This is a genomic window from Pseudomonas sp. VE 267-6A (assembly GCF_024126555.1).
Lineage (GTDB): Bacteria > Pseudomonadota > Gammaproteobacteria > Pseudomonadales > Pseudomonadaceae > Aquipseudomonas > Aquipseudomonas palmensis.
In genome coordinates this window covers 1-115,343 of record NZ_JAMYBY010000003.1, presented here as the reverse complement: position 1 = coordinate 115,343, position 115,343 = coordinate 1, and the positions used below count along the sequence as shown (strand labels likewise).

Here is a 115,343-nt window from a genome sequence, read left to right as displayed (position 1 = left end):
AGCCTCGACCATGCGCTGTGGTTTCACGGCAACCTGCGCGCCGATGACTGGCTGCTGTACGCCATGGACAGCCCGTGGGCGGGCAATGCGCGCGGCTTTGCCCGTGGCAGCATCTTCAATCGCGCCGGGCAACTGGTGGCCTCGTCGTGCCAGGAAGGCCTGATTCGCCATCGCAAGGACTGGGCATGAGCCTGCGCTCGATTCGCCACTGGGTGTTCGACATGGACGGCACCCTGACCGTTGCCGTACATGACTTTGCGGCCATTCGCGTGGCGCTGGACATCCCGGCGCAGGACGACATTCTTACCCATCTGGCGGCCCTGCCTGCGGCAGAGGCGGCGGCCAAGCATGCCTGGCTGCTGGAGCACGAGCGCGAACTGGCAGTGGCCTCGCAGGCGGCGCCGGGGGCGGTGGCGCTGGTGCGCGAGCTGGCGGCGCGGGGCTGCCGGCTGGGGATCCTGACGCGTAATGCGCGCGAGCTGGCGCATGTGACGCTGGAGGCGATCGGCCTGGCCGACTGCTTCCCGGTGCAGGACATCATCGGCCGCGACGAGGCTCCGCCCAAGCCGCACCCGGGCGGGCTGCTGCAACTGGCCCAGGCGTGGGACGTGGCACCGGCGCAGATGGTGATGGTCGGTGACTATCGCTTCGATCTGGACTGCGGGCGTGCGGCGGGTGCGCGCACGGTGCTGGTGAACGTGCCGCAGAACCCGTGGCCGCAGCTGGTGGATTGGCATGCGGCTGATTGTGGGGTGTTGCACGGGATGCTGCAGTAGGTCCGTGCTGGCCTCTTCGCCGGCCTTGCCGGCGAAGAAGCCCGGATCATCAACCCAGGCCCTCGATCAGAACGCCCAGCGCGTAGTCAGCATCAGGTTGCGCGCTTCGCCATAGTAGGTGGTGTCGAAGTTGCCCAGCCCGGCCAGGTAGCGTTTGTCGAACACGTTGTTGGCGTTGAGCGTGAAGCTCAGGTGGTCGTTGTACTGGTAGCGGCCCATCAGGTCGACCAGGGTGTAGCCACCCTGCTTGATGAAGGTGTAATCCTTCACCGTAGGGCTGTAGATCTGGCCGTAGAACGCGCTCTGCCAGTTCACCCCGCCACCCACCGTGACCTTGTCCAGCGCCCCCGGCAGGCGGTAGGTGGTGAACAGCCGCAGCAGTTGCTCAGGCTTGGTGGTGCTCATCGGCGAGCCGAAGATGCGCTGGTGGTCCTTGTCGCGAGAACGCGCATAGGTATAGCCGGCCGACAGGTTCCAGCCCTCCTGCAGTTCGCCGGCAATCTCCAGCTCCACGCCCTCGGTGGTTGCGCCGCGGGTAGCCTTGTAGATCCCCTCGTTGGTGTTGGTGGTGCCGGTCTTCACCGCCACGTTGTCCTGCTCGATACGGAACAGCGCCAGGCTGGCATTGAGCCGCCCCTCGAAGTAGGCCGCCTTCAGCCCTGTCTCGTAGCTGTCGCCCTCCACCGGATCCAGCGGGGTGCGGTTTGCGTCCTTGTAGGTCTGTGGCTGGTAGATCGAGGTGTAGCTGGCATACACCGAGTAGGTGTCGTTGAGGTCATACACCACGCCGGCATACGGGGTCACCACGCCATGCTGCTTGTAGCCGGCCTGGTTGTCGCTGAAGTACACCGGGTTGAGGCCGTCGTAATCGTAGTTGTCGTTGTACTTGAAGGTGCTGACGCGGGTGCCGAGGATCAGCGACAGGTCGTCGGTGGGGCGCAGGCGGGTGGCGATGTACGCGCCGTTCTGGCGCTTGGTCTGCTCGTACTTGCCGTTTTTCGGGAAGTCCGGCACGCCGATCTTGCCGTTCCATTCGTAGATGTTGCCCGGTGTGCCGCCCAGGCTGGTGTCCCAGGTGGCGCCGGTCTGGCGCGAGTTGGCCGCGTTGAAACCCATCACCAGGTCGTGCTGGCGGCCTAGCAGGGTGAAGGGGCCGGACAGGTTGATGTCGGCGGTGTTCTGCACCCGGTGACCTTCCCAGCGGCCCCAGAACATGAACATGCCTTCGCCCGTGGCACGGTCGGGATTGCCGCCGCTGGCGGAGGCAAGGCGCGTGTCGTGGTCGCTCTGCAGCTGGTTGACGCTGAGCTTCAGGCTCCAGTCGTTGGCCAGCGCCTGCTCCAGCGAGGCGAAGTAGGTGCGGTTCTGGAAGTCGCGACGGCTCCAGTCGGCCCCCGGGTTGAACCGGCGCGAAAAGTCGGTGCGTCCGCCATCGGCGAAGTACACCGGGTTGCCGGTCCAGGAGGTGCCGCGCGGGGTGGTGGTCTGCTGGTCGATACCCACGCTCAGCAGGGTGTCGGGGGTGACGTCGACTTCGAGGATGCCGTAGTACACCTCTTTCTTCTGCTGGTAGTGGTCCTGGTAGCCCTTCCTGTCCTGCTGCGCGCCGACGAAGCGCCCGCGCACGCTGCCGCTGTCGTTCAACGGGCCGGAAACATCGCCTTCGCCACGGTAGTCGTCCCAGCTGCCGGCGCTACCCGACAGCGAGGCCTGGAACTGCGCGGTGGGTTTCTTGCGGATCAGGTTGACGGTGGCCGAAGGGTCGCCGGAACCGGTCATCAGGCCGGTGGCCCCCTTGAGCACTTCGACGTGATCGTAGATCGCCATGTCGACATGCGCGGTGCCTTCATCGTATACGCCGTCGTAGATGGTGTTGACGCCGTCGTACTGGAAGTTGGTGATGGCCAGGCCACGGCTGGAGAATTCGGTACGGTCGCTGTCGTAGGCCTGGGCGGAGACGCCGGGGGTGTTGCGCAGCACGTCGGTGATGCTCTGCGCGCCCTGGTCATCCATCTGCTGGCGGGTGACCACGGTGACCGATTGCGGGGTTTCGCGGATCGACAGCGGCAGCTTGGTGGCGGTGCGGGTAGCGGCGGTGGTGTAGGCGCCGGTGTTTTCGGTGGTCTCGCCAAGGGTATTGCTTTCGATGCTGGTGGCCCCCAGCTCGACGGCGCCGCCGTTGCCGGCTGGCACCAGCACGTAGCCGCCATTGGACTGGCGCTGGGCCTGCAGGCCGCTGCCCGCCAGCAGTCGCGCCAGGCCTTCATCGATGCTGTAGCTGCCCTGCAGGCCCGCCGATTGCAGGCCCTGGGTTTGCCGCGCATCGAACGACAGGGTGATGCTGGCGCGGGTGGCGAACAGGCTCAGCGCGGTGCCCAGCGGGCCTGCGGCGATCTGGAAGTGGGTGCTTGCGCTTTGTGCCAGGGCGTTTGACGGCAGCACCGCCAGCAACGGCAACGATGCCAGCGGCAGGCTGAGCAGGGCCAGGTGGACGGCGCGTAGCAGAGGGCGAGGCGCTCGCGGGCAAGGGGCGGACATGCAGGTTTTCCTTCGATTGGCTGGGCAGGGTCGCGGCTTTTTTTCCGCTTTAACTGCGTAGCCGAATGAGAATGAAAATCGGCAACCCGTTTTTCGATGTTTTTTCAGACCGGCTCGACGCTCACCCAGTACCGCGTGAGGTAGCGTACCTTGACCGGCAGCGAGGTGCCCAGGTTCTGCAGGACGGTGTCGGTATCGTCGATGCGAAAGGCGCCGGACAGGCGCAGGTCGGCAATACGCTCATCGCAGCGCAGCAGGCCGGGACGGTAGCGGCGCAACTCGCTGATGAAGTCGGCCAGGCGCCACTCGATCACGGTCAGCATGCCGTCGGTCCAGGCACCTGTGCCGGGGACCGCGCTACCGACCGCTCCGAGCTGATGCGCGTCGAAGCTCACGCTTTGCCCGCTGTCCAGGCGCAGCACTTGCCCGGGCTGATCGGCGGGGCGGACCTCCACGGCGTGCTCCAGTACGCTGACCCGGCTCAGGCCGCCCTCGCTGTGCACGCTGAATCGGGTGCCCAGGGCGCGGATGCGGCCTTCCGGGGTTTGCACCAGGAAGGGCCGGCCTGCGGCGTCGGCGGCGGTTTGCACCATGATTTCGCCGCTGTACAGGCGCAGCAGGCGCTGCTGGCCGTCGAATTCGATATCCAGCGCGGTGTCGGTGTTGAGTTCCAGTTGACTGCCATCGGCCAGTGTCACGTGGCGGCGCTGGCCCTTGCCGGTACGCAGCCCGGCCATCAGCTCGCGGCCCGTGTCGCTTTCGCGCACGGCCCAGCCGGTGATGCCCACGCCCATCAGCAGGGCCAGGGTCTTGAGCACGGCGCGGCGTCGCGCGCGTACGCCGGCCAGGGTCGGCAGGGCCACGTCGGCGGGCAGGCGGCCAAGCTGGCGCTGCAGTTTTTCCACCCGCGCCCAGGCCTGGGCATGGGCCTGGCTCTTGCCCAGCCAGTCCCGCCAGGCCTGCACCTGGGCCTCGCTGGGCGGAGCGGCGTTGAGCTTGACGTACCAGCTGGCCGCCGCCTCCAGGGTTGAGTAGTCCAGGGGCTGGGCCATGTCAGTCGTCCGTCAGCAGCAGGCAGTGGGTCATGGCGCGAATCATGTGTTTTTTCACCGTGGTCACCGACACGCCCATGCGCTCGGCGGTGGCCACGTAGCTCAGGCCCTCGAGCTGCACCGCCAGGAATATCTGCCGGGTGCGTTCGCCCATGCCGTCGAGCAGGGTATCGACGGCCACCAGGGTTTCGAGAATCAGCAGGCGCGTCTCTGGCGACTCGACGACGCGCTCCGGGCGGGTGGCCAGCTCGGCGAGGTAGGCCTGTTCCAGGGCCTTGCGGCGAAACTTGTCGACCATCAGCGCATGGGCGATGGCGCCCAGGTAGCTGCGCGGTTCACGAATGGTCTGGGCATTGCGTGCGGTCAGCACCCGGATGAAGGTGTCCTGGGCAAGGTCTGCGGCATCGCTGGCGTTGCCCAGGCGCGCGCGCAGCCAGCTTTTCAACCAACCGTTGTGTTCGCTGTAGAGCGCGTGCAGGGCAGCGTGATCGGGTGCGGGCATGGCGCGGAGGATACTGAGTAATTGATAATTAGTCGCATTATTGTGGTTTGCCGGCGGATTGTGCAAGTGCTGGTGCTTGACCTGCGTCAGGCACGGGCGAAGACTGGTTGACCCTTTACAGACACGAGCGAGGCGCTTCCCATGAGCCACAAGGCCATTTACGTTCAACCCGGCGGCGGATATGACAAGGTGCAGGTGGGCACGTGCGAAGCGCCGGCGCCGCAGGCGGGCGAGATCACCGTGCGCCTGCGTGCCAACTCGCTCAACTACCACGACTTTGCCGTGGTCAGCGGCATGTGGGGGCCTGCCGAGCCGCGCATTCCGATGGCCGATGGTGCCGGTGAAGTGGTGGCCGTGGGCGCCGGGGTCAGCGAGTTCGCTGTCGGTGATGCGGTGGTCAGCACCTTCTTCCCCGACTGGCTGGATGGCGCGCCGCTGATCGAAGGCTTTGCCACGGTGCCGGGCGATGGCATCGACGGCTATGCCCGCGAGCAGGTGACGGGCCGTGCCACTTCGTTTACCCATGCGCCCAAAGGTTGGAGCCACGCCGAAGCGGCCACGCTGACCACTGCGGGCTTGACCGCCTGGCGTGCACTGATGGCCGACGACGCACTCAAGCCAGGCGACACGGTGCTGGTGCAGGGCACCGGTGGGGTATCGATCTTCGCCTTGCAGTTCGCCAAGCTGGCGGGTGCCACGGTGATCGCCACCTCCTCCAGCGACGCCAAGCTCGAACGCCTCAAGGCCCTGGGCGCCGACCACCTGATCAACTACCGCACCACCCCGGCCTGGGGCGAGCAGGTGCGCAGCCTGACCCACAATCGTGGTGTGGACCATGTGATCGAAGTGGGCGGCCCGGCCACGCTGGAGCAATCGATGATTGCCGCGCGCATTGGCGGGCACATCTCGTTGATCGGTATCCTCACCGGCGTGGCGGGGCAGTTGCCGCTGGTGCAGGCGCTGGTGCGCCAGTTGCGCCTGCAGGGGGTACTGGTAGGTAGCCGTGCCCAGCAGCAGGCCATGGTGCGCGCCATCGACGCCAACGGCCTTCGCCCGGTGATCGACAAGCACTTTGGCCTGGAGCAGATCGCCGATGCGTTCCGCTATCAGGAAACCAACCAGCATTTCGGCAAGATTGTGCTGGATATCTGAGGCACGCCCCGACACGACAAAGCCCGCTTCTGGCGGGCTTTGTCGTGTCTGATACGAGGAAATCAGGTAAGGCGGGTAGGCAGTTTCCTCAATTGGGATGAGAGGTGTCTTGACCACTGTGGGGCTGCTGTTCACAGCGGTTCATCTGGGGTTTCCTGGCGCGCCTGAGTCTGCAGGTGAACGAAAAGGCATGAATTGTCTTGGCGGAATCTTGCGACTAAAATCAGTCGCAGTCGGAGGTTCAATGTCCCGCCACGAAAAGCTTCTGGCCAAATTGAGCAACAAGCATTCCGTATTCACCTGGGGTGAGCTGACCGCGCTTTTGAGCGGCTTTGGATATCGACAGATCAACGGTAACGGAAGCCGAGTGAAGTTCGATAACGGGAATCCGCTGGCGATGATCAACTTGCATAAGCCACATCCCGGCAACGAGCTGAAGGCTTACATCAGATGCCAGGTTATTGAACACTTGAAAGCCGGAGGGTTGATTTGATGGGCACACTGTTGCATTACAGGGGGTATCACGGCTCCATTGAAGCCAGCCCAGAAGACAACTGTCTATACGGCAAGGTGCAGTTCATCCGGGCTCTGGTGAGCTATGAAGGAGAGACTGTGGCACAGTTGGACGCGGCATTTCGCGAGGCCGTGGATGACTATCTACACACATGTGCAACCTTGCATCAGGCTCCCGAAACCCCATGTAAAGGCTCATTCAATGTGAGGGTTGGCCATGACCTGCATTTGGCCGCCAGCGTGGTTGCCAACCGGCAGAGTATTTCGCTCAACGACCTGACGCGCCGGGCATTGACCGCCTACCTGAGTCACCATGAGTAGTACGATACGCTTGCAGCGCGCCTGAATACGCGCCACGACAAAGCCCGCTTCTGGCGGGCTTTGTCGTGTCTGGCGGTTGAGGTCAGAAGTCGTAGCGCACGTTGGCGGTGAAGGTGTCGGCATCGAAGCCGCTGCTGGTCAGGTAGTTGTACGACCCCCCCACGCTCCAGGCACCGACGCGGTAGGTTGCGCCCAGGCCCAGCTCGTAGCTGTCGCGGGCCGGGGTGGCGCCGCGGGTGGTGAATGGCGTGCCACCCAGCACGAAGGTGGAGGTGGTGCCGGCCTTGTCGCCGATGAAGTCATGCCAGGCCATCAGCTTGGCTTCGGGCTCCAGGCTGCCCACGCCCAGGTCGAAGGCGGCTGCCAGGCGTGCGCCCAGGCCCATCTCGCCGATTTCGTAACGCTGGCTGCCGACGTGGAGCGCCGCCGAGCTGCCTTTTTCACGGTACGAGTCGATCGAGACATTGGCGTAGCGCGCGCCGATCTGCGGCTCGAGCACTACCTGGCGGTCGAGCTGGAAGGTGTAGCCGGCCAGCGCGTTGACGCCGAAGATCTCGCTGTCGTAGTCGGCCTTGGCGCGGCTGCCGGCGATGTAGCGTTTGGACTCGTTGTCGTTCCAGCCGTACATCACCGAAGCGTCGACGAAGTAGTTGTCGTGGGTCCAGTTGCCGTACAGGGTCAGGGCATGGCCGCTGACATCGGTCTTGTTGCCCCGGTCGGATTTGACGTCGCTGGTCAGGTAGCTGTACGCCAGGCCCACGGTGGTATCGGGGTCGAGCTTGCCGTCGGCGCCCACGGCGATGCCGTTGGTGTTGGCATCGTAACCGTCGATACCGTGGCGACGATCCTGATCGGCATCGCTGGACAGTGCCTGTACCCATACGCCAGTGCCCGACAGGCCTTCACCGGACGACAGGCCGTTGCGGGCATTGCTGGAGCGGCGGGTGACGGCGTTGCCCACCAGGGTCTGACTGCTGGTGGCGGCATTGATCACGCCGCGGCTGACATCCGGGGTCAGGGTTTCGGCGAGACTGGCCAGTTGCGCATCGCTGCTGGCGTTGGCGAAGGCCTGGAATACCGGATCGCTTTCGCTGAGCCGGCCCATCACGGTGTTCTTGAACGGTTGTATGGCATTGACCGCATTGCGCGAAGCACGGGCGCCGAGCAGGTTCTGCTCGATCGCTTCATCGCTGCGGGTTGCGACCAGCGCCTTCACGTCCTGGCCCTCGATGCCGAAGTTTTTCACTTCGAGCAGCGCCGAGGACGAGACCACCGACAGGTTCTGCGCTTCTTCCCAGGTGCCGGAGTTCAGCAGGGTGTAGCGGGTGCCCTGGGCCGGGGTGCGGAAGTCGTCGGAGCGGGCTTGCAGCTCGATCTGGCTACCTGCGGAGAAGTAGGTGTTGCCGGTCACCTTGAGGATCGGTGAATCGGGCAGCGTCGTGTTATCCAGCAGCAGACGCAGGCGGGCGGTGTCGCTGTCGAGGTCGAGATCGCCGTCCAGCGTGGTGTGCGGCGCCAGCAGGGTCAGGGTGCCACCGTCGATGTCCACGTAGCCGGCACGGATGGTCGAACCGCCGAAAGCCACGTCGCCTTTGACCAGCACGCCACTCAGCCCCAGCAGATCGCCTTTTACCTGGCCGCCGGACCAGTAGAAGTACGACTGCGCGTTGCTGTCTTCGGCCAGAATCGCCGCAGTGCCGCCTTCGAGCAGGCCGGCGGTCTGGGTGATCGAAAACAGGTTGCTGCCGCTCAGGTTGACCAGATGGATGCCGATGCCATCTGCCGAAATGGTGCCGCTGTTGTTGATGTTGCTTTTGTAGGGCGGGGTGATGGACCCGCTGAAGACGGCATTCTCGACTTCGATACCGGCCGAGTCGGCGCCACGCGCGGTGATGGTGCCGCTGTTGATGATGCTCGACTGGGTGGAGGTGATCATCATGCCGTTGGCGTTCTGGCCCGTCACGGCAATGCTGCCGCTGTTGATCACATCACCGGCAATATTGGCCAGGTACAGGTCCAGGCCCATGGCGCCTTCGCCGGTCACGTTGATGCTGCCCTGGTTGACCAGGTTGCCGCCGATGCTAGAGTCGAGGGTGAGGGAAATGGCCGAGGGAATATCGGTGGCACTCGCCGCGCTGAGGTTGATCGCGCCGCTGTTGGTCAGGTTGCCCAGCACAGTGACATCGATCAGCTCGACGCCGGCGTTCTGCGATTTGCCGCTGAAGGTGGCGCTGCTGAAGGTATCGCCGGTATTGCTGTAGGCACCGGAGCTGAGGTCGTGATTCAAGTCGATAGCGGGAGAGGCATTGGCCGTGGCTGTAGCAGCGGCAATGGAAAGCGCCAGCAGTGAGCGGCGCAGCGATGCAGTATTCAAGAGGGTGTCCCTTCCAGGGTCGGAAACCGACGCGGGACAACCAGCGCATGCTGCGTCTGTTTCGGCCATCCCTGCCGGCTTGTCAGTGAGTGCTGAATCAAGCGCTGGGTACTGTACAGGATGGTTGTAGGACAATTCAGCAGCAAAAGCCGGGTAGGCTGCTTTTCACGGAAAAAATGTGAATCAGCCTGCATCTGTAGGGAAAACAGGCAGATTGGCGGGAATTTAATGGGTCGTGTGGGGTCGACCGGTGTCGTCCTGGCGAAGGCCAGGACGTCTTGCAACCGCAATCAGGCGAAGCTGATGTTGATGCGCTGCTGGCCGTAAACGACTTTGGCGGCAGAGATCAGCTGGTGCGGGATCTCCACGAACGGAATGTCGGAGTTGGTCAGGGCGATGTCCACCAGTTGCACCATGATCGAGTTCTTGCGCACCAGGATCACGTCCGACCAGTCGGTGTTGGTCATGGCCAGCGGGATGAAGTCGGAGCGCTTCATGAAGCTGCTCAAGGCTTCCAGCACGCCCAGGTTCTGCTTGGTGCCGTTGGGGCTGTGGCAGCAGTCGTTGAGCAGGATGAAGCCATCCGGGCCGACCAGTTCCTGGTAGTACATCAGGTCGCGCAGGATGAATTCGTACTGGTGGCTGGCATCGATGTACACCACGTCGAAGGTCTCGATGCCGGTACGCGGCTGGATCGCGTCGATGGCGCTGATGGTGTCGGCGCGGATGACGGTGACGTTGTCCTTGTCGGCGAAGCGGTCCAGGCATTGCTGGTAGAGGTTGTCGAAGGTGGCCTGCTCATGCATCGGGCCGCCGTAGTAGTAGGCGTATTTCTCTGGTGGCTCGACCCATGGCGGCAACTGGTCGAATGGGCTGTAGTCGTCATTGGAGGCAGGGCTCCAGCTGTCGATCAGCACCATCTTTTCCGGGGTCAGGGCCTGGTAGAGCTTCATCGCGTTTTCGCCGCGCAGCACTCCCAGTTCCGCTACCACCGGCTGCTTGCCATAGGCGGTAAACACCGCGTTGAGTACGTGATAGAAGGTTTCACGGTAGGTTGTGCAGACTTTCATCGGTGACCTGCTCTGCTGCTAGTTCGGTTGCCAAGCATATCGGCCTGGCAATCGATTTCGAGAGGGCCGGTTCGATGCAATTTGTGACGCGCCCGATCAGCGCGTCACTGTGCATTGCTCAAGCCTGGGCCAGGCGGCCGACGCGTAGCCAGCCAAGCACGACCGCGCCAATCAGCAGGAAGCCGAGGTAGCCGAACAGCGGGTAGACCTGACCCACCAGGCTGACGAACCCGACCAGGCTGCCAACGAACGCCAGGGCGCCGGCGGCCGCCGAGCCGATGCGGAACGTGCGGGTGCCCGCTGGCAGCAATCGCGCCGAAAAGGAGTACAGGGTGCCGACGGCGGTGTTGAGGATCATCAGGAAAATGACCACGGCCATCACCAGGCCAAGCACCGGTGAAATCTCGGTGGCGATGGACAACATGGGCATGGGCAGGTCGGCCACGCTGTCCAGGCGCGACAACAGCCCCAGGCTCATCACCAGCATCAGCACCCCCAGCAACGCGCCGCCGAAGATGCCACCCCAGATGGCGTGCTTCTCGGTCTTTGCGGTGCCGCCCATGATCGACAGAAAGGGCACCCCGGCCACGATGTTGTAGGACACGTACAACAGTGCCCCCAGCAGCCAATGGCTGGCGCCGGCGTCCTGCTGGCTGGCCAGTTGATCGAGCTCGCCGAAACTCAGGCCTCGGGTGGCCACACCATACAGGGCCACCGCTACTGCCGTGAGAATCAACAGCGGGGTGGCGGCGCCGATCATGCCAATCACCTTCTGCACATCCAGGCACACGATGGCGACCACGATCACGGTTACCGCCAGGCTGCCGAACAGGGCCGGGATGCCGAACTGCTGCTCCAGCAGGGCACCGCCACCGGCCAGCATGACCACGGTCACCGCAAACATGAAAAAGGTGATCATCAGGTCGACGAAGGCGCCCAGGTAGCGTCCGCACAGGGCGTTCACCACGTCTTTATGGGAGCTGGCCCGCAGGCGGCTGCCCATGCCTGCCAATGCCATGCCGAGAAAGATGAACAGTGAGGCGCTGACCACTGCCCCGAGCAATCCCCATACGCCGAAATCGACGAACATCAGCAGCAGTTCCCGACCGGAAGCGAACCCGGCGCCAACAATCACACCGACGAACGCGCCGGCTATTTTCAGGCTCTCTTTCATGACGATTTCCCTCGAATTATTGTTGTTAGGGCTTATGGGGCGGGCCACTTTCCGTGGCCATGCCGGGGCATCGCAGTGGCAGGCGGCAAGGGTGTGCTAGCGGGCGCCGACCCAGGCCTGGACTTCGATCTCTACGTCGACCCCCAGTGCCAGCTGGCTGCCGCCGACCGTGGAGCGCACCGGAAAGCCATTGTCGAAGTAGCGCTTGTACACCTCGTTGAAACCGGCGAAATGTTGCATGTCGGTCAGCCAGACCGTGGCCTTGACCACCTGATCGAACCCCACACCGCACTCGGTCAGGGTTTCGCCGATACGGCTCATGACCGCCTCGGTTTGCTCGCGGATATCCCCGAGCACCACGTTGCCCTGTGGGTCCATTGGTACCTGCCCCGAGAGAAACAGGAAATCGCCGACACGGATGGCCTTGGAGAACGGGTAGGGCAGATGGCTGGGGTAACGCTGCAGTTGTTCGGACATGGCATTGAACCTCGTGGGTGATGAATGATTAACGCAAGCGGGCAGGTGCCAGGCGCTGTGGCTCGACACCTTGATGAAGCAGTGCTTGGGGCAGCGGCTGATCGAGCAACTGGGCGCAGGCCAGTTGCGACACGCCGGCCGCAGACTGGATGCCATAGCCGCCCTGTGCCGCGAGCCAGAAGAAGCCTTCGCGGTGATTGTCCCAGCCGACCACCAGGTCGCCATCGGCGACGAACGAGCGCAGGCCGGCCCAACTGTGACGCGGGCGGCGGATGGTCAGGGAGGTGGCGGCCTCGATGTGGTAGATGCCGGTGGCGATGTCCAGCTCTTCAGGCATCACGTCATGAGGCGGCACGGGGTCGGCGTTGGCCGGGGAGCCCAGCAACTGGCCGGCATCGGGCTTGAAGTAGAAGCTTTCGTCGATGCCGATCACCGTGGGCCAGCGCGAGAAATCCATGCCCTGGGGGCCGTCGAAGGTAAAGGCTGTGCGTCGGCAGGGCTGCAAGCCGATGGGCTTCACGCCGCACTGCTGCGCAACCTCATCAGCCCAGGCGCCTGCGGCATTCACCAGCGTGCGCGCGCGCAACTGGCGACCGTCGGCCAGGGTCAGGTGCCAGTGACCGCCTTCGCGCGTGGCGACGCTCAGTTGCGCATCGCATTGCAGCACACCACCGGCACGGCGCGCGGCGCGCAAGAAGCCCTGGTGCAGCGCATGCACGTCCAGATCGCGGGCGTCGGTTTCGAGCATCGCGCCAACCATTGCTTCCGGGTTCAGGCACGGCACCAACGCGAGCGCATGCTCGGTACCGATCAACGACACATTGCCAGCCTGTGCTGCACCGGCAGCGAAGGTCTGTTCCAGCAAAGCCTGTTGCCCTTGGCCTGCGACATACAGGCAACCGCGAGGCTCCAGCAGCGCATGCTCGGTGAAATCAGCGGGCGGTTGCTCATAGAAAGTGCGGCTGGCGCGGGTCAAGGCCTGGATCTGCGGTGTGCCGTAACTTTCCATGAACATGGCTGCGGAACGGCCGGTGGCGTGATAGCCCGGCTGGCTCTCGCGCTCGAGCACCACGACCCTGGCTTGCCCAGCCAGGCGATAGGCCAGGGAGGCCCCCGCTATACCGCCGCCAATGATGGCGAAATCGAAACATTCGCTGTCGTGCATACCGAGGTGCCTCCTGTTCCGAGTGGGAGAAGCAATGTCTTCGCCGCTGTTCTTGTAATTCTCAGATACGAGAAATGTAAGATATGAGAATTTTCCAGTCAACCTATTACCTTGAGGTATTATTTTTGGCCCTTGCCCGGCTTGGCCCAAGGCATCGTTTCCGTATGGCAGAGAAGTTTGCATGAGCTCCGATCCAGTCTCGCGTTCCCCGGCCCACCCCTTGATAGATCGCGCCCAGGTGGGTGCCCGTCTTCGTGTCATACGCAAGAACCAGAAGCTCACGCTCAAGCAATTGTCCGAGCGTTCAGGCGTGGCGCTGTCGACCCTGTCGAAGATGGAGCTGGCGCAGGTATCGGTGAGTTACGAGAAGCTGGCGGCGGCAGCGCGGGCATTGGGTGTGGACATCGCCCAGCTGTTCAGCCCGGCCAAGGTGAGCGTGGGGGCGGTACAGCCCACGGTGGTGAGCACGGCCATCGATACGGCGGCGGGTTACAGCACGGGCAACTACGAGTACCACCCGATGGCGGGGGATTTTCCCGGGCGCAACATGACGCCGATGTATGCCCGCATCTGCGCGCGTGAGATGAGCCAGTTCGAAGACTACATTCGCCACCCCGGGCAGGAGTTTGCCGTGGTGCTTTCGGGCCGTGTGCGCATTCAGTTCGAAACGGGTGAATCCGTCAGCGTTGGTTGCCGGGAGACGGTGTATTTCAACAGCGCGATCGGGCACATCTACCTGGCTGAGGGCGAGGCGGGGAGTGACGCCGAGGTGATGGTGGTAATGACGGAGGTCTGACCTTGTGCTCGGCAGATTCCGAAAGCCATGGGGTGAGTGCCCCATGGCTGGCCGTTCAGGGGGTCAGCGCGACGCCCAGGCGTTGAAGCGTTGCTCCAGTTGTTCGCCATGGTCGGCCCAGAACAGGGGGTCTACCGGCACCTGCTGGGAAAGGTTGGCTGGCGCGGTGGGCAGTTCGGCGATGCGGTCCTTGTCGAGCAGTTGCATGGCCTGCAGGTTGGCGGCGCCGTAGTCGATATGTTCGGCGAAGCTTTTCTGTTGCGCGGGGTCGAGCGTGAAGGCAATGAACTCGCGGGTTTTCTCCTGGCGCGAAGCGCCCCGCGGGATAGCCCAGGAATCGAACTCGTAGAGGCCGCCGGACCAGACGATGTCCAGGTCATACTTTTTCTTCTGCTTGGCCGAGAGGCGGCCGTTGTACACCGAGCTCATCACCACATCCCCCGCGGCGAGATACTGAGGTGGCTGGGCGCCGGCTTCCCACCACTGGATATGCGGCTTGATCTCATCCAGCTTGGCGAAGGCGCGGTCCTGGCCTGCCTTGGTGGCCAGCAGCGTGTAGACGTCAGCGTGCGCTACCCCGTCGGCGATCAGGGCGAACTCCAGAGTCGACTTGGCCAGCTTGCGCAGGCCGCGCTTGCCCGGGAATTTCTCCACATCCCAGAAATCCTTCCAGCCGGTGGGGGCTTGCTTCAGCTTGCTGGTGTTGTAGGCCAGCACCGTCGAGTACACCAGAAACCCTATGCCGCAGGGCTGGATGGCGCCGGGAACGAAATGCTTGGTATCGAGGCCGATCTGAGCTGGGTCCAGCGTCTCGAACATGCCCTCTTCACAGCCCCGGGCGAGCTCGGCGGACTCCACCTCCACGGCATCCCAGGACACGCTGCGGGTATCGACCATGGCCTTGACCTTGGCCATTTCGCCGTTGTACTCGCCGGAAATGATCTTGCTGCCCCGGGCTTGTTGCCAGGGCTTGTAGAAGGCCTTTACCTGAGCCTCCTTGTTGGCGCCACCGAAGGAGACGATGGTGAGGTCGGCCGCGAGGCCGTGACTGGCAGTGACTATCCCCGTTGCGAGTGCTGCGAATTTCAGAGCTTTGATCATTATTGTTATCTCCTACTGTTCAAGGGTGATTGCACATCACTCGAGACACCGGGATCAATCGGTCCTCCCAGACGAGAGACATCCGGTTCTCGTTCCATGCGCTGCAGGGCAAACCGCACAGCTAACAGCAAGGCTCGCCACGCAGCGCAGTGTTCTCCTAAGGTGGTTTTGTGGTGCCCTAAGGTTTCATGGGGGTAAGGAGGGTAAAAGCTGACTTTTTCGATTCTTGGATTGGGGTTTACTAAACTATGAATGGATGAGGGGGTTCAATTGTCACTCCCGGATGTGCTGACGATTTTTGCCATGCGATGTCATACAGGCATGAAAAAGCCCGCGCTTGGCGGGCTTTCTGGGATCGTGTCAGAGGCTGTGTGCGTACTTCTCATCAACCTTGCGTCTTTCAAGCGTGTACTGCTTCAGGTCGATTTCATCCGTGGCCAACCTTGAGTCGAGATTGTCCATCTCGCTTCTTTTCAAGTTGGACACGTGCGCTTTAGTGGCTTGATAGTTGATCGACTCTGCAGCTTCATACCCGCTGACAGGGTCCCATAAGATCGAGATAGGCCAGAGCAAAAGGTTGACCACGCCAAACCCGTAGGAGCGTCCATAAAAGGAACCCCCGCCAGGCAGGAGGCCAAGTGCGGCTCCCATGCCAGGGCTCTTCTCCTGAACCGCGAGGTTACTTGCCTTGTAACTTGCGAGTTCCGATTGTTGGACCGAATTGAGGCCGGTTGCGCAGCCTGTGCTCAATACTATGAGCATGGCTGCCGTCAAATTGCGAAGAGCGAACATCCTGGATTCCTTTGGTACCAATCGCGCTCGGCCCCCTCCGGACCGAGCCGTGGCGGATTCTACAGGGGGTGTGATGTTTTTGTGCCATCATTGGCGGATTTGACACAGTTCCATCAGAGTGGGTGGTGCGGATTGACTTTGGTCTTCCCATCTTCCCAGCCTGCGTGGGAGCTCAAAACTCAGAAAGCCCCAGCGGCCCTGAGGTTCCGTATTGCGGAATTTCAGGCAAAAAAAAAGACGTCCGAGGACGTCTTTTCTTTGTTTGGTGGGCCGGGGTAATTTGAATTCGTTCGGTAAGTTATTGATTTATAGCATTAATAACTATTTTAATTTTTAGTTGGAATACCAATTGGAATACTGCACTCCGCTTGACCACCCGTTTGCATTCGATCTGACCAGCACGTCTCGTAACCATGATTGGCAGTGAACGACCCAGGCTGTGTGAAAACCTAACCAGAAATTGAAGTGCGCGCACCTACGCGCAATCTGAAATTGATCAGCTGATTAGCAGAGCTGGATTTGACGTAGGGACTCGGTTTTCAGTCCTGTTTTATCCGAGCAAGCTCACAAACGTTTTCACACAGCCTGGACTCAAAGCAGCCCTCGAATGTCTACGACATCAGAGGCAATATATACGGGAGTTCGCGCTGCCAAGGTTGTTCGTTAAAGAGCACTGCACACCGGGCCCACAGAGCCAGGTGACTCGCTAGGAGCATGCAGCAGTGCTCGATGCATGCAGAGCCGCCTAGGCTCCAGCGCCCAAAGAGGGAGTTTTACACACCATAGCGAACAACGCTGACGAGTTGGGGAGCGTAGAGAACTAGCCACCCCTTCATACCTAGGCAAGGTGTATAGCTGCCTGTCTGAGATGCAAGATTTTATGCCGCCCACTTCCTGCCTTGACTCGCATAATCGAGTATCAGCTCGAATACGTTATTGCACTTTTCCTTGAAGATCGCCCGGTTATAGCTGTCTGGCAGGTTGTTATCGAGTACTTGCTCAACGACTGTGCGGACGATGCGCTGGGTCTGGCCATCCTTGAACCAATCTTGCACCAAGACCTTGGGCTGGCCGTCCAGCAAGCGTTGCAGGAGCGACTTGGCAGCCAGCTTAACCTTTTGGGTTTCATCTTGGGTCATGCTGTCCTTCTTCAATAGGTCGAACAGTTCCAGTTCATCCTCACTCAGCCCTTCTCGAATATGTCGGTCGTCTTCGGCGCTCAGAGCTTCCATATAACGCAGCAGCTCTTCGTGGTAATCCTCGGTGGCCGAACCGCCAGCGTTGTAGCGATCGATGATTTCCTGCAGGCGCTGAGCGAAGTCGCTGCGAGTTTTATTCACAGCCAGCATCTGCGCGATCTTCTGCTCCAGAAAGCCACGCAGATCGGCGATCTCGATGTTCTTGTAGACAGTCTGTTTGAACTCTTCCCGCAGCTTGTCGAAGTCGATCTTGCTTAGGTCCCAGGTGCGGCCCTTGCGCACGATCTGGTAAGCGCCCTGTGGTTCTTGTTGATGAAAGGCTTCGGCATTATCCACCACCACGCTTTCATCCAGCAGTTCGTCGATGCGCCGTGTTACTTGGTCGATATCTACCTGTTCGACCAGGCTGTCGATCACTCCGCGCAGGTAATCGAAAGCCGCCACCACCCGCACTAATTGGTTACCGAGGATTTCCGGTTTGCACGCCTCGTACAGGGCGACGATGGTGTTCTGGTAGACGTTGAAGGTCTTCCGCCACTCCTCGTTGCCTAGCAGGATGTCGGCGAACTCGTTGAAACGACCGAGGTTCTTGAAGATCTCCTCACGACCCAACACTTCTTCCAAGGTGATCCCACGCTCGCGGCAATAACCTAGGCCTTCGGCAATAGCTTCGTCCAGCAGACCACGCAATACACTTTTATCTTGTACAGGCGGTTCGTTGGTACCTTCTTCGCCCTGAGCATAGTCCTTTAACGCCTGCTTCATATTGCGGAAGACGTTGTAATAATCAACGATTTCACCGTTGCTCTTGGGGATGCCATTGATCTGGTGCGAGGTCACCCGATTGGCTCGGGCGATGGTCTGCATCAGGGTGTGCCCCTTCATCGGCTTGTCGAGGTACAGGGTCGAAACGGTCGGCGCATCGAAGCCGGTCAGCCACATGGCACAGACGAATACTAGCTGCAGCGGATGCTCGGGGTCTTTGAAGTTGTGCTCGATATCATGGCCGTGCTCGTCCAGCGCATTGATGCGCTGGCGATGGCGGACGACTTCCAGGCCCTGCAGCTTGAACTTCTCCTCCTCGCCTGCTTCCTCGCTGATTATCACCGCCATCTGCACGGCATGCATATAGGTGACGACTTTTTTCAGCCGAGCCTTTTCCACCTCGTTGGGCGTTTCCTTGATCCTCTTGCGCAGGGCTTTCAGTTCTTCCTTCCACAGCCGCTGCACCTTGTCGTACAGCTTTACCGCCGTGAACTTGTCCACTGCGATGACGATGCCCTTGCCCAAGTAACCCCGGCGGGGGAAGTGGTAGACGATGTCGCGGGCGATTGTCTCCATGCGGTCGTCACGCTTGATCACCTGTACTTCCTGGGCGAACTGGCGTTCGAGCTTTTCCTGCTGCGCCTCGTCGAGGTTTTCCTCTTCGAGAATCTGATAGAACTCTTCGCTGAGGTCGTCGTTCTGGATCAACACCTCGGGCACGCGCTTCTGGTAGAAAAGCGGCACGGTGGCGCCGTCGTCCATTGACTGCTGGAAGTTGTATTCGGATACGTAATCGCCGAACCACTGGTTGGTCTTTCGCTCGCGGCCCAGCAGTGGCGTACCAGTAAAGGCGACGAAGTTTGCTCGGGGCAGACCGGCGCGCATGTTTTCCCCCAGACTCTTGTACTGGGTGCGGTGCGCCTCGTCGACTATCACCACGATATCGTCGCGATTCGACAACAGCGGGTAGGCCTTGCCTTTGTCGTAGCGGAACTTCTGGATCAGGGTGAACACCAGGCGCTTGCTCTGGCCGAGGAAGGCACGCAGTTCTTCGCTGTTTTTTGGCCGGACGGCCTCGTGGTTCTGCACCGTGCCAGTATTGAGGAAGTTGCGGAAGATCTGCCCGTCGAGATCGTCACGGTCAGTGACCACCAGAAAGGTGAAGTGCCCCGGCAGTTTGCGCAGGATCTTGCGTGCATAAAAGATCATCGAAAAGCTTTTGCCCGAGCCCTGGGTGTGCCAGAACACGCCGAGCTTGCCGCGCAGCGCCTTGCGTTGCTGGAAGCGCGCGAAGGCGCGGTTGACGCCGATAAACTGGTGGTTCTGGGCGATGATCTTCTGCGTCTGCTTGTGGAACAATACGTAGCTCTCCACATAGTCCAACAGCCGCTCGGGGGCGAACAGGCCATCGATCACCCGCTCTATACTGGTGCCCTGCTCCTTGATCTGTGCACGGTCGAGCTTTTCCTTCTCATCTTCTACCCGCAGCCAGCTGAAGAAATGCTCCCACTCGGCGGTCAGACTGCCGACTCGGGTTTCCAGGGCATTGCTGAGCACGCAAACGGCGTTTGTGAGGAAGACTTGCGGGATAGTCTGGCGGTAACGCACCAGGTTGTCGTCGTAAGCATTGCGCAGAGGAACCTTGGCGTTTTTCAGCTCGATAAATACCAGGGGGATGCCGTTCACGTACAGCAGCATATCCGGTCGCAGGTATTTGTCGTTGATGCCCTTGATCCAGAGCTGGGTTACAGCGAGAAAATCGTTATTGCTCGCCTCAGAGAAGTCGATCAGCCGTAGCTGCTCCTGCTCCCATTGGCCGTTCTGCTGGTATCGCACCGCGATACCGTCGCGTATTAAGCCATCCAGTTCAAGGTTGGCGGCCACTAGGGTCATGGCCTGTCGGCGCTCGGCGAACTGCGTCAAGGCCTGCTCCAGCGCCCCATCGGGTATCTGAGGATTAAGCCGCCGGGCGGCGGCCTGCAATCTGTCGCCGAGGATCACGTCGCGCTTGTCGCGACGGCCGGAGCCGTCCTGTAAATCGCTGGGCTGCGCGGTCATGCAATTTAGCAACTGATAGCCGTACAGCTCATGCAGCCGACCCAACAGGGTGCGTTCGATATCGTCCTCGGAAAACAGATTATGCATGGGCTACTTCCTGCAGGGCCTCGTCAGCCTCACGCATGCTAGGGGTAAGCTGAATATCGAGTTGGTCGACTGGCAGTTTGCCGGAGATTAGGCGTGCCAAAAGGGCATCTCGCGTAGCTGCCAAGGAACGCTCTTTTTGCGAAAGCAGATGAAGCTCGTTGAAGTGAGGAGCAACAATCTCAGAGAATTTTTTCATGATTGAAGCCGGAGGCTCAGGGACTAAGAAGAAGTCCAGGCAACTCTCCTGGACTCTTTGGCGTCCAGAAGCACCTGTCATACTGAGTTCAGCGTGTTCTCGCAAAATTTTTGATATTGTTAGGAAGTATATGTACTCGGCAGTTAGTGCTTGCTCTCTAAGGACAATGAACTCTGTGGAGCCAATACCTACTTGATCTTCATCAAGCACCATGACGAACCCGCGTTTACCATTCTCTAGCGATGGAGTTATTCGCGGTAGCAGAACGTCTCTGTTACGAAATTTTGAGCCTGCGCTGCCAGTTCGCATTTCCTTGAAAGAGAAGAGCATAGAGTCTGTTGATAGATCATCCATCGCAACGAATGGCTTAGTTTCAGATTTATCAACCTTTTCTGGCGGATTGACCCTAACTAGTTCTGACAACTTTCCTATTTTCCAGTCGACAGGTATCCCTTTATTAAAGGCTGCCTGTTGATGCCCAGGAAAGCGGAAGCGCACAAACCATTCGCGGTAAAGTTCTTCGGCCATTTTTTCCAGCAGTTCAATACGACGTCGATTGCTCGCGATAAGATCGTCGTAGGCGGAAAGTGTGGCAGAAATTTTTCTTTGCGTGGGTTCGTCCGGGATATTCAATACCGTCTTTTTCTTGAAAGATGTATATTGAAACCTGGCAACACCTGTGTGCTGAAGATTATAAACAGCCATGTAGCCAGCAGAGTACAGGGCCTGTAAAAGATAATAGACAAAGCCAGGGTCAAATTTTCTTATATCTAAACGAAGATGGCGGCTAAAGCTTGCGCACAGCACCGGAAATTCGTTGTGTTTTTCAAAGAAATTTTTTGTTAATAATGCACTTCTGCCAGTGGATTGTTTTGCAGTACCACCTGCTGTTTCTAGAATAATATCGCCAGCCTGTAATTTTTTTCGGTCGACTATATGATCAGGAATCCAGCGTTTGGGAAGTTCAATTCCTGCTGAATGCAAGCCAGCGAAATCAGTACCTCGAATGACCTCGCACAGCTGATGACCAACTGTTGGTTCGCCGAGGCCCCACTCACCGTCTCGGCTTTCAATCAAAAGCTCTTCAAACGGTACATCATTCCAGGCAATCACTCCAAAGTCTCGTGGGACACGCTCAGTCTTAATCATGTTTCGACTCATCCTCCATCCGCTCCACTGTCTTTGGCAGCTTCTTCGTTTCAGCTGTGCGCCGGCGCTCGATTTTTTTCAGGCCTTCGGCGGGCGGTAGTTGTTCAGGCATTTTGCCGCGATCACTCAGCAGCGCGTGGACATTGGCGTTGTTTTTGACATGTTCATCGGTAACGCTCCTTGTGGCTACGACCCAAGACTGGCAGCTGCACTCAGGCCTCGCCAGTCAGTTGGCGGATATTGTGGGCTATCACAGCTTCCAGCTCACGGGCTTCGCCATTGAGGCGGGTCAGCTCGTCGTTCATGGCCAGCAGACCTTCGATAAATTCCTCTTCGGTCTTTCCGTCTTCCTCGATGACCACGCCGACATAGCGGCCGGGGTTGAGCGAGTAGTCCTGCTCTTTCACATCTTCCGGAGTGGCCAGTTTGCACAGGCCGGTGACGTCTTCGTACTGGGCGGCGGGAAAACGCTCTTGCAGCCAGTGGATATGCTGGAAGTAGTTTTCCGCACCTTTTACTTCTCCATGCAGTTTTTCCAGAGCAGTTTTTAGCGCTTTTGTTTCGCGGTCGGTGCTGCCGCGCTTTCCTTCGGCCTTGGCGGCTTCGGCCAGGCGCTTTTCGTGCTGGCGCACGGCCTTGTCCAGACGTTTCAGGTTGGCATGCAGGCCGGCGAAGAAGGGATCGAAGGTTTCGCGCAGGGCATGCTGGGCCTGGTTCTTAGCATCCACGTCGGCATCGTCCAGGTGCATGGCCTGGTAAGCGGTATAGGCATCCTGCAGCGGTTTCAGCTCGACCCACTGTTCGCGTAGGTCTTGCACCGCTGCCCGGCCTTCGGCTTCTTGCAGCATATCCAGCAATTGCTCGGACAATGGCTGGATATGCGGCTGGTTTTCCACCAGGCGCGCCACACCAGCGGCAAAGTAACTGTCGACCAAGCGCACGAACTCATTACGCTGGCCGCGATGCAACTTGCTGATGATAGCGATGTTCTGCAATTGCTCGTCGTTGAGTTCGCGCAGGGAGCGGGTGAGCTGGGTGAATATGTTGCGTGCGTCGATAAACAGAATGCGCTTGTCCTGTTTGGCCTTGTCGAAGAACCACAGAGTGGCCGGCAGGGTGACGGTGTAGAAAAGGTTCGACGGCAAGCTGAGCATGGCGTAGATCAGGTTATTTTCGATTAGCGTCTTGCGAATCTCAGCTTCAGAATGGCGGGCGTCGGAGGCCGAATTTGCCATCACCAGCGCGGCGCGGCCCTTGGGTGTGAGTGATGTGGCGAACAGGTTGATCCACAGGTAGTTGCCATTGGGGACGGTCTCTTTACCTTCTTCGCCCTTCTTGGCTTTGGATTTATTGCGCGGGATGCCGTAGGTGTTGAAGCGGCGGTCGTTTTCCACCGTGGCCAGGGATACGTCGTCGACGTTGAACGGCGGATTGGCCATTACGTAGTCGAACTGGCCGAAGCTGTTGTGCGGATCTTCGTAGTAACTGTTGGCCTGCTTGATGGTGCCGCGCAGGCCGTTGACCGCCAGATTCATCTTGGCCAGCTTGACGGTTTCCAGGGTCTTTTCCTGGCCGTAGACGTAGATATCGCCGTCGTTACCGTGATGGGCATCGGCACGGTGCTGCTCGATAAACTGCGCGGACTGCACAAACATACCCGCCGAACCGCAGGCCGGGTCATAAACCTTGCCGCCGTGGGGCTCGATGATTTCCACCATCAGCTTGACCACCGAGCGCGGGGTGAAGAACTCACCGCCGCCCTGGCCTTCGGAGAGGGCGAACTCGGCGAGAAAGTATTCGTAGATCTGGCCGAAGATGTCGCCAGTAGCATTCTGTGGAATGTCGTTGAAGGTACGTAGCAGTTCCTTGGGGATGCCCTTGTTCTGCGCCGAGCGGGTGAGGCGGAAGTATTCATCCTGGGGCAGCACGCCCTGTAGCTCGGGCTTGTACTCCTCGATGGCCTTCATCGCCTCATTGATGGCCTTGGCGATGTCCTTGCTGTCTTCTAGGTTGAGCAGGTAGTCGTAACGGGCGTGGTCGGGCAGGTAGAAGCCGCACTTCTCGATGGCGATATCGGCCAGGGATTTCTCCAGGCGGGTGTCCTTGTAGGCGAGGAAGTCGCGGTGAATGGCCTTCTCGTGCTGCTTGAACTTGTTGTCGGCGAACTTTAGGAAGATCAGTCCCAGTACCGGGGTGGAGTATTCGCTGGCCTTGAGGTCGGAATTGGCGCGCAGGTTATCAGCGGCGCGCCAGAGGTCGGCTTCGAGTTTCTGTAACTGCTCTTTGGTCATGGGTTCTGCTTAAGGGATTCAAAGTGGGCTATGCGCTATGAACAGGAGTATTCCAAGTTCCGCGAGCGTGTGCCAGCCAAAACGCACTATTGCAATATTCAATGGTGAGCTAAGGCATGAAAGGGGGGCGAAGTATTCGGGCGCGCATCGCTTCTGGTTTTGTGGTCATCTCCTGGCGTCCGCTTGTGGCCGTTTTTTGCCGTTGCCGCGTGTGCTTCGAGCAGGTTCGTCAGCAAGAGGTTGTCCGCGCTGAGATATCTGAGATAGATGAAGGCGGGCAAGTGAGCCTGGAAGGCTGCCTACTCACGATTCGAGCTATCCATCAGCAATTGCCGGTCACTCCCTAATCGCTTCCAAACCAATAGAGCAGTGAGCCGATAGTAATACCGGCTGGCGTCGGAATGTTCTTTCAGGTGCTGAGTGAGAAACCAGCGCACATGCTTGAGCTGCCAGGTCCAGGGATTATCGCGTTGCCATCGTTGTTGAATGGCCGCTTGCATGGCTCGGGCTTGCCGTAGGTGGCGTTGCTGCGTGACCTTCGATCCGGTCAGTACGCCGCTCAGGAACAGCGTCATATCGAAGGGCTTGGTCACGCTCGACCACCAATGTAGGCCGAAACCACATCAATCCGGTTATGGCCGAGCTCAAGGCTGATTTGTTGCCGCGCCTGTTGATCCAGGTCGCGGTCAATGCGATAGCAGTGACCCCCATTGACCGGGTCGGCATGGCCCGTGAGCTGCTCGTAACGTTCGCAGGCGTAGGCCGCTCGCAGTTCATGGAAACCCTTCAGCCCGTGTTCATGCAGCGTTTCACGGGCGGGGAGTACAGCCCGATGCAGAAACGCGGCGTAGGTTTCGTCTCGGGCCAGCAAGTTGCGGCTGCGGGGCGGCGACGCATGACGAGCGAGCTGCAGCGCCGCCTTCACCGCTTCATTGGCCTCAACCCATCGCGGCGATGATGCCCCTGAGCGGCCGCCTTTGGTGCCGTCCTGAATGTTGATGCGGCCTAAGTGTTCGGCTTCTCGGTGCAATCGTGGCAGGTCCGCCAGGATTGCTTCGCGAAGGCGCATACCGGTTGTTCGGGCTAACAGGACAATCGCGGCCACCCGCTCGTGTTGCTGTTCGCCCAGCGCCTCTAGTACTCGCCGCACCTGTTGGTGGTCTTGGCCATCCGGCGCGCGGGTGCGTACGGTCGAGCGCTTCTGTCCCAACGCCTGACTCGGGCTGGCGATCCTCACGTCCTGATCACCGCGCAGCGCGGCGAGGGTGCGGTTGACGCTGCTTAGGCGGTTCTGCGCGGTAGCGATGCAGAGTTCACCTTGCTGGATCTGCTGGCGCAGGTACGCGGCGTAGTCGTGCAGCGTCTGTCGATCGATCTGGCGCGCATCGTTGTAACCGGGGCCGTCCTCTGATCGACACCAACGCGCGAACGCCTGCCAGCGATCGCTATGCGCTTTGACCGTGGCGAAGTGGCCGTCGGCAAACAAATCCTTGAGCGCTTGTCGGCCGGCATAGCTCAGCTGGCGGCCATAGCCAAAGTTGCGACCCTCACGCCGACTAATCAAGGTCATCGTCATCACCGTTTTCGTTGGTTTGCAGACAAAGCAGCAAGGCTTTCCAGTGAGGGCTGAGCCTGTCCACCTGCCGCCAGTGGGTCGGGCGGATCAGGAGGGTGTTCTCGTGGTGTTGCAGCACTGCCCCTTCCTCACGCAGTTGCTCGATCAGCAGGGCGAGGTGGGTAGGCTCCAGAGGTGGTGTGGCGACAGCGGCGACAGTGGCGACAACCCGCGTCGTTTCTGGCCTGGCGCGTGGCGACAGGGTGGCGACAGCAGCGGCGACACGTCGCGATTCTGGCGGCGATTGATGTTGCGCCTGGTAGTGGCGCACGGCGTCATTGAGGCGAAACATGGCGCACCTCGAAAGTTTTTCCGTCGCGGCTAGTCAGCCAGCGATGAGTGATCAGCACGACCAATAAAGAGGCAGTATGGTCAGCGCTCTTGCGGGCAAAACGAGGGCCGTTGCGATTGACGTCGCGGACGGTGAAGTGGGTCCAGCCTTTCTGCACCAGCCAGCGCAGCAGCCGATCCGCCTCTTCGCATCGGCTATTGATCGGCTCCAGTTCAGTCAGGCGCTGAATCTCGGCCAGGTAGTAATCCATCAGCGTGGAGGCGCGCTGGATGTGTGCTTCGTCCAACGCACTGGCCTCTTCAACCATGGCCAGCACGCCCGCGATACGCAGTACATTCGCCGCCGCCTTGCTCGCGACAGGCTGGACGCCGGCCAGCTCGCCGAACTCGCCGGACTGGCATTCGATGGTGTCGTGAATATCGATCCAGGCCCGACGGGCGCGGGGAGTCAGCTCCAGTGTGGCGGGATTGAGTGAGCCATCCTGGTGAAGCGACCAGGGCTGTTGCAGCAGGGCGGTGATCCGCTGTTGGTAGTGTTGGACTTTGGCATCTCGGGTCAGGTCGATCGCATTGTAGAGTCGCTGGCCGGCCAGGCGCTCAGGCCAACTGATCAGGCAACGGCCGAGGATGCCTTGGCCATTGATCACCGGGTCTTTGAAAATCTGGTTGGCCAGGTAGGGCTGCAGCATCAGATGCAGGCTGAGGCGGCGGTCATAGGCGCGCAGGCTTTCTCCGGCCATGGAGCGGGCCCGGTCGATCGGGCTGCCATCCCACAGCATCGACAAGGTGGTGATTGCCTTGAGCAGATTCTCTTTGCTCATGGTGCTGCTGCCCAAGAACTGGCCACCTTCATCATTGAACAAGCCCATGCTGGGCAAGCCATGGCACAGGCTTTTGACCAGAGCCTCAATGGTGGGCTCGGCAATGATCAGTCTCGGTGCTACCGGCTCGGACAGCTCGTCGCCTTCCGCCCCGGAGGTTGTCTTTGAGGTTTTGGGTTTGGCCATGATGCTGGTAGCGGCGCGATAGGCTTTGAGCTTTTCCGCATACAGGGTCCACTGCTGTCGTTCCCACTCGCGCGCCGCCTTCAGTGCTAGGTGATCCACCGCGCTTTTGCGATCACCCGAAGACGCCACCGTCAGTAGGTAGAGGGACAGCGGATAGGTTCGACCGTCGAGTTGGGCATTGGCATGGCCCTGGCTCACTAGGGCAGCGCTGGCCAGCACCGATTGAGCGGCCATGGCGCAGGGCACGCCGATCACCTCGGCCAGTCGTTCGACCGCAGGGCCCAACAGTTCCCCGAGTGCTTCGACCGGGTAGGGCAGTGGCGTCTGCTGGTATTCCAGCAAGGGTTGTGGGGGCTCAAACGCTTCGCACAGTTGCATCGCACTTCTCCTGAGGTTATCGACTTCCTCCTCACTCATCCCGCCACGGTTGTTGAGTGTTATCAGGGATCAAGGCCCCTGCGACCTGTGAGGTTTGTCCACTGACGCGGGACTGACGGCTCCTTACGGCCGGGAGCTTGGGCATTTCATGATCTGGCCTCCTGAACACTTCCGCAGAAGTGGGCGGGTGGAGGCTGCACTGGATGACGAGACCGGTGCCGCGAGATCCTGAGTCGGGTGAAGGCAGCGAGACGGTCACTGGGGCATGCCTGACTGTCAGTCAGGGGCAGTCCATTTTTTGGGCTGCGGCACCATGATCGGCATCGCTGTTGCTGGTGAGCATTCGGTGTTTGTCACGCCGATTGTCACTAGGGGGAAAGCGGCAAAGCCCCATGCGAGCAGGACTGCAGCAGTGTGAGATGCGCCCGTCTCTTTCGATGGAAAGAGACGGGCAAAAGGTTGGCGCAAGAACTGGCCAAGCGGAAAGTTGCTGCAGAGCAGAAAGGAAGGGGTATGAGTTGCCGCAGAGGGCGCTCTGAAAGAATAGGCATCCATCACATATCGCTGTGACCGTGCGAGCCGCCGGACGCTAATCGCACTTGGGGTGAACCACCACGATGTGGCGTAGCCTCAAAGGTTCTGGCTACCTGGGTGCTGCCAATGGCAGCGCTTTGAGGCTTCTTTTTATCGTCCGCGTATGGCTGGGTCAACCGAGTTGTGCGCAGTCCATTGCGCCAATCAGCGGTGCTGGAAGGCATTGGTCGTTAGTGATGCTGGTTGGACACTTAGCCGTTTGTCGTCTTTCTAAATGTGAACCCCTGAGCGTGGGAACTTGAAGTCTTCCCATGCTCAGGGGGGGCGGAAACCTAAAGCGAGGCTGATAATGGTCCGAAGACGCGTGAGTGTCATGCAACAATGCGGGGGACCAGGTATGTCGAGACAAGGGGGAGAGGGTTATCAATAGCTGTTCCACGTGGGCACGCCGCGGGCAAAGCTGCCGAGATGACTCCACTTATTGCCGCGGTCTTCGACGTAGTGGTTCATGACTTGGTCCTTTACGTACTTGGTAACCACCGGATACAGACCCAGATATTCTTGTCCCTGGAAACTCTGGTTTTCAGAGTCCAACAGCGGAAGGATGGCTACCCGGCCAGGCTTGTGGCCGTCGAAGAACCCTAGCTCCCAGGGCATCCATTTCGAATTGGAAGAGTTGTCAGTGGCGATATACATCATGGATCTTGAGTGCTTCATGCGCTCTCGGAGGATGGCAGCTGTCTCCTTGTCCACCGAGCTGCGGTCCAGTTGCCGGTCGACAACCCAGTCCACATAGACGCGCATTCCCTGCTTTTGCAGCAGGACCATCACCCCCAGAACAAGGTCTGAATCGTCGGTGGAGTGTGACAGGAAGATGTCGAACTCCTCGTACGATTTGTAGTTCTCCATTGTCGCAGTCAGAACAGCTTTTGCAGTGCGATATCCACGAGCGCCTGCCGCAGCGGCACGCGCCTCGCTTTTGGTAAAAAAAGCCATATTAAGTACTTCTGGTTTGGGTTACTGATTAATGGCGTTTTCGATCCAGGTCGCCAAGTTGTCCCTGATATCGCCATAGGCGTCGCTATAGTTGGGCTCATACACAAGGGGCTTAACAATCTGGCCGCTTTTGTTCTTGAAGCTGAACTGATTGAAAGGGTTGGTCCCCATTGTCCCGAAGCCATTGCGGGGGCAATTCAGGCGGTGGATATGGACGCCCACCACTGCCTTGCCCAGCTCCCAGGCTCGCTTGATTTCGTACTGGACCCATGGACGGTAGGCGGTCTGGCTGCCGATTAGCACCACTAAGCAAGATTTGCCGTTCAGGTTTTGGTCGATCCAGTTTTTCACGCCTTGCTCAGTGCGTTTGATCTGTTCCCACGTGTTAGGGCTGACGGGCTCATCGCCTTCCAGCGCACCCATTCGGCGGATCTGCTGCACTCGCATCACATCGTTGTCGAAGTGAAAGCTATAGAAAACCTTGCGTTTCATCCCTAACCCCCAAGTTTCTTAATGATGGACAGAACATGCCGTTCGATTTTGGCCCGATTAGCTGCAGGGTCCGCAAGTTGCGCTACCTCCGCTTCAAGCCAGGGATAATCGGCGAAGTGGTTAGCTGGATCCGCAAGCATCTCGTCTGCCAGAGCCTTCGCCATGTAACCGGTAGTTCCAATGGGCACTGCTACGACGCCTTTCTCCTGAGCAATTTTGAACTCCTTATATACGCCGTCGGCGTTAACGACGCTGCCGTCCTTAACCTTGTTGCCGAAAATGAAGAGGGCTATGCCGGAAAGCCCAATCATGCGGTGCCTGTATTCATGCCACAGATCGGGCAGGTCTTTGCCATTTGAGGCCACCTGCGGGAACGGCCGCATGATGAGTTGATCCTCTGAGTACTTTTCCGGTTTGGAATAAATGGCATCGAGAGCACCGTTGATGACTGCGCTCCCGATTCCCCAGCCAAATCCATTGACGACTCTGTAACCCCCTTTCACCAAGGATGCAGAAAGCGAGTGCACGAAATTCAGGGCATCCTGCTTGTCCCAGGCACCATACTCTTCGGCGCTACCGGAAATGAAGATGGTCTTCTTGAGGAAGCGGCTCTCGATCTCCTTCAAAATCACCGGGATCTCATTGTAATCGTCGATCAGGAGTGCCTGAATGCCAAACCGCAGCAGGTCGCGAACATGGTGCTCTTGTCGGCGTCGCCGATACTTCGCGGACTCTTCGTCTTCCTTCCCTTGCAGCTCAGCAGGCTCCTTGCGAAGGAAGCAGTAGTGGGTTCGCCGATAATCGTCCGGCACGTGCAGTCTACTGAGCACGTAATCCAGGTTGGGGTCCGTGAAACTGAAGCCTATGAACAGGAATGTCTTAGAAATCAGATCCCCACTCAGGGTTGTTACAAAGGCTTCGTGGCTCTTGTGGTATTTCTCGTATTGAGACTTATAGAGAATGGCAGCACCTGGCGACGACACGTCACCGTGCATTTTGTAAACGACGGCGTCACGCTTGGGGCGAGTGGTAACTAGGTCGTCTGTCTTGCGTTTGATATCCGCGACGCGGTAGTTCTGCTTGAGGCTATCTTCTATCAGAGTGTCGTAGTTGGTTGTCCAATACGTTCTGATCGGAAGTCGCGAGATGATGTCGTGAGCTTCGGAGGGTTCTGCCTGCTCCGAAAATTCTTCAAGGATTTTTCGGGCCAGGCCATTCGAGCTGTTTTTCTGGTTAACATGGTATTGCGCAACCGAAATCAGGTCGTGCTCCAGCTCAACCTTAAGACCCAGTTCTTCGGCGATCTCACTGAGCAGCTCACTCCAGTTGACGAAACCGCAGCTTTTGGAGAGGCCTGCGCCGGCAAATACAGCGGCCCCCCCATTCTCAATGTCCTTCACATACGTTCTGATGAACGCTTCAATTTCGGCTGAAAACTTACCGGTCATACCCGGATACTTCCCTGTAATTGGCCAGTGGCCATCATACGAGGAGAGGGGGAGTTGTCAATGCAGCCAGCGGGTTACTAAGTGTCCACCAATCTGGCGAGTAACTATGCGAGCTGCCGGGCGCGAATCGCACTTGGGGTGAACCCCCACGGTGTGGCGTAGCCTCAAAGGATCTGGCTACCTGGAGGCTGTCGAGGACAGCGCTTGTAAGGTTCTGGTGTAATGCTCGCTCTGCTCGCAGTCAACCGTATTTTGGGGACCACTGTTGAGCCAAACGGTAGCGCTGGATGTCCTTGGAAGTCGATGGCATCACCTGGCTAGGTGGTCGTTTGTCCGTTTTTAATGTGAGCCCACGAGGACGGGAATGCGGAGCCTTCCCGCCCGCGTGGGCTTGGCCGAAAAAGACCCAGGAGCGAGACCTGCAGCATGGCGACAGTTGCCACTTCTGTCGCCATGCTGCAGGCCAGGTATTACGCGGGTTGTCGCCGGTGTCGCCGCTGTCGCCAAATCAACCATCACTCCATCTGGGTAGTCATTCTCGATTACCGGCGGCGTCCGGTGAGCGCTCACCGTATAGGCACGACGTTGTGGTCCCTGGTTTGATTGATCGCCGATGCCGACAGGTTCCCAGTGGCCGCTTTCTGGATGTGCTCACTCCACCAAGCCATCATCGGACGCCGGCGTTCGATGTAGTCCGCTCGGTTGTAGGCACTTCGGACTTCGTCCTTGTCGACATGCGCCAGCGCGACTTCGATCAGCTCCGGATCCCACCCATGCTCGTTCAGGATGGTGCTGGCCATGGAGCGCATGCCGTGGCTGACCAAGCGGTCCTGGAAGCCCATGCGTTTCAACGCCATGTTGGCGGTCTGGCTATTGGCGTGGGTGCGTGGATCTCTGTCTGCCGGAAACACGTATTCCCGATGGCCGCTGTGGGACTTGAGCGTCTCCAGTAGTGCGAGTGCTTGGTCGGTCAACGGGATGCTGTGCGGGCGGCGCTTCTTCATCCGCTCCGGCGGGATGGTCCAGATGCGTTTTTCGAAGTTGATGTCTGCCCATCGGGTGGTCGCCGCCTCGGCAGGACGAGTCATGGTGTGCAACTGCCATTCGATTAGGCAGCGAGTCGTGCGCTTGATGCTGGCGTTCGCGATTTCGATCATCAGTTCGGAAAGCTCATCGGGTCGTAGCGCGGCCATGTTCTCTTTCTTGGGCTTCTTGAATACCGCTCGAATACCACTGAGGGGGTTAGAGAAAATCAGCCCGGAGTTTACCCCGTAGGTCATGATCTCGTTGAGCCGTTGGCTCAGTCGCTTCACTGTCTCGAGACTGCCTTTGGCCTCGATTGGGCGAAGCAGTTCGATGACCATCGGTGCGGTAATTTTCGAGAGCGGCGTTGATTTTAGGTCTGGAAATACATGCAGCGTGAGCGATCGCCAAATGTCTTCGGCGTACGCCGGCGTGACGGAGTCCTTCTTCAGCTCGAACCAGGCGGTGGCCACGTTCTCGAACGTATGTTCCGTCTCCGCTCGTTTGGCTTCGTCCTGTGCATTGCGTTGCACCTTGGGATCAATGCCTTGTGCAAGCAGCTCGCGCGCTTCCGCCACTTTTTTCCTGGCGTTCGCTAGTGAGAGCTCTGGGTACGTGCCGAGCCCCATATTGATACGGTTCTTGGTTACCGGCTCGCGGTAGTTGAAGTTCCACAGCATCGAGCCGTTGCTCCTGACTCGGAGCTGGAGGCCGTCACCATCGCTGAGGACGTAATCCTTGTCTTTTGCCTTGACTGCCTTGAGCTGGCGGTCGGAGAGGCGAAGGGCTAGAGCAGGCATGAGAGCTACCTCTGACACCGTTTTGGTATTCCAAAAAATAGCACCGGATGGCTTGGAATACCATTTGGAATACCCAAATGGCTGGAACTCAGAAAACCTCTACGGAGCCCAATAGCGCTTAAACTCTTGATTTTTCTGAATTTCAGGCACAAAAAAAGACGTCCGTGGACGTCTTTAGATGATTAAGTGGTGGAGCCGGGGGGATTTGAACCCCCGTCCGCCAGTACTCCGCTGTCGGTACTACATGCTTAGCCGTGTCTATTGAGTTAATCCGCAGCCGCCCGACGGGCAGGGTGCTTTGGACGAGTTGGGTAAGTTTTAGTCGCTTTGCCCCCAACGTGCTACACGACGATCCTGTTCTGTATGACAATCACTTCGGGTTTACAGGCATCCCCTAGTGATTGCTGGAGCCGAAGCTACCAGGAGAGCGGGCTCGGCTGCTTACGCAGCGAGAGCGTAACCCTCGTAGTTTTCGTCATTGGCAACTATAGAAAGTTGCAACAGTGGATTTACGAGTTCTGTTACCAACTCGGCATGCACCTAGAGTTTCATCACCGGCGTCGAATCCTAATCGGCCCCATTTTTTACTGCTCTAGCGCTAGCACCGTTTCGGGTGCATGTGACGGAGTATACGCCATCGGTCGGGCGACGTCGACTACCGGTCCGGTCGCCCACCGAGGTTACTGACCGTTGCCGCCCTTGTCGGTCTTCTCGAGGCGCGACAGCACCTTGGCGCTGATGGTGATGCAATCCTTGTCGTTGCCCGCCGCCTGCGCGGCCTTGGCGTCAGCCACGTGCTGCTTCAGCGCATCGTCCAGCCCTTCGGATGTCGCGCCCATGGTTGCCATCTGGTCGTCGATCTTCTGCAGGTTGCTGGTACACAGGTCTTTATCCGCCGCGAACACAGGCGAGGCTAGCAGTGCGGCGCTGAGGAACAGTCCGGTAATCGCAGTACGCTTCATGTGAATCTCCTTGGCTGGGAAGGCCTCAGGATAAGGGGCCTATTTGCATGGACTGCGGCCGATGCCAGGGGTTCAGACGGATGTTGTGGCAGATGGCCTGTTCGCCGGCAAGGCCAGCTCCTGCCGGTGTGCAGGAGCCGCCTTGGCTCACAGCGCCCTGGCTCTGGTCACCCGGTCCACCAGGTACACCAGGCCGTGATAGTCGATGCCGCCATGCTCGCTCAAGCCGATTTCACAGGTGCGGCTGGTGGAGATGCCTTCGCTGCAGTACTGCACGGCGTCCTTTAGGCTGCGCAGTGAATGTGCGTTCAGTTCGGGGGTGGTGAAGCCCTTGTCGCCGGCGAACCCGCAGCAGTGGATGCCCTCGGGTATCACCACCTCTTTGCTGCAACGCCGTGCCAGGTCGATCAGCGCCTGGCTCTCGCCCAGGTGCTGGGTGCTGCAGGTCACGTGCACGGCAATGGGTGCGTCCTGCGGGGTGAACTCCAGCTTGTCCACCAGGTGGGTGCGGATGAAGCGCACCGGGTCATACAGGTCCAGGCGCGAGTCCTTGAGGTCCTGCACCAGGCGCAAGGTGCACGGGCTGGTGTCGCAGTAGATCGGGTCGAGCCCGCCGCGGCTGGCATGCAGCAGCGCGCCGATCAGTTCCTGGCGCTTGTGTTCGGCCTGTTCGGCATAGCCCTTGGAGGCGAACGGCTGACCGCAGCACAGGCTGTCCTGGTTCTCGGGGAACACCACCTGGTAGCCGGCCTTTTCCAGCAGGCCGCGGGTCTTGTCCAGCAGCGAGGTCTGTTCGCGATCGCCAGCGGCCGGGCCCATGACGCGCGATACGCAGGCCGCCAGGTACACCACGCGGGGCCGCGCATCGTTGCTCGCCGGGCTGAACTGGATGGGCTGCAGGGGCTGCGGCATGGCCGGCGTCCAGAGCGGCAGGCGGCCGTTGCTGGCTTTGCTCAACGACTGGCTGATGCGGGCCAGCCGTGGCGCGCCCAACAGGCGGCTGGCACCGTTGGCTGCGCGCAGGGTGAGGCGGGCGCCGCTTAGCGCGGTGTGGAAATGCTCCGCCAGCCAGTCGGCTGTCTTCACGTGGCTGGCAGCCTGGGCGCGCAGTTTCTTCACCAGTTCGCCGGTGTTGATGCCTACCGGGCAGCGCTGGGCGCACAAGCCGGTGGCGGCGCAGGTGTCGATGCCCTGGTACTGGTAGTCGCGTTCAAGCGCGGTGGTATCGACCCCGGCGTGCTTCTTGGCCTGGATGTCGCGCCACATCACGATGCGCTGGCGCGGGCTCAGGGTCAGCCCCTTGGACGGGCATACCGGTTCGCAGAAGCCGCACTCGATGCACTTGTCGACGATCTCGTCGGCGGCGGGCAACGGCTTGAGGTTTTTAAGGTGGATCTGCGGGTCGTCGCTGAGCACCACATCCGGGTTGAGGATACCGTTGGGGTCGAGCAGGCGCTTGAGCGTCCACATCAGCTGGTAGGCATCGTGGCCCCATTCCAGTTCGACGAACGGCGCCATGTTGCGCCCGGTGCCATGCTCGGCCTTGAGTGAACCGCCGAATTCGACCGCCACCAGGTGCGCCACGTCGTCCATGAACGCCTGGTAGCGGGCGACCTCTTCGGTACTGTTGAAACCCTGGGTGAACACGAAGTGCAGGTTGCCCTCCAGCGCATGGCCGAACAGGATGGCTTCGTCATAGTGGTGCCGCTCGAACAGCTCGATCAGGCGGTTGACGCCGATGGCCAGTTGCTCGACCGGGAAGGTCACGTCTTCGATGATGACCGTGGTGCCGGTCTTGCGCACGGCGCCGACGGCCGGGAAGGTGTCCTTGCGGATGGCCCAGAGCTTGGCGTTTTCCTTGGCGTCTTCGGTGAAGTCGACCTGTTTCTCTACCGGAAATTGCGCCAGCGAGGCCATGATCAGGCCCAGCTGCTCGTGCAGCAGTGTCTGGGTGGCAGCGCGGGACTCGATCAGCAGGGCGCACGCACCCTCGGACAGCTGCTGCACGAAGGCCGGCATGCCGGGCTTGTCCTGCACCGAGCGCAGGCTGCGCCGGTCGAGCAGTTCCACGGCCGATACCGGCTGGCTTTTCAGCACGGTGACGGCGGTGCAACAGGTTTCCACGTCCGGGAACACGATCAGCGCCGACGCCTTGTGCGGGTGATCGATCACGGTGTCGTAGGTAACCGCGCTGATGAAGCCCAGGGTGCCCTCGGAGCCCACCAGCAGGTGGTTGAGGATGTCCAGTGGCTGGTCGTAGTCGACCAGCGCGTTGAGCGACAGGCCGGTGGTGTTCTTGAGCCGGTACTTGTGGCGGATTTTCGCGGCCAGTTCGGTGTTGGCGCGGGTCTCGCGGCCCAGGCGCGCGAGCGATTCGAGCAGGTCGGCATGGCTGCTCTGGAAGGCCGCGACGCTGGCCGGGTCTTCGCTGTCCAGGCGGGAACCGTCGGCCAGCACCAGGCGCAGGCCGGCCAGGGTGTGGTAGGTGTTCTGGGCGGTGCCGCAGCACATGCCACTGGCGTTGTTGGCAACGATGCCGCCGATCTTGCAGGCGTTGATGGACGCCGGGTCGGGGCCGATCTTGCGTCCGAACGGCGCCAGCCAGGCGTTGGCCTGGGCGCCGATCACGCCAGGTTGCAGGCGGATCTGCCGGCCTTGCTCGCGAATCTCGCGACCGTTCCAGTTGTCGCCCAGCACGATCAGCACCGAGTCGCTGATGGCCTGGCCCGACAGGCTGGTGCCGGCGGCGCGGAAGGTCACCGGCACGCGGTCGCGCTGGGCCAGCTGGAGCAGGCCCACCACTTCGTCTTCGCTTTCCACGCGCACCACCAGCTTGGGGATCAGCCGGTAGAAGCTGGCGTCGGTACCGAAGGCCAGGGTAGACGTGGGGTCGTCGAAGCGGCGCTCACGGGGGATCAGGCGTTCAACCGAGTCGAGAAACGCGGTGGGCAGGCTCATGCAAACTCCTCGCGGGGCCACGGCGTCTATCGCGCCGCGTGCCCCGGACAATCAGGCGGTGATGGGGCAGGCGGTCAGGCGCCGAATTCGCGTACCAGCGAATCGCGAGTGATCTCGCTGATGGACTTGGCGCCGGTCAGCACCATGGCCACGCGCATTTCCTTTTCGAACAGGTCGAGCAGGTTCTTCACGCCGGCTTCGCCTGCGGTGGCGAGGGCATAGAGGAAGGCACGGCCGATCAGTACGGTGTCTGCGCCCAGGGCGATCATGCGCACCACGTCCAGGCCGCTGCGGATACCGGAATCGGCGAGGATCTTCAGGTCGCCCTTGACCGCATCGGCGATGGCCGGCAGGGCGCGGGCGCTGGACAGCACGCCGTCGAGCTGGCGACCGCCGTGGTTGGACACCACGATGCCGTCGGCACCGAATTTCACGGCGTCGCGCGCGTCGTCCGGGTCGAGAATACCCTTGATCACCATCGGGCCATCCCAGAACTCGCGGATCCATTCCAGGTCCTTCCAGGAAATCGACGGGTCGAAGTTGGCGCCCAGCCAGCCGATGTAGTCGGCCAGGCCGGTGGGGCTGCCGCGGTATTTGGAGATGTTGCCAAGGTCGTGGGGCTTGCCCAGCAGGCCTACATCCAGCGCCCACTGGGGGTGGGTCATGGCCTGCCACATGCGCCGCAGAGGTGCGTTCGGGCCGCTCATGCCGGAGTGGGCGTCACGGTAGCGTGCGCCGGGTACGGGCATGTCCACGGTGAACACCAGGGTGGTCACGCCGGCGGCCTTGGCACGCTCCAGGGCATTGCGCATGAAGCCGCGGTCCTTGAGCACATAGAGCTGGAACCACATGGGCCGGTCGATGGCCGGGGCCACTTCCTCGATCGGGCACACGGATACGGTCGACAGGGTGAAGGGGATGCCCTTGGCCGCCGCGGCACGTGCCGCCTGCACCTCGCCGCGCCGGGCGTACATGCCGGTCAGGCCGACCGGTGCCAGGGCCACGGGCATGCTCAGGGTTTCATCGAACAGGCGGGTCTCGAGGCTGAGCTCGGACATGTTCTTCAGAACGCGCTGGCGCAGGGCAATGCTGGCCAGGTCTTCGACGTTGTGGCGCAGGGTGTACTCGGCGTAGGCGCCGCCGTCGGCGTAGTGGAACAGGAAGGGCGGCAGCTTGCGTTGGGCTGCGGCGCGGTAGTCGGTAGAGGCTGAAATGATCATGGTGTCTCGCAGCGTCGGTTGAAAGGGGCAGCTGCCGGGCGCCCTTGGGGCGCCCGGCCTCTTTCACTTTAGTGAACCAGCATGCCGGTCAGCCAGTACGCCTGGATCAAGGTGATCAGGCCGACGATGGTGGCGAAGAACAAGCTGTGCTTGAGGGTGAAGCGGAACAGGTCCGACTCCTTGCCGACCAGTCCGGTGGCCGCGCATGCCACGGCGATGGACTGTGGCGAGATCATCTTGCCGGTAACGCCGCCGCTGGTGTTGGCGGCCACCAGCAGGGTGTCGTTGACCCCGATCTGGTGCGCGGTGGTGGCCTGCAGCGAGCTGAACAGCGCGTTGGACGAAGTGTCCGAACCGGTCAGGAACACGCCCAGCCAGCCAAGGAACGGCGAGAAGAACGGGAACGCTGCGCCGGTGCCGGCCAGTACCAGGGCCATGGTCGACGACATGCCCGAGTAGTTGGTGACGAAGGCAAAGGCCAGCACCATGCCGATCGACAGGATCGGCCAGCGCAGTTCGAAGAAGGTTTCCTTCAGCGTGGTCAGGCCGGTCTTGAAGTTGATCTTCAGCACCAGCATCGACAGCAGCGCGGAGAAGAAGATCGCGGTACCGGTGGCCGAGATCGGGTCGAGCTTGAACACCGCCGGCATGGCGGTCGGGGCGGCGACGATCGGCGCGGTCTTGATCACCAGCTGGTCAAGGTGCGGGATGGCGAAGTTGAACACCCAGCTGTACATCGAACCACCGGCGGCAAAGGCCGCTTTGAATGGCTTGAGGGTCCAGATGGTGACCAGCACGGTGAGGATCAGGAACGGCGACCAGGCCTTGAAGATCTCGCCGAAGCTGTATGGCGAAGGCTGGCTGCCGCCACCGTTGACCACGGCTGCACCGACGCTGCCGGTGGCGGTGGTCATCGAGCGCTTGGGCTGCCAGACCTTGAGGAACAGGGTCAGGGAGATCAGGCTGGCCAGTGCCGAGGTGATGTCCGGCAGTTCCGGACCGATGAAGTTGGAGGTGAAGTACTGGGTGACGGCGAAGCTCAGGCCGGCCACCAGGGCTGCAGGCCAGGTCTCCTTGACGCCGCGCAGGCCGTCCATCATGAACACCAGCCAGAACGGCACGAACAGCGACAGCAACGGCAATTGACGACCGGTCATGGCGCCGATCTTGAAGGCGTCGATACCGGTGACCTGGCCGGCCACGATGATCGGGATTCCCAGGGCGCCGAAGGCCACCGGGGCGGTGTTGGCGATCAGGCACAGGCCGGCGGCGTACAGCGGGTTGAAACCCAGGCCCACCAGCAGTGCAGCGGTAATGGCCACGGGTGCGCCGAAGCCTGCCGCGCCTTCCAGGAAGGCGCCGAAGCAGAAGCCGATCAGCAGAACCTGCAGACGCTGGTCGTCGGTGATCGACAGCACCGAGCTGCGGATCACTTCGAACTGGCCGCTCTTGACCGTCAGTTTGTACAGGAACACCGCCGCGACGATGATCCAGGCGATGGGCCACAGGCCATAGGCAAAACCGTACCCGGCAGCAGCCAGGGCCATGTCGGCGGGCATCTGGAAGGCGAAGATGGCGACCAGGATCGACAGCGCCAGCGTGATGCTGCCTGCCACATGACCCTTGAGGCGGAACACGGCCAGCGCCAGGAAGAAGAACACGATAGGGATGACTGCCGCCAGGGCGGACAGGCCGAGACTACCAAGCGGACTATAGAGTTGTTGCCAGGTTTGCATATGGGGTGGCCCCTAATTGTTGTTGGTCATGCAGTGGCATTGGCTAATTGGTCATACCAATTTACAATGTCGAGCCGCTAGGTTAAGAGCCCTGTGGTGGGTGTGTCAATTTGCCCCGCTAAAACTTTCGTCGGACGGTTGAAAAAAGGTCTGCTGAGCGGCTTCGAAATTCGCCAACTGGTGGGTGTGGCGTGGGCACCGATAGGCCAAAATAGGCGGCCCCGAACGAACTCGGGATTGTGGAGAGCATGTGATGGTTTTCAACCAGGTCCGCCAACGCCGTTTGTCCGACGATATCGTCGAGCGGCTTGAGGGGATGATTCTTGAAGGCACCTTGACCGCCGGTGAGCGGTTGCCGGCCGAGCGGCAACTGGCCGAGCAGTTCGGGGTGTCACGCCCGTCGTTGCGCGAGGCGATCCAGAAGCTGGTAGCCAAGGGCATGCTGGTGAGCCGACAGGGTGGCGGCAATTATGTTGCCCAGTCGATGGGTTCGACGTTCAGCGACCCCTTGTTGCAATTGCTGGAGAACAATCCGGAGGTCGAACGCGACCTGCTGGAGTTTCGTCATACGCTGGAGGCGTCGTGTGCCTATTACGCCGCATTGCGTGCCACCGCGGTGGATCGCGAGCGGTTGAAGGTGGCGTTCGATGCGCTGCAGGACTGTTATGCGCGGGCCGATGAGGTGAGCCGCGCCGAGGAAGGGGCGGCGGATGCGTCGTTCCACCTGGCGATTGCCGAGGCCAGCCATAACGCGGTGCTGCTGCATACCATTCGCGGGTTGTTCGACCTGCTCAAGCGCAACGTGGTGACCAACATCGGCGGTATGTACAAGCAGCGCAGCGAGACCCGCGACATGCTGATTGCTCAGCACCGGGACCTGTACCTGGCGATTGTCGAAGGGCGTGCGCAGGATGCACGGGAGGTGTCGAGCCAGCACATTCTGTATGTGCAGGAGGTGCTCGAAGAGGTGCGTCAGGAAGTGCAGCGGGTCGCGCGGGCAGAGCGGCGCAACGGGCGCTAGACAAGCGTTGCGGCTTTCGCCGGCAAGGCCGGCTCCTACAGGGTTTCGCTTGGCCTGTAGGAGCCGGCCTTGCTGGCAAAGTGGCTAGAGCAGGCGTGCCTACTCGTCGCGGCCCTTGCTGCGCACGGCGCGCTGCAACTCGCGATCGGAATCACGCTCGCGCTGGGTATCGCGCTTGTCGTATTCCTTCTTGCCCTTGCCCAGGGCAATCTCGCACTTGATCAAGTGCTTGCTCCAGTACATCGACAAGGCCACGCAGGTATAGCCCTTCTGCTGTACGCCCACGAACAGGCGCTCCAGCTCGCGGCGATTGAGCAGCAGTTTACGGGTACGGGTCGGGTCGGCGATCACGTGGGTGCTGGCCGCGGTCAGGGGGGTGATATGGCAACCCATCAGCCATGCTTCACCGTCCTTGAGCAGCACGTAGCTGTCCACAAGATGCGCCTTGCCGGCACGCAGACTTTTTACTTCCCAACCGGACAGGACCAATCCGGCCTCGAACTTGTGCTCGATGAAGTAATCGTGACGCGCCTTTTTATTCTGCGCGATGGTCCCTGTCGGATGCTTCTTTTGTTTAGCCATAGGGGCGGCATTATAGGCAGTCGTCGCGCTGTCGGCTACGGGGTAGCGGTACGCTTGAGCCGTTGGAGTGAATCCCGGACAATACGCGCTGTTTTTCCTCTTGATGCGCTATGTGGCGCCCCTCGGCATTCGCATCGTGTTTACCGCTCAGCTTTGGAAGTGACGCCTGGATGACTACCCATATTCAACGTTCGGCACTGTTGCCGTACCCCGCTCAGGCGCTGTATGACCTGGTGAATGACGTCGCCCGCTATTCGGAATTTCTGCCGTGGTGCTCCTCCAGCACGGTGCTGGAGCAGAGCGAGACCCTGATGCGAGCGCGAGTCGAGGCGGCCAAGGGCGGCATGAGTCAGAGTTTTGTAACGCGAAATGAGTTGGTGCCAGGGCAGTCCATCGAGATGAACCTTGAGGAGGGGCCGTTCAATCAGCTGCACGGGCTGTGGACGTTCAAGGCACTCGGCGACAAGGCCTGCAAGATCAGCCTGGACCTGTCGTTCGATTACGCCGGGCCGCTGGTGCGCGCCACCCTGGGGCCGATCTTCAACCAGGCGGCCAACACCCTGGTGGATGCGTTCTGCCAGCGGGCCAAGCAACTCAATGGCTGAGCCGATGCTGCCCATCGAAGTGGTCTACGCCACCGCCGAGCAGCAGCTGTTGCTGGCGCTGGAGGTGCCAGCGGGTACGTCGGTGAGCGAGGCGGTTCGCTTGTCGGGCATCGCCGGGCAGTTGCCGGGCGTGTCGATCGGGGATTGCCCGATGGGCATCTTTGGCAAGGTGGTTGCGTCGCAGCATCCGGTCGAGGCGGGTGATCGGATCGAGCTCTATCGGCCGCTGCTGATCGACCCCAAGGAGGTGCGCAAACAGCGTGCGGCCAAGGTAGCCAGGGTGTTCAAGAAGGCCAAGCGGTGAAACGCCGCGCATGAAAAAGCCCGGAATGATCCGGGCTTTTTATTGCCTGCGCCTTGCTTACTGCGGCGAGGTGTCCAGCGGTTCCGGCACTGGAACCGGGATGACTTCGATGGTATCAACGTCGCGCTGGATCGTGTCTTCCAGCGAGCCAGGCTTGGCGGGGGCTTCCTGCTTGGCAGGTGTCTCGCCTTCGGCAGGGCTGACAGTGGTGCCCGCTGCGCCGCCAAGGATTTCCTGATCGCGGCTCACACCCGGCATGAAGTCACCCGACAGGCTGGCGAGCTGGTCGTTCTCATTGAAGAACACGCTCATCCGTTCCTGCTGGCGCTCGCCCCCACCTGGTTGCAGACTGTACAGGTAGTCCCAACGGTTGGTGTGGAAGGTGTCCTGGATCAGAGGGTTGCCCATGATAAACCGTACTTGCCGGCGGGTCATTCCCGGCCGCAATTGGTCTATCATGTCCTGCGTGACGACATTGCCCTGCTGGATGTCGATTTTGTAAACCCCGGGGAACGAGCAACCGGCGAGTGCGAGCAGTCCCACAAAGGTGAGGCTGGTTAGCAAGAGCTTGGTGTTTTGCATCGGTGGGCGACTTCCACTATCTTGGCTGGACAACGTAAACCCCGATCATACCCGTATTCAGAGAAGCTGCGAAGCAGCATCGGCGAGAAAGCTGACCATGGTTGAAAATAGCGAATTACGCAAAGCCGGTCTCAAGGTGACCCTGCCTCGAGTCAAGATTCTACAGATGCTCGACTCCACCGAGCAGCGCCACATGAGTGCTGAAGACGTCTACAAGGCGTTGATGGAGGCAGGCGAGGACGTCGGTCTGGCCACGGTTTACCGTGTTCTGACCCAGTTCGAGGCGGCAGGTCTTGTCGTTCGTCACAACTTCGACGGCGGTCATGCAGTGTTTGAACTGGCCGACGGCGGCCACCACGACCATATGGTCAACGTGGAGTCTGGCGAAGTCATCGAGTTCTTCGATGCTGAAATTGAAAAGCGTCAGAAGGAAATCGTGCTGGAGCACGGCTACGAGTTGGTAGATCACAATCTCGTGCTGTACGTGCGCAAGAAAAAGTAAGCACTTTGCTTTGAATTGCACGGCATTGAAGGCGACCCTGGGGTCGCCTTCGTGCTTTGTGGGGGCTGTAATGTTGTACGCCGGCAAGGCCGGCTCCTGCGGGGGGCACTCAGGCTTTGCTGGTGACGACCATCTTTCTGGCATGCGCCAGCGATTCCTTGGTCAGGTCGATGCCGCCCAGCATGCGCGCCACCTCTTCGACCCGCTCGCGTTTGCCCAGGCTCGCCACCGCCGTATGGGTCGCATCGCTGTTGCGCACCTTGTGCACGAACAGGTGATGGTGGCCCTGCGCGGCAACCTGCGGCAGGTGGGTGACCGTCAATACCTGCCCACGCTCGCCCAGGCGACGCAACAGCTGCCCCACGATTTCCGCAGTCGGGCCGCCGATACCCACGTCGACTTCGTCGAACACCAGGGTCGGAATGCGCGAGGTCTGAGCGGTAATGACCTGGATCGCCAGGCTGATCCGTGACAATTCACCCCCGGAAGCCACCTTGGCCAGTGCCTTGAGCGGCTGGCCGGGGTTGGCGCTGACCAGCAGTTCGACCTGCTCCAGGCCCTGGGGCAACAAGTCTTCGCCACTGTTGGGGCGAAGTTCGATGCTGAAGCGTCCGCCAGGCATGCCCAGGCGCTGAATCTCAAGCTCCACCGCGCCAGCCAGCTGGGTCGCGGCCTGCTGGCGCAGGCGGCTCAGCTCCGAGGCCTTTTCCTGGTAATGGCGGGCAAAGGCGGCAAGTTCGTCACCCAGTCGGGCAATGGACTCGTCGTTGGCGTTGAGGCCTTCGAGCTCCTCCATTAGGCGTTGCTGCAGGTCGGCCAGCTCGCTGGGGTGCACGCGGTGTTTGCGCGCCAGGGTGTACAGGGCGTCGAGACGTTCTTCCAGCTGCTGCAGCCGCGCGGGGTCGGCGTCGAAATGGTCGAGAAAGCGGTTGAGCTCGCCCACTGCCTCTTCTACCTGAATCTGCGCACTGGCGATCATGTTGGCCGCCTCGGCCAGCGCCTTGGGGGCATTCTGTACGGCGGTCAGGCGATTGAGGCTGACGGTCAGCGCACTGAGCACATTGCCCGAGTCGCTCTCGCTGCAATGGTCGATGACCTGGCGGCAGATACCGAACAGGGCCTCTGCATTGGTCAGGTTCTTGTGTTCCTGTTCCAGCAGCTCAAGTTCGTTTTCGCCCAGGTTGAGGTTTTCCAGCTCTTCGAGCTGATAGCTGAGCAACTGGTGCTGCGCGCGCTGTTCGTCCCCGGAGTTGCTCAGCCGCTCGAGCTCCTGGCGGGTCTGCCGCCAGCGCTGCGCCGCCAGCTGCACCTGGCGTGCAAGGTCGGTGGCGCCGGCGTATTCGTCGAGCAGGCGGCGATGGGTGTCGGTCTTCAGCAGCGACTGGTGTTCGTGCTGGCTGTGGATGTCGATCAGCAGCTCGCCCAGGGCCTTGAGGTCGCCCAGCGGGCAAGGCGTGCCGTTTATATAGCCGCGGCTGCGGCCTTCGGCGGTGATCACCCGGCGCAGTATGCACGGGCCGTCGGTGTCCAGGTCGCGCTCGGCCAGCCAGGTACGGGCCTCGGGAATGTCGCCCAGGTCGAAGGTGGCCAGGATATCGGCCTTGTCTGCCCCGGGGCGCACCACGCCGCTGTCGGCGCGATCACCCAGGGTGAGGCCGAGGGCATCGAGCATGATCGATTTGCCGGCCCCGGTTTCACCGGTGATGACGCTCATCCCGCGGGCGAGTTCGAGGTCCAGGTGTTCGACGATGGCGTAGTTGTGTACGGAAAGATGCACCAGCATTGGGGCGGCTCCCAGGCGTAAGGTCTGGTTATTTATACAGTGTTTTGAAATCGCCTGACAATGCTTGTGCTTAGTTTGATTCGGTTGCTCGGTGAGGGTTTTGATCGCAAGGGGTTATGAGGGTAATGCTGCTGACTGTTCATCAGCCCTTGAAGCTGCATTTTCAGACCCCATATAGCCGGCAGACGTGCGAGTAAGTTCGCTGACGAAATTGCAAAGGAGAGATTTTATGGCTGACGAACAGACGCTGGATGAACAGAATCTGAACGCCGAGGCGGCCGGCGATGAGCTGAGCACGCGCGTGCAGGTGCTCGAAGAGCAACTGGCGGCGGCCCAGGATCAATCCCTGCGCACCGCCGCAGACCTTCAGAACGTGCGCCGTCGCGCCGAGCAGGATGTCGAGAAGGCGCACAAGTTCGCCCTTGAGAAATTCGCTGGTGACCTGTTGCCGGTGATCGACAGCCTTGAGCGCGGCCTGGAGCTGTCCAGCGCCGAAGACGAGAGCATCCGCCCGATGCGTGAAGGCATCGAGCTGACCCTGAAGATGTTCCACGACACCCTCAAGCGCTACAACCTCGAGGCGATCGACCCGCACGGCGAACCGTTCAACGCCGAACTGCACCAGGCCATGGCCATGCAGGAGAGTGCGGACGTCGAGCCCAACAGCGTGCTCAAGGTGTTCCAGAAGGGCTACCAGCTCAATGGGCGTCTGCTGCGCCCGGCCATGGTCGTGGTCAGCAAGGCTCCGGCTCCGGTTTCGCCCTCGATTGACGAGAAGGCTTGAAATTAGCCTGGCGGCCCCCATTTAAGTGTCAAGCGTTTAAGTGCTACCGCAGTTGGCAACCACCGCTGCGGCAACCAAATCCAAAGTTTCGGGAGAGTTAACATGGGCAAAATTATCGGTATCGACCTGGGGACCACCAACTCCTGTGTCTCCATTCTGGAAAACGGCAACGTCAAGGTCATCGAGAACGCCGAAGGCGCTCGTACCACCCCTTCGATCATTGCCTACGCCAATGACGGCGAGATCCTGGTCGGCCAGTCGGCCAAGCGTCAGGCGGTGACCAACCCGCACAACACCCTGTACGCGGTAAAGCGTCTGATCGGCCGTCGTTTTGACGAAGAAGTCGTTCAGAAAGACATTCAGATGGTCCCTTACAAGATCGTCAAGGCTGACAACAACGACGCCTGGGTGGAAGTGAACGGCCAGAAGATGGCTCCGCCTCAGATCTCGGCTGAAATTCTGAAAAAGATGAAGAAAACCGCCGAAGACTATCTCGGCGAGGCAGTGACCGAAGCGGTCATCACCGTACCTGCTTACTTCAACGACAGCCAGCGTCAGGCTACCAAGGACGCCGGTCGCATTGCCGGTCTGGACGTCAAGCGCATCATCAACGAACCGACCGCAGCCGCACTGGCCTACGGTATGGACAAGGCCAAGGGTGATCACACCGTGATCGTCTACGACCTGGGTGGCGGTACCTTCGACGTGTCGGTGATCGAGATCGCTGAAGTCGACGGCGAGCACCAGTTCGAAGTACTGGCTACCAACGGCGACACCTTCCTGGGTGGTGAAGACTTCGACATTCGTCTGATCGACTACCTCGTCGACGAATTCAAGAAAGAAAGCGGCATGAACCTCAAGGGTGACCCGCTGGCCATGCAGCGCCTGAAAGAAGCTGCCGAAAAAGCCAAGATCGAGCTGTCCTCGAGCCAGCAGACCGACGTGAACCTGCCGTACATCACTGCAGACGCCACCGGTCCTAAGCACCTGAACGTGAAGATTTCCCGCGCCAAGCTGGAATCGCTGGTCGAAGACCTGGTTCAGCGCACCATCGAGCCATGCCGCATCGCGCTGAAAGACGCCGGTATCGACGTGAGCAAGATCAACGACGTGATCCTGGTCGGCGGTCAGACCCGCATGCCACTGGTGCAGAAGCTGGTGACCGACTTCTTCGGCAAGGAAGCACGTAAGGACGTGAACCCTGACGAAGCTGTCGCCATGGGTGCTGCCATTCAGGGCGCCGTACTGGCTGGTGACGTGAAAGACGTGCTGCTGCTGGACGTCAGCCCGCTGACCCTGGGTATCGAAACCATGGGTGGCGTGATGACTGCGCTGATCGAGAAGAACACCACCATCCCGACCAAGAAGTCGCAGGTGTTCTCGACGGCCGACGACAACCAGGGCGCCGTGACCATTCACGTGCTGCAGGGCGAGCGCAAGCAAGCTGCGCAGAACAAGTCGCTGGGTAAGTTCGACCTGGCCGAGATTCCGCCAGCGCCTCGTGGCGTACCGCAAATCGAAGTGACCTTCGATATCGACGCCAACGGCATCCTGCACGTAGGTGCCAAGGACAAGGCGACCGGCAAGCAGCAGTCGATCGTGATCAAGGCCAACTCGGGTCTGTCCGAGGAAGAAATTCAGCAGATGGTGCGTGACGCTGAAGTCAACGCCGAGGAAGACCGCAAGTTCGAAGAGCTGGCCGCTGCCCGCAACCAGGGTGACGCGCTGGTTCACTCGACCCGCAAGATGGTCGCCGACGCTGGTGACAAGGTAACCGCGGACGAGAAGGCTGCTATCGAAGCTGCCGTTGTCGCCCTGGAAGCCGCTGTAAAAGGCGACGACAAGGCTGCCATCGAAGCCAAGGTCGAAGAGCTGTCGAAGGTCTCCGCGCCAGTGGCTCAGAAGATGTACGCCGAGCAGGCCGAACAGCCTCAGGGCGGTGCTCAGCCAGAAGCTGAAGAGCCCAAGCACGACGACGTGGTCGACGCTGAGTTCGAAGAAGTAAAAGACAACAAGTAATAGCTACAGGTTGTCGCCCGGTTGACTGCTGTTCGGCAGTGACTGGTAGGATGTCGCCGCGCGGGGGCTTGCTCCCGCGTTGGCGTGTCTGGAATACCCGAATTTTTACAGCATTCGAGCGCGCTTGAATGCTGGCGGCACAGCGCGGTATGCGCCGAGGTATGCCGAACGTCCTCAAGAGTGCAAAGAATTATGGCAAAGCGTGACTATTACGAGGTTCTGGGAGTCGAGCGCGGCTCGAGCGAGGCCGACCTGAAGAAGGCCTATCGTCGCCTGGCGATGAAGCACCACCCGGACCGTAATCCTGATGACAAGGCCTCGGAAGAGCTGTTCAAGGAAGCCAACGAGGCTTACGAAGTGCTCTCCGATGCCAGCAAGCGTGCTGCGTATGATCAGTATGGCCATGCCGGTGTAGACCCGAGCATGGGTGGCGGCGGTGCCGGTTTCGGTGGCGCCAACTTCTCCGACATCTTCGGTGATGTGTTCAGCGACTTCTTCGGCGGTGGCCGGGGCGGTGGTCGCGGTGGCGCTCAGCGTGGCAGCGACCTGCGCTACACCCTCGAGCTGAACCTGGAAGAGGCCGTGCGCGGCACCACGGTCAACATCCGTGTGCCGACGCTGGTCAACTGTGCGCCGTGCGATGGCTCGGGTGCCAAGAAGGGCTCGTCGCCTTCGACCTGCCCGACCTGCGGCGGTATTGGCCAGGTGCGCATGCAGCAGGGCTTCTTCTCGGTGCAGCAGACCTGCCCGCGCTGTCACGGCCAGGGCAAGATCATCACCGACCCGTGCGATTCGTGCCATGGCGAAGGCCGTGTCGAAGAGTACAAGACCCTCTCGGTCAAGGTGCCGGCCGGCGTCGATACCGGTGACCGCATTCGCCTGTCGGGCGAAGGCGAGGCAGGTTCTCAGGGTGGCCCGACCGGCGACCTGTACGTGGTGATCAATGTGCGCGAGCACCCGATCTTCCAGCGCGACGGCAAGCACCTGTACTGCGAAGTGCCGATCAGCTACACCGATGCGGCGCTGGGTGGCGAGCTGGAAGTGCCGACCCTCGATGGCCGGGTCAAGCTGAAGATCCCCGAGGGGACCCAGACCGGCAAGCAGTTCCGTCTGCGCGGCAAGGGCGTTGCGCCGGTGCGTGGCGGTGGCGCGGGCGACCTGATGTGCCGGGTGGCGGTAGAAACGCCGGTCAACCTGAGTCGTCGTCAGCGTGAGTTGCTCGAAGAGTTGCGTGTTTCGCTGGATGGCGACAGCTGCCATTCTCCCAAGGCCAATGGCTGGTTCGAAGGCGTGAAGCGCTTCTTCGGCGATCTGTAAGAAGGAACAGGGCATGCGACGTATAGCGGTAATGGGCGCGGCAGGGCGGATGGGCAAGACCCTGATCGAGGCAGTGCAGCAGACGCCGGGGGCGGGCCTGACCGCCGCTGTGGATCGTCCGGACAGTACGCTGGTCGGGGCCGACGCCGGTGAGCTGGCGGCGCTGGGGCGTATTGGTGTGCCGCTGTCGGGTGATCTGGATCGGGTGGTCGACGAGTTCGATGTGCTGATCGACTTCACCCATCCTTCGGTGACTTTGAAGAACCTGGCGTTCTGCCGCAAGGCGGGCAAGGCGATGGTCATCGGCACCACCGGTTTCAGTGTTGAAGAGAAGCAACTGCTGGCCGAGGCGGGCAAGGACATCCCTATCGTGTTTGCCGCCAACTTCAGCGTTGGCGTCAACCTCAGCCTGAAGCTGCTGGACATGGCGGCGCGTGTGCTGGGCGACGATGTGGACATCGAGATCATCGAGGCCCATCACCGTCACAAGGTGGATGCGCCGTCGGGTACCGCGCTGCGCATGGGCGAGGTGGTGGCCAATGCACTTGGCCGTGACCTGCAGGAAGTGGCCGTGTATGGCCGGGAAGGCCAGACCGGTGCGCGGGACCGCAAGACCATCGGCTTTGCCACCGTGCGTGCCGGTGACGTGGTGGGTGACCACACCGTGCTGTTCGCCGCTGACGGCGAGCGCCTGGAGATCACCCACAAGGCCTCCAGCCGCATGACCTTCGCCAAGGGTGCGGTACGTGCCGCGCTGTGGCTGGATGGGCGTGCGCCGGGCCTGTACGACATGCAGGACGTGCTCGACCTGCGTTGATCGCTGCATCAGGGGCTGCCATGCGGCCCCTTCGCCGGCCTCCCTGGCCGAGCGTTTGAAACAAGCGACTTTCTGTCGCATTCCCATGCCTTTCAGGCACATCAGTGGTAGACCGAAAAAGCCTTTTTCTGTAAGCTACAGCTTTAGTGTGTCCACTAAAAGCGCGCAGATAATTCGACGAAGAAAGCGGGGTGACGTGTCTATACGTCATTCCGCTTTTTTGCAACCTGCGATCGCCCCTTCAGGCTTTATTTTTGGGAGGTCTTCTTGACTAAGCCAGCCATACTCGCCCTTGCCGATGGCAGCATTTTTCGCGGTGAGGCCATTGGAGCCGACGGTCAGACCGTTGGTGAGGTGGTGTTCAACACCGCAATGACCGGCTATCAGGAAATCCTGACTGACCCTTCTTACTCGCAGCAGATCGTTACCCTGACCTACCCGCACATCGGCAACACCGGCACCACGCCGGAAGACGCCGAGTCCGATCGGGTCTGGTCGGCCGGCCTGGTCATCCGTGACCTGCCGCTGATCGCCAGCAACTGGCGCAACACGATGTCGCTGTCCGATTACCTCAAGGCCAACAATGTGGTGGCCATTGCCGGTATCGACACCCGTCGCCTGACCCGCATCCTGCGTGAGAAGGGCGCGCAGAACGGCTGCATCCTGGCTGGCGACAACATTTCTGAAGAGGCGGCCATCGCAGCCGCGCGCGGCTTCCCAGGCCTGAAGGGCATGGACCTGGCCAAGGTCGTCAGCACCAAGAGCCGCTACGAGTGGCGCTCCAGCGTGTGGAACCTGAAGACCGACAGCCACCCGACCATCGACGCCGCCGAGCTGCCGTACCACGTCGTGGCCTACGACTATGGCGTCAAGCTGAACATCCTGCGCATGCTGGTAGAGCGCGGCTGCCGCGTCACCGTGGTGCCGGCGCAAACCCCGGCCAGCGAAGTGCTCGCGCTCAACCCCGATGGCGTGTTCCTGTCCAACGGCCCGGGCGACCCCGAGCCTTGCGACTACGCGATCCAGGCGATCCGCGAAATCCTCGAAACCGAAGTGCCGGTGTTCGGTATCTGCCTGGGCCACCAGCTGCTGGCCCTGGCCTCCGGTGCCAAGACCGTCAAGATGGGTCATGGTCACCACGGTGCCAACCACCCGGTCCAGGACCTGGACACCGGCGTGGTGATGATCACCAGCCAGAACCACGGTTTCGCGGTAGATGAAGCGACCCTGCCAGGCAACGTGCGCGCCATCCACAAGTCGCTGTTCGACGGTACCCTGCAGGGCATCGAGCGCACCGACAAGAGCGCCTTCAGCTTCCAGGGTCACCCTGAGGCGAGCCCGGGCCCGACCGACGTCGCGCCACTGTTTGATCGTTTCATCGATGCCATGGCCAAGCGCCGCTGAGCACCCCCCGGAGGCAGCCCTGAACCGGCACAGGCCGCGTTCAGGCGCTCCTCGAGTGGATTGTTCGACACAGCTTGCCCACTGACCCGCGGATTTGAGTGACAACCCATGCCAAAACGTACAGACATCAAAAGCATCCTGATTCTCGGCGCCGGCCCGATCGTGATCGGCCAGGCCTGCGAATTCGACTACTCCGGCGCCCAGGCCTGCAAGGCCCTGCGCGAGGAGGGTTTTCGCGTCATCCTGGTGAACTCCAACCCGGCCACCATCATGACCGACCCGGCCATGGCCGACGCCACCTACATCGAGCCGATCAAGTGGCAGTCGGTGGCCAAGATCATCGAGAAGGAGCGCCCTGACGCGCTGCTGCCGACCATGGGCGGCCAGACCGCGCTGAACTGCGCACTGGACCTGGAGCGCGAAGGCGTCCTGGAAAAATTCGGCGTGGAAATGATCGGTGCCAACGCCGACACCATCGACAAGGCCGAAGACCGCTCGCGTTTCGACAAGGCCATGAAGGCCATCGGCCTGGAATGCCCGCGCTCGGGTATCGCCCACAGCATGGAAGAGGCCAATGCGGTGCTCGAGAAGCTGGGCTTCCCGTGCATTATCCGCCCGTCCTTCACCATGGGCGGCACTGGTGGCGGCATCGCCTACAACCGTGAAGAATTCGAAGAAATCTGCGCCCGTGGTCTGGACCTGTCGCCAACCAAGGAACTGCTGATCGACGAATCGCTGATCGGCTGGAAAGAGTACGAGATGGAAGTGGTCCGCGACAAAAAGGACAACTGCATCATTGTCTGCTCCATCGAGAACTTCGACCCGATGGGCGTGCACACCGGTGACTCGATCACCGTCGCACCGGCACAGACCCTGACCGACAAGGAATACCAGATCATGCGCAACGCCTCGCTGGCGGTGCTGCGTGAAATCGGTGTCGAAACCGGCGGCTCCAACGTGCAGTTCGGTATCTGCCCGGACACTGGCCGCATGGTCGTGATCGAGATGAACCCGCGGGTTTCGCGTTCCTCGGCCCTGGCCTCGAAAGCCACCGGCTTCCCGATCGCCAAGATCGCCGCCAAGCTGGCTGTTGGCTACACCCTCGACGAACTGCAGAACGACATCACCGGTGGTCGCACGCCGGCCTCGTTCGAGCCGTCGATCGACTACGTCGTCACCAAGCTGCCACGCTTTGCCTTCGAAAAATTCCCGAAAGCCGATGCCCGCCTGACCACCCAGATGAAATCCGTGGGTGAAGTCATGGCTATCGGCCGCACCTTCCAGGAGTCGCTGCAGAAAGCCCTGCGCGGCCTGGAAGTCGGTGTATGCGGGCTGGACCCGAAAGTCGACCTGGCCAGCCCGGAAGCTGCCAGCATCCTCAAGCGCGAGCTGACCGTGCCGGGCGCCGAGCGTATCTGGTATGTGGCAGACGCCATGCGTTCGGGCATGAGCGTGGATGAAATCTTCGCCCTGACCATGATCGACCGCTGGTTCCTGGTGCAGATGGAAGACCTGATCAAGGAAGAAGAGAAGGTCAAGACCCTGGGCCTGGCCGATATCGACAAGGCCCTGATGCTGCGCCTCAAGCGCAAGGGCTTCTCTGACCAGCGCCTGGCCAAGCTGCTGGGCATCACCGACAAGAACCTGCGTCGTCACCGCCACAAGCTCGAGATCTTCCCGGTCTACAAGCGCGTCGATACCTGCGCTGCCGAGTTCGCCACCGACACCGCCTATCTGTACTCCACCTACGAGGAAGAGTGCGAGGCCAACCCGTCGACCCGCGACAAGATCATGATCCTGGGTGGCGGCCCCAACCGTATCGGCCAGGGCATCGAGTTCGACTACTGCTGCGTCCATGCGGCACTGGCACTGCGTGAAGACGGCTACGAGACCATCATGGTCAACTGCAACCCGGAGACCGTCTCCACCGATTACGATACCTCCGACCGCCTGTACTTCGAGCCGCTGACCCTGGAAGACGTGCTGGAAGTGGTGCGTGTCGAGAAGCCGAAAGGCGTCATCGTGCACTACGGCGGCCAGACTCCGCTGAAACTGGCCCGTGCCCTGGAAGAAGCCGGCGTACCGATCATCGGTACCAGCCCGGACTCCATCGACCGTGCCGAAGACCGTGAGCGCTTCCAGCAGATGGTTCAGCGCCTGAACCTGCTGCAGCCGCCAAACGCCACCGTGCGCAGCGAAGACGAAGCGATTCGTGCTGCCGGCGTCATCGGTTACCCGCTGGTGGTGCGCCCGTCCTACGTACTGGGCGGCCGTGCGATGGAGATTGTCTACGAACTGGACGAACTCAAGCGCTACCTGCGTGAAGCGGTGCAGGTGTCCAACGACAGCCCTGTGCTGCTGGACCACTTCCTCAACTGCGCCATCGAGATGGACGTGGATGCGGTCTGCGACGGCACCGACGTGGTGATCGGCGCGATCATGCAGCACATCGAGCAGGCCGGTGTTCACTCCGGTGACTCGGCATGCTCGCTGCCGCCGTACTCGCTGCCTGCCCACGTGCAGGACGAAGTGCGCGACCAGGTCAAGAAGATGGCACTGGAGCTGGGCGTTGTCGGCCTGATGAACGTGCAGCTGGCGCTGCAGGGCGACAAGATCTACGTGATCGAGGTCAACCCGCGTGCTTCGCGTACCGTACCGTTCGTGTCCAAGTGCATCGGCACCTCGCTGGCGATGATTGCGGCTCGCGTCATGGCCGGCAAGACCCTGAAAGAGATCGGTTTCACCCAGGAAATCATTCCGAACTTCTACAGCGTGAAGGAAGCGGTGTTCCCGTTCGCGAAGTTCCCGGGCGTCGATCCGATCCTCGGCCCTGAAATGAAGTCCACCGGTGAAGTCATGGGTGTCGGCGACACCTTCGGCGAAGCCTTCGCCAAGGCCCAGATGGGCGCCAGCGAAGTGCTGCCGACCGGCGGCACCGCGTTCATCAGCGTGCGTGACGACGACAAGCCGCAGGTGGCTGGCGTTGCCCGCGACCTGATCAACCTGGGCTTCGAAGTGGTTGCCACGGCCGGTACCGCCAAGATCATCGAGGCGGCAGGCCTGAAAGTGCGTCGCGTGAACAAGGTGACCGAAGGTCGTCCGCACGTGGTCGACATGATCAAGAACGACGAAGTGTCGCTGATCATCAACACCACCGAAGGTCGCCAGTCGATTGCCGACTCCTACTCGATTCGTCGCAATGCGTTGCAGCACAAGATCTACTGCACCACGACCATTGCGGCCGGTGAAGCCATCTGCGAAGCGCTGAAGTTCGGTCCGGAAAAAACCGTACGTCGCTTGCAGGATCTGCATGCAGGACTCAAAGCATGAGTATTACCAAATACCCGATGACCGTTCAGGGCGCTCGCGCCCTGGAGGAAGAGCATCTCTTCCTGAGCAAGACCGAGCGCCCGCGCCTGAGCCAGGCGATTGGCGAAGCCCGTGAGCTGGGCGATCTCAAGGAAAACGCCGAGTACCACGCTGCCCGTGAAGAACAGGGCATGGTCGAGGCGCGTATCCGCGATATCGAAGGCCGCCTGCAGAACGCGGTAGTGATTGACGTTACCACCATTGCCCACACGGGCAAGGTGATCTTCGGCACCACCGTGGACCTTGAAAACACCGAAACCGGCGATCAGGTGACCTACCAGATCGTTGGTGAGGACGAGGCGGACGTCAAGAACGGCAAGCTCTCGGTCGGTGCTCCGATCGCCCGCGCCATCATCGGCAAGGAAGAGGGTGACACTGTGGTGATCAAGACGCCGAGCGGCACAGTCGAGTACGAGATTGTCGAAGTCCGTCACATTTGATCGCCCGCGCGGCTTTGCCGCGTCGGCAGTGATCTGGCAGCTGGCCCAGGTGCTCTGGGTCGGCGGCGTGTGGATGCTGCATTTTGCGGTACTGCCGGTGCTGGGCCAGATTGGCCTGGCGCCGCTGTTGATCGAGGATTTTGGCGTGCTGGCCGCGTCGCTGCTGGTCGTCTTTGCGGCGGTGGGCTGCGGCGTGCAGGTGCTGGTGCTGATTCAGGCCGAAGGGATGGCCAGCCTGTGGCGAGACATGCGTGGGCAACTGCTGCTGATGGCAGTGGCGGCGTGCGTGATGTATTTCGTCTTGCGGGTTGGCGGGGCGGGGCAGTTGCGTTGGCAGCTGTTCTGCTACCTGGTGCTGGGCCTCAGCGGTTTGCTGCTGGTGCTGCAGCCGCCGCCGGGCAGGGCGCGCGAGGCGCGCCACTGAACGGCGCGAACATCACTTGTAGCGGTGGATGTTCGACAGTTGCTTGTTGGGCTGCGGGTTGCGGCGATAGATCAGTGCCTTCTTGCCGATGGTCTGCACCAGTTCGGCGCGGCCGGCCTTGCACAGTGCGGCAATGGCGGCGGCACGTTCTTCGCGGTCTTCCGAGCGGATCTCTACCTTGATCAGTTCGTGATCGGCCAGGGCGCGCTCGAGTTCGGCGATAACCCCTTCAGTCAGGCCGTTGCCTGCCACAATCAGAACTGGTTTCAGATCGTGGCCAATGGATTTGTACTGTTTCTTCTGCTCGTTATTGAGCGGCATAATCTGACCCTTTGTCTAGATTCTGTAAAAATGGCGGCCATTTTACCCGAGGGCCCGTGGATCCGCCCAGTTAATCACGACCCTTATCATCGAGGTGCCCAGTGGCGCGTTCCAAGACAAGCCTTGGCTGGCTGAAAGAACACTTTAACGATCCTTACGTCAAAAAGGCGCAAAAGGACGGATATCGCTCGCGCGCGAGCTACAAATTGCTCGAAATCCAGGAAAAGTACCGTTTGATCCGCCCGGGCATGAGCGTGATCGATCTGGGCGCGGCGCCCGGTGGCTGGTCGCAGGTGACCAGTCGTCTGATTGGCGGTCAGGGGCGTCTGATTGCCTCGGACATCCTCGAAATGGACAGTATTCCCGACGTTACCTTCATCCAGGGCGACTTTACCCAGGATGAAGTGCTGGCGCAGATTCTCGAGGCGGTCGGTAATTCGCACGTAGACCTTGTGATTTCCGATATGGCCCCCAATATGAGTGGTACGCCCGCTGTGGATATGCCCAAGGCCATGTTCCTGTGCGAGCTGGCCCTTGATCTGGCGACCCGGGTACTCAAGCCGGGTGGCGATTTTCTGATCAAGATCTTTCAGGGCGAGGGGTTTGACGTCTACCTCAAGGACGCCCGCAAGAAATTCGACAAGGTGCAGATGCTCAAGCCCGATTCTTCACGCGATCGCTCCCGCGAGCAGTACATGCTGGGGCGTGGCTACAAGGGCGAGTAGGGCTTCAGGCCGGCAGCTTCCAGGGTATCCGATAGCTATTTCCAATCGGATGTCCTGCCTGACCTGGATGAACATCGTGTAGTCTAGGTTTCACAAAGGGTTACAGACGGCGCCTGCAGACATGTAGGTAATGTAGTAAGTTAAGCCGGTGATTATCATGCGAGGCACGGCTGCGCCTAAGGCCTGCCTCAGAGGGTAGCTAATTGAACGACATGGCAAAGAATCTGATCCTGTGGTTGATCATCGCCGCGGTCCTGGTGACCGTGATGAACAACTTCTCCAGCCCGAACGAGCCGCAGACCCTCAACTATTCCGACTTCATTCAGCAGGTCAAGGATGGCAAGGTCGAGCGTGTGACGGTCGACGGTGCAGTCATCATTGGTAAGCGTACCGACGGCGACAGCTTCAAGACCGTGCGTCCCGCGATCGCCGACAACGGCCTGATCGGCGACCTGGTCGACAACCACGTCGTGGTCGAAGGCAAGCAGCCTGAACAACAAAGCATCTGGACCCAGTTGCTGGTCGCCAGCTTCCCGATCCTGGTCATCATCGCCGTGTTCATGTTCTTCATGCGCCAGATGCAGGGCGGTGCCGGTGGCAAGGGTGGGCCGATGAGTTTCGGCAAGAGCAAGGCGCGCCTGCTCTCCGAAGACCAGGTCAAGACCACCCTGGCCGACGTCGCAGGTTGCGACGAAGCCAAGGAAGAGGTTGGCGAGCTGGTCGAGTTCCTGCGTGATCCAGGCAAGTTCCAGCGCCTCGGCGGTCGTATTCCGCGCGGCGTGCTGATGGTCGGCCCGCCCGGTACCGGTAAGACCCTGCTGGCCAAGGCCATCGCGGGTGAGGCCAAGGTGCCGTTCTTCACCATTTCCGGTTCCGACTTCGTTGAAATGTTCGTGGGTGTCGGTGCCAGCCGTGTACGTGACATGTTCGAGCAGGCCAAGAAGCACGCACCGTGCATCATCTTCATCGACGAAATCGACGCCGTCGGTCGCCACCGTGGCGCCGGCATGGGCGGTGGTCATGACGAGCGCGAGCAGACCCTCAACCAGTTGCTGGTGGAGATGGACGGCTTCGAAATGAACGACGGCATCATCGTGATCGCCGCTACCAACCGTCCGGACGTTCTTGACCCTGCGTTGCTGCGTCCAGGCCGTTTTGACCGCCAAGTGGTCGTGGGCCTGCCCGACATCCGTGGTCGCGAGCAGATTCTCAAGGTGCACATGCGCAAGACGCCGATCGGCGACAACGTGAACCCTGCCGTGATCGCCCGTGGTACGCCCGGCTTCTCCGGTGCCGACCTGGCCAACCTGGTCAACGAGGCGTCGCTGTTCGCTGCGCGCGGCGGCAAGCGTGTGGTCGAGATGAAGGAGTTCGAGCTGGCCAAGGACAAGATCATGATGGGCGCCGAGCGCAAGTCGATGGTCATGTCCGAGAAAGAGAAGCAGAACACCGCTTACCACGAGGCGGGTCACGCCATCGTCGGTCGCGTGGTGCCCGAGCACGACCCTGTGTACAAGGTCTCGATCATTCCGCGCGGTCGCGCCCTGGGCGTCACCATGTTCTTGCCGGAAGAGGACCGCTACAGCCTGTCCAAGCGTGCGCTGATCAGTCAGATCTGCTCGTTGTACGGTGGTCGTATCGCCGAGGAAATGACCCTTGGCTTCGATGGCGTTACCACGGGTGCCTCCAACGACATCATGCGAGCCAGCCAGATCGCTCGCAACATGGTCACCAAGTGGGGCTTGTCGGAAAAACTCGGCCCGCTGATGTACGCCGAAGAAGAAGGCGAAGTGTTCTTGGGCCGCAGTGCCGGTTCCCAGCACGCCAGCGTTTCGGGCGAGACGGCCAAGTTGATCGACTCCGAGGTGCGCAGCATCATCGACCAGTGCTATGCCACTGCCAAGCAGATCCTCACCGAAAACCGTGACAAGCTCGATGCCATGGCCGATGCGCTGATGAAGTACGAGACCATCGATGCCGACCAGATCGACGACATCATGGCCGGTCGCGAGCCGCGTGAGCCACGTGACTGGGAAGGTGGTTCGGGCACTTCGGGCACCTCTGCCACGCAAGGTGATCGCCCCGAGTCCCCGATCGGTGGTCCGGCGGCGCAGCTCTAAGGGTTGACATGACTTCACAGCAGTACCCAACCCGGTTGCCTTGCGGCAACCGGGTTCTCGACCTTTCCCGTACCCATGTGATGGGTATCCTCAACATAACCCCTGATTCCTTCTCGGACGGCGGTCGCTTCACCCAGCGTGATGCGGCCTTGCGCCATGCCGAAGCGATGGTGGCGGCCGGTGCTACGCTTGTCGATGTCGGTGGGGAGTCCACCCGGCCAGGTGCACGCGTGGTCACTGCTCTCGAAGAGCTCGAGCGGGTTGCACCCATTGTCGAAGCGATCAGTCGCGAGCTGGATGTCATCATCTCGGTAGATACCTCGACGCCGGCTGTGATCCGCGAGACTGCCCGCCTGGGCGCGGGGCTGATCAACGATGTGCGCTCGCTTACCCGCGATGGCGCCCTGGATGCCGCTGCAGCCACCGGTTTGCCGGTCTGCCTTATGCACATGCGCGGCGAGCCCGGCGACATGCAGAACAACCCGCACTACGACGATGTGACCGTCGAGGTGGCGATGTTTCTCGAGCAGCGCATGGCAGCCTGTGCTTCGGTGGGTATCGGCGCCGAAAAGATTGTGCTCGATCCGGGCTTTGGTTTTGCCAAGACGCTTGCGCACAACCTCAGCCTGTTCAAGCATATGCAGGACCTTTATCGCCTGGGCCGCCCCCTCCTGGTGGGCGTTTCGCGCAAGAGCATGATCGGCCTGGCGCTGGAGCGTCCGGTCGGTGAGCGGCTTTATGGCAGCCTGGCGCTTGCTGCGCTGGCGATGACCCGGGGTGCGAGCATCCTGCGGGTTCACGATGTTGCCGAGACCGTCGACGTGGTACGGATGATTGCAGCGGTTGAAGCCGCCGAATAAGAGTGACGGAGCATTTCACTATGAGCAGAAAATATTTTGGTACCGACGGCATTCGTGGCCGTGTCGGCGAATACCCGATCACGCCGGATTTCATGCTCAAGCTCGGTTGGGCCGCAGGCATGGCCTTTCGCAAGCTCGGCGCCTGCCGGGTGCTCGTAGGCAAGGACACGCGTATCTCCGGCTACATGTTCGAGTCGGCCCTTGAGGCCGGTCTGTCGGCGGCGGGCGCAGATGTGCTGCTGCTCGGCCCGATGCCGACGCCGGCCATCGCCTACCTGACCCGCACCTTCCATGCCGAAGCCGGGATCGTCATCAGTGCGTCGCACAATCCGCATGACGACAACGGCATCAAGTTCTTCTCCGGTCAGGGCACCAAGCTGCCCGACGATGTGGAGCAGATGATCGAGGAGTTGCTCGACAAACCCATGACCGTGGTCGAGTCGAGCAAGCTGGGCAAGGTGTCGCGCATCAACGACGCGGCCGGCCGCTACATCGAGTTCTGCAAGAGCAGCGTGCCGACCAGTACCGATTTCGCCGGCCTCAAGCTGGTGGTCGACTGCGCCCACGGCGCCACGTACAAGGTGGCCCCCAGCGTGTTTCGCGAGCTCGGCGCCGATGTCACGGTGCTGGCCGCGCAGCCGGATGGCCTCAACATCAACGAGAACTGCGGTTCGACCCATATCGAGTCGCTTCAGGCGGCGGTGCTGGTAGGGCATGCCGACCTGGGGATCGCGTTCGACGGTGACGGTGACCGGGTGCTGATGGTCGACCATACCGGCGCGATCGTCGATGGTGACGAATTGCTGTTCATCATTGCCCGTGACCTCCAGGAGCGTGGCAAGCTCAATGGTGGCGTTGTGGGTACGCTGATGAGCAACCTGGGCCTCGAACTGGCCTTGCAGGAGCTCTCGATACCGTTTGTGCGTGCCAAGGTGGGTGACCGCTATGTGATGGCCGAACTGCTGGAGCGCGACTGGAACATCGGCGGCGAGAACTCCGGGCACGTGGTGTGCTTCAGTCATACCACCACAGGAGATGCGATCATCGCTGCCCTGCAGGTGCTGATGGCGCTCAAGCGTCGCGGTGAAACCCTGGCTCAGGCCCGTCAGGCGCTGCGCAAATGCCCGCAGGTGCTGATCAATGTTCGCTTTGGCGAGAGCAAGGTAGACCCTGTCGAGCACCCGGCGGTCAAACAGGCCTGCGAGCGGGTCACCGAGGCCATGGCGGGTCGTGGTCGCGTGCTGCTGCGCAAGTCCGGCACAGAGCCACTGGTGCGTGTGATGGTCGAAGGTGATGACGAAAGTCAGGTGCGCGGCTACGCCGAGGAACTGGCAAAGCTGGTAACTGAAGTTTGCGCCTGATTAGCGCTTGCCAGTGGTGATCGGGTTGGGTAACATCTGCGCCCACTTTGACCGACGAGGTACAGCATGCGTCGCCCTATGGTAGCTGGTAACTGGAAGATGCACGGTACCCGCGCCAGCGTCGCTGAGCTGATCAAGGGCTTGAGCAATCTAGCCCTGCCGAGCGGTGTTGAAGTCGCGGTGTTCCCGCCCTGCCTGTACATCAATCAAGCGATTGAAGGGTTGCAGGGCAAGTCGATAGCCGTGGGTGCTCAGGATTCTGCGGTAGAGCCCCAGCAAGGCGCGCTGACCGGTGAGGTTGCTCCGAGTCAGCTGGTCGATGCGGGATGTGAGCTGGTGCTGATCGGGCACTCGGAGCGTCGCCAGATACTGGGCGAAAGCGACGAAGTGCTGAATCGCAAGTTCGCTGCGGCTCAGGCTTGCGGGTTGAAGCCTGTGCTCTGTGTAGGGGAAACCCTGGAGGAGCGCGAAGCTGGCAAGACGCTTGAGGTTGTAGGGCGTCAGTTGAGCAGCATCATCGACGCATTCGGTGTTGAGGCCTTCGCCAGTGCAATCATTGCCTATGAGCCTGTATGGGCCATCGGCACCGGCCTCACGGCCAGCCCGCAACAGGCTCAGGATGTGCACAAGGCCATTCGCGAGCAACTGGCGGCAAAGAATTCAGAGGTCGCGATGAATGTGCGGCTTCTATACGGCGGCAGCGTGAAGGCGGCCAATGCGGCTGAGCTGTTCGGCATGCCGGATATCGATGGGGGGCTCATTGGTGGAGCTTCCCTGAACGCAGACGAATTCGGTGCAATTTGTCGCGCCGCAGGAAACTGAAAAATGCTGGAAACAGTCGTAGTAGTTTTTCATCTGTTGGGCGCACTGGGTTTGGTAGTGCTGGTGTTGCTGCAACAGGGTAAAGGTGCGGAAGCAGGTGCATCTTTCGGCGCAGGGGCTTCAAATACTGTGTTCGGAAGCCAAGGTTCTGCTACCTTTCTTAGTAAGTTTACTGCTATACTTGCCGCCAGTTTCTTCATAACCGCCCTAGGGTTAGGTTACTTTGCTAAAGAGAAAGCTCATCAGCTGACTCAGGTAGGGCTTCCAGATCCAGCGGTACTTGAAGTGAAGCAGCAAAAACCGGCAACAGATGATGTACCGGTGCTCCAGGAGCAACAGGCACCCGCCAGCAACACCGGCGATGTACCTCCAGCTCAAGAGCAGAAGTAACGGGTTTCAAAGTAGTATTGCCGAGGTGGTGGAATTGGTAGACACGCAACCTTGAGGTGGTTGTGCCCATAGGGTGTAGGGGTTCGAGTCCCCTTCTCGGTACCAATTGAAACAAGACAGCCCGCTACAGCGGGCTTTCTTGTAGGTGGAGGTTAGATTGACCCCTCGCGGGGTTCGGTCGTATACTTTCGCCCCAGCTTTGACGCGGGGTGGAGCAGTCTGGTAGCTCGTCGGGCTCATAACCCGAAGGTCGTTGGTTCAAATCCAGCCCCCGCAACCAGTTTCAGCAGAGCCCCTTTTCAGGGGCTTTTTGTTAGCTGATCAGTTCTCAGCGCCGGTATTCACCCGGCGTATCAGGGATGGGCGCTTCGCCCATTTTTTATTTGCATAGCATGCACAAGGGGGTTCAGGTGTCGAGCAAGCTAGAAGAGTTGCAGGCCTTGTTGGCCCCGGTGGTCGTGGCCCTAGGCTATGAATGCTGGGGTATCGAGTTTTCGGCTCAAGGCCGCCACTCAATGTTGCGCGTTTATATCGACAAAGAAGGCGGTGTGCTGGTGGATGACTGCGCCATCGTCAGCCGTCAGATCAGCGGCATTCTGGATGTCGAAGATCCCATTTCCGTTGAATACACCCTTGAAGTTTCCTCTCCTGGCATGGAACGCCCGCTGTTCACACTTGAACAGTTTGCAAAGTATGTCGGTGAGCAGGTGAAGATTAAACTGCGCTCGCCTTTCGAAGGTCGACGTAATTTTCAGGGCCTTCTGCGCGGTGTGGAAGAGCAGGATGTCGTGGTGCAGGTAGATGACCACGAATTCCTTCTGCCGATCGACATGATCGACAAGGCCAACATTATTCCCAGTTTTGACTGAGACATGCCGGGTCCGATAGTTCGTGCGGACCCAATGGCTTGCGAAAGGCGAGGCGTACGATGAGCAAAGAAGTACTGCTGGTTGTTGAGTCGGTATCCAATGAAAAGGGTGTACCGGCAGACGTGATTTTCGAAGCATTGGAAGTGGCCCTGGCCACTGCTACCAAGAAGCGTTTCGAAGATGAAGTCGACCTGCGTGTGGAGATCAACCGCCACACCGGTAACTACGAGACTTTCCGTCGCTGGACGGTGGTCGAGGAAGAGGATCTTGACGATCCTGCGATCGAAACCTGGCCAAGCAAGATTCAGGAAACCCATCCTGAAGCCAAGGTTGGCGATGTCATCGAAGAGAAGATCGAGTCCATCGAGTTCGGCCGCATCGCTGCACAGACCGCCAAGCAGGTCATCGTGCAGAAGGTCCGCGAAGCCGAGCGCGCACAGGTGGTCGATGCTTATCGCGAGCGTCTGGGCGAAATCATCTCGGGTACTGTCAAGAAGGTTACCCGTGACAACGTGATCGTCGACCTGGGCAACAACGCCGAAGCGCTGCTGGCCCGTGAAGACATCATCTCCCGCGAGACTTTCCGTGTCGGTGTTCGTGTACGTGCACTGCTCAAGGAAATCCGCACCGAAAACCGCGGCCCGCAGCTGATCCTGTCGCGTACCGCGCCCCAGATGCTGATCGAACTGTTCCGCATCGAAGTGCCGGAAATCGCCGAGGGCCTTATCGAGGTCATGGCGGCTTCCCGTGACCCGGGTTCTCGCGCCAAGATCGCTGTCCGCTCCAAGGACAAGCGCATCGACCCGCAAGGCGCCTGCATCGGTATGCGCGGTTCGCGCGTACAGGCAGTGTCTGGCGAGTTGGGCGGCGAGCGAGTGGATATCGTCCTGTGGGACGACAACCCGGCCCAGTTTGTCATCAACGCCATGTCGCCGGCAGAAGTCGCGGCGATCATCGTTGATGAAGATGCCCACGCGATGGACATCGCTGTAGCCGCGGACAACCTGGCGCAAGCCATTGGCCGTGGTGGTCAGAACGTACGTCTGGCCAGCCAGTTGACCGGCTGGACCCTGAACGTGATGACCGAGTCGGACATCCAGGCCAAGCAACAAGCTGAAACCGGCGACATTCTGCGTAACTTCATCGAAGAGCTGGAAGTCGACGAAGAGCTGGCGCAGGTTCTCGTTGACGAAGGTTTCACCAGCCTGGAAGAAATTGCCTACGTACCGCTGGAAGAAATGCTCAACATCGATGGCTTCGACGAGGAGATCGTCAACGAACTCCGCGCGCGTGCCAAGGACCGCCTGTTGACCAAAGCCATCGCTACTGAGGAAAAACTGGCAGACGCCCATCCGGCCGAAGACCTGCTCTCGCTTGAGGGTATGGACAAGGATCTGGCGGCGGAACTGGCGGTGCGCGGCGTGGTTACCCGCGAAGACCTGGCCGAGCAGTCGATTGATGACCTGCTCGACATCGACGGCATCGACGAAGAACGTGCCGGCAAGTTGATCATGGCCGCCCGAGCCCACTGGTTCGAGTAAGTAGGCTGGCCTGAGGAGAGAAGTGCATGACGCAAGTCACGGTGAAAGAATTGGCCCAAGAGGTCGCTGCACCGGTAGAGCGCCTGCTGCAGCAGATGCGTGAGGCAGGTCTGCCGCACACCGACGCCGGTCAGGTAGTGACCGACAGTGAGAAGCAGGCTCTGCTGACCCACTTGAAAAGCAGCCACAAGGCGAAGGTGGAAGAGCCGCGCAAGATTACCTTGCAGCGCAAGACCACCAGCACCCTGCGTGTTGCTGGTAGCAAGAGCATCAGCGTAGAAGTACGCAAGAAGAAAGTTTTCGTACAGCGCAGCCCCGAAGAAATCCAGGCTGAGCAGAATCGCGAGCTGGAAGAACGTCGTGCCGCTGAAAACGCAGCACGCGACAAGTCTGAAGCTGAAGCGCGTAAACGTGCCGAAGAATCCGCCAGCCGTCAGCCGGCCAGCGCACCTGCGCCAGCCGCTGCAGCACCAGCCGTGACGGCTGCGCCTGCAGCTGCCGAGCCGGTTGCAGCTCCGGCCCCGGGTGTCGAGCGCAAGAAAGCCGAAGATGCCCGTCGCAACGACAAGTCGCGTGACGACGACCGCCGTGGTGGCGAGCGCCGCAACGAGGCCCCGCGCGTATCGGTCAAGGTCAAGGAAAAGGAAAAGGCGCCAGCTCCACGTGCCGCCCCACGCACCACCGAAGAGGAAAGCGACAGCTTCCGCCGTGGTGGCCGTGGCAAGGGCAAGATGAAGAAGCGCAATGCCCACGGCTTCCAGAGCCCGACCGGTCCGGTTATCCGCGACGTGGCCATTGGCGAGACCATCACTGTTTCCGAGCTGGCACAGCAGATGTCGGTCAAGGCCGCTGAAGTCGTCAAGTTCATGTTCAAGATGGGTACTCCGGTCACCATCAACCAGGTGCTCGATCAGGAAACTGCTCAGCTGATCGCCGAAGAGCTGGGCCACAAGGTCACGCTGGTCAGCGACAACGCGCTGGAAGATTCCCTGGCCGAGTCCCTGAAGTTCGAAGGCGAGTCGTTCTCCCGTGCGCCGGTCGTGACCGTAATGGGCCACGTTGACCACGGTAAGACTTCCCTGCTCGACTACATCCGTCGTGCCAAGGTAGCTGCCGGCGAAGCCGGTGGTATCACCCAGCACATCGGTGCGTACCACGTGGAAACCGACCGTGGCATGGTCACCTTCCTCGACACCCCGGGTCACGCCGCGTTTACCGCAATGCGTGCCCGTGGTGCCAAGGCGACCGACATCGTGATCCTGGTGGTCGCGGCGGACGACGGCGTGATGCCGCAAACCCGTGAAGCGGTACAGCACGCCAAGGCGGCAGGTGTTCCACTGGTCGTTGCAGTGAACAAGATCGACAAGCCAGGTGCAGACCTGGACCGCATCCGCAACGAACTGGCCGTCGAAGGCGTGACCTCCGAGGACTGGGGTGGCGACACGCCATTCGTCAAGGTTTCGGCCAAGATGGGTACCGGCGTCGACGAACTGCTCGAAGCCGTTCTGCTGCAAGCCGAGATCCTCGAGCTCAAGGCCACCCCATCGGCCCCTGGCCGTGGTGTCGTGGTCGAGTCGCGCCTGGACAAGGGCCGTGGCCCGGTGGCTACCGTGCTGGTTCAGGACGGTACCCTGCGTCAGGGCGACATGGTGCTGTGCGGTTCGAACTACGGCCGTGTACGGGCCATGCTCGACGAGAACGGCAAGCCTGTTAAGGAAGCCGGCCCGTCGATCCCGGTCGAGATTCTCGGCCTGGATGGCACCCCGGATGCCGGTGACGAACTGAGCGTGGTTGCCGACGAGAAGAAAGCCCGTGAAGTGGCTCTGTTCCGTCAAGGCAAGTTCCGCGAAGTCAAACTGGCACGTGCCCACGCTGGCAAGCTCGAGAACATCTTCGAGAACATGGGCCAGGAAGAGAAGAAGACCCTCAACATCGTACTCAAGTCCGATGTGCGTGGTTCTCTGGAGGCCCTGCAGGGCTCCCTCAGCGGTCTTGGCAACGACGAAGTACAGGTTCGCGTGATCGGCGGCGGTGTCGGTGGTATCACCGAGAGCGACGCCAACCTGGCCCTGGCTTCCAATGCAGTACTGTTCGGCTTCAACGTGCGTGCCGATGCCGGCGCGCGCAAGATCGTCGAGCAGGAAGGTCTGGATATGCGTTACTACAACGTGATCTACGACATCATTGAAGACGTCAAGAAAGCCCTGACCGGCATGCTCGGCAGCGATGTTCGCGAGAACATCCTGGGTATCGCCGAAGTGCGTGACGTGTTCCGTTCGCCGAAGTTCGGCGCCATCGCCGGCTGCATGGTCACCGAGGGTGTGGTTTACCGCAACCGTCCGATTCGCGTACTGCGCGACGACGTGGTGATCTTCGAAGGCGAACTGGAGTCGCTGCGTCGCTTCAAGGACGATGCGTCCGAAGTACGTGCCGGCATGGAGTGCGGTATTGGCGTCAAGAGCTACAACGACGTCAAGGTCGGCGACAAGATCGAAGTCTTCGAGAAAGTCCAAGTGGCTCGCACGCTCTAAGCCGCGAGCTTGGGAGCCGCAGACCGCCCGCCGCAAGGCGCAGGTCGGCGGCTCTGAACGCAACGCCCGGTCAGGCCCAAGCCTGGCCGGGCGTTTGCCGCTTTAGTTACAGGTAGCAAAACATGGCAAAAGAATACAGCCGTACCCAACGTATCGGCGATCAGATGCAGCGCGAACTGGCGCAACTGATCCGTCGCGAAGTCAAAGATCCGCGCGTCGGCCTGGTGACCATCACCGCCGTCGACGTCAGCCGCGATGTCGGCCACGCCAAGGTGTTCATCACCGTGATGGGCGAGGACAGCGCAGAAGACATCAAGCAAAGCCTCAAGGTGCTCAACAGCGCCGCCGGTTTCCTGCGCATGCAACTGGGCAAGGAAATGAAGCTGCGCAGCGTGCCGCAACTGCACTTCCACTACGACGAGAGCGTGACCCGCGGTGCCCATCTGTCGGCACTGATCGAGCGCGCGGTCGCCGAGGACAGCCAGCACAAGTCCGACGATACCCCCCTGGACACCAAGGAGTAAGCGGTGGCTCAGGTCAAGCGTATCCGTCGTAACGTCAGCGGCATCATCCTGCTCGACAAGCCGTTGGGGTTCACCTCCAATGCTGCCCTGCAGAAGGTGCGCTGGCTGCTCAACGCCGAGAAGGCCGGACATACCGGCAGCCTCGACCCGCTGGCCAGTGGCGTGCTGCCGCTGTGCTTCGGCGAGGCGACCAAGTTCTCGCAATACCTGCTCGAGTCCGACAAGGGCTACGAGACGGTGATGCAACTGGGGCAGACCACCAACACGGGCGACGCCGAAGGCGAAATTCTGCAAACCCGCGAAGTGACCGTTGGTCGCAGCGACGTTGAAGCCGTACTGCCACAGTTTCGTGGTCCAATCAGCCAGATACCGCCGATGTACTCGGCGCTCAAGCGCGATGGCCAGCCGCTGTACAAGCTGGCACGTGCAGGCGAAGTAGTGGAGCGTGAAGCGCGTTCTGTTACTATTAACCGCTTGGAGCTGCTCGAGTGCGAAGGCACCCGGGTACGCCTCTCGGTAGGCTGCAGCAAGGGCACCTACATCCGTACGCTGGTAGAGGACATCGGTGAGCAGCTGGGCTGCGGCGCCTATGTTGCAGAACTGCGCCGTACGCATGCAGGCCCCTTCGAACTGGCCCAGACCGTCACCCTCGAAGAGCTCGAGCAGGTGCACGCCGAAGGTGGCAACGAAGCGGTCGACCGCTTCCTGATGCCATCGGACAGCGGGTTGCAGGACTGGCCGTTGCTGCACTTCTCCGAGCACAGCGCGTTCTACTGGCTGCATGGTCAGCCGGTACGTGCACCGGATGCGCCGAAGTTCGGCATGGTCCGCGTGCAGGATCACAACGGTCGTTTCATCGGTATCGGTGAAGTGAGCGAAGACGGGCGCATTGCGCCACGTCGACTGATTCGGTCGGAATGATCGAAACCTTCAGTGTCGGGTTCAGGCCCGGCACTGGCGGGCAAGAGGATGGCTGTCAATAGGCACGGTCACGCCTCACTTTTAAATACAGGGATCTGTCCCTGGCCTATTGGAAACCGTGTGTACGGTTTCCCTTGATATTGGAGAAGCCAGATGGCACTCAGCGTTGAAGAAAAAGCAAAGATCGTTGGCGAATACCAGCAAGCAGCCGGTGACACCGGTAGCCCGGAAGTGCAGGTTGCCCTGCTGACCGCCAACATCAACAAGCTGCAAGGCCACTTCAAGGCCAACGGTAAAGACCACCACTCCCGTCGTGGTCTGATCCGCATGGTAAACCAGCGTCGCAAGCTGCTGGACTACCTGAAAGGTAAAGACACCACTCGTTACAGCGCCCTGATCGGTCGTCTGGGCCTGCGTCGCTAATAGCGGCCTGGTCAGTGGTGTGCACGGCGTGCTGCTGTCATCCGCCGAGGGCTTCGGCCCCCGCGCGGGTGAGCACGTCGCGCGTATCTATGAGGTTGGCTGTCTGCCTCGCCCGCGCGGTTTACCGCAAGGGCAGGGCAGGCTCCCAACCTCTAGTTTTATCTGGACTGCCAACAGGGCCGATTCCCTGTGCTGCCCAAGAATTCGCAAGAACCAGTTCCCCCAGAGCCACTGAAGAAGGTAGGAAACCGTGAACCCGGTAATCAAGAAATTCCAGTTCGGTCAATCGACCGTTACCCTCGAGACGGGCCGTATTGCTCGTCAAGCGTCCGGCGCCGTATTGGTCACCGTCGACAACGATGTCACCGTGCTGGTGACCGTGGTCGGTGCCAAACAGGCCGATCCAGGCAAAGGCTTCTTCCCCCTGTCCGTTCACTATCAGGAAAAGACCTACGCCGCCGGCAAGATCCCTGGTGGTTTCTTCAAGCGTGAAGGTCGTCCTTCCGAGAAAGAGACCCTGACCTCGCGTCTGATCGACCGTCCGATCCGTCCGCTGTTCCCTGAAGGCTTCATGAACGAAGTGCAGGTTGTCTGCACCGTCGTTTCCACCAGCAAGAAAACCGATCCGGACATCGCTGCCATGATCGGTACCTCGGCTGCGCTGGCCATCTCCGGCATTCCGTTCGAAGGCCCTATCGGCGCCGCCCGTGTCGCTTTCCACGAAAGCACCGGCTACCTGCTGAACCCGACCTACGAGCAACTGGCTGCCTCGAGCCTGGACATGGTCGTTGCCGGTACCTCCGACGCCGTGCTGATGGTCGAATCGGAAGCCAAGGAGCTGACCGAAGACCAGATGCTGGGCGCCGTGCTGTTCGCCCACGATGAATTCCAGGCCGTGATCCAGGCCGTCAAGGAGCTGGCTGCCGAAGCCGCCAAGCCTACCTGGGACTGGACTGCCAAGGCCGAGAACACCCCGCTGCTGAGCGCCATTCGTGGCGAATTCGGTGCCGCGGTGTCCGATGCCTACACCATCACCGTCAAGGCCGACCGTTACGCTCGCCTGGGCGAGCTGCGCGAGCAGGTCATCGCCAAGTTCTCCGGCGAAGAAGGCCAGCCGACTGCCGCTGAAGTCAAAGAGATCTTCGGTGAAATCGAATACCGCACCGTTCGCGAAAACATCGTCAACGGCAAGCCACGTATCGATGGTCGCGACACCAAGACCGTGCGCCCGCTGAACATCGAAGTCGGCGTGCTGCCGAAAACCCACGGTTCGGCCCTGTTCACCCGTGGCGAAACCCAGGCCCTGGTCGTTGCGACCCTGGGTACTGCACGTGACGCACAGCTGCTGGACACCCTGGAAGGCGAGCGCAAAGACCCCTTCATGCTGCACTACAACTTCCCGCCGTTCTCGGTGGGCGAGTGTGGCCGCATGGGCGGTGCTGGTCGTCGCGAAATCGGTCACGGCCGTCTGGCCCGTCGTTCGGTCCAGGCCATGCTGCCGGCCGCCGACGTGTTCCCGTACACCATCCGCGTGGTGTCGGAGATCACCGAATCCAACGGTTCGAGCTCGATGGCTTCGGTCTGTGGCGCTTCCCTGGCCCTGATGGACGCTGGTGTACCGATGAAGGCGCCGGTAGCCGGTATCGCCATGGGTCTGGTCAAAGAGGGCGAGAAGTTCGCCATCCTGACCGACATCCTGGGTGATGAAGACCACCTGGGCGACATGGACTTCAAGGTAGCCGGTACCGCCAAGGGTGTGACCGCGCTGCAGATGGACATCAAGATCAACGGCATCACCGAAGAGATCATGGAAATCGCCCTGGGCCAGGCCCTGGAAGCGCGCCTGAACATCCTCGGCCAGATGAACCAGATCATTGGCCAGTCGCGTACCGAGCTGTCGGAAAACGCACCGACCATGATCGCGATGAAGATCGACACCGACAAGATTCGCGACGTCATCGGCAAGGGCGGCGCAACCATCCGTGCCATCTGCGAAGAAACCAAGGCGTCGATCGATATCGAAGACGACGGTTCGATCAAGATCTTCGGCGAAACCAAGGATGCTGCAGAAGCTGCGCGCCAGCGCGTTCTGAGCATCACTGCCGAAGCCGAGATCGGCAAGATCTACGTCGGCAAGGTCGAGCGCATCGTCGACTTCGGTGCATTCGTCAACATCCTGCCGGGCAAGGACGGTCTGGTTCACATCTCCATGCTGAGCGATGCTCGCGTCGAGAAAGTGACCGACATCCTGAAAGAAGGCCAGGAAGTCGAAGTACTGGTACTGGACGTGGACAACCGCGGCCGTATCAAGCTGTCGATCAAGGACGTTGCCGCCGCCAAGGCGTCGGGCGTCTGATGATGCAGCAGGGCAGGTAACTGCCCGGTAGTGCCAATGCCCCGTATCGCAGGATACGGGGCATTTTTTTTGCTTTCAGCCGGCAGCGCCGGCAAAGCGCCTGCGCCCCAGGTTGGTGATGATCAGGCTCAGCGAGTCGGCGTTGGCCAGGATCAGGTCGGTGCGTACCTGCGGATCGCTGTAGAACGCAGTGCGTGCAGCTGCCAGGGTGTTTGTCTTGCTTAGCCGAAAGATCGCGGGCAGGGCTCGTCCATCCTTTTTCCTGATATCTCTCCAGGTCTGGCTCGAGGTGTCGAAGGTTCTGAACAGCGCCTGGGCGGGGGTGTTGATCGAGAGCCCGTTCTGTTTGTAGCCAAGGATCGTCTGATAGGCGATACGCCCGCCCCGCGTGTGCTGGCTGATCTGGTCCGGGAAGGGGGCCGCGGCTTCCACGTAGGCGATATCCACGGTTCGAAGTACCTGGTGTGACAGCTCGTGTATCAGCGTCGTTGCTTGCTGGTGGGCGAGCAGCTCGATGGCCGGTGGCGTTGCGTAAATCGAAACGTCCCATGGCAGGGTGAACACGCGCTCGGTGAGAAAGATCCGCTTGCCGGGGTCGTTGTGGTAGGTGAAACCGTAGGTATCGCGCTGATCGGGCATGTTCATGCCCACTACGAGGCGTTTGGAGGTGACCGTGTCCATCGAGGCCGACAACAGCTCGTCCAGTATCCGCTGGGTATAGTCACGCAGCAGGCGTACTGTCTGGTCTGAGGGAGGGTGGTCGAACACGTTTTGCAAGATGCTCAGTGTCTCGGGCGGCAGGGGCGCCTGGGGCGAAGACAGGTTGAGGTTCTTCAGGCAGGTGTCCAGATAGTGGCGGCTCAAGGCATGGGCACGCAGTAGCATCTGGTACTTGGTCGGCTGGAGCGCGGCAATGTTCTTCATTCCCGAAGCCAGCGTGGTGTAGCGCAGGGATATGTCTTCGTTGGCCAGGGCCGTTTCGAAACTGCTGTAGGCCGCGCCGCCGCCACGCAAGCCTTCCTGCAGATCAACCTGCCACTGATTTCCCGTTCTTTGCAGCGTGGGCCCGAGTCGGCCCTGCTTGATGATCTGCCACTGCTGTGCTGGCTTGGCCACTTCATAGACGTGGCCCGCGATCACGCAATAGAAACGCTCGGTACCCGGGGCGAAATAAAGCCCCAGGGTGGTGTTGCGGACCATGTCCTTGAGTTGCACGTTCTGCGCCTGCAGGTCACTCAGCCGGTTGGGTACCAGGGGGTTGAGCAGTACCTCGTTCCAGGCAGGGTCCAGTTCCAGTGCAGGCGTGAGGGGTGAAGGCTCGTCAGGGGTCTTCCTGCTCACGCTCGAGCCACCTGGGCGCATCATGACCAGGCCACTCAGGGCGGTGACGAACTCCGCAAGCGATTCGCCCCAGTTGTGCTGCAAAGCGGCGTTACCGGATGCCTGCAACCACTGGACACTCTGTAGCGAGCTGAGCATGGCTGCCAGCTTTCCAGGCAGGAAAAACGAACTCTGCTCGATGGCAAGGCCCATTACATAGCGCAGTACATTCCAGTATTCCTCGGCGGTAGTTACCGTGCGTGCCTTGGTCAGGGCCCGCAGGAATGCCACGTTCTCGGTGAACAGGTAGTCAAGGGCATTGCCTTCGATCTCGCTGCGCACCAGTTGAACCGCACCGGGGGTGGGCGAGAAATCGAACAGGTCCGATGAGGACCAGAACAGATGGGGGTGAAGAAAGCCGTTGTGGTCGTATCGCGACTGCACCGTGTCGGGAAGCCGGTTCAGAATATCTCGTTGCAGCTCTGGGTCCGAGAGGATGGCACTGCGCAGTGCGCCCTGGTCCTTGAACTCGAGCAACATCTTGTGTGGCCGGTAGGCGCAGTACAACACCAGGGGCCCGTCCTGTTCGCCCTGCGGGCCGATCACATACATGCCCCTCACGGTATCGGGGGCGAACCCTTGCTCGGCCCGTAGCTGCAATTGGCACAGGGTGATCTTCCTGCCCTCGACCAGGTCGCGGGCGAGGGCATCCGGCTTGGCCAGCACATGGGAAAAGTAGTAAAGCGCCTTGGCCGATAGTTTGTTGTCCAGAAAATGCTGATACCCCTCTTCCATCAGGTAGGCGGTGGATACCAGCGTGTAGCGATGACGGCGTTCGAGGTAGTCGGGATCCTGCGGGGTTAACTTCTTCTCGAGCAGGGCACGGTATGCACTGGCCACGTCGAGGCGGTCGATCATGTTGCGGATGGTGGCTGCTTCCAGCGCTTCAGGTGCCATGCCTGGTCGCGTGACGCTGACCTTCATGCTTGTCGCTGTGCCGGTCAACCGGCTGTGGGTCAGGGCATACTCGCTCAGTGTCTTGGTGGTGGTGGCCAGGTCCGAGGAAATCGGCGAGGGCGTCTGGCCGGGCATTACCGGGTTGGGGGTGAAGTGCGTGAAGGTGACGGTAATCAGGTCGGGATCGTCCGGTGCGCTCGGGTAATCCTGGGCGAGCCCTGCCTTGAGCTGCTGGTTGGCGAAGTCGTTGAGCGTTGGGATCGAGAACAGGTAGTTGAACTTGGGGTTGCTGACACGGGCGCAGGCCTGCACCAGTTGCGCGTAGTTTTTCATTTGCTGCGGTGTCGCGTTACATAGCCATGCCGGTAGAAGGGTGCGCAAATACTGAACCTCGAGGCTGTCGCGTACCCGCTGCAAGGCCCCTTCGAACGGGTGCCTGGCGGCCTGGTTATCGATGAAGCGTTGCAGCAATGAGGTGCCGAGCCTGCTGCGCAGGGCATAGCCCAGGTAGTAACGCCGGGTTGCAGCACGAAAGCGTGCCGCACTGTGTTCAACAAACGCGAACAGCTCGCTTTGTTCGATGAGGCGTACGCTGGGCTGACTGGCACCTGGAAGCTGCGCCAGGGTGTGCCAGTTGCGCAGGTCTTCGGCGTTCACCAGGCTCAGCCACTGATGAAGCTTCTCCGGGTCGTCGAATGCGCCGGTCATTTCAGAGCGCAAGGCTGCTTCGCTGCTGAATTGACTCAGTGGCTCCAGCGGTGACCAGAGCAACAGGCTGTCATTGTCGGCCGTTGCCCGCTGCAGCACGAATGCATCGGCCAGTGGCAGCAGCCCGGCCTTGCCGGGTACCGACAAGCTCAGGCTGTGCAGGCGAATGGCACTGTGCCCCGGCCGGTCCAATGCTTGCTGCAGCAGGTCGAGCAGCGCGTCATCGATCACGCCGTTCTCGCGGGCTTGCTCCAGTTCGATGCGCAGCAGCGCTTCGTACAAGCTGCGCATGCTCGTGAGCGGGGACACCACACTGTCCTTCAGGCGCAACCGACCCGTGTCGAACGCCTCGAGTTGTTCAAGGTAGGTCGAGGCAAAGCCCGCTTTAAGGGTGTCGATCTGTTGCCGGATCACGGGTGCCGACGGCCACGACAGTGGCAAGCCTTGCCGGTCCTGCACCTGCACCTGATCCTGCGGCGCGTGCTGGTTGCCTGTTTCGCCCAGCTGTTCGAGAAACCTGTCGACCACCGTGCCAGTCTTTTCTGCCCATTTGAGCTGGATGTCCAAGGGGTGCAACTGGCCGTCGCTGATGGCGTCGAGGCTGGGGGCAAGCATGTCCAGAACACAGGACTGCACCTTCGGCTGGGCGGTGGCCAGGGATTGAAACAGCTGATGCAGTGCCCTGGCACGGGTGAGGCGCTCCACCAGCGTAACGCTCTGGCTGGGTGGCACGGGCAGCCTCATGGCGACTGCTGGCTGTGCATCGGGCAGCCATCGACCGTTGACCCCCAGGTGGGTCAGGCGCCTGTCCACCAGCGCGCGCATGTCCAGTGCATCTTCGACCCCGGCCATGGCCGTGCTGCTCTGGGCACCGGGGAAGCGTAGTGCGTGGGCAAGACGCCGGTTGACCAGTGCGATCAGCGCATCAGCAAGTGCGAGGAATATCGGTTGACCGACCTCGACCAGCCTGACCACAGGTGTCGCGCTGGCTTGCAACTGCTCCCAGTCATCGCGGCTGATCGAGGCGGGGCAAGCAGGTTGTGTGAGCAGGGCCTGGCAATGCCGTTCAAGGGCGGCCTGATCGGCGAAGTGTTGGAACCCGGTTCGTGTGCTGAACAGGAACACACCCTTGCTGGTATCGGTCGGTTGCTGCAGGGCCAGGCTGTCGGCCAGCAGCACCGTCCTACCAATGTCCTGAGCCGCTGGCACCAACGCCAGGCTACACACCCCCAAGGCGCCCAGGTCGGGGATCAGCGCTTCACGCAGCCATTGCAGCTGAGGGGTGTCGATGCGTTGTTCATTGGCCGCTCGCAACAGCGTACGACAGTAGTTGTCGGCAAGGCCAAGTGCCAGGGCTTCGCGGTTATCGCTGCCCACGTCGTTGTCGACACTGCTCCAATAGCTTCGCAGGGCCTGTGCAAAGGCCCCCGGAACGGCCTTGGCAGTGCTGGCAAGGGCCTGCTCGCAGGCGAGTGGGTCGGGCGTGTCGTGCGTTGCGGTGCCATCGCGTACGAAGCGGCGCTTCAGGTCGATGCCCAGTGGCTGGCCGCTGAACGCGTCCAGTGCAACATCGGCCAGGGCCTGCGTGTGCACCACGCTGGCGTTACTGGCAATGACCTGGACCCGTTGTTGCGCGATGTCGTCGACGCCCTCCAGCAGCGTCGAGAAGGCTGTGCTCAAGCAACTGTCGAGAACACCGGTCAGGGTGGGCAGTTTGGCCAGCCCGCCGGATTGCCCCCGCAGCAGATCGATTTGCTGTTGCATCAGGTGGTGTGACCACCGCGTGAACACGGCATCGCTCAGGTTCACGAACTGCAGCGGTTCGCTCGGCACGCCCAGGTGAGTCAGCTGGGCCTGCAGGGCACTTTCAAGCTGTTGCAGCGTGTTGAAGCCCTGTACGCCATGCAATGGGCTGTACAGGTAGGTCGCCTCAAGCAGTGGGTCGCGCTGATGAATGACCAGGCAATTGGCAGACAGTGGCTGCAGGTTGCCTGTCACCTCCACCCGCATGCTCGCCGGCAGGGTCGTTTGATCGGCCAGGCGATGCAGCCACCGCGCTTCGATGATGCTCAGGCTCAGGTCGCGCTGTGCGGTCTCCAGCGCGGTGATGAAGCCTGCGCGCAAGGTGCCGGGCTCAAAGTAGGGCATCACGATCATGGCGTTTCCTGCAGCGGGGGACCCGGTTCATCCGGCTCACGACGCCTGCCACGTTAGAGGGTGCCCTGTTGCAGGCAGTGGTACATATTGCAACGCCCGTTGGATTCCCGGGCATGGGTGCGGCGGTATTTTGTGAACATGCAACTTGCACGCGCATCCATTGCAAAGCATGCAATGTGCACGATGAGCTATTTTTTGGTGATTTTTAAGCTATTGATTTTTAAAGGTTTTATTTTTTATTCGGGTTGGCACAGCTTCTGCAATATCCCTGTTACCTGCTGCCAGGAATGACGGCGCAGACCTTTCGAAAAACAGGAGTGTCTCGTATGAAGAAGTTCGCTATTGCTGCTGCTACTGCCACCGCGCTGACCCTGACCATGGCTAACGCCGCCTTTGCAGCCCAACCTGCATCGCAAGCACCGATGATGCTGGCTGCTGGTGAAATGACCAAGGCCAAAGAAGAAACTTCCGATACCTGGATCACCACCAAGGTCAAAGCCGACCTGGTCACCGAGAAAGGCATCCCGGGTACCGACATCAAGGTCGAAACCAACAAAGGTGTGGTTTCCCTGTCCTCGACCACCGCGATCACCGAAGCGCAGAAAACCACTGCGGTGAACATCGCCAAGAAAATCAAGGGCGTGAAAGCCGTTTCGGCTGATGGCCTGAAAGCTGAGTAAGCGTTTCGCTCGCTGATCCTGACGGTTCATGCGAAAGGCCACACGGAGGTGGCCAACCCTAAAGCCCCGGCGCAGTCAGCCGGGGCTTTTCTTTGTGCGCTGGAACGCTGGCCTGGCGCCAGTGCTCCCGCCAGCCCTACTCGGCGTCCAGGTGCAGGGGCGAGATCACCCGGCCATCCGCTTCGGCCTGGCCCAGCGTGGCGTCGATGAAGTACACCCGGTCGTCTTGCAACTGACCCTTGTCGACCAGGTAGTCCTTGATGCTGCTGGCGCGTGCCTGACCGAGCTGACGCAGCAGCACGGTGCTCTCGGCCCATGACTTGATCACCGCTTCCTGCAGCTTGGCAGTACGCTGTGCACGGTCCAGCTGCTCCCACTCGGCCGGTGGCTGCTGCTTGAGACGGGTACGGTAGATGCCCTCGAGCATGGCCGGCTTGTCGCCATCGGGCACCTGCAGTTGCGAGGCCTGTGCCGGCACCTTGTCGCCGCGACGCTGAAGGATCTTGTAGTAGGTGCTCTGGTACTCACGATCCAGACGCTGTGCGGCAATCAGTGGCCCGTCGCTGCTCTGGGCGCTGGTGCCTTCGATTTCCAGGCGCAGGGCAGGGCGTTCCTTGAGTGCTGCCGCCAGCTTGTCCAGCGAGTCCTGGGCATCGCTGCTCAGCTCGCTTGAGCCGGGGGCGAAGGACACGGTGCCCAGGTCTTCGGACCCGCCACCACTGACCAGCCCGCCGATGAACTTGAACGGCGCCTGGGCGGCGCGCAGCACCAGGTTGCGCAGGGTCTGCCACACGATCGGCATTACGCTGAACTGCGGGTTGTTGAGGTCGCCCGACACCGGCAACTCGATGGAGATCTTGCCCTCGGTGTCCTTGAGCAGCGCGATCGCCAGGCGAATCGGCAGGTTGACGGCGTCGGGGCTGTCGACCTTCTCACCCAGTTGCAACTGCTCGACCACCACCTTGTTCTCGGCCTTGAGCTGGCCCTTGGTGATCAGGTAATGCAGGTCCAGGTTCAGACGGCCCTTGCGAATCCGGTAGCCGGCGAACTTGCCCGAATACGGCGTCAGGGTCGTCAGCTCGACACGCTTGAAGCTGGTGGCGATGTCCAGGCTGGCCATCGGGTCGAACGGGTTGAGCGCGCCCTTGATGGTGACGGGCGCATAACGGTCCACCTTGCCCTTGATATCGACCTTGGCCGGGTGTGGCTGGCGGTTGTCGATGGTGCCGATCTGGCCGTTCAGCTGCTGGATGGCGGTGGCGAAGTTGGGCGTCAGGCTGAAGTCGGCGAAGTTGGCCGAGCCATCGTTGATGTCGATGCCACCGATACGGATACCCAAGGGCTTTTCATTGCTGGCCGTGCGCTTGCCCTGGGGCTTGGCGGCGCCGTTGGCCGGCTGCGGAATCAGCAGGTCATCCACGCTGGTGGTGCGGTCTTCGTTGATCATGAAGCGGGCATAGGGCTGCTGCAGGGTCACCTTGGCAATGCTCAGCGTATCGCCGTGGCGATAGTCCAGGCCGTCCACGTTCAGTTGCTGCCATTTGACGAAGTCACGGCCCTTGATGGTGTCCAGGGTATGCAACTGATTGACCTGCGCCTTGCCGGTGACGCTGAACGCCAGCGGGGCGGTGTTCTTCAGGTCCACGTTCAGGTCGCTGCCGAGCATGCCGCTGCGCAGCTCCAGGCGAATGAACGGGCTGATGTAGGCCTGGGCTACCCGCAGGTCGATGTCCTGTGTGCTGACCTTGAGCCGGGCGCTGACCGGTGCCAGGTTGACCTCACCCGATGCCTGCAGCTTGCCCTGGCGGCCGACGCCGCTGTCGAGCTTGAGGGTGAAGGGGCTCTTGTTGAGGCTGTCGAAGTTCTGCAGGTCGAGGTTGAGCGGGCCGACATCCAGCGCCACCGCTTCTTTCTGCGAGCGATCGGCCAGATGAACCTGGTAGTTGCGCAGTTGCACGTCGCGCAGCAGCACCTGCCACGGCTTGCCGGGCGCGGCCTTGGCGCTGGCTTCCTGCGGCGCGGGCCCGGCAGTGGCCGGCTCGGCCTTTTCCTTGGGGGTGGCCTTGGCAGGCTGGCTGGCGAAGAGTTTTTGCCAGTCGAGCTGGCCGTCGGCTTCCAGGGCAGCCCAGGTTTCCAGCTTTTCACTGCGGATCTTGCCGACCGTGACCAGCTGTTTGGCCAGGTCGACCGTGGTTTCACTCACGTCCAGTCGGGCCAGGCGGGCCAACGGGCGACCGTCCGGGGCCTTGATCGCGAAGGGGGCGATGCTGAGCGAGGCGTTGTCCAGCAGCAGCTCGGTTTCCTTCGACAGGTTGAGCTTGTAATGGGTGTCCAGGTTGAGCACGCCGTCTTCAAGCACCAGCGGCAGGGCGTCGCGCACGTACGGCCACCACACCTTCATCTTGCCGTCGGTGACCTTGAGGGTGCCTTCGGAGGCGATCGGTACCAGGCTGATGGTGCCGGCCCAGTCGATGCGCCCGCCCTCTGGCCCGGCGGCCACCAGGGTCATGTCGGCGTTGTCGTCGGGCAGGGTGCTGAGGTTCTTCAGCTCCAGGTTCATCGAGTCGTAGAGGAATTCGATCGGCTCGCTCGGGCGCAGGTCCTGGAAGTGCAGGTAGCCCTCGCTCAGCTTGATGCTGCCGATGCGCAGCGGGAACGGTTCGCTTGCCGGTGTCTCGGCCTTGGGCTCGCTGGGCGGCAGCTTGAACAGCTGGGTCAGGTTCAGGCTGCCGTCCTTGGCGAACAGCAGCTCGGTGCGCGGCTTGTCCAGCTCGACGGCTGCCAGGTGCAGCGCACCGGACCACAGGCTGTCGAGCTGCAGGTTGGCGTAGAGGCGTTCGAAGCCGACCTGCTCCTTGCCGGTCTCGCCGATCTGCAAGCCCCATAGTGTCAGCTCGAGGCTGAACGGATTGAGCTCGATACGCTGGATGTGCGCCGGCACGGTGGCGTAACTGGCCAACTGCTGATTGGCGATGCGCAAGGCTACGCCAGGCAGGATCAGGAAACCGAGGAGGCTGTACAGGGCCAGGCCGGCCAACAAGGCGCCGAGGGCGCGTTTCAATCCTTTGGGCATGTGCGGCGTCGTCTGTCTAGAGCGGGAGTGCTTGGAGTATGGCACGTTAATTCGGTTCCGAAGGTAGTCCGAAATACCGGACCACCTGCGGTTTTTTCCACTTACAGCTGCAGGATCAAGCACTTCAGGGGCGGCTGTCCGTCCAGTGACGGGAAGTCGTCTGCCGGCTTGAGCACCTGCCATTCCCGCACCGGGCGGCCGATCTTCTGTGCGCAACGCAGTACCTGCTCGCGCCAGTCGTCGAGGCCGACCTTGGCCAGGTTGTTGCAGCAGATCAGCACGCCGCCTTCGGCCGTGCTCAGCAGGGCGGGCTTGAGCAGGCTCTGGTAATCACGCAGCAGGTCGACGGTGCCGAACGCGCTCTTGGCCCAGGCAGGCGGGTCGAGCAGTACCAGGTCGAACTCGCGCGGCTCCAGGCGCGGGTAGGCCGGCAGCTTGTGCCCGCGACGCTGGCTGACCGGCAGGCCTGCCAGCTGGCGAATGGCCGGAAAGTAGTCGGACTGGATGAACTCCATGGGCGCCAGTTGCGGGTTGAGTGCGCCGTTCTCGCGGCCAACGGCCAGGTTGCCTTCGGCGAAATCCAGGTTGCACACCGCGCTGGCACCTCCGGCGGCAGCGCTCAGGCCTACCCCGCAGGTATAGGCGAACAGGTTGAGCACGCGTTTGCCGGCACTGTGTTGCTTGACCCAGCCACGGGCATTGCGCAGGTCCAGAAACAACAGCGGGTCCTGGCCGGCATGGCGACCGCGCACGCGGTAGTTCAGGCCCCACTCGTGACCGACCAGGTCGGCCAGCGCAGCCTCGCTGGGCTGGTAGACCGGGTCGCGCCGGTCGATGCGGCTGTTGCCCTGGGAGCGGTCGTTGTACACCAGCAGCAGTGGCAGGCCCAGTTCGCGCTCGATGTGCCCATGCAGGTCCAGCAGGGCATCGCGCTCGAGGGTGTGGTGAAAGCTCTGTACCAGCAACTGCGGGCCATAGCGGTCGACGGTCAGTCCGCCCGCGCCTTCCTGGCTGCCGTGGAACAGCCGGTAACAGTCGGTGCCCTGGGCGTGCAGCTCACTTAGAAGCTGCTGGCGGGCGTCGAGGGCGGCGCGCAGCGCCTGATTCAAGGAGGACATGCACGTAGCCTTGGTTTGCGGGCGTGCAGTTTAACAGCAGGCGGGTGCCTTGCACCTGTTCAGGCGCAGCCCACTCGCCGCCTGGCCCGGTGCAGCGAACTGTCGCGCATGGCCCAGCGCAGCACCGGCGCCGTGCTGTCGATGCCCAGGCCTACCAGCCGCCGCTTGAGCGGGTGCGGCGTGCGCTCGAGCAGTTCGCCGGCCCAATCGGGCAGCAGGTTGATCCCCGCCTGCATCATCAGGTTGGCCACCGGTTTGGCCAGGCGGCTCGGCGCCGGGGCCTCCAGCAACACACGCACCACTTCGCGGCTGCGCTCGTCGCATGCCAGTTGCGGGCGCATGGCTTGCAGGTAGTGCGCCACCGCCTGGCGCGAACGCGGCACGTTGCGAGCCCCCAGGCGTTCGGCCACCAGGGCGATCTCGGCGTAGTAGGCGTCCTGGTCGGCCAGCGAGAGGTGCGGGTTGCGGTAGCGCAGGTGCGCGGCCATGAAGCTGCTGACTTCGGCCACGTGCACCCAGGTCAGCAGGTCCGGGTCACTGGCGGCATACGGGCGGCCATCGGCCGCGGTCCCCACCACCTGCAGGTGAATGGTGCGTACCTTGTCGATCAGCCATTCGGCGTCGCGTGTGGAGCCGAAGGTGGTGCCGGAGATGAACTGGCTGGTGCGGCGCAGGCGGCCGATGATGTCCTGGCGAAAGCTGGAATGGTCCCACACCCCGGCCAGGGCCAGCGGGTGCAGCACCTGCAGCAGCAAGGCGCTGATACCGCCGATGAGCATGCTGGGGAAATCCCCGTGCACCTGCCAGCTGATGCTGCGCGGACCGAACAGCCCGGGGTCGCCCTTGGGCTGTTCGAGGTCGAGTTGGCCCAGGGCCAGGCCCGTGAGGCTCAGCAACTGTGTTTCGATACGGCGGCGTAGCGCTTCCATGGATACCTTGAGGCACCGTCGCCGCGGTGCCGTTCATTGGTTCAGGCGTTTGTCGATCAGGCCTTGGACCACGCTCGGGTCGGCCAGGGTCGAGGTGTCGCCCAGGTTGTCCAGCTCGTTGCAGGCGATCTTGCGCAGGATGCGGCGCATGATCTTGCCCGAGCGGGTCTTGGGCAGTGCTGGCGCCCACTGGATCAGCTCGGGTTTGGCAAAGCTGCCGATCTCCTTGCTCACCAGCGCCAGCAGTGCCTGCTTGAGGTGGTCGTCCGGGGTCACGCCGTTCATGGGCGTGACGAAGGCATAGATGCCCTGGCCCTTCAGGTCGTGAGGGTACCCGACCACGGCGGCTTCGGCGATGCTGTCGTGCAGCACCAGGGCACTTTCCACCTCGGCAGTGCCGATACGGTGCCCGGACACGTTGATCACGTCGTCGATGCGCCCGGTTATCCACAGGTCGCCATCGGCATCGCGGCGCGCGCCGTCGCCGGTGAAGTAGTAGCCTGGCAGGGGTTTGAAGTAGGTGTCGATCATGCGCTGATGATCGCCGTATACGCTGCGGATCTGCCCCGGCCAACTGGCCTTGATCGCCAGCAGCCCGCTGCCGGGGCCCTCGATCAGCGCGCCCTTGTCGTCCAGCAGCACCGGCTGCACGCCGAACAGCGGACGGGTGGCACAACCGGGCTTGATGTGGCGGGCGCTGACCAGCGGGCTGAGCATGATGCCGCCGGTCTCGGTCTGCCACCAGGTGTCGACGATCGGGCAGCGCTTCTCACCGACCTTCTCGAAGTACCATTCCCAGGCTTCCGGGTTGATCGGCTCGCCCACGCTGCCCAGCAGGCGCAGGCTCTTGCGCGAGGTACCGTCGAGCGGCGCCGAACCTTCGCGCATCAGTGCCCGCAGAGCGGTGGGGGCGGTATAGAAGATGTTCACCTGGTGCTTGTCGACCACCTGCCAGAAGCGCGAGGCATTGGGGTAGTTGGGCACGCCTTCGAACATCAGGGTGGTGGCGCCGTTGGCGAGCGGGCCGTAGACGATGTAGCTGTGGCCGGTTACCCAGCCGACATCGGCGGTGCACCAGAACACCTCGCCGTCGCGGTAGTCGAACACTACCTTGAAGGTCAGGGCGGCCTGTAGCAGGTAGCCGGCGGTGGTGTGCAGTACGCCCTTGGGCTTGCCGGTGCTGCCGGAGGTGTAGAGGATGAACAGCGGGTCTTCCGCATCCATCGGCTCGGGCGGGCAGTCGTCGCCCACCTGGCTGATTGCCTCGTGGTACCAGAGGTCGCGGCCTTCGTTCCAGTCCACTGGGCCGCCGGTGCGGCGTACCACCACCACGCTGCTGACGTCCGGGCAGCTTTGCAGGGCCTTGTCGACGTTGTTCTTCAGGCCAATGCTCCTGGCGCCGCGCACGCCTTCGTCGGCGGTAATCACCGTGCGGCAGTCGGCGTCGAGGATGCGGTCGCGCAGGGCGTCGGGGGAAAAGCCGCCGAACACCACCGAGTGAATCGCGCCGATGCGGGTACAGGCCAGCATGGCGAAGGCAGCTTCGGGAATCATCGGCATGTAGATGCACACCCGGTCGCCCTTTTTCACCCCGCGCTGCTTGAGCACGTTGGCCAGGCGGCACACCTGCTGATGAACCTGGCGGTAGGTGAGGGTGGTGGACTGCTGCGGGTCGTCGCCTTCCCAGATGATCGCCGGCTGGTCGCCGCGCTGAGCCAGGTGGCGGTCCAGGCAGTTGTAGCTGACGTTGAGCTTGGCATCCTTGAACCAGGTTGCCTGGCCCGTGCGCAGATCGCTCTGCTGAACAGCCGACCAGGGGCTGATCCAGTCCAGGCGCCTGGCTTGTTCGGCCCAGAAGGTGTCGGGATCGTCTACGGACTGGCGATACAGGCGCTGGTAGTCGGCCTGGGAGAGTTGTGCCGCCTTGCTGACGGCATCGGCTTCGGGGTAGTCGCTGATATCGAACATTGGGGGGCCCTTTCCTGTTGGATAGGTGTCGCTCCCATCGCGGGCCAAGCCCGCTCCCACGAGGTGTACATCGTACCTGTGGGAGCGGGCTTGGCCCGCGATGGGGATAACAACATCCCGACAGTGTAGCCCTTAGCCCCGGTGACGCCCGCGGAAGTAGTTGATCAGGCCCTGGGTCGAGGCATCTTCGGCCGGCTCTTCGATACCGCCGGTCAGGCGCTGGTACACGCCCTTACCCAGTTCCTTGCCCAGCTCCACACCCCACTGGTCGAAGGCATTGATGCCCCACACCACGCTCTGCACGAACACCTTGTGCTCGTACATCGCCACCAGCGCGCCCAGGCGCCGCGGGCTGATACGCTCCACCACCAGGGTGTTGCTCGGACGGTTGCCCGGGATCACCTTGTGCGGCGCCAGGCGCTGTACCTCGGCTTCGGCCATGCCCTTGTCGCGCAGCTCGGCCTCGGCCTCGGCGCGGGTCTTGCCGAGCATCAACGCCTGGCTCTGGGACAGGCAGTTGGCGTACAGCCACTGGTGGTGGTCGGCCACCGGGTTGAAGCTCACCACCGGCACGATGAAGTCGGCCGGGATCAGCTGGGTGCCCTGGTGCAGCAACTGGTGATAGGCATGCTGGCCGTTGCAGCCCACGCCGCCCCAGATCACCGGCCCGGTGTCGTGGTCGACCGGGGTGCCGTCCTGGCGCACGCTCTTGCCGTTGGACTCCATGTCCAGTTGCTGCAGGTGCTTGGTGATGTTGCGCAGGTAATGGTCGTACGGCAGGATCGCGTGGCTCTGGGCGCCCCAGAAGTTGCCATACCACACGCCCAGCAAGGCCAGCAGCACCGGCATGTTCTGCTCGAACGGTGCGGTCTGGAAGTGCTGGTCCATGGTGTGGGCACCCGACAGCAGCTCCTTGAAGTTGGCGGTGCCGATGGCCAGGGCGATCGGCAGGCCGATGGCCGACCACAGCGAATAGCGTCCGCCTACCCAGTCCCACATCGGGAAGATGTTCTCTTCACGGATACCGAAGGCCACCGCAGCGGCCTTGTTGCTCGATACGGCGATGAAGTGCTTGTACAGCTCGGCTTCCGAACCACCCTGGGCCAGGTACCAGACCCGAGCCGCCTGGGCGTTCTTCAGGGTTTCCAGGGTATTGAAGGATTTGGACGACACGATGAACAGCGTGGTCTCGGCACGCAGCTTGGCCGACAGCTCGTGGAATTCGCTGCCGTCGATATTGGCCAGGTAGTGGCAGCGCACGCCGCGCTGGGCGTAGGGCAGCAGGGCCTCGGAGACCAGCTCCGGGCCGAGGAACGAGCCGCCGATGCCGATGTTGACCACGTCGGTGATCGGCTTTTCGCTGTAGCCGCGCCACAGGCCGTCGTGGATGCGCCCCACCAGCTCGGTGACCTGATTCAGCACCTTGTGCACGTCGGGCATGATGTTCACGCCATTGACGCTCAGTTTGTCGCCCACCGGGCGCCGCAGCGCGGTATGCAGGGCCGGGCGGCCTTCGGAGGCGTTGACGATTTCGCCGGCGAACAGCGATTTGATCGCGTCCTGCAGGCCCACTTCGTTGGCCAGCCCCACCAGCAGTTCGCGGGTCTGGTGGTCGATGAGGTTTTTCGAATAGTCCAGAAACAGCCCGCAGCTGCTCAGGCTGAACTGCTCGAAGCGCTGCGGGTTGGCGTTGAACGCATCGCGCATGCTGAAGCCCTGCATGGCGCTGCGGTGTTGCTGGAGCGCCTGCCAGGCGGGCAGCGTAGTGACATCGTGGGGGGTGCGGTAGTACGCCATCGCTGCAGGTTTCCTTGGTACGTGAACTGCCTTTGACACTGGAAAGACGGGCCCGTTTCCAGTGTGGCAGGTTAATTGCCCGGCAGCCCGGCCGGGTGCGTTGTCACTGTTCGTCGAGGTTCAGGTGCAGGTTGTCGATCAGGCGCGTGGCGCCCAGTACCGCTGCCACCAGAATCACCAGGTCGCGGTCGTGCGCCGCTGCCGGGCGCAGGTTCAGCGCCTGACGGATTTCCAGGTAGTCGGGCTTGAAGCCGGCCTCCACCAGTTGTTGCCGACCTTCGGCGATCAGCACCTCGAAGTCACGGCGGCCCTGGCCGATTGCCTGGGCGATCCGGCTCAGGGTGCGGTAGATCGTGGGCGCAGTGGCACGTTGTGCGTCGGTCAGGTAACCGTTGCGCGACGACAGGGCCAGGCCGTCCTCGGCGCGCACGGTCGGCTCGCCGATGATCTGGATGGGCAGGTTGAGGTCGCGCACCAGCGCGCGGATCACCGCCAGTTGCTGGAAGTCCTTCTGGCCGAACACGGCCAGGTCGGGCTGGACCATGTTGAACAGCTTGCTGACCACCGTGGCAACACCCTCGAAGTGCCCAGGGCGGCTGGCGCCACACAGCCCTTCGGACAGGTGCGGCACGCTGACCAGGGTCTGGGACGCCATGCCGTCGGGGTACATTTCTTCGACGTTGGGGGTGAACAGCAGGTGGCAGCCGGCCTGCAGGAGTTTTTCCTGGTCGGCGGCGAGGGTGCGCGGGTACTTGTCGAGGTCTTCGTTGGCGCCGAACTGCAGCGGGTTGACGAAGATGCTCGCCACCACGAAATCGGCCCGCTGCGCGGCCTTGGTCACCAGCGCGGCATGCCCGCTGTGCAGGTTGCCCATGGTGGGCACGAAGCCGATGCGCTTGCCCTCGCTGCGTGCGCGGGCGACCGCAGCGCGCAGTTCAAGGATGGTCTTGACGGTATTCATGCGCTGAACCCATGTTCGGTGCCGGGGAAGGTCACGCCCTTGACGGCTTGCACGTAGGCACCGAAAGCACCGGCAATGTCGGGCTGGCCGAGCATGAAGTTCTTCACGAACTTGGGCACGCGGCCGCTGAGCGACAGGCCGAGCATGTCGTGCATCACCAGTACCTGGCCATCGGTGGCGCTGCCTGCACCGATACCGATGACCGGAATGGTCACGGCCTGGGTGATTTCCGCCGCCAGCTCGCTGGGCACACATTCGAGCAGCAGCATGGCTGCGCCGGCCTGCTCCAGGGCGATGGCGTCGGCGCGCATCTGCCGTGCCTGGTTCTCCTGGCGGCCCTGGACCTTGTAGCCGCCCAGGATGTTCACGGTCTGTGGCGTGAGGCCCATGTGCGCACACACCGGCACGCCGCGTTCGGCCAGCAGGCGAATGGTCTCGGCCAGCCAGGCGGCGCCCTCGACCTTGACCATGTGCGCGCCGGCCTGCATCAGTGCGCCGGCATTGGCGAAGGCCTGCTCGGTGGTGGCGCAGGCCATGAAGGGCAGGTCGGCCAGAATCAGCGCACCCTGGTTGCCGCGCTTGACGCAGGCGGTGTGGTAGGCCATTTCGGCGTTGGTCACCGGCAAGGTGCTGTCATGGCCCTGCAGGACCATGCCCAGGGAGTCACCCACCAGCAATATTTCCACGCCGGCCTGACTCGCCACCTTGGCAAAGGTCGCGTCATAGCAGGTCAGCATGGTTATTTTCTCGCCCTTGGCCTTGAGGCCTTGCAGGGTGGTCAGGGTTACTTCTGGCATGAAAGGAATCCTCGTTCAGGCGCTGTGAAAAACGACTGCGTACAACGCGTGTATTCATCTACTGGAACAGCACATCATCGATTGTGGTGTTTGGAGTACAACCCTGTTCCAGGCCTATATACGCCTTATGCGGCGCCGGGGCGCTGCGGGACGCCTATAGTCGTGAGCACGAAGACTGAAGTCAATTACCCTGTTACCGCATTGTTACGAAGGCGCTGTTACGGGCGTTACCGCGTGGGGGAGCGCCCGGTTACAGGCGCTCGAGGCCAACGAACGGGCATTCTGCCAGCCATTGCGCGAGGGGGCGCTGGTCGGGCAGGCAGAAGTCGCCGGGCACCAGCTCTGCCAGGGGGTACAGCACGAACGGGCGTGCGTGCATGTGGTAGTGGGGAACCTTCAGGCGCGGCTCGTCGAGCACCTGATCGGCATACAGCAGGATATCCAGGTCCAGGGTGCGAGGCCCCCAGCGTTCCTTGCGTTCGCGGCCCTGGTCGGCCTCGATGGCCTGCAGGGCATCGAGCAGCGCCAGCGGCGCCAGCGAAGTATCGAGCGCCGCAACCGCGTTGGTGTAGCGCGGCTGGCCAGGCGACAGCGAGTCGCTGGCGTAGAACGACGACACACCGGCCAGTTGCGAACCCGGCAACCGGCCCAGCGCCTCGAGGGCGCTGCGCAGTTGCTGTTGCGGGTCGGCCAGGTTGCTGCCCAGGCCGATGTAGGTACGCACCATGCGGCGTTACTCGCCTGCGCCGTCGGCGCGCTTGCGCTTGCTCGGGCTGCGCTTGCGTTTGCGCGGGCCCGCGCCGGCGCCGTCGTCGCGGCTGCCCAGGTCACGGATCATGTCGCGGCGCTCGCTGTCGTTGCAGTCCTGGTAGTCGGTCCACCATTGGCCCAGGCCGTCGGTTTCCTCGCCCGCGCTTTCGCGCAGCAGCAGGAAGTCGTAGCCGGCGCGAAAACGCGGGTTGTCCAGCAGCAGGTCGGCACGTTTGCCGCTGCGCCGTGGCAGGCGCTCCTGCATGTCCCAGATCTCGCGGATCGGCATCGTGAAGCGCTTGGGGATCGCAATGCGCTGGCACTGTTCGGCGATCAGCTCGTGGGCGGCTTCCTGCAAGGCCGGGATCGGCGGCATGCCACGGCTCTGCAGGCGCAGGGCACGCCCTGGCAGCGCCGGCCAGAGCATGGCGGCGAACAGGAAGGCCGGGGTGACCGGCTTGCCTTGCTTGATGCGCAGGTCGGTGTTGATCAGCGCCTGGCTGATCAGGGTGTGGGTGTAGGTCGGCTGGTCTTCCAGCGCCTGGGCACTGGCCGGGAACAGCGGGTCGAACAGTTGCAGGTCGACCAGCATCTCGAAGGTGTCGGCCGCATAGCCGGACAGGAACAGCTTCAGGGTTTCTTCGAACAGGCGTGCGGCAGGGATTTCGCGCAGCATCGGGGCCAGCTCGCGGATCGGCTGCACGGTGTGCTTTTCGATACCGAAGTTGAGCTTGGCCGCGAAGCGCACCGCCCGCAGCATGCGTACCGGGTCTTCCTGGTAGCGCTGCACAGGGTCGCCGATCAGGCGGATCAGACGGTTGCGGATATCGTGCACGCCGTTGGCGTAATCGAGAATGCGCTCGCTGACCGGATCGTAGTACAGGGCATTGATGGTGAAGTCGCGGCGCTGCGCGTCTTCTTCCAGGGTGCCGTATACATTGTCACGCAGGATGCGCCCGCTCTCGTTGCGTGAAGAGGTGTGGCTGTTCTCTTCCTCGACCTCGGGATGGTTGGCGCGGAAGGTGGCGACTTCGATGATTTCGCGACCGAAATGGATATGCACCAGCTTGAACCGCCGGCCGATGATCCGGGCGTTGCGAAACTCTGCACGGACCTGTTCGGGGGTGGCACTGGTGGCGACGTCGAAGTCCTTGGGGGTAATGCCCAGGAGTTGATCGCGAACGCAACCGCCGACCAGGTAGGCCTGGTAGCCTGCGTTCTGCAGGCGCTCGACGATGTTCACCGCGTGGCGGCTGAACTGGCCACGTTGCAGTGAATGCTGGCCGCTATTGATCACTTCGGGCGTGGTGCGAATGTGGTGCTGGCCACGCACGGTAGGACGGAATGACTGGAACAACTTCTTCAGCATGGGATGCACTGTTTGAAGGAATGTTCGGCCAAAAACGAAGAATGGCCGCATGATGGGCGGGGATTCTAGCATTTACTCGAAGGATGGTGTAGGCGGGTGCATCGGGCGGGCTGAAAGCCGGAAACTACAAGGGGAGCCGAAGCTCCCCAAGAAGTAGTTGCATGCTCTTATTGTTCTTTTGCCGGGCTTCTTGTTTTTGTTGAGTGCCCTACCCACAAAACCGCAAGGCTTGTGGGTGTTCTCCCTAACCGGGAGTCAAGAGCAAACGGATTGCTTTGGTCGCTGAGGTTGCAGTGATCATGCGATCCAACCAGTTCAGGCCCTGCTTGAGTGCAGTTTTTGTTGTTCTCTGCCTGGTTGTGGGGCAAGCCCCAAATACAACTCCTCTCCAAAAGAATCAGTTAGCTGCGCCTCCGCCGTCTTGTTCTTATTGTGCGTGAGCCGATTCGTCTTATTTTTATTGTCTTTTGCAGTGCTTGTTATTGTTCTTGTACCGAACATATAGCAGGTGCCGTGCCAACTTTTGCAAACCCCAGTAAAACAAGGGGTTAGGCGGTTTTGGCGGCGTCTGGCGGGCATAAAAAAACCGGGGATTCGTTACCGTATGCCCCGGTTTCTGTTACGTGATCAGCGTGAGGTAACATTTTTTTCACACGCCCTGGTGTTACCTGCCGGTAACACCGGTGCGCGTGCTGGTTCAGCTTTCGCTGGTGGCCCCGCTCTTGCGCCGCGGGATACCCAGGCGCTGACGACGTTCCCACAGGCATTTGCGGCTGACACCGAGCTTGCGGGCCAGCTCGGTCTCGGTCATGTGGTCCTGGTGTTCGAGTACAAAGTGCTGGAAGTAGTCTTCCAGTGACAGGTCTTCGGTCGGTTCGTGGCTGGTGTTGCTGGCGGCGCCACCGGCAGACGGCAGGCCGGCGAACACGTCATCGTCTTCCAGGTCGGCCAGCTCGATGTCGATGCCCAGCAGGTCAGCAGAGATTTCCGGGCTTTCGCACAGGATCACCGCGCGCTCCACAGCGTTTTCCAGCTCTCGCACGTTGCCCGGCCAGGAGTAATGACGAATGGCCTGTTCGGCGTCATGGGCGAACTTCAGGTCGTTGCGCCCGATGCGTGCGCTCTGGCGGGCGAGGAACGCATTGGCGATCTCGTTGACGTCGGCGCCACGCTCGCGCAGGGCGGGCAGCTTGAGGGCGATCACGTGCAGGCGATAGTAAAGGTCTTCGCGGAACTGGCCGACCTTGGCCAGGTTCTTCAGGTCGCGGTGGGTGGCGGCAATCAGGCGCACATCGACCTTTTGCGATTGCACCGAGCCCACCCGTCGGATCTCGCCTTCCTGCAGTACGCGCAGCAGGCGGGCCTGGGCTTCGAGCGGCAGTTCGCCGATCTCGTCGAGAAACAGCGTGCCCCCGTCGGCCGCTTCGACCAGGCCGGCACGGCCGGCGCTGGCGCCGGTGAACGCGCCCTTTTCGTGACCGAACAGCTCGGACTCGATCAGGCTTTCGGGAATCGCCGCGCAGTTGACCGAAATCATCGGCGCCTTGGCCCGGCGTGACAGGTTGTGCAGCGCGCGCGCCACCAGCTCCTTGCCGGTACCCGATTCACCCTGGATCAGTACATTGGAGTCGGTGGGCGCGACCTTGCGGATCTTGCCGTACAGGTCCTGCATCGGCGGGCACGAGCCGATGATGCCGATTTCGCCATTGGCATTGCCCGGCTTGTCCGCCGGGGCCGCCTTGGCGCCGGCGCTGCTGCGCTCGGCAGGGGCGGCGGGGGCGTTCTGGCGGTCGCGCAGGATGCGGGCGACGGCCTGGAGCATCTCGTCGTGATCGAAGGGCTTGGCGATGTAGTCCACTGCGCCCATCTTCATCGAGTCGACGGCCGAGCGCAGGCTGGCGTAGCTGGTCATGATCAGCACCGGCTTGCCTTCGCCCAGCTTGATCAGCTCGGTACCCGGTGCGCCGGGCAGGCGCAGGTCGCTGACAATCAGGTCGAAGCTCGGAATGCTGAAGCGTTCCTGGGCCTCCTGTACCGAGCCGGCTTCGCTGACCTGGTACTGGTTGCGTTCGAGCAGGCGACGCAAGGCCGAGCGGATGATGGTTTCGTCTTCGACGATCAGAATATGCGGCATTGATTCAATTCTCTCGACGGTCTCAGTTCACAGCGGACGTCGCTACGACATGACGCGGCAGGGTCACACGGATCCGGGTGCCACGCTGGCTTTGGGTATCGGCCGGGCTGTCGATGGTGATTTGTCCATAATGCTCTTCCACGATGGAATAGACCAGAGCGAGCCCCAGCCCGGTGCCTTCGCCCGGATCCTTGGTGGTGAAGAAGGGTTCGAACAGCCGGTCCATGATGCTCTTCGGAATGCCGCTGCCTTCGTCCTCGACGATCAGGTCGACGGTGTGCTCGCTGGCTTCGCTCTTGACCCGTACCGCCGTGCCGGCCGGCGATGCATCGCGGGCGTTGGACAGCAGGTTGATGAGTACCTGCGCCAGGCGCTGCGGATCGCCGTCGACCCAGTGCTCTGGGTCGCACAGGTTGAAGAACTGTACTTCGAAATTGCGCCGGTTCAAGGCCAGCAGACCGATGGCATCCTGCGCCACTTCGGCCAGGCACACCGGTTCGTCACTGTGCTGGTGGCTGCCGGCGTGGGCGAAGCTCATCAGCGACTGGACGATGCGCGAGATGCGCTTGGTCTGCTCCAGGATCTGGCTGCTCAGCTCGGTGATCTCGCCGTCGTCCTCGCGCTCTTCACGCAGGTTCTGCGCCAGGCAGGCGATGCCGGTGACCGGGTTGCCGATTTCGTGGGCGACCCCGGCGGCCAGGCGGCCGATGCTGGCCAGGCGCTCGGAGTGCACCAGCTTGTCTTCGAGCATCTGGGTTTCGGTGAGGTCTTCCACCAACAGCACCAGGCCGCTGTTGCCCGGTGCCAGGGGCTCGTCGATGGCCGCCTTGTGCAGGTTGAGCCAGCGGGTCTGCCCGTCCAGGCCCAGGCGCTGTTTGTGCAGGTGCTCGTCGGGCACGTTGATGAACCCCAGCAACAGGCCGCGCCAGGGTTCGCCGATGGTGGTCAGGCGCGAGCCGACCACACGCTTGGCGGGGATGCCGGTCAGCTCTTCCATGGCCCTGTTCCACATCAGGATCTCCTGATCCTTGGCCAGCGAGCAGACGCCCATGGGCAGCTCCTGCAGGGTCTGGCGGTGGTAGCGGCGCAGGGCATCGAGCTCGGCGGCCAGGCCGGTGAGGCGCGAGTGATAGTCTTCCAGGCGGCTCTCGATGAAATGGATGTCTTCGGTCACGTAGTTCTCGCTGCCCGACTTGTACGGCAGGAAGGTCTCGACCATGTCCTGTGCCACGCTGGGGCCCATCAGGCCCGACAGGTTGGCCTCGATGCGGTCGCGCAGACGTCGCAGGGCGTACGGGCGGCGTTCGTCGAAGGGCAGGTACAGGTCGCGCAGGGCTTGCTCGACTTCTTTCTGCGCGGCCTTGGCGCCCAGCGGCTTGGCCAGCTGGGTGGCGAATTCCTGCGGCGAGGCGGCGTGCAGTTCGCGCCGTTGCGGACGGCGCACGTTATCCACGGCGCAGGCCTCGGCGGCGGCGACTTCCTCGGCGCTGGCGTTGCTGAACAGCGAGATCAGGGTGAACAGCAGCACGTTGGCCGCCAGCGAGGCGATCGCCGCCATGTGCCAGCTGGTGTCGTCGAGCACATAGATCATGTTCAGCAGCGGAATGTAGAAGCCCTGCAGGTTGCCCACCAGCGGCAGCAGCATGGTCACCATCCACACCAGGATCCCCGCCAGCAGGCCGGCGATGAAGCCGCGCCGGTTGGCGGTGGGCCAGTACAGCACCGACAGCACGCCGGGCAGGAACTGCAGGGTGGCAACGAAGGCGACGATGCCCAGGTTGGCCAGGTCCTGCTGGGCGCCGAGCAGCAGATAGAAGCCGAAACCGGCGGCGATGATCGCCACGATCAGCGCGCGGCGCGTCCATTTCAGCCAGCGATAGATGTTGCCTTCGGCCGGCGGCTGGTACAGCGGCAGCACCAGGTGGTTCAGCGCCATGCCCGACAGCGCCAGGGTGGTGACGATGATCAGTCCGCTGGCGGCAGATAGCCCGCCGATGTAGGCCAGTAGCGCCAGAGCCTGATTGTTGGCGGCGATGCCCAGGCCCAGGGTGAAGTATTCCGGGCTGGTGCTGGCGCCCAGCTTGAGCCCGGCCCACAGGATCAGCGGTACCGCCAGGCTCATCAGCAGCAGGAACAGCGGCAGGCCCCAGCTGGCGCTGACCAGCGAGCGCGGGTTGAGGTTCTCGGTAAAGGCCATGTGGTACATGTGCGGCATCACGATGGCCGAGGCGAAGAACACCAGCAGCAGGGTGCGCCACGGGCCTTCCTGCAAGGGTGTGTGCAGCGCGGCGAGGGCGGTCTGGTTCTGCAGCAGCCACACCTCCAGCTCGTGCGGGCCGCCGAACACCCCGTACAGCGCATACAGGCCGATGCCGCCCAACGCCAGCAGCTTGACCACCGACTCGAAGGCGATGGCGAACACCAGCCCCTCGTGTTTCTCGCGGGTGGCAATATGGCGTGAGCCAAAGAAGATGGTGAACAGCGTGATCATGGCGCAGAAGGCCAGGGCCACGCGACTCTTGACCGGCTCGCCGGTGAGGATGCTGATGGAGTCGGCCACGGCCTGGATCTGCAGGGCCAGCAGCGGCAGCACGCCGATCAGCATGAAGATCGTGGTGAGGGCGCCGGCCCAGGTACTGCGAAAGCGGAACGCGATGAGGTCGGCCAGCGACGAGAGCTGGTAGGTGCGGGTGATCTTCAGGATCGGATAGAGCAGCACCGGGGCGAGCAGGAATGCACCGGACACTCCCAGGTAGCAGGCCAGGAAACCGTAGCCGTACTGGTAGGCCAGGCCGACTGTACCGTAGAAGGCCCATGCGCTGGCGTACACGCCCAGCGACAGGGTGTAGGTCAGTGGGTGGCGAATGATCGAGCGCGGGATCATGCCGCGCTCGCTGATCCAGGCCACGCCGAACAGCACCAGCAGGTAGGCGGCGCTGATCAGGATCATCTGGGTCAGGCTAAAGCTCATCGGCATCACGTTGGCTCTGCAGGATAAAGGTCACGACGATCAGGATCAGCCACAGCAGGTAGGGGCGATACCAGGCGCCGGTGGGTTCGATCCACCAGTCCATGATGGCCGGGGAGAACAGGTAGATCCCCACTACCAGAAGCAGGACCAAGCGATAGATGTACATGCGGGCCTCGTTGGCTGTGGACGCTGCGTGCCTGGGCTTATTATTGGCGCAAATCGGCGTCGATGGTAACGGAAGGGCCGGTGCCTGCAAACGACCTTCGCCAGAATGCCCAACGAATTGAATTTGTTGGGCTTTGTGCAAGCTGTTCCGGCCTCTTCGCTGCCCAGGTTCTGTACTGGCCTTGAGGGCAACGGTGCACCGGTGGGCGCTGGCCTGCCAGCGAAGGGCACAGCGCCTGTGTCAGCAGTGAGAAACGATCAGTGAAGGTCGGCTTCGGGCACGCTCAGGCGCCGGGGCAGGGCGTCGGTATTCCAGTGCTGGGCGGCGTGCGCGAGTACCTCGCTCGGCGTACCCAGCGCCATGTCCGCCTCGACCGGTTGGCCGAGCGCACGCAAGGCCCGCAACAGCAAGGGTGTGGCCTGGTCCGCCGGCAACGGTGCCGAGCGATACGACTTGCCCAGTTTGTGCCCGTCGGGCTGGGTGATCAGCGGCACATGCAGGTAGCGCGGCTGCGACAGGCCCAGTAGCTCCTGCAGGTACAGCTGGCGCGGGGTGTTGTCGAGCAGGTCGGCGCCACGCACGATATCGGTCACGCCTTGCCAGGCATCGTCCAGCACCACTGCCAGCTGGTAAGCGTACAGGCCATCGCGGCGCCGGATCACGAAGTCGCCCACCTCGCGTCCCAGGTGCTGCTCGAAGCGGCCCTGCAGACGATCGGTGAAGTGATAGCTCAGCTCCGGCACGCGCAGGCGAATGGCCGCGTCCTCCTGGGCGTGGCCCAGGTTGCGACAAAGGCCCGGATAGATACCGTTGTACCCTTCCAGCTGCTTGCGCGAACAGGTACAGGCATACGCCAGGCCCTGCTGAAACAGGCGCTGCACCACGGCGGCATAGGCGTCGTGACGCTGGCTCTGGTACACCACTGCGCCGTCCCAGTGCAGGCCGTAGTTTTCCAGGGTGTGCAGGATGGCGGCCTGGGCGCCGGGGGCTTCGCGCGGCGGGTCGATGTCTTCCATGCGCAGCAGCCATTGCCCGCCCACGGCGCGTGCGTCCAGCCACGAGGCGAGGGCGGCGACCAGCGAGCCGAAATGCAGAAAACCACTGGGGGTGGGGGCGAAGCGCCCGATGTAGCGCGGGGTGTTCATCACAGGCGGGTAGATCCGACAGCCATAAATGAAACGGGGCGCCTTGAGCGCCCCGTTCTGTTCAGGTCAGGCCTTGCCGACCTGTTTTTCCTTGATTTCCGCAAGGTTCTTGCAGTCGAAGCACTTGTCGGCGGTAGGGCGGGCCTCCAGGCGGCGCACACCGATTTCAACACCGCAGTCTTCGCACCAGCCGTAGTCCTTGTCCTGGATCAGTTGCAGCGTCTTGTCGATCTTCTTGATCAACTTGCGCTCGCGGTCACGATTGCGCAGTTCCAGCGCAAACTCTTCTTCCTGGCTGGCACGGTCTGCCGGGTCGGCAAAGTTGGCTGCCTCTTCCTTCATGTGGTCTACAGTCCGATCCACTTCCTTCATCAGGTCCTGCTTCCACTTGTTCAGGATGGAGACAAAGTGGGCCCGCATGTCATCGCTCATGTACTCCTCACCCTTACCAGCTTCATAGGGGGTGAAGTCGCCAACGGCTTGAACGGTTTGTTTCTTTTCTTGGGTGGACATGAATAGACCGCCTCTCACTCTTCTAATCCATTGCGCAGGCTTCTCCATCTCCGGCGCCCGCCGGCCCTGCGACTGCGAGCCGCCGAACTTACCAGATCGAATCGGGGCGCGCTACTCCCGGTTGTCTCCCTGGTTGACCACGGCTTTACCCACACGTTCGTTCCCATGCATGGGTAGAATCATCATTTTAGACCCATTTGAGAGAAGGCCATGGCCCAGCCCTACAGTGCGCGCAGTCGCGCCATCGAACCCTTTCATGTCATGGCGCTGCTGGCGCGGGCCAACGAACTGCAGGCAGCCGGGCATGACGTGATCCACCTGGAGATCGGCGAGCCGGACTTCACCACTGCCGCGCCCATCGTCGAAGCGGGCCAGGCTGCCCTGGCCGCAGGCCACACGCGCTACACCGCGGCACGTGGCCTGCCTGCGCTGCGCGAGGCGATTGCCGGGTTCTATGCCCAGCGTTACGGGGTGAACATCGACCCGCAGCGCATCCTGATCACCCCGGGCGGCTCGGGCGCATTGCTGCTGGCGGCCAGCCTGTTGGTCGACCCAGGCAAGCACTGGCTGCTGGCCGACCCGGGCTACCCGTGCAACCGGCACTTTCTGCGCCTGGTCGAGGGCGGTGCGCAACTGGTGCCGGTCGGCCCCGAGGCCAACTACCAGCTCAATGCCGACCTGGTCGAGCGTTACTGGGACAACGAGACCGTCGGTGCACTGGTGGCCTCGCCCGCCAACCCCACCGGCACGGTGCTCGACCGCGAGCAACTGGCCAGCCTGTCGCAGGCCACCCGTGCGCACAATGGCCACCTGGTGGTCGACGAGATCTATCACGGCCTGACCTACGGCATCGACGCCCCCAGCGTGCTGGAAGTCGATGACGAAGCCTTTGTGCTGAATAGTTTCTCAAAATATTTCGGCATGACCGGCTGGCGCCTCGGTTGGCTGGTAGCGCCGCCTGCAGCGGTCGCCGACCTGGAGAAGCTGGCGCAAAACCTCTACATCAGTGCGCCGAGCATGGCCCAACATGCTGCGCTGGCCTGTTTCGAACCCCGCACGCTGGCGATTTTCGAGGAGCGTCGCGCCGAGTTCGCGCGGCGTCGCGACTTCTTGTTGCCGGCCCTGCGCGAGCTGGGCTTCGGTATCGCGGTGGAACCGCAAGGGGCGTTCTACCTGTACGCCGATATCAGCGCGTTCGGTGGTGATGCCTTCGCGTTCTGTCAGCACTTCCTCGAAACCGAGCACGTAGCCTTCACCCCGGGCCTGGACTTCGGTCGTCATCAGGCCGGGCACCATGTGCGGTTTGCCTACACCCAGAGCCTGCCGCGCCTGCAGCAGGCGGTCGAGCGGATCGCCCGCGGTTTGCGGAGTTGGCAAGGCTGATGCGTTTTTTCCCCGAACTTGAGCAGGCGCGCCTGCTGCGGCGCTACAAGCGTTTTCTGGCCGACATCGAACTGGCCAACGGCGAACAGATGACCATCCACTGCCCCAACACCGGGTCGATGCTCAACTGCATGCTGGAGGGCGGCAAGGTCTGGTTCAGTCGGTCCAGCGACCCCAAGCGGAAATTGCCGGGCACCTGGGAAATCGCCGAGACCCCGCAAGGCCGGCTGGCCTGTGTGAACACCGGGCGGGCCAATGCCATCGTCGAAGAGGCGCTGCACGCCGGGCGCATCACCGAGCTGGCCGGCTTCACGGCGCTCCGGCGGGAGGTGGCCTATGGCGAGGAACGCAGCCGCATCGATTTTCGCCTGGAGTACCCCACAGGGCCGGCCTATGTCGAGGTCAAGAGCGTGACCCTGGGCTTCGACGGCTCGCGGATAGCGGCGTTTCCCGACGCGGTGACCCAACGTGGCGCCAAGCACCTGCGCGAACTGTCGGCACTGGTGCGCCAGGGTGTGCGGGCGGTGCAACTGTATTGCGTGAACCTGAGCGGCATCGATGCGGTGCGCCCGGCCGAGGAAATCGACAGCGCCTATGCCGCGGCCTTGCGTGCAGCGGCAGCCGAAGGTGTCGAGGTGCTGGCCTACGGCGTGCACCTGGACGGCGAGCAGATCAGCATCGACCGCGCATTGCCGGTGATGCTCACGTAATGAGCCAGATGCCCTGGCTGTCTTCCCGGCAGTCCAGGGCCTGCAATGCATCCCCTGTACAGGGGCCGGCCACGCATTCACCGGACTCCGGCACGAACAGTGCGCCGTGATGAACGCAGGCGATCAGTTGGGCGCTGGGGTCCAGGAATTGGTCTGCCTCCCAGTTCAGGCCGATGCCACGATGAGGGCAGCGGTTGCGGTACAGGTAGACGCGGCCCTGGCGACGTACGCCGAACAGTTCGATGCCTGCGGCCTTGAAGCCACGGCTCTGGCCCTCGCCCAGATCGGACGGGCGGCAAAGAAGGTGCATGGGTAGGTTCACTTGAAGAAACGAGAGTCGGCTTGACGTCCAAATGCAAATAATTATCAAATTGCCCGCAATGGCCGTGCCCGGCGTCTTTATACCGCGAGTACGGGCACTGCCCAACCGTTATCCACCTGGACAACGGTCCGCCTTCATCTAAGGAAGCCTTGCTATGCGCCGACGTGCCAGCCTGATCGCCCTGTGTATCGGGCTTGTTTTCAACTCGGCGGCCCAGGCCGAACCCCTGGCCGCCCGCTGGGTCAGTGCCGGCGGTGCGCTGAGCGAGTGGGTGGTGGCGCTGGGCGGCGAGTCGCGGCTGGTGGGCGTCGACACCACCAGCCAGCACCCGGCGAGCCTCAAGGCGCTGCCCAGCATCGGCTACCAGCGTCAGCTGTCGGCCGAAGGGGTGCTCAGCTTGCGCCCGGACCTGCTGGTGGGCACCGAGGAAATGGGCCCGCCAGAGGTGCTCAAGCAGCTCCGGGGGGCCGGGGTGAAGGTGGAGTTGTTTTCGAGCACGCCCGAGCTGCAGGCCGTGCATGGCAACCTCCGGCAATTGGGCCGCCTGATGGGCGACGAGGCGCAGGCAGAGCGCCTGTTCGGCGAGTACCGGCAGCAGCTTGACGGGCTGGCGGCACGAATCAAGGCAGTGCAGGGCAGTCAGGCGGCCCCTGGCGTGATTCTGCTGGTGGGGCATGGCGGTGCCAAGCCGATGATCGCGGGCAAGGGGACCGCAGGCGACTGGATGATTCGCCAGGCCGGCGGGCGCAACCTGGCCGACAATGACGGCTACAAGAACTTCTCGGTCGAGGCGCTGGCGGCGCTGAACCCCCAGGTGCTGGTGTTTGCCGATCGCAGCCTGTCGGGCGAGGTGGCGCTGCAGGCCCTGCTCAAGGAAAACCCGGCGCTGGCGGCCTCTCGCGCAGCACGGGACAAGCGTCTGGTCGAACTTGACCCGACCTTGCTGGTGGGCGGCCTCGGGCCGCGTCAGCCGGCCAGCCTGCAAGCGCTGGCGCAAGCCTTCTACCCGGCGGCCAAGGCGCAACTGGCCCCATGAATCGACTGGTACCACCGCGTGCTCTGTTCATCGGCCTGAGCCTGCTGTGCCTGTTGGCGGTGTGGCTGTCATTGGCACTGGGGCCGGTCAGCCTGCCGTTGCTCGACACCCTGCGAGCCGGGCTGCGCCTGGTAGGCGTGCCGATTCAGGCCCAGGGGCTGGAGCAGGCCGAACTGATCCTGGGCCAGATTCGTCTGCCGCGCACCTTGCTCGGGCTGGTGGTCGGCGCGGTGCTGGCGATTTCCGGGGTGGCGATGCAGGGCCTGTTTCGCAACCCGCTGGCCGACCCCGGCCTGGTCGGGGTGTCCAGCGGTGCTGCACTCGGGGCGGCGGTGGCGATTGTGGGCGGCAACTGGCTGGGGGGCGTGCCCGAGGTATTCGCGCCCTATCTGTTGTCGATCTTCGCCTTTCTCGGCGGGCTGGGCGTGACGGCGCTGGTCTACCGGTTGGGCCGGCGTGACGGTCAGACCAGTGTCGCCACCATGCTGCTGGCGGGCATCGCCCTGACCGCCCTGGCCGCCTCGGTGGTGGGGCTGTTCACTTATCTTGCCGATGACGCCACGCTGCGTACGCTGACGTTCTGGAACCTGGGCAGTCTCAATGGCGCAAGCTACCCGCGCCTGTGGCCGTTGTTGCTGGTGGCGGTGGTAGTGGCCTGGTGGCTGCCGCGCCGGGCCGAGGCGCTCAATGCCCTGCTGCTGGGGGAGTCGGAGGCGCGCCACCTGGGTATCGAGGTCGAAACACTCAAGCGCGAACTGGTGTTCTGCACCGCGCTGGGCGTGGGGGCGGCGGTAGCGGCGGCGGGGTTGATCGGTTTTGTCGGGCTGGTGGTGCCGCACATGGTGCGACTGTTGTCCGGCCCCGACCATCGCGTGTTGCTGCCGGCGTCGCTGCTGGCCGGAGCGTCGCTGCTGCTGTTCGCCGACCTGATCGCGCGGCTGGCACTGGCGCCGGCAGAACTGCCGATTGGCATCGTCACTGCATTTATCGGTGCCCCCTTCTTCCTGTTTCTGCTGCTACGGGGGCGTGCCTGATGCTACGGGTGGAGAACCTGCAGGTGGTGCGCGGGCAGACCCGGGTGCTCGATGGCATCACCCTGGGCATCGAGCCGGGGCAGGTGCTGGGTGTGCTGGGCCCCAATGGTGCTGGCAAGAGCACCTTGCTCGCAGCGTTGTGCGGCGAATTGCCTGCCCATCATGGCCGTGTGCTGCTGGATGAGCGTGCGTTGGGCGACTGGAGCGGGCATGAGCGGGCACAACGCCTGGCGGTACTGCCGCAGACTTCAAGCCTGGGCTTTGCGTTTCGTGTCGAGGAGGTGGTGGCCATGGGGCGACTGCCCCACCGCACTGGTCAGGTGCGCGACCAGGCAATCGTGGTCGAGGCACTGGAGGCGGCGGATGCCGGGCACCTGGTGGGGCGCAGCTACCTGGCGCTGTCGGGGGGCGAGCGTCAGCGAGTGCACCTGGCGCGGGTGCTGGCGCAGCTCTGGCCAGGGGGCGACGGCTGCACGCTGTTGCTCGACGAGCCGACGTCCATGCTCGACCCCCTGCATCAGCACACCACGTTGCAGGCGGTCAGAGCCTTTGCCGACCGTGGTGCGGCGGTACTGGTGATCCTGCATGACCTGAACCTGGCGGCGCGCTATTGTGACCGCATCCTGCTGCTCGAACGTGGCTGCCCGCATGCGCTGGATACCCCTGAACAGGTGCTTCGGCCCGAAGCGCTGCGCGCCGTGTTCGGCCTTGAAGTACTGGTTCAACCTCACCCCGAGCGGGGGCACCCGCTCATCATCGCCCGCTAGGATCTCGCCCATGCCTCGCACGTTGCTGTTTGGCACCCTGTTGCTGCTGGCGTTGGGACTGAGCGCTTGCCAGTCCGGCGCAGCGTTGGCGCCACTGCCGCAGTGGCAAGGCCCGCAGGGGCGCGAGCATGCCGAGCTGGGGCAGATCCGCGAGTTGAGCACAGGCCGGTTACTGACACCGGAGCAACTGGTCCGGCGCCTGGCTGCGGCACCGCGGGTGCTGGTGGGGGAGCAGCACGACAACCCCGATCACCATGCCTTGCAGTTGTGGTTGTTACGCGCGCTGGAGCAGCAACGGCCGCAGGGCAGCCTGCTGTTGGAGATGCTGGAGCCGGCGCAGCAGGCGCGGGTGGATGCACTCAAGCAGCAGCCCACGCTACCGGTCGACCTGGTGTCGGCGCTGCACTGGCAATCAGGTTGGGATTGGGCCCTGTATGGCCCGATCGTGCGCCATGCGCTGGGGCAGCCCTATCCGTTGCTGGCGGCGAACCTTGATCGCGCCGAGGTGCGGGATATCTACCGCCAGGTACCGAAGTTGGAGGGGCAGCACGCTACGACCGCTGCGGTTACCCAGGCCTTGCTCGACCAGGTACGTGAAGGGCATTGCGGGCTGCTGCCTGAATCGCAGATGCCGGCCATGCTGGCGGTACAGCAGCAGCGTGACCGGCGAATTGCCCAGCGCCTGATGCAGGCGCCGACGCCGGCCCTGCTGTTGGCGGGGGCCTATCACGTGCGCAACGACCTGGGCGTGCCCTTGCATCTGCTGGACTTGGGGGTAGAGCAGGGCACCAGCGTGCTGATGCTGGCGCAGGTGGGGGAAAAGGTGGACGCAGGCATGGCCGATTACGTGTGGTTTACCGCTGGCGTGGCCGAGCAGGATTACTGCGCGAGCCTGCGCAAGGGCGGGTGATACAGGCTGTGAATGTGTGGTGGCCCTTTTCGTGGGCTTGCCAGTGCATAGGCCATGACAGGCAACTCAAATCCCAGGCAAAAAAAAGACCCGGCAAAGTGCCGGGTCAATAACCGTGATTAGCCTGATGAGGAGATAATCTGAGAGTCCGAACCAAGGTCTTTCAGAATATCCAACCAGTCTCGCGACCAGTTGTGATAATCATAACGATTCTCATTTCGAAGTCAATCCTTTCATTCTGCTTATTTCAATTATTTTTGCAGGGCGCCTTGGCATCCAGCTGTTTGTTCAGCGCATCCTTGCGTTCAACGGGGATGTCGTTCCAGTGCACATCCAGCAGCGCGCCTTCTATCGCGTAGAGCAGCACCTTCGAGGCACGAAAGCCGCGGCTGCGTACCGCGTGGTAGGCGTTCACCGCGCCCAGCCGACGAAGGTCCGAGAGACTGTGGATGCCCACCGCATGCAGCCACTGCGCCGACGTCTTGCCAAGATTTTTCAGATGCTGAAGTTCATCGTTCATCAAGCCTCCTTGCGACGGCTGAACGGGTCCTGGAGATTGATTCGTGGGCAGGTCAAGAAGGAGTGTAGCGGCAGTTGGAAAATACGCGGCGTTTTGCCATGGGCGGTGCACGGCGGGGCCTGCAGCCACCGCCGGCGTTGCCAGGCGGTGGCTGTCGGCAGATGCTTTCAGCGGGTGCGGTAACGCAGGCGGGTACCGAAATTGACCGACATCAGAATCTCGTCGGCACTCAGTTCTGCGGGGAAGTAGGTGCCGGAGATCTGCGCATGGGCCAGGCTGGCACCTTCGAGGCAGTTCTCGCGCAGGTCCAGCCCACGCAGGTCGGAGGCGCGAAAGTAGGCGCCACTGAAATCGATGCCCTCGGTGTCCAGCTTGCGCAGGTCCAGCCCTCGAAAGTCACCGTCCTTGAAGTCGACAATGGCGTTCCTGGGCTTCTCACGATTGAATTCCGCGATGTGTTCCTTGTGCACCAGAGCGTATAGCGCGCTGTCGAGCTGGCGTGGCTGGTTCATGAGGGCGCCTCCTTGTGTGGCCTGATGATGGCATTATAGTGCCACTGTGCGGAGGCGCCCGAGATAGAGGCGTGAAGTGTGGACTGCTTCACGCCCTCGCCGTTTTAAAGGCCGGGCAGGCGCTGGCGAATCTGCTTGACCAGTTCATCCAGGCTGCCGCTTTCGTTGGTTTCCACGCGCTTGGCCTTGAGCAGCTCTTCGCCTGTCAGCGGGTCGCGACTGGCTTGCTGGGCGGCGACCACTTCCAGAGTGGCGTCGGACGGGTCGTTCTGGTCGGCCTGGCGCTGTGCCAGCCAGCTGGCGATCACGGCGTCCGGTGCATTGCAGTCGAGGATCAGGAAGGGAACGCCGGTTTCGCTGGCAACGTCGGCGGCGGCCTGGCGCTGTGCCTGCTTGAGGTAGGTGGCATCGATCACCACCGGGAACCCCGCGCGCAGGATTGTTCCGGCCAGCTGATGCAGGTGCTGGTAGGTCTTCTGGCTGGCGTCATCGGCGTAGATGCCTTGTTGCAGCTGACCGGCGGCCTGCTCGGCCTGCTCGCCGAACAGGCGCTTGCGTTCAACGTCCGAGCGCAGGCGAATGGCACCCAGTGCTTCGACCATGCGCATGGCGACATGGCTTTTGCCAACGGCCGACACACCGTGGGTGATGGCCAGCAGGCGCGACGGGATGGCGCTGTAGCTCTCGGCCAGGTTGGCGTAGTTGCGGTACTGACGCAGGGTGGTGGCCCGTTGTACGCCATCGGCGTCGGCCGGCATGCTGAACAGCGCGACCTTGGCCCGCACCAGCGCACGGTAGGCCTTGTAGAAGTTCAGCAGTTCGAGGCCGGCGTAATCGCCGGTGATTTCCAGGTACTGGCTGATGAAGCGCCGCGCCAGCGACTTGAGGCCGCGGTCTTCCAGGTCCATGGCCAGGAACGCCGTATCGGCGTACACATCGGTCAGGCGGAAGGGTTCGTTGAATTCGATGCAGTCGAAAATCACCACCTTGCCGTCGATCAGTGTGGCGTTGCCCAGGTGGATATCGCCATGGCACTCGCGTATGAAACCTTCGGCCTTGCGCGTTTCGAACAGGCCATGCAGTCGATCGAAGCTGCTGCGCGCCCAGGCCTGCAACGCATCGAGCTGCACCAGGTCGGCCTTGTCGCTGAGGAACGGGCGAATCTGTTCGAAGTTCTGTTCAACCGGAGCCATCACGCTGTCGGGCGTGCCCAGCGGGTGTTCGACAGCCACTTTCGGTGCGGCCAGGTGGAACTGGGCGATCTGGCGGGCCATCTGGTCGATATGCGCAGCGGTCAGTTCGCCATTGGCCTGCAGCGTGCTGAGCATCTGGTTCTGGGGGAACTGGCGCATTTTCAGCGCGTACTCGATCGGCGCGCCGTCACCTCCCAGCTGCGGGGCCTCGACGCTGCCGGTGATGGGCAGTACTTCCAGGTACAGGTCGTCGGTCAGGCGCTGGTTGAGGCGCAGTTCTTCGGCGCAGAAATGCGCGCGACCCGACAGCTCGGTGAAGTCCAGGAAGCCGAAGTTCATCGGTTTCTTGATCTTGTAGGCGTATTCGCCCGTGAGCAGCACCCAGGAAATGTGCGTCTCGATGACCTGGAATTCCTTTACAGGGTGCGCAAACAGGGCCGGGTTTTGCAGGGCGGCGATCAAGGCTTGGCTCACGGTCGATCCTTCTGGGTCGTGGGAGATTCGAATCGACCATTATGGCGGCAAGCGGGGCCGCTGCAAACCGCCGGAGGGCGTCTGTCGACAAGCCATAAAGTGCGTATAATCCGCCGCCATGACTCGTACCCGATCTTCCCGTACCTCTAAAAAACGCCCTTCTGGCCGCGCGCGCGCCTGGTTGGGCTGGGCCCTCAAGCTCAGCCTGGTCGGCCTTGTGGTGCTGGCCGGCTTTGCGGTTTATCTCGATGCCGTGGTCCAGGAGAAATTCTCCGGCAAACGCTGGACCATCCCGGCCAAGGTCTACGCGCGCCCGCTCGAGCTGTTCGTCGGGCAGAAGCTGAGCAAGAACGACTTCCTGATCGAGCTCGACGCCCTGGGCTATCGCCGCGAAAGCGTGGCCAACGGCCCGGGCGCGGCCTCGGTCAACGGCAACACCATCGACCTCAATACCCGCGGCTTCCAGTTCTATGAAGGCATGGAAAAAGCCCAGGGCGTGCGCGTACGCTTCTCGGGCGACTACGTTGCCGGCCTGAGCGGTACCAATGGCTCGAAGCTCGACGTGGTGCGCCTGGAGCCGCTGCTGATCGGCGGCATCTACCCGAAGAACCTTGAAGACCGCATCCTGATCAAGCTCGATCAGGCGCCGCCCTATCTGCTCGAAACCCTGGTGGCGGTGGAAGACCGTGACTTCTATCACCACTTCGGGGTGTCGCCCAAGTCGATTGCGCGGGCCATATGGGTCAACACCTCGTCCGGCGCCATGCGCCAGGGCGGCAGTACCCTGACCCAGCAGTTGGTCAAGAACTTCTACCTGACCAACGAGCGCAGCCTCAGCCGCAAGCTCAACGAAGCGATGATGGCGCTGCTGCTCGAAGCCCACTACAGCAAGCGCGACATCCTCGAGGCGTACCTCAACGAGGTGTTCGTGGGCCAGGATGGCCAGCGTGCGGTGCACGGTTTCGGCCTGGCCAGCCAGTTCTTCTTCAGCCAGCCGCTGTCCGAGCTCAAGCTGCACCAGGTGGCGCTGCTGGTGGGCATGGTCAAGGGGCCGTCCTACTACAACCCGCGTCGTTCTCCGGAACGCGCGCTGACGCGTCGCAACCTGGTGCTCGACCTGCTGGCCGAGCAGGGCGTGGCGACCCCCGAAGCGGTCGAGGCCGCGAAGAAAATGCCACTGGGTGTGACCAAGCGCGGCAGCCTGGCGGACAGCTCGTTCCCCGGCTTCCTCGATCTGGTCAAGCGCCAGTTGCGCCAGGACTACCGTGACGAAGACTTGACCGAGGAGGGGCTGCGTATCTTCACCAGCTTCGACCCGATCCTGCAGATGAAGTCCGAAGCGGCGATGAACGAAACCTTCAAGCGCCTCAGCGGGCGCAAGGGGGCGGACGAAGTCGAGGCGGCGATGGTGGTGACCAACCCGGAAACCGGGGAGGTGCAGGCACTGATCGGCAGCCGCCAGGCCGGGTTTGCCGGTTTCAACCGTGCCATCGACGCCGTGCGTCCCATCGGCTCGCTGGTCAAGCCGGCGGTGTACCTGACCGCGCTGGAAAAACCGAGCCAGTTCACCCTCACCAGCTGGGTGCAGGATGAACCCTTCTCGGTGAAGGGCGCCGACGGCCAGGTGTGGAAGCCGCAGAACTACGACCGGCGCGCCCATGGCACGATCTTCCTGTACCAGGGGCTGGCCAATTCCTACAACCTGTCGACCGCCAAGCTTGGCCTGGAAGTGGGCGTGCCCAACGTGCTCAAGACCATTGGCCGCCTGGGTGTCAACGTCGACTGGCCGGCCTTCCCTTCGATGCTGCTGGGTGCCGGGGGCATGTCGCCGGTGCAGGTTGCGACCATGTACCAGACCCTGGCCAATGGCGGCTTCAACACGCCGATGCGAGGCATCCGCAGCGTGCTGACCGCCGAGGGCGAGCCGCTCAAGCGCTACCCGTTCCAGATCCAGCAGACCTTCGACCCGGGGTCCATCTATCTGGTGCAGAACGCCATGCAGCGGGTGATGCGTGAAGGTACCGGGCGCTCGGTTTACAGTGTATTGCCCAGTTCGTTGAACCTGGCCGGCAAGACCGGTACCAGCAACGATTCGCGTGACAGCTGGTTCGCAGGGTTCAGCCAGGACCTGCTGGCAGTGGTGTGGCTGGGTCGCGATGACAACGGCAAGACACCGTTCACCGGCGCCACCGGCGCGTTGCAGGTCTGGACCAGCTTCATGCGCAAGGCCGACCCGCTGCCGCTGGACATGCCACAGCCTGACAACGTGGTGCAGGCCTGGGTCGATCCGCATACCGGCCAAGGTTCCGATGCCAGCTGCCCGGGCGCGGTACAGATGCCGTATATTCGCGGCAGTGAGCCAGTGGCCGGCGCCGCCTGTGGCGGCGAGCAGGCACCTGCCGAGTCCGTGATGGACTGGGTCAAGGGCTGGATGAATTAAGCCAAAGCACAGCAAAGAGGGTGTGACGTGAACAAGTGGTTGTTTCCTGCCTTGACGGCACTGGCTTTGCTTACAGGTTGCGCCAGCGTGCAGCGTGGCTCGATCCCCGTAGTGGATTCAGGGACGCGGGTTTCCAACAGCGAGCGAGTGTCGGCCAACCGTGCCGGCGCTGCCGTGAACACCGGTACTCGCCAGGCGCAGGCGATGCCGCAGGATTCCGGGGTGACGGTGATGGTGCCCCAGGGCGCCGGCTCCGAGCCGATCCAGACCTTTGCGGCGCCTACCGGGCCAGCGTCGATCGACACCGGGCCGATTACCCCAGGCCCGCAGAATTCGGCGCCGTTCCCGAGCACCAGCAGCGGTGGCTACAGCGCACCGAGCGCACCCACCGGCATTCCCAGTTCGAACGCCGGCAGCGGCGGCCTCTCGGCTGACGAACAGCTCGATGGCCCGGTGCTGGCGCTGTTGACCACGGCGCAGACGCAGCAGACCGGGGGCGATCTCAACGGCGCCTCGTCCAGCCTTGAGCGTGCCCAGCGCATTGCCCCGCGTGAACCGCAGGTACTCTACCGTCTGGCCCAGGTGCGACTGGCCCAGGGCGATGCGGCGCAGTCCGAACAGCTGGCGCGACGTGCCCTGACCTACGCCAACGGTCGCCCCGATCTGCAGGCCGGCCTGTGGGACATCATCGCCCAGGCGCGCGACAAGCAGGGTGACGCCGCCGGCGCCGCGCTGGCTCGCCAGAAAGCCAAGGTCAGCCTGTAATGGAGGCGCGCATCCTGGCGATTGCAGACCACCTGCTGCTGATAGAGCACGAGCTGCACAGGCAGGGCTGGTGGTCCGCCGAGGCGCCCAGTGCGCAAGCCCTGGCCAGCACCACGCCGTTCGCCGTCGACGCCATGAACTTCGATCAGTGGCTGCAGTGGATCTTTCTGCCGAAGATGAAACAGATACTCGAAAACGGTGCGCCGCTGCCCAGTGCCTCGGGCATCCTGGTGATGGCTGAAACGGTGTACGTGGATCGGCCGCAAGAAAGTCGCGAGTTGCGTCGTCTATTAGCAGAGTTTGACCAATTGATCAGTGCTTCTGCCTGAATTTCCCTATTTTCACCCTAAGAGCCGCAGATTGTGGCTCTTTTTGTTTCTGAAGTTTGTTTTTCTGCTGCTGTCTTTGTAATTCGTGGTGGCTGCGGATCGTCATTTGGAAAAATTGGCAATAATTTTTCTTGACTTGCAGGCGCAGAATCAGAAGAATCCAGTTTCCGCTGTAGAGGGACTGCCAGAAGCAGACCCGCTAAGCAGATCATGAGGCGCACACCCGCGCCGACCTGTTACACCCCGCAACGCGTTACCTCGCGCTGGGTGGGAAAACCCCGCAACACTTTGGGGCGCTCCCAATACTTGCTCAGTCAGTGCTGACGTAGTCGGCGATTTCGTCGCTCATGCTCTGCTTGGCAGTAAACCTATTAAGACCCGTCCTGCCTGGACGGTATTCTGGCGTTTTAGAGGTGAACAACGTGGAGCTTTTATCTGGCGCTGAAATGGTCGTCCGCTTTTTGCGTGACGAAGGCGTTAAGCACATCTACGGGTACCCTGGCGGTGCTCTCCTGCATGTATACGATGCCCTGTTCAAGGAACCGGAAGTAAGCCACATCCTGGTTCGCCACGAGCAGGCGGCAACCCACATGGCCGACGGCTATGCCCGTGCCACCGGCAAGGCCGGCGTGGTACTGGTGACTTCCGGTCCGGGTGCCACCAATGCCATCACCGGTATTGCCACGGCGTACATGGACTCCATCCCGATGGTCATCCTCTCCGGTCAGGTGCCCAGCACCATGGTCGGTACCGATGCCTTCCAGGAAACCGACATGATCGGTATCTCGCGGCCGATCGTGAAGCACAGCTTCATGATCAAACATGCCTCGGAAATTCCTGAAATCCTGAAAAAAGCGTTCTACCTGGCTGAATCCGGTCGTCCTGGCCCGGTTGTCGTCGATATTCCGAAAGACATGACCAACCCGGCCGAGAAGTTCGAGTACGTCTACCCGAAAAAGGTCAAGCTGCGCTCCTACAGCCCGGCCGTTCGCGGGCACTCGGGTCAGATCCGCAAGGCCGCCGAGATGCTGCTGGCCGCCAAGCGTCCGATCGTCTACTCCGGCGGTGGCGTGATCCTCGGTGGTGGCTCGGCTGCGTTGACCGAGGTCGCGCAACTGCTCAACCTGCCGGTCACCAATACCCTCATGGGGCTGGGTGGCTATCCGGGCACCGACCGTCAGTTCCTGGGCATGCTCGGCATGCACGGCAGCTACACGGCCAACCTGGCGATGCACCATGCCGACGTGATCCTGGCCGTCGGTGCGCGTTTCGACGACCGTGTGGTCAACGGCCCGGCGCGGTTCTGCCCGAATGCCAAGGTCATCCACATCGACATCGACCCGGCATCGATCTCCAAGACCATCAAGGCCGATGTGCCTATCGTCGGTCCGGTCGAGAGCGTGTTGAGCGAAATGCTCGCCACCTTGCGCGAAATCGGCGAGAAGCCTGATCAGGCGGCGATGGATGCCTGGTGGAAGCAGATTGCCGAATGGCGTGGCGACGGCATCATGTTCCCGTACAACAAGGGCGATGGCAGCGTCATCAAGCCGCAGACCGTGATCGAAACCCTGTGCGAAGTCACCAAGGGGGATGCGTTCGTCACCTCCGACGTGGGTCAGCACCAGATGTTCGCGGCGCAGTACTACCGCTTCAACAAGCCGAACCGCTGGATCAACTCCGGTGGCCTGGGCACCATGGGCTTCGGTTTCCCGGCGGCCATGGGCGTCAAGCTGAACTTCCCGGACCAGGAAGTTGCCTGTGTCACCGGCGAGGGCAGCATCCAGATGAACATTCAGGAGCTCTCTACCTGCCTGCAGTACGACCTGCCGGTAAAGATCGTCAACCTGAACAATGGTGTGTTGGGCATGGTTCGCCAATGGCAGGACATGGCCTACAACAGCCGTCACTCGCACTCCTACATGGAATCGCTGCCTGACTTCGTCAAGCTGGCCGAAGCCTATGGTCACGTGGGTATCCGCATCACCGACCTGAAGGACCTCAAGCCCAAGCTCGAGGAAGCCTTCGCCATGAAAGACCGGTTGGTGTTCATCGATATCCAGGTCGACAACAGCGAGCACGTCTACCCGATGCAGATCAAAGACGGTTCGATGCGCGATATGTGGCTGAGCAAGACGGAGCGGACCTAATCATGCGGCACATTATTTCCCTGCTGTTGGAAAACGAACCAGGTGCCTTGTCCCGTGTGGTCGGCCTGTTCTCGCAGCGCAACTACAACATCGAAAGCCTGACCGTCGCCCCGACCGAAGACCCGACCCTGTCGCGCCTGACGTTGACCACGGTTGGTCATGACGAGGTGATCGAGCAGATCACCAAGAACCTGAACAAGCTGGTTGAAGTGGTCAAGCTGGTCGACCTGTCGGAAAGCGCGCACATCGAGCGTGAACTGATGCTGGTCAAGATCAAGGCCACGGGTGCGCAGCGTGCCGAGATCAAGCGCACCACCGATATCTATCGTGGGCAGATCGTCGACGTCAGCAGCACGGTCTATACCGTGCAGCTGTCGGGCACCAGCGACAAGCTGGACAGCTTCATCCAGTCGATTGGTACCGCGTCCATTCTCGAAACAGTACGCAGTGGTGTCACCGGCATTGCCCGTGGCGACAAAGTGCTCAGCATCTAACTCAAAAAATTAGCGAATGGCCTGAAAGGGCCGAGATAACCAGGGGTATTTTCATGAAAGTTTTCTACGACAAAGACTGCGACCTTTCGATCATCCAGGGCAAGAAAGTTGCCATCATCGGTTACGGTTCCCAGGGCCACGCTCAAGCGTGCAACCTGAAAGACTCCGGTGTGGATGTCACTGTCGGTCTGCGTAAAGGTTCGGCCACCGTTGCCAAAGCCGAAGCCCACGGCCTGAAAGTGGCTGACGTGGCAAGCGCTGTTGCCGGTGCCGACCTGGTCATGATCCTGACCCCGGACGAGTTCCAATCGCAGCTGTACAAGAACGAAGTCGAGCCGAACATCAAGAAGGGCGCCACCCTGGCCTTCTCCCACGGTTTCGCTATCCACTACAACCAGGTCGTTCCACGTGCTGACCTGGACGTGATCATGATCGCGCCAAAAGCGCCTGGTCACACCGTGCGTTCCGAGTTCGTGAAAGGCGGCGGTATCCCTGACCTGATCGCCATCTACCAGGACGCTTCCGGCAATGCCAAGAACGTTGCCCTGTCCTACGCCGCAGGCGTTGGTGGCGGCCGTACCGGCATCATCGAAACCACCTTCAAGGACGAGACCGAAACCGACCTGTTCGGCGAGCAGGCCGTTCTGTGCGGCGGTACCGTCGAGCTGGTCAAGGCCGGCTTCGAAACCCTGGTTGAAGCGGGCTACGCGCCAGAAATGGCCTACTTCGAGTGCCTGCACGAACTGAAGCTGATCGTTGACCTCATGTACGAAGGCGGTATCGCCAACATGAACTACTCGATCTCCAACAACGCCGAATATGGCGAGTACGTGACCGGCCCTGAGGTCATCAACGCCGAATCCCGTCAGGCCATGCGCAATGCCCTGAAACGCATTCAGGACGGCGAATACGCCAAGATGTTCATCAGCGAAGGCGCTACCGGCTATCCTTCGATGACCGCCAAGCGTCGCAACAACGCTGCCCACGGTATCGAAGTCATCGGCGAGCAACTGCGTTCGATGATGCCTTGGATCGCAGCGAACAAAATCGTCGACAAGGCCAAGAACTGATCTTGATCTGATGCGATGAAAACGCGGCTTCGGCCGCGTTTTTTCGTTTAGGCAGTCAGCTTCTGGTATAAAGCTTCATCGTTTGCCGGCGAACCCTCGTCGCAGACGTCTGTCGAAACTTTCCAAACCGTTGCAAGGTAATGTCCATGAGCGAACGTCCCGAAGAGCCGAACAAGGCCTCTGACGCCGAAAGCCTGCTACCGATCGATGAGCATGTTGAAGAAGGGCATGACGCCGAAGGACGCAAGGTACGGCATCGCGGCATCTATCTGCTGCCCAACCTGTTCACCACTGCGAACCTGTTCGCCGGTTTCTATTCGATCATCAACTCCATGAGTGCGCAGAGCGCCCTGAGTGCCGGTGATCCGCGCGAAGCGAGCAAGTACTTCGCTTTCGCTGCCATCGCGATCTTCGTCGCCATGGTGCTCGATGGTCTGGACGGGCGTGTTGCCCGCATGACCAACACCCAGAGCGCCTTCGGCGCCGAGTACGACTCGTTGTCCGACATGGTCGCCTTTGGCGTGGCCCCGGCGTTGCTGGCCTTCGGCTGGGCGCTGGGTGACATGGGCAAGGTCGGCTGGATGGTTGCCTTCATCTATGTGGCGGGTGCGGCATTGCGCCTGGCACGCTTCAATACCCAGGTCGGCAAGGCCGACAAGCGCTACTTCATCGGCCTGGCCAGCCCGGCGGCAGCCGGCGTGGTTGCGGGTACGGTCTGGGCGTTCAGCGACTATGGCATCCAGGGTTCCAAGCTCTCGTTCCTGGTGGCGCTGCTGGTGGCGGCTGCCGGCATGCTGATGGTCAGCAACATCAAGTACAACAGCTTCAAGGAGCTGGACCTCAAGGGGCGGGTGCCGTTTGTGGCGATCCTTGTGGTGGTGCTGGTGTTCGCGGTGGTGTTCAGCGATCCGCCACGCATTCTGCTGCTGATTTTCCTCGCGTATGCCGCGTCGGGTCCTATCCAGTACCTGTTGCGTTCGCGTCGCAAGAAAACCACCGAGCAGTGATGTAATTTCCCCAAGGCTCCGTAGTCTACTGGTGCATCAGCTCACCGGTTCTACGGAGTCTTTATGCTTATCAAGCTGTCCCGGCCTTCCGACTGCAAAGAATCGGAAATCACGCCTGAGTCCCTCTATCTCTCCCGACGCGCTCTGCTGGGTGGCACTGCGGCTGCATTGGCGGTCGGCAGCTTGCCGCGCTGGGCCGCTGCCGCCGAGGTTTCGCAGTATGCGGACGTCGACGCCGGTGCTGCCCCCAACTGGTTTGCCGAAAAACTGCCGGGCACCCAATGGCAGGCGGTAACGGTCAAGGGTGAAGCGATCACGCCGTTCAAGGATGCCACGCACTACAACAACTTCTACGAGTTCGGTACCGACAAGGGCGACCCTGCTGCCAATGCGGGTGCGCTGCCGACTTCGCCATGGACGGTGGTGGTGGATGGCGAGGTCGGTAAGCCGGGCCGCTATGCGCTCGAAGACTTCATGAAGCCTTATCAGTTGCAAGAGCGCATCTACCGGCTGCGTTGTGTGGAGGCCTGGTCGATGGTGATCCCCTGGTTGGGGTTTCCGATTTCGGCATTGCTCAAGCAGGTGGAGCCGACCTCCAAGGCCCGGTACATCCGCTTCGAAACCCTGCAGGATCCAAAGCACATGCCCGGGCAGCGTTCGGGCTTCGCCTTGATCGACTGGCCCTATGTGGAAGGGCTGCGACTGGATGAGGCGATGAACCCGCTGGCCATCCTGGCGGTGGGCATGTATGGCCGCGAACTGCCCAACCAGAACGGTGCGCCGCTGCGCCTTGTGGTGCCGTGGAAGTATGGGTTCAAGAGCATCAAGTCCATCGTGCGTATCAGCCTGGTCGAGCAGCAGCCGCGCACCACCTGGCAGAACATCGCGCCTGAAGAGTACGGGTTCTATGCCAACGTGAACCCCACGGTGGACCACCCGCGCTGGACCCAGGCCCGTGAGCGCAGGCTGCCCAGCGGCCTGTTCAGCCCCAACGTTCGCGATACGCAGATGTTCAACGGCTATGCGGACGAAGTGGCTTCTTTATATAGCGGCCTGGACCTGCGGAAGAACTACTGATGCGCTATCCACTGTTTCGTTTCGCGGCCTTTCTGTTGGCTTGTGTCTGGCCGCTGTACTGGCTGGCCCAGGCTGTGCTCGATGCGCTGGGCCCCGATCCGGGCAAGGTGCTGGTGGACAGGATGGGGCAGGGTGCTCTGGTCATGCTGCTGGTAACGCTTTGCATGACGCCGTTGCAGAAGCTGACAGGCTGGGCTGGCTGGATCGTGGTGCGCCGGCAGCTCGGCCTGTGGTGCTTTGCCTATGTGCTGATGCACTTGTGTGCCTACCTGTTCTTTATCCTCGGGTTGGACTGGGGGCAGTTGGGCGTCGAGTTGCGCAAGCGCCCTTACATCATTGTTGGGAGTTTGGCGCTTGTCGGGCTGCTGGCACTGGCGGTGACCTCCAACCGCTACAGCCAGCGCCGCTTGGGCGCGCGGTGGAAGAAGCTGCACCGGCTTGTTTACGTGATCCTGGGTCTGGGGCTGCTGCATTTTCTGTGGATAGTGCGGGCAGACCTCAAGGAATGGACGGTGTACGCGGTCATCGGTGGGTTGTTGATGCTGCTGAGAGTGCCTTCTATAGAGAAGCGCATTCCCCGTCTGGGAGGGCGCAAGCGTATATCGGTGACGAAAGTTTCAAATTAGCCCTTGACGCACGATTTAATCTCTCTATAATTCGCCCCACTTCCGGCGCAGTCGGAACGAAAAACTCCTTGAATATCAACGGGTTGGGCGTTTCAGGTCAGGCTGGAGGTGCTTCGATCGAAAGATCGGCAGCGGTGAAAAAGGTGGTTGACAGCAGATTGTAACGCTGTAGAATTCGCCTCCCGCTACGAGAGATCGAAGCGGGTCAAGTGTTTGAAGTGAAACGAAAAACTTCAAAATAAACGCTTGACAGACTCTGAGGAAAGCGTAGAATGCGCGCCTCGGTTGA

General features: G+C 61.7%; 95 protein-coding genes, 2 tRNA genes and 1 other RNA gene (1 of these 98 running past the window's edge). 49 read left to right on the top strand and 49 right to left on the bottom strand.

The features are described 5' to 3' along the window. Together tesB and NJH59_RS03980 are read left to right on the top strand one after the other, a co-directional pair. On the top strand, positions 1–189 hold the end of the coding sequence (gene tesB, locus NJH59_RS03985) for an acyl-CoA thioesterase II (RefSeq protein ID WP_043863859.1). It extends 681 nt beyond the left edge of the window; only the last 189 of its 870 coding nucleotides appear in the window; its start codon lies beyond the left edge, outside the window; its stop codon occupies positions 187–189. Then, a complete protein-coding gene (locus tag NJH59_RS03980) occupies positions 186–776 on the top strand; it encodes an HAD family hydrolase (RefSeq protein ID WP_253086427.1) in 591 nt (196 codons plus the stop codon). Before tesB ends, NJH59_RS03980 begins: the two co-directional genes overlap by 4 nt. Before the next feature lie 66 nt (positions 777–842). Here NJH59_RS03980 and NJH59_RS03975 read toward each other — a convergent pair whose 3' ends face one another. From NJH59_RS03975 to NJH59_RS03965, 3 genes are all read right to left on the bottom strand, one after another. After that, complete coding sequence (locus NJH59_RS03975) at positions 843–3,314, bottom strand: TonB-dependent receptor (protein ID WP_253086426.1); 2,472 nt, start codon at positions 3,312–3,314, stop codon at positions 843–845. A gap of 104 nt (positions 3,315–3,418) precedes the next feature. Further along, positions 3,419–4,366: a FecR domain-containing protein gene (locus tag NJH59_RS03970; RefSeq protein WP_253086425.1), complete on the bottom strand. Its 948-nt coding sequence runs from the start codon at positions 4,364–4,366 to the stop codon at positions 3,419–3,421. 1 nt (position 4,367) lies between these two features. After that, the gene (locus NJH59_RS03965; protein WP_043863856.1) at positions 4,368–4,868 is read right to left on the bottom strand and encodes a sigma-70 family RNA polymerase sigma factor; all 501 of its coding nucleotides are present in this window, start codon (positions 4,866–4,868) and stop codon (positions 4,368–4,370) included. 141 nt (positions 4,869–5,009) lie between these two features. On the opposite strand from NJH59_RS03965, the gene NJH59_RS03960 reads away from it, so the two are divergent. From NJH59_RS03960 to NJH59_RS03950, 3 genes are all read left to right on the top strand, one after another. Then, positions 5,010–6,020 carry an NAD(P)-dependent alcohol dehydrogenase gene (locus NJH59_RS03960; RefSeq protein WP_054916363.1) on the top strand — a complete coding sequence of 337 codons (1,011 nt, stop codon included), beginning with the start codon at positions 5,010–5,012 and terminating at the stop codon, positions 6,018–6,020. A gap of 244 nt (positions 6,021–6,264) precedes the next feature. After that, on the top strand, positions 6,265–6,513 hold the full coding sequence (locus NJH59_RS03955) for a type II toxin-antitoxin system HicA family toxin (RefSeq protein WP_078481358.1): 249 nt from the start codon (positions 6,265–6,267) through the stop codon (positions 6,511–6,513). Beyond that, a complete protein-coding gene (locus NJH59_RS03950; protein WP_043863853.1) occupies positions 6,513–6,854 on the top strand; it encodes a type II toxin-antitoxin system HicB family antitoxin in 342 nt (113 codons plus the stop codon). The genes NJH59_RS03955 and NJH59_RS03950 overlap by 1 nt, the downstream gene beginning before the upstream one ends. 82 nt (positions 6,855–6,936) lie before the next feature. On the opposite strand, the gene NJH59_RS03945 is transcribed toward NJH59_RS03950, so the two are convergent. The 5 genes from NJH59_RS03945 to NJH59_RS03925 all read right to left on the bottom strand — a co-directional run bounded on the left by NJH59_RS03945 (position 6,937) and on the right by NJH59_RS03925 (position 13,114). Continuing rightward, complete coding sequence (locus NJH59_RS03945) at positions 6,937–9,228, bottom strand: autotransporter domain-containing protein (protein WP_253086424.1); 2,292 nt, start codon at positions 9,226–9,228, stop codon at positions 6,937–6,939. 290 nt (positions 9,229–9,518) lie between these two features. Further along, a complete protein-coding gene (locus NJH59_RS03940) occupies positions 9,519–10,298 on the bottom strand; it encodes a class I SAM-dependent methyltransferase (protein WP_043863851.1) in 780 nt (259 codons plus the stop codon). Between the two features lie 118 nt (positions 10,299–10,416). Then, positions 10,417–11,472 (bottom strand): membrane protein, encoded by a 1,056-nt coding sequence (locus tag NJH59_RS03935; protein WP_043863850.1) that lies wholly within the window; start codon positions 11,470–11,472, stop codon positions 10,417–10,419. A gap of 96 nt (positions 11,473–11,568) precedes the next feature. After that, positions 11,569–11,949, bottom strand: coding sequence for a RidA family protein (locus tag NJH59_RS03930; protein WP_058540570.1), 381 nt, complete (start codon positions 11,947–11,949; stop codon positions 11,569–11,571). Between the two features lie 28 nt (positions 11,950–11,977). Next, positions 11,978–13,114 (bottom strand): FAD-binding oxidoreductase, encoded by a 1,137-nt coding sequence (locus tag NJH59_RS03925; RefSeq protein ID WP_253086423.1) that lies wholly within the window; start codon positions 13,112–13,114, stop codon positions 11,978–11,980. Between the two features lie 181 nt (positions 13,115–13,295). Here NJH59_RS03925 and NJH59_RS03920 point away from each other — a divergent pair, with 181 nt between their 5' ends. Next, a complete protein-coding gene (locus NJH59_RS03920; protein ID WP_054916367.1) occupies positions 13,296–13,910 on the top strand; it encodes a helix-turn-helix domain-containing protein in 615 nt (204 codons plus the stop codon). 63 nt (positions 13,911–13,973) lie between these two features. On the opposite strand, the gene NJH59_RS03915 is transcribed toward NJH59_RS03920, so the two are convergent. From NJH59_RS03915 to NJH59_RS03830, 18 genes are all read right to left on the bottom strand, one after another. Beyond that, entirely contained in the window at positions 13,974–15,011 is a 1,038-nt protein-coding gene (locus tag NJH59_RS03915) for an ABC transporter substrate-binding protein (protein ID WP_043863846.1), read from the bottom strand. Positions 15,012–15,371: 360 nt separating this feature from the next. Next, complete coding sequence (locus tag NJH59_RS03910) at positions 15,372–15,803, bottom strand: hypothetical protein (RefSeq protein WP_253086422.1); 432 nt, start codon at positions 15,801–15,803, stop codon at positions 15,372–15,374. A gap of 878 nt (positions 15,804–16,681) precedes the next feature. Then, positions 16,682–19,912 (bottom strand): type I restriction endonuclease subunit R, encoded by a 3,231-nt coding sequence (locus NJH59_RS03905; protein ID WP_253086421.1) that lies wholly within the window; start codon positions 19,910–19,912, stop codon positions 16,682–16,684. Further along, positions 19,905–21,257, bottom strand: coding sequence for a hypothetical protein (locus NJH59_RS03900; RefSeq protein WP_253086420.1), 1,353 nt, complete (start codon positions 21,255–21,257; stop codon positions 19,905–19,907). The genes NJH59_RS03905 and NJH59_RS03900 overlap by 8 nt, the downstream gene beginning before the upstream one ends. A 212-nt stretch (positions 21,258–21,469) precedes the next feature. Next, positions 21,470–23,548 carry a class I SAM-dependent DNA methyltransferase gene (locus NJH59_RS03895; protein ID WP_253086419.1) on the bottom strand — a complete coding sequence of 693 codons (2,079 nt, stop codon included), beginning with the start codon at positions 23,546–23,548 and terminating at the stop codon, positions 21,470–21,472. Between the two features lie 299 nt (positions 23,549–23,847). Next, entirely contained in the window at positions 23,848–24,141 is a 294-nt protein-coding gene (locus tag NJH59_RS03890) for a hypothetical protein (protein WP_253086418.1), read from the bottom strand. Then, complete coding sequence (locus NJH59_RS03885) at positions 24,138–25,118, bottom strand: integrase domain-containing protein (protein WP_253086479.1); 981 nt, start codon at positions 25,116–25,118, stop codon at positions 24,138–24,140. The genes NJH59_RS03890 and NJH59_RS03885 overlap by 4 nt, the downstream gene beginning before the upstream one ends. Continuing rightward, positions 25,105–25,455, bottom strand: coding sequence for a hypothetical protein (locus NJH59_RS03880; protein WP_253086417.1), 351 nt, complete (start codon positions 25,453–25,455; stop codon positions 25,105–25,107). The genes NJH59_RS03885 and NJH59_RS03880 overlap by 14 nt, the downstream gene beginning before the upstream one ends. Continuing rightward, positions 25,439–26,839 (bottom strand): YfjI family protein, encoded by a 1,401-nt coding sequence (locus NJH59_RS03875; protein ID WP_253086416.1) that lies wholly within the window; start codon positions 26,837–26,839, stop codon positions 25,439–25,441. Before NJH59_RS03875 ends, NJH59_RS03880 begins: the two co-directional genes overlap by 17 nt. 957 nt (positions 26,840–27,796) lie before the next feature. After that, positions 27,797–28,369, bottom strand: a complete 573-nt coding sequence (locus NJH59_RS03870; RefSeq protein WP_253086415.1) for a TIR domain-containing protein — start codon at positions 28,367–28,369, stop codon at positions 27,797–27,799. 21 nt (positions 28,370–28,390) lie between these two features. Beyond that, the gene (locus NJH59_RS03865; RefSeq protein WP_253086414.1) at positions 28,391–28,861 is read right to left on the bottom strand and encodes a TIR domain-containing protein; all 471 of its coding nucleotides are present in this window, start codon (positions 28,859–28,861) and stop codon (positions 28,391–28,393) included. Positions 28,862–28,863: 2 nt separating this feature from the next. Further along, a complete protein-coding gene (locus tag NJH59_RS03860; RefSeq protein ID WP_253086413.1) occupies positions 28,864–30,309 on the bottom strand; it encodes an SIR2 family protein in 1,446 nt (481 codons plus the stop codon). A 566-nt stretch (positions 30,310–30,875) separates the two neighbouring features. Continuing rightward, a complete protein-coding gene (locus NJH59_RS03855) occupies positions 30,876–32,132 on the bottom strand; it encodes an integrase domain-containing protein (RefSeq protein ID WP_253086412.1) in 1,257 nt (418 codons plus the stop codon). Positions 32,133–32,319: 187 nt separating this feature from the next. Beyond that, positions 32,320–32,711: a transfer-messenger RNA gene (gene ssrA, locus NJH59_RS03850) on the bottom strand. A 101-nt stretch (positions 32,712–32,812) separates the two neighbouring features. Further along, complete coding sequence (locus NJH59_RS03845) at positions 32,813–33,094, bottom strand: hypothetical protein (RefSeq protein ID WP_043863844.1); 282 nt, start codon at positions 33,092–33,094, stop codon at positions 32,813–32,815. A gap of 147 nt (positions 33,095–33,241) precedes the next feature. Next, complete coding sequence (locus NJH59_RS03840) at positions 33,242–36,052, bottom strand: FAD-binding and (Fe-S)-binding domain-containing protein (protein WP_253086411.1); 2,811 nt, start codon at positions 36,050–36,052, stop codon at positions 33,242–33,244. Positions 36,053–36,126: 74 nt separating this feature from the next. Next, positions 36,127–37,272, bottom strand: coding sequence for an FMN-dependent L-lactate dehydrogenase LldD (gene lldD, locus NJH59_RS03835; RefSeq protein WP_043863842.1), 1,146 nt, complete (start codon positions 37,270–37,272; stop codon positions 36,127–36,129). 68 nt (positions 37,273–37,340) lie between these two features. Beyond that, positions 37,341–39,008 (bottom strand): lactate permease LctP family transporter, encoded by a 1,668-nt coding sequence (locus NJH59_RS03830; RefSeq protein WP_043863841.1) that lies wholly within the window; start codon positions 39,006–39,008, stop codon positions 37,341–37,343. Between the two features lie 253 nt (positions 39,009–39,261). On the opposite strand from NJH59_RS03830, the gene NJH59_RS03825 reads away from it, so the two are divergent. Further along, on the top strand, positions 39,262–40,029 hold the full coding sequence (locus tag NJH59_RS03825) for a GntR family transcriptional regulator (protein ID WP_043863840.1): 768 nt from the start codon (positions 39,262–39,264) through the stop codon (positions 40,027–40,029). 99 nt (positions 40,030–40,128) lie between these two features. On the opposite strand, the gene smpB is transcribed toward NJH59_RS03825, so the two are convergent. Beyond that, positions 40,129–40,611, bottom strand: a complete 483-nt coding sequence (smpB, locus tag NJH59_RS03820; RefSeq protein WP_043863839.1) for an SsrA-binding protein SmpB — start codon at positions 40,609–40,611, stop codon at positions 40,129–40,131. 170 nt (positions 40,612–40,781) lie between these two features. Between smpB and NJH59_RS03815 the strand changes: the two genes are divergently transcribed. Continuing rightward, entirely contained in the window at positions 40,782–41,216 is a 435-nt protein-coding gene (locus NJH59_RS03815) for a type II toxin-antitoxin system RatA family toxin (protein ID WP_043863838.1), read from the top strand. After that, a complete protein-coding gene (locus NJH59_RS03810; protein ID WP_078481341.1) occupies positions 41,209–41,520 on the top strand; it encodes an RnfH family protein in 312 nt (103 codons plus the stop codon). Before NJH59_RS03815 ends, NJH59_RS03810 begins: the two co-directional genes overlap by 8 nt. 57 nt (positions 41,521–41,577) lie before the next feature. On the opposite strand, the gene NJH59_RS03805 is transcribed toward NJH59_RS03810, so the two are convergent. Next, positions 41,578–42,102, bottom strand: a complete 525-nt coding sequence (locus tag NJH59_RS03805; protein ID WP_043863836.1) for an outer membrane protein assembly factor BamE — start codon at positions 42,100–42,102, stop codon at positions 41,578–41,580. Positions 42,103–42,199: 97 nt separating this feature from the next. On the opposite strand from NJH59_RS03805, the gene fur reads away from it, so the two are divergent. Continuing rightward, positions 42,200–42,604, top strand: a complete 405-nt coding sequence (gene fur, locus NJH59_RS03800; protein WP_043863835.1) for a ferric iron uptake transcriptional regulator — start codon at positions 42,200–42,202, stop codon at positions 42,602–42,604. A gap of 109 nt (positions 42,605–42,713) precedes the next feature. On the opposite strand, the gene recN is transcribed toward fur, so the two are convergent. Then, the gene (recN, locus tag NJH59_RS03795; protein ID WP_054916543.1) at positions 42,714–44,387 is read right to left on the bottom strand and encodes a DNA repair protein RecN; all 1,674 of its coding nucleotides are present in this window, start codon (positions 44,385–44,387) and stop codon (positions 42,714–42,716) included. Between the two features lie 229 nt (positions 44,388–44,616). Here recN and grpE point away from each other — a divergent pair, with 229 nt between their 5' ends. The 8 genes from grpE (at position 44,617) to NJH59_RS03755 (ending at position 54,961) form a co-directional block, all read left to right on the top strand. After that, positions 44,617–45,171: a nucleotide exchange factor GrpE gene (gene grpE, locus NJH59_RS03790; protein ID WP_043863833.1), complete on the top strand. Its 555-nt coding sequence runs from the start codon at positions 44,617–44,619 to the stop codon at positions 45,169–45,171. Positions 45,172–45,273: 102 nt separating this feature from the next. Then, positions 45,274–47,190 (top strand): molecular chaperone DnaK, encoded by a 1,917-nt coding sequence (gene dnaK, locus NJH59_RS03785; protein ID WP_043863832.1) that lies wholly within the window; start codon positions 45,274–45,276, stop codon positions 47,188–47,190. 192 nt (positions 47,191–47,382) lie between these two features. Then, positions 47,383–48,507 carry a molecular chaperone DnaJ gene (gene dnaJ, locus NJH59_RS03780; RefSeq protein WP_043863831.1) on the top strand — a complete coding sequence of 375 codons (1,125 nt, stop codon included), beginning with the start codon at positions 47,383–47,385 and terminating at the stop codon, positions 48,505–48,507. 13 nt (positions 48,508–48,520) lie between these two features. Beyond that, positions 48,521–49,324, top strand: a complete 804-nt coding sequence (gene dapB / locus NJH59_RS03775) for a 4-hydroxy-tetrahydrodipicolinate reductase (RefSeq protein WP_043863830.1) — start codon at positions 48,521–48,523, stop codon at positions 49,322–49,324. 267 nt (positions 49,325–49,591) lie between these two features. Further along, positions 49,592–50,728 (top strand): glutamine-hydrolyzing carbamoyl-phosphate synthase small subunit, encoded by a 1,137-nt coding sequence (gene carA / locus NJH59_RS03770; protein ID WP_043863829.1) that lies wholly within the window; start codon positions 49,592–49,594, stop codon positions 50,726–50,728. Between the two features lie 108 nt (positions 50,729–50,836). Beyond that, the gene (gene carB / locus NJH59_RS03765) at positions 50,837–54,058 is read left to right on the top strand and encodes a carbamoyl-phosphate synthase large subunit (RefSeq protein ID WP_043863828.1); all 3,222 of its coding nucleotides are present in this window, start codon (positions 50,837–50,839) and stop codon (positions 54,056–54,058) included. Then, entirely contained in the window at positions 54,055–54,537 is a 483-nt protein-coding gene (gene greA, locus NJH59_RS03760) for a transcription elongation factor GreA (protein ID WP_185061966.1), read from the top strand. Before carB ends, greA begins: the two co-directional genes overlap by 4 nt. 28 nt (positions 54,538–54,565) lie before the next feature. Then, on the top strand, positions 54,566–54,961 hold the full coding sequence (locus tag NJH59_RS03755; protein WP_253086478.1) for an MFS transporter: 396 nt from the start codon (positions 54,566–54,568) through the stop codon (positions 54,959–54,961). Positions 54,962–54,973: 12 nt separating this feature from the next. Here the strand turns inward: NJH59_RS03755 and yhbY are convergent, their stop codons facing one another. Further along, entirely contained in the window at positions 54,974–55,282 is a 309-nt protein-coding gene (yhbY, locus tag NJH59_RS03750) for a ribosome assembly RNA-binding protein YhbY (RefSeq protein WP_038606752.1), read from the bottom strand. A gap of 101 nt (positions 55,283–55,383) precedes the next feature. On the opposite strand from yhbY, the gene rlmE reads away from it, so the two are divergent. From rlmE to pnp, 15 genes are all read left to right on the top strand, one after another. Further along, positions 55,384–56,007, top strand: a complete 624-nt coding sequence (rlmE, locus tag NJH59_RS03745; RefSeq protein WP_043863826.1) for a 23S rRNA (uridine(2552)-2'-O)-methyltransferase RlmE — start codon at positions 55,384–55,386, stop codon at positions 56,005–56,007. 212 nt (positions 56,008–56,219) lie between these two features. Then, positions 56,220–58,127 (top strand): ATP-dependent zinc metalloprotease FtsH, encoded by a 1,908-nt coding sequence (ftsH, locus tag NJH59_RS03740; RefSeq protein ID WP_043863825.1) that lies wholly within the window; start codon positions 56,220–56,222, stop codon positions 58,125–58,127. An 8-nt stretch (positions 58,128–58,135) separates the two neighbouring features. Continuing rightward, positions 58,136–58,987, top strand: coding sequence for a dihydropteroate synthase (gene folP, locus NJH59_RS03735; RefSeq protein WP_043863824.1), 852 nt, complete (start codon positions 58,136–58,138; stop codon positions 58,985–58,987). A gap of 20 nt (positions 58,988–59,007) precedes the next feature. Further along, positions 59,008–60,348, top strand: coding sequence for a phosphoglucosamine mutase (glmM, locus tag NJH59_RS03730; RefSeq protein WP_054916542.1), 1,341 nt, complete (start codon positions 59,008–59,010; stop codon positions 60,346–60,348). 66 nt (positions 60,349–60,414) lie between these two features. Beyond that, the gene (tpiA, locus tag NJH59_RS03725; RefSeq protein WP_043863822.1) at positions 60,415–61,170 is read left to right on the top strand and encodes a triose-phosphate isomerase; all 756 of its coding nucleotides are present in this window, start codon (positions 60,415–60,417) and stop codon (positions 61,168–61,170) included. A gap of 3 nt (positions 61,171–61,173) precedes the next feature. Continuing rightward, positions 61,174–61,560, top strand: coding sequence for a preprotein translocase subunit SecG (gene secG / locus NJH59_RS03720; RefSeq protein WP_078481335.1), 387 nt, complete (start codon positions 61,174–61,176; stop codon positions 61,558–61,560). 19 nt (positions 61,561–61,579) lie between these two features. After that, positions 61,580–61,665, top strand: a tRNA-Leu gene (locus tag NJH59_RS03715). A gap of 98 nt (positions 61,666–61,763) precedes the next feature. Beyond that, positions 61,764–61,840, top strand: a tRNA-Met gene (locus tag NJH59_RS03710). Positions 61,841–61,970: 130 nt separating this feature from the next. After that, positions 61,971–62,429, top strand: coding sequence for a ribosome maturation factor RimP (gene rimP, locus NJH59_RS03705; protein WP_043863937.1), 459 nt, complete (start codon positions 61,971–61,973; stop codon positions 62,427–62,429). Between the two features lie 59 nt (positions 62,430–62,488). Further along, entirely contained in the window at positions 62,489–63,970 is a 1,482-nt protein-coding gene (nusA, locus tag NJH59_RS03700) for a transcription termination factor NusA (protein WP_043863821.1), read from the top strand. A gap of 26 nt (positions 63,971–63,996) precedes the next feature. Continuing rightward, the gene (infB, locus tag NJH59_RS03695; RefSeq protein ID WP_043863820.1) at positions 63,997–66,501 is read left to right on the top strand and encodes a translation initiation factor IF-2; all 2,505 of its coding nucleotides are present in this window, start codon (positions 63,997–63,999) and stop codon (positions 66,499–66,501) included. Positions 66,502–66,623: 122 nt separating this feature from the next. Further along, a complete protein-coding gene (gene rbfA / locus NJH59_RS03690; protein WP_043863819.1) occupies positions 66,624–67,025 on the top strand; it encodes a 30S ribosome-binding factor RbfA in 402 nt (133 codons plus the stop codon). Positions 67,026–67,028: 3 nt separating this feature from the next. After that, entirely contained in the window at positions 67,029–67,946 is a 918-nt protein-coding gene (truB, locus tag NJH59_RS03685; RefSeq protein ID WP_043863818.1) for a tRNA pseudouridine(55) synthase TruB, read from the top strand. Between the two features lie 153 nt (positions 67,947–68,099). Next, positions 68,100–68,369 (top strand): 30S ribosomal protein S15, encoded by a 270-nt coding sequence (rpsO, locus tag NJH59_RS03680; RefSeq protein ID WP_010222985.1) that lies wholly within the window; start codon positions 68,100–68,102, stop codon positions 68,367–68,369. A 250-nt stretch (positions 68,370–68,619) separates the two neighbouring features. Beyond that, a complete protein-coding gene (gene pnp / locus NJH59_RS03675) occupies positions 68,620–70,725 on the top strand; it encodes a polyribonucleotide nucleotidyltransferase (protein WP_043863817.1) in 2,106 nt (701 codons plus the stop codon). A gap of 75 nt (positions 70,726–70,800) precedes the next feature. Here the strand turns inward: pnp and NJH59_RS03670 are convergent, their stop codons facing one another. After that, entirely contained in the window at positions 70,801–75,867 is a 5,067-nt protein-coding gene (locus NJH59_RS03670; RefSeq protein ID WP_253086410.1) for a hypothetical protein, read from the bottom strand. 326 nt (positions 75,868–76,193) lie between these two features. On the opposite strand from NJH59_RS03670, the gene NJH59_RS03665 reads away from it, so the two are divergent. Further along, positions 76,194–76,547 (top strand): BON domain-containing protein, encoded by a 354-nt coding sequence (locus NJH59_RS03665; RefSeq protein ID WP_043863815.1) that lies wholly within the window; start codon positions 76,194–76,196, stop codon positions 76,545–76,547. Positions 76,548–76,683: 136 nt separating this feature from the next. On the opposite strand, the gene NJH59_RS03660 is transcribed toward NJH59_RS03665, so the two are convergent. The 14 genes from NJH59_RS03660 to dksA form a co-directional block, all read right to left on the bottom strand. Then, entirely contained in the window at positions 76,684–79,620 is a 2,937-nt protein-coding gene (locus NJH59_RS03660; protein WP_253086409.1) for a DUF748 domain-containing protein, read from the bottom strand. Positions 79,621–79,721: 101 nt separating this feature from the next. Continuing rightward, positions 79,722–80,738: a class I SAM-dependent methyltransferase gene (locus NJH59_RS03655; RefSeq protein ID WP_043863813.1), complete on the bottom strand. Its 1,017-nt coding sequence runs from the start codon at positions 80,736–80,738 to the stop codon at positions 79,722–79,724. 59 nt (positions 80,739–80,797) lie between these two features. Next, positions 80,798–81,667 (bottom strand): oxygenase MpaB family protein, encoded by an 870-nt coding sequence (locus tag NJH59_RS03650; protein WP_253086408.1) that lies wholly within the window; start codon positions 81,665–81,667, stop codon positions 80,798–80,800. A gap of 33 nt (positions 81,668–81,700) precedes the next feature. Continuing rightward, complete coding sequence (gene acs, locus NJH59_RS03645) at positions 81,701–83,635, bottom strand: acetate--CoA ligase (protein WP_253086407.1); 1,935 nt, start codon at positions 83,633–83,635, stop codon at positions 81,701–81,703. A 132-nt stretch (positions 83,636–83,767) separates the two neighbouring features. Then, positions 83,768–85,432 carry a glucose-6-phosphate isomerase gene (gene pgi, locus NJH59_RS03640; RefSeq protein WP_123753471.1) on the bottom strand — a complete coding sequence of 555 codons (1,665 nt, stop codon included), beginning with the start codon at positions 85,430–85,432 and terminating at the stop codon, positions 83,768–83,770. Positions 85,433–85,535: 103 nt separating this feature from the next. After that, a complete protein-coding gene (panC, locus tag NJH59_RS03635; protein ID WP_123753470.1) occupies positions 85,536–86,393 on the bottom strand; it encodes a pantoate--beta-alanine ligase in 858 nt (285 codons plus the stop codon). After that, entirely contained in the window at positions 86,390–87,190 is an 801-nt protein-coding gene (gene panB / locus NJH59_RS03630) for a 3-methyl-2-oxobutanoate hydroxymethyltransferase (protein WP_043863808.1), read from the bottom strand. The genes panC and panB overlap by 4 nt, the downstream gene beginning before the upstream one ends. Positions 87,191–87,440: 250 nt before the next feature. Further along, positions 87,441–87,917 carry a 2-amino-4-hydroxy-6-hydroxymethyldihydropteridine diphosphokinase gene (gene folK / locus NJH59_RS03625; RefSeq protein WP_058540546.1) on the bottom strand — a complete coding sequence of 159 codons (477 nt, stop codon included), beginning with the start codon at positions 87,915–87,917 and terminating at the stop codon, positions 87,441–87,443. A gap of 6 nt (positions 87,918–87,923) precedes the next feature. Then, entirely contained in the window at positions 87,924–89,309 is a 1,386-nt protein-coding gene (locus tag NJH59_RS03620) for a polynucleotide adenylyltransferase PcnB (RefSeq protein ID WP_043863806.1), read from the bottom strand. Between the two features lie 697 nt (positions 89,310–90,006). Further along, positions 90,007–91,443, bottom strand: coding sequence for a sigma-54 dependent transcriptional regulator (locus NJH59_RS03615; RefSeq protein WP_043863805.1), 1,437 nt, complete (start codon positions 91,441–91,443; stop codon positions 90,007–90,009). A 22-nt stretch (positions 91,444–91,465) separates the two neighbouring features. Next, complete coding sequence (locus NJH59_RS03610; RefSeq protein WP_162484883.1) at positions 91,466–94,420, bottom strand: sensor histidine kinase; 2,955 nt, start codon at positions 94,418–94,420, stop codon at positions 91,466–91,468. Next, complete coding sequence (locus NJH59_RS03605) at positions 94,404–94,580, bottom strand: hypothetical protein (RefSeq protein ID WP_003250005.1); 177 nt, start codon at positions 94,578–94,580, stop codon at positions 94,404–94,406. Before NJH59_RS03605 ends, NJH59_RS03610 begins: the two co-directional genes overlap by 17 nt. A 257-nt stretch (positions 94,581–94,837) precedes the next feature. Then, positions 94,838–95,725 (bottom strand): tRNA glutamyl-Q(34) synthetase GluQRS, encoded by an 888-nt coding sequence (gene gluQRS, locus NJH59_RS03600; protein ID WP_253086406.1) that lies wholly within the window; start codon positions 95,723–95,725, stop codon positions 94,838–94,840. 66 nt (positions 95,726–95,791) lie between these two features. Next, a complete protein-coding gene (dksA, locus tag NJH59_RS03595) occupies positions 95,792–96,238 on the bottom strand; it encodes an RNA polymerase-binding protein DksA (protein ID WP_043863802.1) in 447 nt (148 codons plus the stop codon). Between the two features lie 210 nt (positions 96,239–96,448). Here dksA and NJH59_RS03590 point away from each other — a divergent pair, with 210 nt between their 5' ends. Next, the gene (locus NJH59_RS03590; RefSeq protein WP_078481321.1) at positions 96,449–97,621 is read left to right on the top strand and encodes a pyridoxal phosphate-dependent aminotransferase; all 1,173 of its coding nucleotides are present in this window, start codon (positions 96,449–96,451) and stop codon (positions 97,619–97,621) included. Further along, on the top strand, positions 97,621–98,331 hold the full coding sequence (gene sfsA / locus NJH59_RS03585; protein ID WP_043863800.1) for a DNA/RNA nuclease SfsA: 711 nt from the start codon (positions 97,621–97,623) through the stop codon (positions 98,329–98,331). The genes NJH59_RS03590 and sfsA overlap by 1 nt, the downstream gene beginning before the upstream one ends. On the opposite strand, the gene NJH59_RS03580 is transcribed toward sfsA, so the two are convergent. Further along, positions 98,324–98,641: a Rieske 2Fe-2S domain-containing protein gene (locus NJH59_RS03580; protein WP_253086405.1), complete on the bottom strand. Its 318-nt coding sequence runs from the start codon at positions 98,639–98,641 to the stop codon at positions 98,324–98,326. The genes sfsA and NJH59_RS03580 overlap by 8 nt on opposite strands. A 166-nt stretch (positions 98,642–98,807) precedes the next feature. Between NJH59_RS03580 and NJH59_RS03575 the strand changes: the two genes are divergently transcribed. From NJH59_RS03575 to NJH59_RS03560, 4 genes are read left to right on the top strand one after another with little or no spacing between them, the layout of a single operon-like run. Continuing rightward, a complete protein-coding gene (locus tag NJH59_RS03575) occupies positions 98,808–99,689 on the top strand; it encodes a hemin ABC transporter substrate-binding protein (RefSeq protein ID WP_253086404.1) in 882 nt (293 codons plus the stop codon). 50 nt (positions 99,690–99,739) lie between these two features. Then, positions 99,740–100,723, top strand: a complete 984-nt coding sequence (locus NJH59_RS03570; RefSeq protein WP_253086477.1) for an iron ABC transporter permease — start codon at positions 99,740–99,742, stop codon at positions 100,721–100,723. Next, positions 100,723–101,490 carry a heme ABC transporter ATP-binding protein gene (locus tag NJH59_RS03565; protein ID WP_043863796.1) on the top strand — a complete coding sequence of 256 codons (768 nt, stop codon included), beginning with the start codon at positions 100,723–100,725 and terminating at the stop codon, positions 101,488–101,490. Before NJH59_RS03570 ends, NJH59_RS03565 begins: the two co-directional genes overlap by 1 nt. Before the next feature lie 10 nt (positions 101,491–101,500). Beyond that, complete coding sequence (locus NJH59_RS03560; RefSeq protein ID WP_088514008.1) at positions 101,501–102,400, top strand: ChaN family lipoprotein; 900 nt, start codon at positions 101,501–101,503, stop codon at positions 102,398–102,400. A 247-nt stretch (positions 102,401–102,647) separates the two neighbouring features. Here the strand turns inward: NJH59_RS03560 and NJH59_RS03555 are convergent, their stop codons facing one another. The 3 genes from NJH59_RS03555 to NJH59_RS03545 form a co-directional block, all read right to left on the bottom strand. After that, entirely contained in the window at positions 102,648–102,920 is a 273-nt protein-coding gene (locus NJH59_RS03555) for a TfoX/Sxy family protein (RefSeq protein WP_043863794.1), read from the bottom strand. 167 nt (positions 102,921–103,087) lie between these two features. Then, positions 103,088–103,432, bottom strand: coding sequence for a pentapeptide repeat-containing protein (locus tag NJH59_RS03550; RefSeq protein ID WP_043863793.1), 345 nt, complete (start codon positions 103,430–103,432; stop codon positions 103,088–103,090). A gap of 104 nt (positions 103,433–103,536) precedes the next feature. Next, on the bottom strand, positions 103,537–105,099 hold the full coding sequence (locus NJH59_RS03545) for a bifunctional aminoglycoside phosphotransferase/ATP-binding protein (protein WP_043863792.1): 1,563 nt from the start codon (positions 105,097–105,099) through the stop codon (positions 103,537–103,539). A 118-nt stretch (positions 105,100–105,217) separates the two neighbouring features. On the opposite strand from NJH59_RS03545, the gene mrcB reads away from it, so the two are divergent. The 9 genes from mrcB to msrQ all read left to right on the top strand — a co-directional run bounded on the left by mrcB (position 105,218) and on the right by msrQ (position 115,054). Continuing rightward, a complete protein-coding gene (gene mrcB / locus NJH59_RS03540) occupies positions 105,218–107,539 on the top strand; it encodes a penicillin-binding protein 1B (RefSeq protein WP_054916525.1) in 2,322 nt (773 codons plus the stop codon). A gap of 27 nt (positions 107,540–107,566) precedes the next feature. Beyond that, positions 107,567–108,304, top strand: coding sequence for a hypothetical protein (locus NJH59_RS03535; RefSeq protein WP_078481315.1), 738 nt, complete (start codon positions 107,567–107,569; stop codon positions 108,302–108,304). Then, positions 108,304–108,633: a YqcC family protein gene (locus NJH59_RS03530; RefSeq protein WP_043863789.1), complete on the top strand. Its 330-nt coding sequence runs from the start codon at positions 108,304–108,306 to the stop codon at positions 108,631–108,633. The genes NJH59_RS03535 and NJH59_RS03530 overlap by 1 nt, the downstream gene beginning before the upstream one ends. Positions 108,634–109,055: 422 nt before the next feature. Continuing rightward, the gene (locus tag NJH59_RS03525; protein ID WP_253086403.1) at positions 109,056–110,780 is read left to right on the top strand and encodes an acetolactate synthase 3 large subunit; all 1,725 of its coding nucleotides are present in this window, start codon (positions 109,056–109,058) and stop codon (positions 110,778–110,780) included. 2 nt (positions 110,781–110,782) lie between these two features. Further along, entirely contained in the window at positions 110,783–111,274 is a 492-nt protein-coding gene (ilvN, locus tag NJH59_RS03520; RefSeq protein ID WP_043863788.1) for an acetolactate synthase small subunit, read from the top strand. Positions 111,275–111,327: 53 nt separating this feature from the next. Next, positions 111,328–112,344 (top strand): ketol-acid reductoisomerase, encoded by a 1,017-nt coding sequence (ilvC, locus tag NJH59_RS03515; protein WP_043863787.1) that lies wholly within the window; start codon positions 111,328–111,330, stop codon positions 112,342–112,344. 146 nt (positions 112,345–112,490) lie between these two features. After that, positions 112,491–113,351 (top strand): CDP-diacylglycerol--serine O-phosphatidyltransferase, encoded by an 861-nt coding sequence (pssA, locus tag NJH59_RS03510; RefSeq protein ID WP_043863786.1) that lies wholly within the window; start codon positions 112,491–112,493, stop codon positions 113,349–113,351. Between the two features lie 63 nt (positions 113,352–113,414). Further along, the gene (msrP, locus tag NJH59_RS03505) at positions 113,415–114,428 is read left to right on the top strand and encodes a protein-methionine-sulfoxide reductase catalytic subunit MsrP (RefSeq protein WP_078481314.1); all 1,014 of its coding nucleotides are present in this window, start codon (positions 113,415–113,417) and stop codon (positions 114,426–114,428) included. Continuing rightward, the gene (gene msrQ / locus NJH59_RS03500; RefSeq protein WP_253086402.1) at positions 114,428–115,054 is read left to right on the top strand and encodes a protein-methionine-sulfoxide reductase heme-binding subunit MsrQ; all 627 of its coding nucleotides are present in this window, start codon (positions 114,428–114,430) and stop codon (positions 115,052–115,054) included. The genes msrP and msrQ overlap by 1 nt, the downstream gene beginning before the upstream one ends. Positions 115,055–115,343: the final 289 nt, after the last annotated feature.

Bases quoted from the DNA above. Each gene is read 5' to 3' on its own strand.
- acs (WP_253086407.1), bottom strand. From the start codon at position 83,635: ATGTTCGATATCAGCGACTACCCCGAAGCCGATGCCGTCAGCAAGGCG.
- recN (WP_054916543.1), bottom strand. From the start codon at position 44,387: ATGCTGGTGCATCTTTCCGTACACAACTACGCCATCGTCGAACACCTG.
- NJH59_RS03925 (WP_253086423.1), bottom strand. From the start codon at position 13,114: ATGCACGACAGCGAATGTTTCGATTTCGCCATCATTGGCGGCGGTATA.
- msrQ (WP_253086402.1), top strand. From the start codon at position 114,428: ATGCGCTATCCACTGTTTCGTTTCGCGGCCTTTCTGTTGGCTTGTGTC.
- NJH59_RS03530 (WP_043863789.1), top strand. From the start codon at position 108,304: ATGGAGGCGCGCATCCTGGCGATTGCAGACCACCTGCTGCTGATAGAG.
- grpE (WP_043863833.1), top strand. From the start codon at position 44,617: ATGGCTGACGAACAGACGCTGGATGAACAGAATCTGAACGCCGAGGCG.
- ilvC (WP_043863787.1), top strand. From the start codon at position 111,328: ATGAAAGTTTTCTACGACAAAGACTGCGACCTTTCGATCATCCAGGGC.
- NJH59_RS03930 (WP_058540570.1), bottom strand. From the start codon at position 11,949: ATGTCCGAACAACTGCAGCGTTACCCCAGCCATCTGCCCTACCCGTTC.
- NJH59_RS03885 (WP_253086479.1), bottom strand. From the start codon at position 25,118: ATGACCTTGATTAGTCGGCGTGAGGGTCGCAACTTTGGCTATGGCCGC.
- smpB (WP_043863839.1), bottom strand. From the start codon at position 40,611: ATGGCTAAACAAAAGAAGCATCCGACAGGGACCATCGCGCAGAATAAA.
- glmM (WP_054916542.1), top strand. From the start codon at position 59,008: ATGAGCAGAAAATATTTTGGTACCGACGGCATTCGTGGCCGTGTCGGC.
- NJH59_RS03905 (WP_253086421.1), bottom strand. From the start codon at position 19,912: ATGCATAATCTGTTTTCCGAGGACGATATCGAACGCACCCTGTTGGGT.
- NJH59_RS03960 (WP_054916363.1), top strand. From the start codon at position 5,010: ATGAGCCACAAGGCCATTTACGTTCAACCCGGCGGCGGATATGACAAG.
- NJH59_RS03840 (WP_253086411.1), bottom strand. From the start codon at position 36,052: ATGAGCCTGCCCACCGCGTTTCTCGACTCGGTTGAACGCCTGATCCCC.
- dnaJ (WP_043863831.1), top strand. From the start codon at position 47,383: ATGGCAAAGCGTGACTATTACGAGGTTCTGGGAGTCGAGCGCGGCTCG.
- NJH59_RS03940 (WP_043863851.1), bottom strand. From the start codon at position 10,298: ATGAAAGTCTGCACAACCTACCGTGAAACCTTCTATCACGTACTCAAC.
- sfsA (WP_043863800.1), top strand. From the start codon at position 97,621: ATGCGTTTTTTCCCCGAACTTGAGCAGGCGCGCCTGCTGCGGCGCTAC.
- NJH59_RS03620 (WP_043863806.1), bottom strand. From the start codon at position 89,309: ATGCTGAAGAAGTTGTTCCAGTCATTCCGTCCTACCGTGCGTGGCCAG.
- NJH59_RS03980 (WP_253086427.1), top strand. From the start codon at position 186: ATGAGCCTGCGCTCGATTCGCCACTGGGTGTTCGACATGGACGGCACC.
- NJH59_RS03915 (WP_043863846.1), bottom strand. From the start codon at position 15,011: ATGATCAAAGCTCTGAAATTCGCAGCACTCGCAACGGGGATAGTCACT.
- gluQRS (WP_253086406.1), bottom strand. From the start codon at position 95,725: ATGAACACCCCGCGCTACATCGGGCGCTTCGCCCCCACCCCCAGTGGT.
- NJH59_RS03975 (WP_253086426.1), bottom strand. From the start codon at position 3,314: ATGTCCGCCCCTTGCCCGCGAGCGCCTCGCCCTCTGCTACGCGCCGTC.
- folP (WP_043863824.1), top strand. From the start codon at position 58,136: ATGACTTCACAGCAGTACCCAACCCGGTTGCCTTGCGGCAACCGGGTT.
- NJH59_RS03815 (WP_043863838.1), top strand. From the start codon at position 40,782: ATGACTACCCATATTCAACGTTCGGCACTGTTGCCGTACCCCGCTCAG.
- tpiA (WP_043863822.1), top strand. From the start codon at position 60,415: ATGCGTCGCCCTATGGTAGCTGGTAACTGGAAGATGCACGGTACCCGC.
- NJH59_RS03580 (WP_253086405.1), bottom strand. From the start codon at position 98,641: ATGCACCTTCTTTGCCGCCCGTCCGATCTGGGCGAGGGCCAGAGCCGT.
- NJH59_RS03565 (WP_043863796.1), top strand. From the start codon at position 100,723: ATGCTACGGGTGGAGAACCTGCAGGTGGTGCGCGGGCAGACCCGGGTG.
- NJH59_RS03935 (WP_043863850.1), bottom strand. From the start codon at position 11,472: ATGAAAGAGAGCCTGAAAATAGCCGGCGCGTTCGTCGGTGTGATTGTT.
- NJH59_RS03655 (WP_043863813.1), bottom strand. From the start codon at position 80,738: ATGTCCTCCTTGAATCAGGCGCTGCGCGCCGCCCTCGACGCCCGCCAG.
- nusA (WP_043863821.1), top strand. From the start codon at position 62,489: ATGAGCAAAGAAGTACTGCTGGTTGTTGAGTCGGTATCCAATGAAAAG.
- NJH59_RS03660 (WP_253086409.1), bottom strand. From the start codon at position 79,620: ATGCCCAAAGGATTGAAACGCGCCCTCGGCGCCTTGTTGGCCGGCCTG.
- NJH59_RS03670 (WP_253086410.1), bottom strand. From the start codon at position 75,867: ATGATCGTGATGCCCTACTTTGAGCCCGGCACCTTGCGCGCAGGCTTC.
- NJH59_RS03845 (WP_043863844.1), bottom strand. From the start codon at position 33,094: ATGAAGCGTACTGCGATTACCGGACTGTTCCTCAGCGCCGCACTGCTA.
- secG (WP_078481335.1), top strand. From the start codon at position 61,174: ATGCTGGAAACAGTCGTAGTAGTTTTTCATCTGTTGGGCGCACTGGGT.
- NJH59_RS03650 (WP_253086408.1), bottom strand. From the start codon at position 81,667: ATGGAAGCGCTACGCCGCCGTATCGAAACACAGTTGCTGAGCCTCACG.
- NJH59_RS03895 (WP_253086419.1), bottom strand. From the start codon at position 23,548: ATGACCAAAGAGCAGTTACAGAAACTCGAAGCCGACCTCTGGCGCGCC.
- NJH59_RS03610 (WP_162484883.1), bottom strand. From the start codon at position 94,420: ATGCCGATGAGCTTTAGCCTGACCCAGATGATCCTGATCAGCGCCGCC.
- fur (WP_043863835.1), top strand. From the start codon at position 42,200: ATGGTTGAAAATAGCGAATTACGCAAAGCCGGTCTCAAGGTGACCCTG.
- NJH59_RS03920 (WP_054916367.1), top strand. From the start codon at position 13,296: ATGAGCTCCGATCCAGTCTCGCGTTCCCCGGCCCACCCCTTGATAGAT.
- NJH59_RS03615 (WP_043863805.1), bottom strand. From the start codon at position 91,443: ATGCCGCATATTCTGATCGTCGAAGACGAAACCATCATCCGCTCGGCC.
- panB (WP_043863808.1), bottom strand. From the start codon at position 87,190: ATGCCAGAAGTAACCCTGACCACCCTGCAAGGCCTCAAGGCCAAGGGC.
- NJH59_RS03550 (WP_043863793.1), bottom strand. From the start codon at position 103,432: ATGAACCAGCCACGCCAGCTCGACAGCGCGCTATACGCTCTGGTGCAC.
- greA (WP_185061966.1), top strand. From the start codon at position 54,055: ATGAGTATTACCAAATACCCGATGACCGTTCAGGGCGCTCGCGCCCTG.
- NJH59_RS03855 (WP_253086412.1), bottom strand. From the start codon at position 32,132: ATGCCTGCTCTAGCCCTTCGCCTCTCCGACCGCCAGCTCAAGGCAGTC.
- NJH59_RS03970 (WP_253086425.1), bottom strand. From the start codon at position 4,366: ATGGCCCAGCCCCTGGACTACTCAACCCTGGAGGCGGCGGCCAGCTGG.
- NJH59_RS03950 (WP_043863853.1), top strand. From the start codon at position 6,513: ATGGGCACACTGTTGCATTACAGGGGGTATCACGGCTCCATTGAAGCC.
- dnaK (WP_043863832.1), top strand. From the start codon at position 45,274: ATGGGCAAAATTATCGGTATCGACCTGGGGACCACCAACTCCTGTGTC.
- NJH59_RS03825 (WP_043863840.1), top strand. From the start codon at position 39,262: ATGGTTTTCAACCAGGTCCGCCAACGCCGTTTGTCCGACGATATCGTC.
- panC (WP_123753470.1), bottom strand. From the start codon at position 86,393: ATGAATACCGTCAAGACCATCCTTGAACTGCGCGCTGCGGTCGCCCGC.
- NJH59_RS03955 (WP_078481358.1), top strand. From the start codon at position 6,265: ATGTCCCGCCACGAAAAGCTTCTGGCCAAATTGAGCAACAAGCATTCC.
- NJH59_RS03860 (WP_253086413.1), bottom strand. From the start codon at position 30,309: ATGACCGGTAAGTTTTCAGCCGAAATTGAAGCGTTCATCAGAACGTAT.
- lldD (WP_043863842.1), bottom strand. From the start codon at position 37,272: ATGATCATTTCAGCCTCTACCGACTACCGCGCCGCAGCCCAACGCAAG.
- carB (WP_043863828.1), top strand. From the start codon at position 50,837: ATGCCAAAACGTACAGACATCAAAAGCATCCTGATTCTCGGCGCCGGC.
- pgi (WP_123753471.1), bottom strand. From the start codon at position 85,432: ATGGCGTACTACCGCACCCCCCACGATGTCACTACGCTGCCCGCCTGG.
- dapB (WP_043863830.1), top strand. From the start codon at position 48,521: ATGCGACGTATAGCGGTAATGGGCGCGGCAGGGCGGATGGGCAAGACC.
- NJH59_RS03830 (WP_043863841.1), bottom strand. From the start codon at position 39,008: ATGCAAACCTGGCAACAACTCTATAGTCCGCTTGGTAGTCTCGGCCTG.
- NJH59_RS03870 (WP_253086415.1), bottom strand. From the start codon at position 28,369: ATGGCTTTTTTTACCAAAAGCGAGGCGCGTGCCGCTGCGGCAGGCGCT.
- pssA (WP_043863786.1), top strand. From the start codon at position 112,491: ATGAGCGAACGTCCCGAAGAGCCGAACAAGGCCTCTGACGCCGAAAGC.
- NJH59_RS03665 (WP_043863815.1), top strand. From the start codon at position 76,194: ATGAAGAAGTTCGCTATTGCTGCTGCTACTGCCACCGCGCTGACCCTG.
- NJH59_RS03880 (WP_253086417.1), bottom strand. From the start codon at position 25,455: ATGTTTCGCCTCAATGACGCCGTGCGCCACTACCAGGCGCAACATCAA.
- NJH59_RS03810 (WP_078481341.1), top strand. From the start codon at position 41,209: ATGGCTGAGCCGATGCTGCCCATCGAAGTGGTCTACGCCACCGCCGAG.
- infB (WP_043863820.1), top strand. From the start codon at position 63,997: ATGACGCAAGTCACGGTGAAAGAATTGGCCCAAGAGGTCGCTGCACCG.
- yhbY (WP_038606752.1), bottom strand. From the start codon at position 55,282: ATGCCGCTCAATAACGAGCAGAAGAAACAGTACAAATCCATTGGCCAC.
- NJH59_RS03865 (WP_253086414.1), bottom strand. From the start codon at position 28,861: ATGAAACGCAAGGTTTTCTATAGCTTTCACTTCGACAACGATGTGATG.
- ilvN (WP_043863788.1), top strand. From the start codon at position 110,783: ATGCGGCACATTATTTCCCTGCTGTTGGAAAACGAACCAGGTGCCTTG.
- NJH59_RS03805 (WP_043863836.1), bottom strand. From the start codon at position 42,102: ATGCAAAACACCAAGCTCTTGCTAACCAGCCTCACCTTTGTGGGACTG.
- NJH59_RS03910 (WP_253086422.1), bottom strand. From the start codon at position 15,803: ATGTTCGCTCTTCGCAATTTGACGGCAGCCATGCTCATAGTATTGAGC.
- NJH59_RS03875 (WP_253086416.1), bottom strand. From the start codon at position 26,839: ATGCAACTGTGCGAAGCGTTTGAGCCCCCACAACCCTTGCTGGAATAC.
- NJH59_RS03590 (WP_078481321.1), top strand. From the start codon at position 96,449: ATGGCCCAGCCCTACAGTGCGCGCAGTCGCGCCATCGAACCCTTTCAT.
- rpsO (WP_010222985.1), top strand. From the start codon at position 68,100: ATGGCACTCAGCGTTGAAGAAAAAGCAAAGATCGTTGGCGAATACCAG.
- dksA (WP_043863802.1), bottom strand. From the start codon at position 96,238: ATGTCCACCCAAGAAAAGAAACAAACCGTTCAAGCCGTTGGCGACTTC.
- ftsH (WP_043863825.1), top strand. From the start codon at position 56,220: ATGGCAAAGAATCTGATCCTGTGGTTGATCATCGCCGCGGTCCTGGTG.
- NJH59_RS03555 (WP_043863794.1), bottom strand. From the start codon at position 102,920: ATGAACGATGAACTTCAGCATCTGAAAAATCTTGGCAAGACGTCGGCG.
- msrP (WP_078481314.1), top strand. From the start codon at position 113,415: ATGCTTATCAAGCTGTCCCGGCCTTCCGACTGCAAAGAATCGGAAATC.
- NJH59_RS03965 (WP_043863856.1), bottom strand. From the start codon at position 4,868: ATGCCCGCACCCGATCACGCTGCCCTGCACGCGCTCTACAGCGAACAC.
- NJH59_RS03900 (WP_253086420.1), bottom strand. From the start codon at position 21,257: ATGATTAAGACTGAGCGTGTCCCACGAGACTTTGGAGTGATTGCCTGG.
- NJH59_RS03560 (WP_088514008.1), top strand. From the start codon at position 101,501: ATGCCTCGCACGTTGCTGTTTGGCACCCTGTTGCTGCTGGCGTTGGGA.
- mrcB (WP_054916525.1), top strand. From the start codon at position 105,218: ATGACTCGTACCCGATCTTCCCGTACCTCTAAAAAACGCCCTTCTGGC.
- NJH59_RS03605 (WP_003250005.1), bottom strand. From the start codon at position 94,580: ATGTACATCTATCGCTTGGTCCTGCTTCTGGTAGTGGGGATCTACCTG.
- folK (WP_058540546.1), bottom strand. From the start codon at position 87,917: ATGGTGCGTACCTACATCGGCCTGGGCAGCAACCTGGCCGACCCGCAA.
- rbfA (WP_043863819.1), top strand. From the start codon at position 66,624: ATGGCAAAAGAATACAGCCGTACCCAACGTATCGGCGATCAGATGCAG.
- NJH59_RS03575 (WP_253086404.1), top strand. From the start codon at position 98,808: ATGCGCCGACGTGCCAGCCTGATCGCCCTGTGTATCGGGCTTGTTTTC.